This window comes from Bradyrhizobium sp. HKCCYLS20291 (assembly GCF_051167715.1).
Lineage (GTDB): Bacteria > Pseudomonadota > Alphaproteobacteria > Rhizobiales > Xanthobacteraceae > Bradyrhizobium.
The window spans coordinates 1-108271 of the sequence record NZ_JBNPTO010000015.1 but is presented as its reverse complement, the minus strand read 5'-3'; the positions used below and the strand labels follow the sequence as shown (position 1 = coordinate 108271).

Annotated in this window: 111 protein-coding genes, 3 tRNA genes and 3 pseudogenes (1 of these 117 cut by a window edge); 64 read left to right on the top strand and 53 right to left on the bottom strand. The window is 65.1% G+C overall.

What is annotated here, in order from left to right:
• Window positions 1–251, top strand: partial view of a GGDEF domain-containing protein gene (locus ACQR07_RS27715; protein ID WP_434905272.1) — the 3' portion only. 436 nt of this gene lie to the left of the window's left edge; the window shows 251 of its 687 coding nt (coding positions 437–687); its start codon lies beyond the left edge, outside the window; it ends in the stop codon at window positions 249–251.
• A 132-nt stretch (window positions 252–383) separates the two neighbouring features.
• Here the strand turns inward: ACQR07_RS27715 and ACQR07_RS27710 are convergent, their stop codons facing one another.
• From ACQR07_RS27710 to ACQR07_RS27700, 3 genes are all read right to left on the bottom strand, one after another.
• The gene (locus ACQR07_RS27710) at window positions 384–635 is read right to left on the bottom strand and encodes a hypothetical protein (protein ID WP_434865786.1); all 252 of its coding nucleotides are present in this window, start codon (window positions 633–635) and stop codon (window positions 384–386) included.
• Between the two features lie 61 nt (window positions 636–696).
• A complete protein-coding gene (locus ACQR07_RS27705; RefSeq protein ID WP_434865787.1) occupies window positions 697–897 on the bottom strand; it encodes a hypothetical protein in 201 nt (66 codons plus the stop codon).
• Window positions 898–1038: 141 nt separating this feature from the next.
• Window positions 1039–1245, bottom strand: coding sequence for a YdcH family protein (locus ACQR07_RS27700; protein WP_041751032.1), 207 nt, complete (start codon window positions 1243–1245; stop codon window positions 1039–1041).
• Between the two features lie 290 nt (window positions 1246–1535).
• Here ACQR07_RS27700 and ACQR07_RS27695 point away from each other — a divergent pair, with 290 nt between their 5' ends.
• Window positions 1536–1721, top strand: a complete 186-nt coding sequence (locus tag ACQR07_RS27695; RefSeq protein WP_434865788.1) for a YdcH family protein — start codon at window positions 1536–1538, stop codon at window positions 1719–1721.
• 148 nt (window positions 1722–1869) lie between these two features.
• Here ACQR07_RS27695 and ACQR07_RS27690 read toward each other — a convergent pair whose 3' ends face one another.
• Together ACQR07_RS27690 and ACQR07_RS27685 are read right to left on the bottom strand one after the other, a co-directional pair.
• Window positions 1870–2973, bottom strand: a complete 1104-nt coding sequence (locus tag ACQR07_RS27690; protein ID WP_434905271.1) for an NAD(P)/FAD-dependent oxidoreductase — start codon at window positions 2971–2973, stop codon at window positions 1870–1872.
• Between the two features lie 37 nt (window positions 2974–3010).
• Window positions 3011–3316 carry a hypothetical protein gene (locus tag ACQR07_RS27685; protein ID WP_434905270.1) on the bottom strand — a complete coding sequence of 102 codons (306 nt, stop codon included), beginning with the start codon at window positions 3314–3316 and terminating at the stop codon, window positions 3011–3013.
• On the opposite strand from ACQR07_RS27685, the gene ACQR07_RS27680 reads away from it, so the two are divergent.
• The 5 genes from ACQR07_RS27680 (at window position 3315) to ACQR07_RS27660 (ending at window position 10536) form a co-directional block, all read left to right on the top strand.
• Window positions 3315–5903: a sensor domain-containing protein gene (locus ACQR07_RS27680; protein ID WP_434905269.1), complete on the top strand. Its 2589-nt coding sequence runs from the start codon at window positions 3315–3317 to the stop codon at window positions 5901–5903. The genes ACQR07_RS27685 and ACQR07_RS27680 overlap by 2 nt on opposite strands.
• A gap of 133 nt (window positions 5904–6036) precedes the next feature.
• Window positions 6037–7587 (top strand): glycerol-3-phosphate dehydrogenase, encoded by a 1551-nt coding sequence (locus ACQR07_RS27675; RefSeq protein ID WP_434905268.1) that lies wholly within the window; start codon window positions 6037–6039, stop codon window positions 7585–7587.
• Between the two features lie 50 nt (window positions 7588–7637).
• A complete protein-coding gene (locus tag ACQR07_RS27670) occupies window positions 7638–8810 on the top strand; it encodes an ABC transporter ATP-binding protein (protein WP_434905267.1) in 1173 nt (390 codons plus the stop codon).
• Window positions 8807–9721 (top strand): ABC transporter permease, encoded by a 915-nt coding sequence (locus tag ACQR07_RS27665; protein ID WP_434905266.1) that lies wholly within the window; start codon window positions 8807–8809, stop codon window positions 9719–9721. Before ACQR07_RS27670 ends, ACQR07_RS27665 begins: the two co-directional genes overlap by 4 nt.
• Window positions 9721–10536, top strand: coding sequence for an ABC transporter permease (locus ACQR07_RS27660; RefSeq protein ID WP_434905265.1), 816 nt, complete (start codon window positions 9721–9723; stop codon window positions 10534–10536). The genes ACQR07_RS27665 and ACQR07_RS27660 overlap by 1 nt, the downstream gene beginning before the upstream one ends.
• Window positions 10537–10633: 97 nt before the next feature.
• Here the strand turns inward: ACQR07_RS27660 and ACQR07_RS27655 are convergent, their stop codons facing one another.
• The 5 genes from ACQR07_RS27655 to ACQR07_RS27635 form a co-directional block, all read right to left on the bottom strand.
• Window positions 10634–11623, bottom strand: a complete 990-nt coding sequence (locus tag ACQR07_RS27655) for an alpha/beta hydrolase family protein (protein ID WP_434905264.1) — start codon at window positions 11621–11623, stop codon at window positions 10634–10636.
• A gap of 7 nt (window positions 11624–11630) precedes the next feature.
• Window positions 11631–12482: a carbohydrate ABC transporter permease gene (locus tag ACQR07_RS27650; protein WP_434865797.1), complete on the bottom strand. Its 852-nt coding sequence runs from the start codon at window positions 12480–12482 to the stop codon at window positions 11631–11633.
• The gene (locus ACQR07_RS27645; protein WP_434905263.1) at window positions 12479–13354 is read right to left on the bottom strand and encodes a carbohydrate ABC transporter permease; all 876 of its coding nucleotides are present in this window, start codon (window positions 13352–13354) and stop codon (window positions 12479–12481) included. The genes ACQR07_RS27650 and ACQR07_RS27645 overlap by 4 nt, the downstream gene beginning before the upstream one ends.
• A 113-nt stretch (window positions 13355–13467) precedes the next feature.
• On the bottom strand, window positions 13468–14847 hold the full coding sequence (locus ACQR07_RS27640; protein WP_434905262.1) for an ABC transporter substrate-binding protein: 1380 nt from the start codon (window positions 14845–14847) through the stop codon (window positions 13468–13470).
• Window positions 14848–14989: 142 nt separating this feature from the next.
• Window positions 14990–16936: an AsmA family protein gene (locus tag ACQR07_RS27635; protein WP_434905261.1), complete on the bottom strand. Its 1947-nt coding sequence runs from the start codon at window positions 16934–16936 to the stop codon at window positions 14990–14992.
• A 299-nt stretch (window positions 16937–17235) separates the two neighbouring features.
• Here ACQR07_RS27635 and ACQR07_RS27630 point away from each other — a divergent pair, with 299 nt between their 5' ends.
• Together ACQR07_RS27630 and ACQR07_RS27625 are read left to right on the top strand one after the other, a co-directional pair.
• Window positions 17236–17964 carry a CoA transferase subunit A gene (locus ACQR07_RS27630; protein WP_434905260.1) on the top strand — a complete coding sequence of 243 codons (729 nt, stop codon included), beginning with the start codon at window positions 17236–17238 and terminating at the stop codon, window positions 17962–17964.
• Window positions 17964–18614: a CoA transferase subunit B gene (locus ACQR07_RS27625; protein ID WP_434865802.1), complete on the top strand. Its 651-nt coding sequence runs from the start codon at window positions 17964–17966 to the stop codon at window positions 18612–18614. Before ACQR07_RS27630 ends, ACQR07_RS27625 begins: the two co-directional genes overlap by 1 nt.
• 111 nt (window positions 18615–18725) lie before the next feature.
• On the opposite strand, the gene ACQR07_RS27620 is transcribed toward ACQR07_RS27625, so the two are convergent.
• From ACQR07_RS27620 to ACQR07_RS27605, 4 genes are all read right to left on the bottom strand, one after another.
• Entirely contained in the window at window positions 18726–20444 is a 1719-nt protein-coding gene (locus tag ACQR07_RS27620) for a hypothetical protein (protein WP_434905259.1), read from the bottom strand.
• A gap of 159 nt (window positions 20445–20603) precedes the next feature.
• A complete protein-coding gene (locus ACQR07_RS27615; RefSeq protein ID WP_434905258.1) occupies window positions 20604–21482 on the bottom strand; it encodes an SUMF1/EgtB/PvdO family nonheme iron enzyme in 879 nt (292 codons plus the stop codon).
• Window positions 21483–21534: 52 nt separating this feature from the next.
• Entirely contained in the window at window positions 21535–22629 is a 1095-nt protein-coding gene (gene nirK, locus ACQR07_RS27610; protein WP_434905257.1) for a copper-containing nitrite reductase, read from the bottom strand.
• A gap of 436 nt (window positions 22630–23065) precedes the next feature.
• On the bottom strand, window positions 23066–23275 hold the full coding sequence (locus tag ACQR07_RS27605; RefSeq protein WP_434905256.1) for a hypothetical protein: 210 nt from the start codon (window positions 23273–23275) through the stop codon (window positions 23066–23068).
• A 203-nt stretch (window positions 23276–23478) separates the two neighbouring features.
• Between ACQR07_RS27605 and hemN the strand changes: the two genes are divergently transcribed.
• Window positions 23479–24831: an oxygen-independent coproporphyrinogen III oxidase gene (hemN, locus tag ACQR07_RS27600; protein ID WP_434905255.1), complete on the top strand. Its 1353-nt coding sequence runs from the start codon at window positions 23479–23481 to the stop codon at window positions 24829–24831.
• Between the two features lie 84 nt (window positions 24832–24915).
• A complete protein-coding gene (locus tag ACQR07_RS27595) occupies window positions 24916–25107 on the top strand; it encodes a DUF1858 domain-containing protein (RefSeq protein ID WP_434905254.1) in 192 nt (63 codons plus the stop codon).
• Here ACQR07_RS27595 and ACQR07_RS27590 read toward each other — a convergent pair whose 3' ends face one another.
• Window positions 25108–25827 carry a Crp/Fnr family transcriptional regulator gene (locus tag ACQR07_RS27590; protein ID WP_434905253.1) on the bottom strand — a complete coding sequence of 240 codons (720 nt, stop codon included), beginning with the start codon at window positions 25825–25827 and terminating at the stop codon, window positions 25108–25110. It lies immediately after the preceding gene.
• A 162-nt stretch (window positions 25828–25989) separates the two neighbouring features.
• On the opposite strand from ACQR07_RS27590, the gene ACQR07_RS27585 reads away from it, so the two are divergent.
• The gene (locus ACQR07_RS27585) at window positions 25990–27195 is read left to right on the top strand and encodes an NnrS family protein (protein ID WP_434905252.1); all 1206 of its coding nucleotides are present in this window, start codon (window positions 25990–25992) and stop codon (window positions 27193–27195) included.
• On the opposite strand, the gene ACQR07_RS27580 is transcribed toward ACQR07_RS27585, so the two are convergent.
• Window positions 27180–30653 (bottom strand): PAS domain-containing protein, encoded by a 3474-nt coding sequence (locus ACQR07_RS27580; protein WP_434905251.1) that lies wholly within the window; start codon window positions 30651–30653, stop codon window positions 27180–27182. The genes ACQR07_RS27585 and ACQR07_RS27580 overlap by 16 nt on opposite strands.
• A gap of 463 nt (window positions 30654–31116) precedes the next feature.
• On the opposite strand from ACQR07_RS27580, the gene ACQR07_RS27575 reads away from it, so the two are divergent.
• Together ACQR07_RS27575 and ACQR07_RS27570 are read left to right on the top strand one after the other, a co-directional pair.
• Window positions 31117–31551 carry a phasin gene (locus ACQR07_RS27575; RefSeq protein ID WP_434865812.1) on the top strand — a complete coding sequence of 145 codons (435 nt, stop codon included), beginning with the start codon at window positions 31117–31119 and terminating at the stop codon, window positions 31549–31551.
• A gap of 251 nt (window positions 31552–31802) precedes the next feature.
• A tRNA-His gene (locus tag ACQR07_RS27570) sits at window positions 31803–31879 on the top strand.
• Between the two features lie 174 nt (window positions 31880–32053).
• Here ACQR07_RS27570 and mobQ read toward each other — a convergent pair.
• Window positions 32054–33164: pseudogene (gene mobQ, locus ACQR07_RS27565) on the bottom strand (MobQ family relaxase); the annotation flags it as partial.
• Window positions 33165–33335: 171 nt separating this feature from the next.
• On the opposite strand from mobQ, the pseudogene ACQR07_RS27560 reads away from it, so the two are divergent.
• Both ACQR07_RS27560 and ACQR07_RS27555 read left to right on the top strand, forming a co-directional pair.
• A pseudogene (locus ACQR07_RS27560) lies at window positions 33336–33661 on the top strand (conjugal transfer protein TraD).
• 1 nt (window position 33662) lies between these two features.
• Window positions 33663–33905 carry a conjugal transfer protein TraD gene (locus ACQR07_RS27555; protein ID WP_434905250.1) on the top strand — a complete coding sequence of 81 codons (243 nt, stop codon included), beginning with the start codon at window positions 33663–33665 and terminating at the stop codon, window positions 33903–33905.
• Between the two features lie 114 nt (window positions 33906–34019).
• Here ACQR07_RS27555 and ACQR07_RS27550 read toward each other — a convergent pair whose 3' ends face one another.
• Window positions 34020–34265, bottom strand: a complete 246-nt coding sequence (locus tag ACQR07_RS27550) for a hypothetical protein (protein WP_434905249.1) — start codon at window positions 34263–34265, stop codon at window positions 34020–34022.
• An 88-nt stretch (window positions 34266–34353) separates the two neighbouring features.
• Between ACQR07_RS27550 and ACQR07_RS27545 the strand changes: the two genes are divergently transcribed.
• Window positions 34354–34566 (top strand): DUF1858 domain-containing protein, encoded by a 213-nt coding sequence (locus ACQR07_RS27545; RefSeq protein ID WP_434905248.1) that lies wholly within the window; start codon window positions 34354–34356, stop codon window positions 34564–34566.
• A 62-nt stretch (window positions 34567–34628) separates the two neighbouring features.
• Window positions 34629–35420, top strand: coding sequence for a Crp/Fnr family transcriptional regulator (locus ACQR07_RS27540; RefSeq protein WP_434905247.1), 792 nt, complete (start codon window positions 34629–34631; stop codon window positions 35418–35420).
• Here the strand turns inward: ACQR07_RS27540 and ACQR07_RS27535 are convergent.
• On the bottom strand, window positions 35410–35859 hold the full coding sequence (locus ACQR07_RS27535) for a hypothetical protein (RefSeq protein WP_434905246.1): 450 nt from the start codon (window positions 35857–35859) through the stop codon (window positions 35410–35412). The two genes, ACQR07_RS27540 and ACQR07_RS27535, sit on opposite strands and share 11 nt — an antisense overlap.
• 110 nt (window positions 35860–35969) lie before the next feature.
• Here ACQR07_RS27535 and ACQR07_RS27530 point away from each other — a divergent pair, with 110 nt between their 5' ends.
• From ACQR07_RS27530 to ACQR07_RS27490, 9 genes are read left to right on the top strand one after another with little or no spacing between them, the layout of a single operon-like run.
• Window positions 35970–36146 carry a hypothetical protein gene (locus ACQR07_RS27530; protein ID WP_434905245.1) on the top strand — a complete coding sequence of 59 codons (177 nt, stop codon included), beginning with the start codon at window positions 35970–35972 and terminating at the stop codon, window positions 36144–36146.
• A 59-nt stretch (window positions 36147–36205) separates the two neighbouring features.
• Entirely contained in the window at window positions 36206–36796 is a 591-nt protein-coding gene (locus tag ACQR07_RS27525) for a hypothetical protein (RefSeq protein ID WP_434905244.1), read from the top strand.
• A gap of 3 nt (window positions 36797–36799) precedes the next feature.
• On the top strand, window positions 36800–38521 hold the full coding sequence (locus ACQR07_RS27520) for a cbb3-type cytochrome c oxidase subunit I (protein WP_434905243.1): 1722 nt from the start codon (window positions 36800–36802) through the stop codon (window positions 38519–38521).
• Window positions 38522–38547: 26 nt separating this feature from the next.
• Window positions 38548–39417, top strand: a complete 870-nt coding sequence (cyoE, locus tag ACQR07_RS27515; protein ID WP_434905242.1) for a heme o synthase — start codon at window positions 38548–38550, stop codon at window positions 39415–39417.
• Window positions 39414–40247 (top strand): SCO family protein, encoded by an 834-nt coding sequence (locus tag ACQR07_RS27510; RefSeq protein WP_434905241.1) that lies wholly within the window; start codon window positions 39414–39416, stop codon window positions 40245–40247. Before cyoE ends, ACQR07_RS27510 begins: the two co-directional genes overlap by 4 nt.
• Window positions 40244–41833: a cytochrome b N-terminal domain-containing protein gene (locus ACQR07_RS27505; RefSeq protein WP_434905240.1), complete on the top strand. Its 1590-nt coding sequence runs from the start codon at window positions 40244–40246 to the stop codon at window positions 41831–41833. The genes ACQR07_RS27510 and ACQR07_RS27505 overlap by 4 nt, the downstream gene beginning before the upstream one ends.
• Window positions 41830–42333 (top strand): hypothetical protein, encoded by a 504-nt coding sequence (locus tag ACQR07_RS27500; RefSeq protein ID WP_434905239.1) that lies wholly within the window; start codon window positions 41830–41832, stop codon window positions 42331–42333. The genes ACQR07_RS27505 and ACQR07_RS27500 overlap by 4 nt, the downstream gene beginning before the upstream one ends.
• Window positions 42334–42343: 10 nt before the next feature.
• The gene (locus ACQR07_RS27495; protein WP_434905238.1) at window positions 42344–42742 is read left to right on the top strand and encodes a bacteriohemerythrin; all 399 of its coding nucleotides are present in this window, start codon (window positions 42344–42346) and stop codon (window positions 42740–42742) included.
• Between the two features lie 46 nt (window positions 42743–42788).
• Window positions 42789–43178: a c-type cytochrome gene (locus ACQR07_RS27490; protein WP_434905237.1), complete on the top strand. Its 390-nt coding sequence runs from the start codon at window positions 42789–42791 to the stop codon at window positions 43176–43178.
• A 25-nt stretch (window positions 43179–43203) separates the two neighbouring features.
• On the opposite strand, the gene ACQR07_RS27485 is transcribed toward ACQR07_RS27490, so the two are convergent.
• Complete coding sequence (locus tag ACQR07_RS27485) at window positions 43204–44208, bottom strand: FAD:protein FMN transferase (RefSeq protein ID WP_434905236.1); 1005 nt, start codon at window positions 44206–44208, stop codon at window positions 43204–43206.
• The gene (locus ACQR07_RS27480) at window positions 44205–46325 is read right to left on the bottom strand and encodes a 4Fe-4S binding protein (protein WP_434905235.1); all 2121 of its coding nucleotides are present in this window, start codon (window positions 46323–46325) and stop codon (window positions 44205–44207) included. The genes ACQR07_RS27485 and ACQR07_RS27480 overlap by 4 nt, the downstream gene beginning before the upstream one ends.
• Window positions 46326–46456: 131 nt before the next feature.
• Here ACQR07_RS27480 and ACQR07_RS27475 point away from each other — a divergent pair, with 131 nt between their 5' ends.
• The 10 genes from ACQR07_RS27475 (at window position 46457) to ACQR07_RS27430 (ending at window position 56005) form a co-directional block, all read left to right on the top strand.
• Window positions 46457–48238, top strand: a complete 1782-nt coding sequence (locus ACQR07_RS27475; RefSeq protein ID WP_434905234.1) for a cytochrome D1 domain-containing protein — start codon at window positions 46457–46459, stop codon at window positions 48236–48238.
• 87 nt (window positions 48239–48325) lie between these two features.
• Window positions 48326–49105: a uroporphyrinogen-III C-methyltransferase gene (gene cobA, locus ACQR07_RS27470; protein WP_434905233.1), complete on the top strand. Its 780-nt coding sequence runs from the start codon at window positions 48326–48328 to the stop codon at window positions 49103–49105.
• Window positions 49068–49406 (top strand): c-type cytochrome, encoded by a 339-nt coding sequence (locus ACQR07_RS27465; RefSeq protein ID WP_434905232.1) that lies wholly within the window; start codon window positions 49068–49070, stop codon window positions 49404–49406. Before cobA ends, ACQR07_RS27465 begins: the two co-directional genes overlap by 38 nt.
• Before the next feature lie 8 nt (window positions 49407–49414).
• Window positions 49415–50578 (top strand): cytochrome D1 domain-containing protein, encoded by a 1164-nt coding sequence (locus tag ACQR07_RS27460; protein WP_434905231.1) that lies wholly within the window; start codon window positions 49415–49417, stop codon window positions 50576–50578.
• Window positions 50575–51558 carry a siroheme decarboxylase subunit beta gene (gene ahbB / locus ACQR07_RS27455; RefSeq protein WP_434905230.1) on the top strand — a complete coding sequence of 328 codons (984 nt, stop codon included), beginning with the start codon at window positions 50575–50577 and terminating at the stop codon, window positions 51556–51558. Before ACQR07_RS27460 ends, ahbB (ACQR07_RS27455) begins: the two co-directional genes overlap by 4 nt.
• A complete protein-coding gene (locus ACQR07_RS27450; RefSeq protein ID WP_434905229.1) occupies window positions 51558–52010 on the top strand; it encodes an Lrp/AsnC family transcriptional regulator in 453 nt (150 codons plus the stop codon). The genes ahbB (ACQR07_RS27455) and ACQR07_RS27450 overlap by 1 nt, the downstream gene beginning before the upstream one ends.
• Before the next feature lie 3 nt (window positions 52011–52013).
• A complete protein-coding gene (gene ahbB, locus ACQR07_RS27445; protein WP_434905228.1) occupies window positions 52014–52490 on the top strand; it encodes a siroheme decarboxylase subunit beta in 477 nt (158 codons plus the stop codon).
• A 12-nt stretch (window positions 52491–52502) separates the two neighbouring features.
• The gene (nirJ, locus tag ACQR07_RS27440) at window positions 52503–53711 is read left to right on the top strand and encodes a heme d1 biosynthesis radical SAM protein NirJ (RefSeq protein WP_434905227.1); all 1209 of its coding nucleotides are present in this window, start codon (window positions 52503–52505) and stop codon (window positions 53709–53711) included.
• The gene (locus ACQR07_RS27435; protein ID WP_434905226.1) at window positions 53689–55245 is read left to right on the top strand and encodes a cytochrome D1 domain-containing protein; all 1557 of its coding nucleotides are present in this window, start codon (window positions 53689–53691) and stop codon (window positions 55243–55245) included. The genes nirJ and ACQR07_RS27435 overlap by 23 nt, the downstream gene beginning before the upstream one ends.
• On the top strand, window positions 55229–56005 hold the full coding sequence (locus tag ACQR07_RS27430) for a CbiX/SirB N-terminal domain-containing protein (RefSeq protein ID WP_434905225.1): 777 nt from the start codon (window positions 55229–55231) through the stop codon (window positions 56003–56005). The genes ACQR07_RS27435 and ACQR07_RS27430 overlap by 17 nt, the downstream gene beginning before the upstream one ends.
• Before the next feature lie 126 nt (window positions 56006–56131).
• Here the strand turns inward: ACQR07_RS27430 and ACQR07_RS27425 are convergent, their stop codons facing one another.
• Entirely contained in the window at window positions 56132–57421 is a 1290-nt protein-coding gene (locus tag ACQR07_RS27425; RefSeq protein ID WP_434905224.1) for a tyrosine-type recombinase/integrase, read from the bottom strand.
• 518 nt (window positions 57422–57939) lie between these two features.
• Between ACQR07_RS27425 and ACQR07_RS27420 the strand changes: the two genes are divergently transcribed.
• The gene (locus ACQR07_RS27420; protein ID WP_434905223.1) at window positions 57940–58290 is read left to right on the top strand and encodes a hypothetical protein; all 351 of its coding nucleotides are present in this window, start codon (window positions 57940–57942) and stop codon (window positions 58288–58290) included.
• Between the two features lie 244 nt (window positions 58291–58534).
• Window positions 58535–59212, top strand: coding sequence for a ParA family protein (locus tag ACQR07_RS27415; RefSeq protein ID WP_172109907.1), 678 nt, complete (start codon window positions 58535–58537; stop codon window positions 59210–59212).
• A 121-nt stretch (window positions 59213–59333) separates the two neighbouring features.
• Here the strand turns inward: ACQR07_RS27415 and ACQR07_RS27410 are convergent, their stop codons facing one another.
• The 4 genes from ACQR07_RS27410 to trxB all read right to left on the bottom strand — a co-directional run bounded on the left by ACQR07_RS27410 (window position 59334) and on the right by trxB (window position 63004).
• Window positions 59334–59504 (bottom strand): hypothetical protein, encoded by a 171-nt coding sequence (locus ACQR07_RS27410; protein ID WP_434888703.1) that lies wholly within the window; start codon window positions 59502–59504, stop codon window positions 59334–59336.
• Between the two features lie 186 nt (window positions 59505–59690).
• A complete protein-coding gene (dapA, locus tag ACQR07_RS27405) occupies window positions 59691–60629 on the bottom strand; it encodes a 4-hydroxy-tetrahydrodipicolinate synthase (protein ID WP_434905222.1) in 939 nt (312 codons plus the stop codon).
• Between the two features lie 478 nt (window positions 60630–61107).
• Complete coding sequence (locus ACQR07_RS27400) at window positions 61108–62031, bottom strand: LysR family transcriptional regulator (RefSeq protein ID WP_006610484.1); 924 nt, start codon at window positions 62029–62031, stop codon at window positions 61108–61110.
• Window positions 62032–62038: 7 nt separating this feature from the next.
• Window positions 62039–63004, bottom strand: a complete 966-nt coding sequence (gene trxB, locus ACQR07_RS27395) for a thioredoxin-disulfide reductase (protein WP_434905335.1) — start codon at window positions 63002–63004, stop codon at window positions 62039–62041.
• Between the two features lie 282 nt (window positions 63005–63286).
• Here trxB and ACQR07_RS27390 point away from each other — a divergent pair, with 282 nt between their 5' ends.
• Window positions 63287–63766: an Lrp/AsnC family transcriptional regulator gene (locus ACQR07_RS27390; protein ID WP_434905221.1), complete on the top strand. Its 480-nt coding sequence runs from the start codon at window positions 63287–63289 to the stop codon at window positions 63764–63766.
• A 149-nt stretch (window positions 63767–63915) separates the two neighbouring features.
• Here the strand turns inward: ACQR07_RS27390 and ACQR07_RS27385 are convergent, their stop codons facing one another.
• The 5 genes from ACQR07_RS27385 to ACQR07_RS27365 form a co-directional block, all read right to left on the bottom strand.
• Window positions 63916–64320, bottom strand: a complete 405-nt coding sequence (locus tag ACQR07_RS27385; protein WP_434865817.1) for a DoxX family protein — start codon at window positions 64318–64320, stop codon at window positions 63916–63918.
• Between the two features lie 231 nt (window positions 64321–64551).
• The gene (gene greA, locus ACQR07_RS27380) at window positions 64552–65028 is read right to left on the bottom strand and encodes a transcription elongation factor GreA (RefSeq protein ID WP_434905220.1); all 477 of its coding nucleotides are present in this window, start codon (window positions 65026–65028) and stop codon (window positions 64552–64554) included.
• Window positions 65029–65238: 210 nt separating this feature from the next.
• A complete protein-coding gene (gene carB, locus ACQR07_RS27375; protein ID WP_434905219.1) occupies window positions 65239–68703 on the bottom strand; it encodes a carbamoyl-phosphate synthase large subunit in 3465 nt (1154 codons plus the stop codon).
• A 222-nt stretch (window positions 68704–68925) separates the two neighbouring features.
• Window positions 68926–69002: transfer RNA gene (locus tag ACQR07_RS27370), tRNA-OTHER, on the bottom strand.
• A 93-nt stretch (window positions 69003–69095) separates the two neighbouring features.
• Window positions 69096–69788 (bottom strand): class I SAM-dependent methyltransferase, encoded by a 693-nt coding sequence (locus ACQR07_RS27365; protein WP_434905218.1) that lies wholly within the window; start codon window positions 69786–69788, stop codon window positions 69096–69098.
• A gap of 107 nt (window positions 69789–69895) precedes the next feature.
• On the opposite strand from ACQR07_RS27365, the gene ACQR07_RS27360 reads away from it, so the two are divergent.
• Complete coding sequence (locus ACQR07_RS27360; RefSeq protein ID WP_434905217.1) at window positions 69896–70423, top strand: Dps family protein; 528 nt, start codon at window positions 69896–69898, stop codon at window positions 70421–70423.
• 93 nt (window positions 70424–70516) lie between these two features.
• On the opposite strand, the gene ACQR07_RS27355 is transcribed toward ACQR07_RS27360, so the two are convergent.
• Together ACQR07_RS27355 and ACQR07_RS27350 are read right to left on the bottom strand one after the other, a co-directional pair.
• Window positions 70517–70969 (bottom strand): DUF6691 family protein, encoded by a 453-nt coding sequence (locus tag ACQR07_RS27355; RefSeq protein WP_434905216.1) that lies wholly within the window; start codon window positions 70967–70969, stop codon window positions 70517–70519.
• A 5-nt stretch (window positions 70970–70974) separates the two neighbouring features.
• The gene (locus tag ACQR07_RS27350) at window positions 70975–71397 is read right to left on the bottom strand and encodes a YeeE/YedE family protein (RefSeq protein WP_434905215.1); all 423 of its coding nucleotides are present in this window, start codon (window positions 71395–71397) and stop codon (window positions 70975–70977) included.
• A gap of 85 nt (window positions 71398–71482) precedes the next feature.
• Here ACQR07_RS27350 and ACQR07_RS27345 point away from each other — a divergent pair, with 85 nt between their 5' ends.
• Complete coding sequence (locus tag ACQR07_RS27345) at window positions 71483–71809, top strand: ArsR/SmtB family transcription factor (protein ID WP_434905214.1); 327 nt, start codon at window positions 71483–71485, stop codon at window positions 71807–71809.
• 110 nt (window positions 71810–71919) lie between these two features.
• Here ACQR07_RS27345 and ACQR07_RS27340 read toward each other — a convergent pair whose 3' ends face one another.
• The 3 genes and pseudogenes from ACQR07_RS27340 to ACQR07_RS27330 all read right to left on the bottom strand — a co-directional run bounded on the left by ACQR07_RS27340 (window position 71920) and on the right by ACQR07_RS27330 (window position 73239).
• Complete coding sequence (locus ACQR07_RS27340; RefSeq protein WP_434905213.1) at window positions 71920–72408, bottom strand: PaaI family thioesterase; 489 nt, start codon at window positions 72406–72408, stop codon at window positions 71920–71922.
• Between the two features lie 138 nt (window positions 72409–72546).
• A pseudogene (locus ACQR07_RS27335) lies at window positions 72547–72808 on the bottom strand (glutamine amidotransferase-related protein); the annotation flags it as partial.
• A gap of 14 nt (window positions 72809–72822) precedes the next feature.
• The gene (locus ACQR07_RS27330; protein WP_434905212.1) at window positions 72823–73239 is read right to left on the bottom strand and encodes a tautomerase family protein; all 417 of its coding nucleotides are present in this window, start codon (window positions 73237–73239) and stop codon (window positions 72823–72825) included.
• Between the two features lie 114 nt (window positions 73240–73353).
• Here ACQR07_RS27330 and ACQR07_RS27325 point away from each other — a divergent pair, with 114 nt between their 5' ends.
• On the top strand, window positions 73354–74310 hold the full coding sequence (locus ACQR07_RS27325) for an AraC family transcriptional regulator (protein WP_434905211.1): 957 nt from the start codon (window positions 73354–73356) through the stop codon (window positions 74308–74310).
• On the opposite strand, the gene carA is transcribed toward ACQR07_RS27325, so the two are convergent.
• Both carA and ACQR07_RS27315 read right to left on the bottom strand, forming a co-directional pair.
• Entirely contained in the window at window positions 74267–75457 is a 1191-nt protein-coding gene (gene carA, locus ACQR07_RS27320; RefSeq protein WP_434905210.1) for a glutamine-hydrolyzing carbamoyl-phosphate synthase small subunit, read from the bottom strand. The genes ACQR07_RS27325 and carA overlap by 44 nt on opposite strands.
• Window positions 75458–75574: 117 nt before the next feature.
• A complete protein-coding gene (locus tag ACQR07_RS27315; protein WP_434905209.1) occupies window positions 75575–75937 on the bottom strand; it encodes a hypothetical protein in 363 nt (120 codons plus the stop codon).
• A gap of 75 nt (window positions 75938–76012) precedes the next feature.
• Between ACQR07_RS27315 and ACQR07_RS27310 the strand changes: the two genes are divergently transcribed.
• The 5 genes from ACQR07_RS27310 (at window position 76013) to ACQR07_RS27290 (ending at window position 80495) form a co-directional block, all read left to right on the top strand.
• Window positions 76013–76471: a GatB/YqeY domain-containing protein gene (locus ACQR07_RS27310; RefSeq protein ID WP_434905208.1), complete on the top strand. Its 459-nt coding sequence runs from the start codon at window positions 76013–76015 to the stop codon at window positions 76469–76471.
• Between the two features lie 5 nt (window positions 76472–76476).
• A complete protein-coding gene (locus ACQR07_RS27305; RefSeq protein WP_434905207.1) occupies window positions 76477–77172 on the top strand; it encodes a hypothetical protein in 696 nt (231 codons plus the stop codon).
• Between the two features lie 20 nt (window positions 77173–77192).
• Window positions 77193–78800, top strand: coding sequence for an acyl-CoA synthetase (locus ACQR07_RS27300; RefSeq protein WP_434905334.1), 1608 nt, complete (start codon window positions 77193–77195; stop codon window positions 78798–78800).
• Window positions 78801–79181: 381 nt separating this feature from the next.
• Window positions 79182–79958 carry a DUF2189 domain-containing protein gene (locus tag ACQR07_RS27295; RefSeq protein WP_434905206.1) on the top strand — a complete coding sequence of 259 codons (777 nt, stop codon included), beginning with the start codon at window positions 79182–79184 and terminating at the stop codon, window positions 79956–79958.
• Between the two features lie 114 nt (window positions 79959–80072).
• Window positions 80073–80495 carry a hypothetical protein gene (locus ACQR07_RS27290; protein WP_434905205.1) on the top strand — a complete coding sequence of 141 codons (423 nt, stop codon included), beginning with the start codon at window positions 80073–80075 and terminating at the stop codon, window positions 80493–80495.
• Between the two features lie 26 nt (window positions 80496–80521).
• Here ACQR07_RS27290 and ACQR07_RS27285 read toward each other — a convergent pair whose 3' ends face one another.
• The 4 genes from ACQR07_RS27285 to ACQR07_RS27270 all read right to left on the bottom strand — a co-directional run bounded on the left by ACQR07_RS27285 (window position 80522) and on the right by ACQR07_RS27270 (window position 82730).
• Window positions 80522–81397 carry a DMT family transporter gene (locus ACQR07_RS27285; RefSeq protein WP_434905204.1) on the bottom strand — a complete coding sequence of 292 codons (876 nt, stop codon included), beginning with the start codon at window positions 81395–81397 and terminating at the stop codon, window positions 80522–80524.
• Window positions 81398–81487: 90 nt separating this feature from the next.
• A complete protein-coding gene (locus ACQR07_RS27280) occupies window positions 81488–82021 on the bottom strand; it encodes an SRPBCC family protein (RefSeq protein ID WP_434905203.1) in 534 nt (177 codons plus the stop codon).
• On the bottom strand, window positions 82014–82328 hold the full coding sequence (locus ACQR07_RS27275) for an ArsR/SmtB family transcription factor (RefSeq protein WP_434905202.1): 315 nt from the start codon (window positions 82326–82328) through the stop codon (window positions 82014–82016). Before ACQR07_RS27275 ends, ACQR07_RS27280 begins: the two co-directional genes overlap by 8 nt.
• Before the next feature lie 78 nt (window positions 82329–82406).
• Window positions 82407–82730 carry a hypothetical protein gene (locus ACQR07_RS27270; RefSeq protein ID WP_434905201.1) on the bottom strand — a complete coding sequence of 108 codons (324 nt, stop codon included), beginning with the start codon at window positions 82728–82730 and terminating at the stop codon, window positions 82407–82409.
• Window positions 82731–82815: 85 nt separating this feature from the next.
• On the opposite strand from ACQR07_RS27270, the gene ACQR07_RS27265 reads away from it, so the two are divergent.
• Window positions 82816–83436 (top strand): LysE family translocator, encoded by a 621-nt coding sequence (locus tag ACQR07_RS27265; protein ID WP_434905200.1) that lies wholly within the window; start codon window positions 82816–82818, stop codon window positions 83434–83436.
• A 24-nt stretch (window positions 83437–83460) separates the two neighbouring features.
• On the opposite strand, the gene ACQR07_RS27260 is transcribed toward ACQR07_RS27265, so the two are convergent.
• Window positions 83461–84030, bottom strand: a complete 570-nt coding sequence (locus ACQR07_RS27260) for a Uma2 family endonuclease (RefSeq protein WP_434905199.1) — start codon at window positions 84028–84030, stop codon at window positions 83461–83463.
• Between the two features lie 99 nt (window positions 84031–84129).
• Window positions 84130–84966: a PhzF family phenazine biosynthesis protein gene (locus ACQR07_RS27255; protein ID WP_434905198.1), complete on the bottom strand. Its 837-nt coding sequence runs from the start codon at window positions 84964–84966 to the stop codon at window positions 84130–84132.
• Window positions 84967–85221: 255 nt separating this feature from the next.
• On the opposite strand from ACQR07_RS27255, the gene ACQR07_RS27250 reads away from it, so the two are divergent.
• Window positions 85222–86631 (top strand): PLP-dependent aminotransferase family protein, encoded by a 1410-nt coding sequence (locus tag ACQR07_RS27250; RefSeq protein WP_434905197.1) that lies wholly within the window; start codon window positions 85222–85224, stop codon window positions 86629–86631.
• A gap of 3 nt (window positions 86632–86634) precedes the next feature.
• On the opposite strand, the gene ACQR07_RS27245 is transcribed toward ACQR07_RS27250, so the two are convergent.
• Complete coding sequence (locus tag ACQR07_RS27245) at window positions 86635–87438, bottom strand: N-formylglutamate amidohydrolase (protein ID WP_434905196.1); 804 nt, start codon at window positions 87436–87438, stop codon at window positions 86635–86637.
• Window positions 87439–87645: 207 nt separating this feature from the next.
• Between ACQR07_RS27245 and ACQR07_RS27240 the strand changes: the two genes are divergently transcribed.
• From ACQR07_RS27240 to ACQR07_RS27210, 7 genes are all read left to right on the top strand, one after another.
• Window positions 87646–88470, top strand: coding sequence for a transglutaminase-like domain-containing protein (locus ACQR07_RS27240; RefSeq protein WP_434905195.1), 825 nt, complete (start codon window positions 87646–87648; stop codon window positions 88468–88470).
• A gap of 37 nt (window positions 88471–88507) precedes the next feature.
• Window positions 88508–88918: a gamma-glutamylcyclotransferase family protein gene (locus ACQR07_RS27235; protein WP_434905194.1), complete on the top strand. Its 411-nt coding sequence runs from the start codon at window positions 88508–88510 to the stop codon at window positions 88916–88918.
• A 166-nt stretch (window positions 88919–89084) separates the two neighbouring features.
• The gene (gene dnaG, locus ACQR07_RS27230) at window positions 89085–91091 is read left to right on the top strand and encodes a DNA primase (RefSeq protein WP_434905193.1); all 2007 of its coding nucleotides are present in this window, start codon (window positions 89085–89087) and stop codon (window positions 91089–91091) included.
• A gap of 410 nt (window positions 91092–91501) precedes the next feature.
• Entirely contained in the window at window positions 91502–93610 is a 2109-nt protein-coding gene (rpoD, locus tag ACQR07_RS27225) for an RNA polymerase sigma factor RpoD (RefSeq protein WP_434905192.1), read from the top strand.
• A 147-nt stretch (window positions 93611–93757) separates the two neighbouring features.
• Window positions 93758–93970 (top strand): hypothetical protein, encoded by a 213-nt coding sequence (locus tag ACQR07_RS27220; RefSeq protein ID WP_434905191.1) that lies wholly within the window; start codon window positions 93758–93760, stop codon window positions 93968–93970.
• Between the two features lie 593 nt (window positions 93971–94563).
• Entirely contained in the window at window positions 94564–95508 is a 945-nt protein-coding gene (locus ACQR07_RS27215) for a DUF817 domain-containing protein (protein WP_434905190.1), read from the top strand.
• 155 nt (window positions 95509–95663) lie between these two features.
• Entirely contained in the window at window positions 95664–96122 is a 459-nt protein-coding gene (locus ACQR07_RS27210) for a hypothetical protein (protein WP_434905189.1), read from the top strand.
• A 96-nt stretch (window positions 96123–96218) separates the two neighbouring features.
• On the opposite strand, the gene ACQR07_RS27205 is transcribed toward ACQR07_RS27210, so the two are convergent.
• On the bottom strand, window positions 96219–96455 hold the full coding sequence (locus tag ACQR07_RS27205) for a hypothetical protein (RefSeq protein WP_008963614.1): 237 nt from the start codon (window positions 96453–96455) through the stop codon (window positions 96219–96221).
• 217 nt (window positions 96456–96672) lie between these two features.
• Here ACQR07_RS27205 and ACQR07_RS27200 point away from each other — a divergent pair, with 217 nt between their 5' ends.
• Window positions 96673–97047, top strand: a complete 375-nt coding sequence (locus ACQR07_RS27200; RefSeq protein ID WP_434905333.1) for a thiol-disulfide oxidoreductase DCC family protein — start codon at window positions 96673–96675, stop codon at window positions 97045–97047.
• Window positions 97048–97327: 280 nt separating this feature from the next.
• Here the strand turns inward: ACQR07_RS27200 and ACQR07_RS27195 are convergent, their stop codons facing one another.
• From ACQR07_RS27195 to ACQR07_RS27185, 3 genes are all read right to left on the bottom strand, one after another.
• The gene (locus tag ACQR07_RS27195) at window positions 97328–97645 is read right to left on the bottom strand and encodes a hypothetical protein (protein ID WP_434905188.1); all 318 of its coding nucleotides are present in this window, start codon (window positions 97643–97645) and stop codon (window positions 97328–97330) included.
• A 151-nt stretch (window positions 97646–97796) separates the two neighbouring features.
• Window positions 97797–98315: a hypothetical protein gene (locus ACQR07_RS27190; protein ID WP_434905187.1), complete on the bottom strand. Its 519-nt coding sequence runs from the start codon at window positions 98313–98315 to the stop codon at window positions 97797–97799.
• Between the two features lie 78 nt (window positions 98316–98393).
• Complete coding sequence (locus ACQR07_RS27185; RefSeq protein WP_434905332.1) at window positions 98394–99338, bottom strand: OmpA family protein; 945 nt, start codon at window positions 99336–99338, stop codon at window positions 98394–98396.
• A gap of 277 nt (window positions 99339–99615) precedes the next feature.
• On the opposite strand from ACQR07_RS27185, the gene ACQR07_RS27180 reads away from it, so the two are divergent.
• Window positions 99616–100422, top strand: a complete 807-nt coding sequence (locus tag ACQR07_RS27180) for a lytic murein transglycosylase (RefSeq protein WP_434905186.1) — start codon at window positions 99616–99618, stop codon at window positions 100420–100422.
• A gap of 769 nt (window positions 100423–101191) precedes the next feature.
• Here the strand turns inward: ACQR07_RS27180 and ACQR07_RS27175 are convergent.
• Complete coding sequence (locus tag ACQR07_RS27175) at window positions 101192–102031, bottom strand: SDR family NAD(P)-dependent oxidoreductase (RefSeq protein ID WP_434905185.1); 840 nt, start codon at window positions 102029–102031, stop codon at window positions 101192–101194.
• 146 nt (window positions 102032–102177) lie between these two features.
• On the opposite strand from ACQR07_RS27175, the gene ACQR07_RS27170 reads away from it, so the two are divergent.
• Window positions 102178–102582, top strand: coding sequence for a response regulator (locus ACQR07_RS27170; RefSeq protein WP_434905184.1), 405 nt, complete (start codon window positions 102178–102180; stop codon window positions 102580–102582).
• A gap of 130 nt (window positions 102583–102712) precedes the next feature.
• On the opposite strand, the gene ACQR07_RS27165 is transcribed toward ACQR07_RS27170, so the two are convergent.
• Window positions 102713–102940: a hypothetical protein gene (locus ACQR07_RS27165; RefSeq protein WP_434905183.1), complete on the bottom strand. Its 228-nt coding sequence runs from the start codon at window positions 102938–102940 to the stop codon at window positions 102713–102715.
• A gap of 227 nt (window positions 102941–103167) precedes the next feature.
• Between ACQR07_RS27165 and ACQR07_RS27160 the strand changes: the two genes are divergently transcribed.
• Window positions 103168–104397 carry a GGDEF domain-containing protein gene (locus ACQR07_RS27160; protein ID WP_434905182.1) on the top strand — a complete coding sequence of 410 codons (1230 nt, stop codon included), beginning with the start codon at window positions 103168–103170 and terminating at the stop codon, window positions 104395–104397.
• 19 nt (window positions 104398–104416) lie between these two features.
• Window positions 104417–105040: a peptidoglycan recognition protein family protein gene (locus ACQR07_RS27155; protein WP_434905181.1), complete on the top strand. Its 624-nt coding sequence runs from the start codon at window positions 104417–104419 to the stop codon at window positions 105038–105040.
• A 71-nt stretch (window positions 105041–105111) separates the two neighbouring features.
• Here the strand turns inward: ACQR07_RS27155 and rpoH are convergent, their stop codons facing one another.
• Entirely contained in the window at window positions 105112–106011 is a 900-nt protein-coding gene (gene rpoH, locus ACQR07_RS27150; protein ID WP_434905331.1) for an RNA polymerase sigma factor RpoH, read from the bottom strand.
• Between the two features lie 219 nt (window positions 106012–106230).
• Complete coding sequence (locus ACQR07_RS27145) at window positions 106231–107211, bottom strand: RluA family pseudouridine synthase (protein ID WP_434905180.1); 981 nt, start codon at window positions 107209–107211, stop codon at window positions 106231–106233.
• A gap of 31 nt (window positions 107212–107242) precedes the next feature.
• Between ACQR07_RS27145 and ACQR07_RS27140 the strand changes: the two genes are divergently transcribed.
• Window positions 107243–107581 (top strand): hypothetical protein, encoded by a 339-nt coding sequence (locus ACQR07_RS27140; protein WP_434905179.1) that lies wholly within the window; start codon window positions 107243–107245, stop codon window positions 107579–107581.
• Between the two features lie 345 nt (window positions 107582–107926).
• Window positions 107927–108001, top strand: a tRNA-Glu gene (locus ACQR07_RS27135).
• Window positions 108002–108271: the final 270 nt, after the last annotated feature.

Sequence of the window (108271 nt, the reverse complement as noted above, 5' to 3'; positions counted from 1 at the left end):
AGTTCGGTGTGCTGCTCTGGCACCTCAGCGACACCGATGCACGCGTCAAGGCTGCCGCACTGGAGGAAGCGATCGATCGCCTGAGCTTCACGTTTGGTGGCCAGACGGTCCGCGCCGGTGCATCTGCCGGAGTGGCCTTGCTGGACAAGCGCGTCAATCCCGTGCGCGCCTTGGAGGAAGCCGACCGTGCGATGTACATCCGCAAGGCGCAGCGAAGGAGCGAGTTTCGTTTTCCGACCCACGGCAGCTGACAGCGCATCGAGCGCCACAGTTCGCGGTCGTCCAGGCAAGCCGATCCGAACTGCGATTCACACAAACTATCGTCGCTGGCGACATGAGAGAGATCGAGCGTCTCACACCCCCCACTCAGCACCTGCACGCGATCACAGCTGGCCGAGATCGTCTGGCAATTGGCCGAACTTGTGCAGCAGCCGAGCGTCGTTGAACTCGCCCATCAACGGATCTCCGCTGCGGCTGAAGGCGACTGCGCCGATGTTGTCGGGCAGCCGCGACATCGCCTCGGCACGGCGCAGCGCGGTCGCAGAACTCTGGCACTCCTCTGCCGCGCCCGCGATCAACTCCCCAGATTCGTCCCGCTTGAACGCCATCGCAACGTAGTAGGTGACGTCAGGCATGCGCGCTCCTCCTGTGGCGGCGCGGAGTTGCAACTGCAGGATCGCCTCCGCCGGGGTGTCCTCAGGCCGCGCTGCTCTGCGCCTCGTTCGGCATGCAGCCGCACGAGACGGCCATGCGCAACTCCTGCAGTTCCAATTCGAGATATTCGTTGGCCATGATCAGCGCCTTGATGGTGGAGCGCAGATTGCCGTCGCACATCGCAATGGCCTGATCGCAGGCCTGTTCGTACAAGCGGTCTTGCGGAGAGAACGAGGCAGACATCAGAACCATCCTTGCCTGGTTTGCGGGACTGAGATGGCTGAATGTTCTCTTTTTGTTCCTGATATGTCAAGTCGCGTTCGAGCCATCCACGCGCATTTCACGGTTTGCAAACGCAATGGTCAAAACCGCTGACGCTCTTTGTCAGGCGATGATGTCGGGGGTGATCTGATCTTCGATGAAGGCGATGCGGTCGCGGAGGGACAGTTTGCGCTTCTTCAGCCGTTGCAGCCGCAACAAATCGGGAGCGGGCGATTGATGCAAAGCGTCAATCGCCGCGTCGAGGTCGCGGTGCTCCTGCTGCAGGCGTGCGAGTTCAGCCTGCAGTTCGCGCTCGTCTTGGTCAGCCATGATCTATGATAGCAAAAAAGCGGAGAGAAGTGGAAAGGCTTGCGGCGGGAGGTCGCAAATATTGCGCTTGCGAACCTCGAGCGCAAGCCGAGAAGCATTGATCCGCGCGGCTGTCCCGTGAATTTCAAGTTTGCATCGGTTTTAGATTCGTCCGCTTCTGCTCACGCTTCATTACACACCGTGCTCAAATTTGCATGTGCGGTCTTTTGGCCCCATCGACAGGTCAAGCCACTCGTGTACACTTGCCATCCCTGGTCGAATCTCAGGTTCACCTACCGAGGAGGTTTCGAATGGCCCTTCAGGCGCATCTCGTTGAACTGGAGCGTAAGCATAAAGTTCTTGAAAACGAATTGCATGAAGCTCTCGTGCATCCGTCGACTGACGACCTGCGTATTGCCGAGTTGAAGCGCCGTAAGCTGATGGTGAAGGACGAGATCGAGCGCTTGAGACAAGTCACGAGCGAAACAATTCACTGAATGTTTATCGGACGAGGTCCTGCATCTCTGTCGACACGATCCTACCAACAAGCCGGATGAGCGCTCGCGCTGGGATGGCATGACAAGCCCATCCCAGCCCCCGCGTTGAACTAAGTCTTTGCGTCGCTGGAGGTCTGGACCGTGGCCGTCAGCTCGCTGTGAGGTCGCCGACATGCTGTGCGATCGCAAGCGACGACGTTAGTCCGGGCGATTCAATTCCGAACAAATTGATCAATCCGGTCACGCCGTGATCGCGTGGACCCTGGATCACGAAGTCCTGTGAGGCCACTTCCGGAGGTACGATCTTCGGCCGGATGCCTGAGTAGCTCGGCATCAACGCACCATCGGGCAACGTCGGCCAATATTTGCGGATCGCCGGATAGAAGCGTGCGGCGCGGCCGGGATCGACCGCATAGTCGATGTGATCGATCCACTCGACGTCCGGGCCGAAGCGGGCTTGGCCTGCCATATCGAGCGTGAGATGGACGCCGAGGCCGCCGGGCTCCGGCACGGGATAGATCAGCCGTGCAAACGGCGCCTTGGCGCTGCAGCTGAAGTAGTTGCCCTTGGCGAGATAAGCGGTCGGCACCAACTGCGGCGGCATGCCGTCGATCAGGCGGGCCACCGCCGGCGCATTCAGGCCGGCGGCATTGACCAGCAGCTGGCAGGAGAGCGTCATCGGCTGGTCGCCGCCGGCGTCGACCTCGATCGCGCCGCCGGCGGCCTTGGCCCGCAGCAGGGGGGTGTGGAACGCGAAGGCGCCGCCGGCGTCCTCGATCTCGCCGCGCAGCGACAGCATGTAGGCATGGCTGTCGAGGATCCCGGTGGACGCTGACAGCAGCGCGGCCTCGCAGGCCAGGGCTGGCTCCATGGCCCGCGCCTCGGCGCCGGACAACAGTCGCATGCCCTCGACGCCGTTCGCCTCGGCATGAGCGCGAATTCCTTGCAGCTTGTCGGTCTCGGCCGGATTGGTCGCGACGATCAGCTTGCCGCAATTGCGATAGGGCACGCCGTGCTCGTCACAGTAGCGGTATAATAGGCGTTTGCCGCTGACGCAGAACCGGGCCATCAGGCTGCCGGCCTTGTAATAGATACCGGCATGGATGACTTCGCTGTTGCGCGACGAGGTGACGGTGCCGATGTCCTCGGCCGCCTCCAGGACGATCACTTCGCGTCCCGCTGTAGCCAGCTGGCGGGCCACGGCCAGTCCGACCACGCCCGCGCCGACGACGACGCAATCCACTTTATCCATGCGCAATCCTGAAACAATTTGGAGAAGCCATCGCTCGTTACAATCCCTGGTGGGCGGAACCGAGGCCTACAGCATGCCACCGCTTAGCAAAGCGTTCATCATAGGCAATCATTGACGGATTTTGCTTTGCGTTTTGCGCAATTTGCGGAACCCGTTTACCCGATCCCAACATGTGCAGGCCAGACAATACCCTCGAATACCGCGGGTGATTGATGGCTGGCAACAAATGGCAGACGAGCGGCAGAAACGCGTTTTCTGCACGGGTCGTTGCGGCCTCGATGGTCACCGCGGCCTTGCTGTCGGCGGGGTCGACGCGGGCCTGGGCCGCCACCTGGGTCGCCATGGGCGATGTCTCGTCGTCCGGCGATCTCGGCGCCGTTGAGGCCGACGTGCTGTGGAAGGTGCTGATCGCGGGCGTCGTGGTCTGCGCCTTTCTGGCGTCGGTCGTGATCTGGATCCTCTCGGCCTTGCGGCGCGCCAAGCGCGCCCAGTTGCGGCGCAACGCCTTCATCAGCTCCGCGCTGAACAATCTCAGCCAGGGGGTGATGCTCACCGGCCCCTCCAACCGCGTCATTTTCTACAACCAGCGCCTGCTCGAGATCTACGGCATGACCCGGGCCGACATTCCGCCCGGCTGCACCGGGCGGGATCTGGTCGAGCTGCAGCGTCAGCGCGGCCTGCTGAAACTGACGGTCGAGGAGTACGCGCGGCAGGCGCAGGAGCCGGATGGCTGCCTGATCGAGCTGGCCAACGGGCGTACCGTGCGCGCCCAGATCATCCGTCTGCCGACCGGCGGCTCGATCGGCATCCACGAGGACTGCACGGCGCAGCATCGGCTCGAGCGCGAGCTCGCCTCGACCAAACAGTTCCTGGAATCGGTGGTCGACCAGGTTCCGGTCTGCGTCGCGGCCAAGAACATCGAGGATGGCCGCTACATCTTCGCCAACCGGGCGTTCGAGCAGTTCGCGCAGATGCCGCGCGAGCGGATCATCGGCAAGCGCCCGAGCGACCTGTTCGGCGACGAGACCGCCGCCGATATCAGGGCCGCCGATCAGGAAGCGATACTGACGCCCGGCACCACCTGTCGCAGCGAGCTGGCGGTCCAGCGCGGCGACGAGAAGCGCATCCTGGAGGCCCACCGGGTCGTCGCGCGCAACGACAAGAATGAGCCGCAGTTCCTCATCGCGGTGTTCGACGATGCGACCGAGCGGCGATCGCTCGGTCTTGAGCTCGAGAACACCAAAAGGTTCCTGGAGCTCGTCGTCGACAACATCCCGGTGTCCCTGATCGTCGAAAGTGCCAAGGACGGCCGTTATCTGCTCGCCAACCGCAGCGCCGAGATCATCCTCAATCGCAAGCGCGAGGATGCGACCGGCTTGACCGCAGCCGACATCTTCAATCCGCGCGAGGCTCGGCTGATCATGGCGCGCGACGAGGCCGCCATCAGGAAGCGCAGCCTGATGACGGAGGAGCATCCGATCTCGACCAAGGACGGCCTGCGGCTGTTCCTGACCCGGCGCGTGACGGTGCTCGGCGATGCGGGCGATCCGCAATATCTGATCAAGACCTACGAGGATGTCACGGACCGGCGCCAGACCGAATCGCGGATGGCGCATATGGCCTATCACGACGGCCTGACCGATCTGCCGAACCGTGCCGCCTTCCTGCAGGCGCTGAGCCAGATGATCGACGCTTGCCGGGACACCGACGAAGAGTTCGCGGTGCTGAACATCGACCTGAAGGGCCTGAAGGACGTCAACGACGTCTTCGGCCACGCCATCGGCGACAAGCTCCTGATCGAGGTGGCCCGTCGCGTGCACCACATCTCCCGCGGTGGCGTGGTGGCGCGTCTGTCCGGCGACGAGTTCGGGCTGATCATCGACGGCAAACAGCCGGAGGCGGGCCGGGCGCTCGCCGAACAGCTCGCGACAGCCATCGCCGTCGACTTCCAGATCGACGGCAAGTCGATCCGCACCGCGCTCACCACCGGCATCTCGGTATTCCCGCACAACGGTTCGGATCCCGCGTCGCTGCTGGCCAATGCCGGCGCCGCGCTGTTCCGCGCCAAGGCCAAGTCGCGCGGCAGCATCACCTTCTACGAACCGGAGATGGACCAGCAGATCCGCGACCGCCGCGTTCTGCACCAGGAGCTATCGGTTGCCATCAAGCATGGCGAGCTGTCGCTGTACTTCCAGCCGCAGGCCAGCTCGGGCCGCACCGTCGACTCCAGCGAGATCATCGGCTTCGAAGCGCTGGCGCGCTGGCAGCATCCGGTGCGCGGCTTCGTGCCGCCCTGCGACTTCATTCCGCTTGCGGAAGAGAGTGGGCTGATCGTCGAGATGGGCGAGTGGATCCTTCGCGAGGCCTGCCGCGAGGCCGCGTCCTGGCCGAAGCCGCTGCAGGTCGCGGTCAACCTGTCGCCCGCCCAGTTCGTTCACGGCGATCTGGTTGCTCTGGTGCATTCGATCCTGCTCGAGACCGGCCTGTCGCCGGGACGGCTCGAGCTCGAGATCACCGAGGGCGTGCTGATCGAGGATTTCGATCGCGGCGTCTCGCTGCTGCGCCGCCTGAAGGCGCTCGGCGTCCGCGTCTCGATGGACGATTTCGGCAGCGGCTACTCGTCGCTGAGCTATTTGCAGGCCTTCCCGTTCGACAAGATCAAGATCGACCGCGCCTTTGTCATGAATCTCGGCCGCAATCCGCAATCGGCAGCGATCATTCGTGCGGTGATCGGTCTGGGGCACGGCATGAACATGTCGATCGTCGCCGAAGGCGTCGAGACGCCGGAGCAACTCGGCTTCCTCGCCGAGCAGGGTTGCGATTCGGTTCAGGGCTATCTGCTCGGCAAGCCGTTGCCGATCGCCAAATATGACGGCGTCGTCGGCCGTGCGCATGACGACGTCGTGGAGTCCGTGCGCAAGACCGGCTGACCGTAGGATTGCGGTCAGAGGCTGCCGCGCAACAGCGCGAAATTATCCGCTGACTCACAGGCGCGGCGACTACGAGAATCATCGTTGCAGGTCTACGATCGTGCGTCCTGACACGCTCGAAGATTTGGGCAGCATGGCGGACTACGATCTCGCGATCATCGGTGGGGGTCTGAACGGCGTCAGCTTGGCGCGTGATGCGGCGGGCCGTGGCCTGCGTGTGATCCTGCTCGAGCAGGGCGACCTTGGTCACGCAGCCTCGTCGGCGACATCCCGGCTGGTGCACGGCGATCTCGCCGCGCTGGAGCGACGGAGCCTGTTGCGCGTGCGCAGATCGCTCAGCGAGCGCGACATCTGGCTCGGGATCGCGCCGCATCTGGTCCGTCCGATCCGCTTTGCGATCCCCGCCCACGCCAATGAGCGTCCGCATTGGCAGCTGCGGACCGGACTTTGGTTCTATGACCGGCTCGCAGCACGGCGGCGGCTGCCATCCGCGACGACGCTCGACGTGACGCATCATCCGATTGGCGACGCGCTGAAGCGTCCGATCGGCACGGCGTTCGAATACTCCGACTGCGTGGTCGACGACTGCCGCCTCGTGGTGGTGACCGCGCTCGATGCTGCCGAACGCGGCGCGGCCATCCGAACCGGCGCCCGCTGCATCCGTGCCGACCGTGACCGGATCTGGCGCCTCGCGATCATCGACCGCGGCCATCGCCGCATCGTCACAGCCGGCGCGCTCGCCAATGCCACGGGAGCCTGGAGTGTCTCGACCGCCGAGACCGTGCTGCGCCAGCCGCCGCTGCGCGTCACCGCAAGGCAGGTCAACCAGATCGTGGTGCCCAAGCTGTTCGATGTCGACGCCGTCTACGTGTTTCAGAATTCGGACGGGCGGCTGATCTTCGCCCAACCCTATGCCGGCGATTTCACGCTGATCGGAACCGTCGCTCACGGCTTCAATGGCGATCCGGCCGTGGTGACCATGCCGGCTGCCGACGTGACCTATCTGTGCAAGGCGGCGAACCGCTACTTCCGCTCGGACATCCAGCCGGCGGACGTCGTCAAGACCGTCTCCGGAGCCAACATGATGGTACTGCACGGACACGAGGGTGAGCGGCTCGAGTCCGTGATGAACCTCCAGGCCAGCCGCGGCAAGGCGCCGCTTCTGACCCTGTGCGGCGGCGACGTGACCACGGCCCGGCATCGCGCCGAGCAGGCCATCTCGGGGCTCGCCAGGTTCTTTCCGATGTCGCCGCGCTGGACCGCCGGGGCGCCGTTGCCGGGCGGCGATTTCGATGCCGAACGTTTCGAGGACGTCGTCGATGACTCGCGGGAGCGCTGGCGCTTCCTTGGCGAAGCCGAGGCGCGCCGTCTCGTCGGGGCTTACGGCACTAGGCTTGTTGAGATCCTCGGCGCGGCGAGGAGCCGTGCCGAACTTGGCCAAGCCTTCGGGCCGCAGCTCACCGCGGCGGAGGTCCGCTACCTCATGACCAAGGAATGGGCGCGGTTTCCGGAGGACGTGTTGTGGCGGAGGACCAAGCTCGGCCTGAGCGTTTCCGCCGCCGACCGCGACGCCCTCGCCGCCTTCATGGCCGCCGCGACCTCTGCTGCGAGCCCATCGGTCCCGCGCGATGGGGACGGGGATAGCCGGCCGCGTGCGGTTGAGCTGCAGTCGATCGGCGGCTAGCTTGCCCTGCGCCGCGCCGTTGGGAGCCGGCAGGGTGACCAGACCGGACCATGGCCGACGATATCGCGACCCCAGAGCCTGCCGCCGAGCCGGCGCCCTCACCATCACCGGAGCCGCGTCCCGATCCCTTGCCGCCGATCCTGCGGATCGAGAACGTCGTCAAGGCGTTCGGCAGCTTCCGCGCCGTCGACGGCGTTTCGCTCGACATCCGCGCCGGCGAATTCTTTGCGCTGCTCGGCCCGAGCGGCTGCGGCAAGACCACGCTGTTGCGCATGCTGGCCGGGTTCGAGACGCCGGACGAGGGGCGCATCCTGCTCTCGGGCGAGGACATCGCCCAGGTGCTGCCGCACGAGCGGCCGGTCAACATAATGTTCCAGAACTACGCGCTGTTCCCGCATCTGAACGTGCGCGACAACATCGCCTTCGGATTGAAGCGTGCCGGCATGGCGCGCGCCGAGATCGCCACGCGCGTGGCCGAGATGGTGGCGCTGGTCCGCCTCGAGGGGTTGGAGAAGCGCAAGCCCGATCAGCTCTCCGGTGGCCAGAAGCAACGCGTCGCGCTGGCGCGCTCGCTGGCGCGGCGTCCGCAGGTGCTGCTGCTCGACGAGCCGATGGCAGCCCTCGACAAGAAGCTGCGTGAGAGCACACAGTTCGAACTGATGGAACTGCAGCGCAAGCTCGGCATGACCTTCATCATCGTCACCCACGACCAGGAGGAGGCGATGACGGTGGCGAGCCGGATCGGCGTGATGAATGCCGGCAAGCTCGAGCAGGTGGCCGTGCCGCGCCGGCTCTATGAGGAGCCCGCCTCGCGCTGGGTCGCGGAGTTCGTCGGCGACATCAATCTGTTCGAGGGCGAGGTGACGGCGCGGGAGCCGCTGCGGCTGCGGGTCGCGACCTCCACCGCGGGTGAACTGGTCGCGGCGCAGCCGGTGACTCCGGTCACGGAGAGCAAGGTGGCCGTCGCGATCCGCCCTGAAAAGATCCGCCTGGCATTGCGTCGGCCGGCAGGCGATGCTGCCACGATCAATTGCGTCGAAGGCGCCATCACCGATGCGAGCTATCTCGGCGGCAAGACCGTCTACAAGATCAAGCTCGATGGCGGCGCCGTGCTGCATGCCTCCCAGGCCAACACCGCACGCCTCGATGCCGACGGCTATGGCATGAACCAGCGCGTCGTGGCCTGGTTCACGCCGGACGATTGCGTGGTGCTGGAGCGATGAGCGCGCGCCGCATCTTCTCGCGACCGGCACGCTTCGCGGCGATCGCGCCCTATGTCTGGATGGTGCTGTTCTTCCTGGTGCCGTTCGCCTTCGTCGCCAAGATCAGCCTGTCGCAGACCGCGATCGCGCAGCCGCCCTATACGCCGATGTTCTCGCTGACGGACGGGGTGTCGTCGCTACGCGATGCCTTCTCGGCGCTGTCGCTGGACAATTTCCGGCTGCTGCTGTCGGACGATCTGTATCTCGCCTCGTACCTGCGCAGCGTCGTCGTCGCATTGACGTCGACGGCGATCCTGCTCCTGATCGGTTACCCCATCGCCTATGGCATGGCGCGGCTGCCGCGGCGCTGGCAGGGCATCGCGATGATACTGGTCATCGTGCCGTTCTGGACCTCGTTCCTGATCCGCATCTATGCCTGGGTGAACATCCTGCAGCATGACGGGCTCCTGAACCAGATCCTGCTCGCGCTGCATCTGGTGTCGACGCCGGTGGTGTGGCTGTCGACCGACAGCGCGATGTATGTTGGTATCGTCTACTCCTATCTGCCGTTCATGATCCTGCCGCTGTTCGCAACCTTGACGAAACTGGAGCCGGCGCTGGAGGAGGCGGCCGCCGATCTCGGCGCGGCGCCGCGCGAGATCTTCTGGCTGGTGACGTTCCCGCTGTCGCTGCCCGGCGTCGGTGCCGGCGCGCTGTTGTGTTTCATCCCGATCGTCGGCGAGTTCGTCATTCCCGACCTGCTCGCGGGCTCCAAATCGCTGATGATCGGCCAGACCCTGTGGCTGGAGTTCTTCACCAACAAGGACTGGCCGGTGGCCTCGAGCATCGCAGTCGTGCTGCTTGCAGTGCTGCTGCTGCCACTGCTGCTCTACGACCGCCTGCAGCGCCGGCAGCTGGAGGAGGGCCGGTGATGGCGGCAAAGCCGACGCGCCTGTCGCGCTTCAACGTCGCCTCGCTGACGCTCGGGCTGGCATTTCTCTATCTGCCGATCCTGATCCTGGTGATCTACTCCTTCAACGCCTCGCGGCTGGTGACGGTGTGGGGCGGCTGGTCGCTGCGCTGGTATTACGAGTTCTTCAACGACATCGCGATGATCGATGCGGCCTGGATGAGCCTGCGGGTCGGCGCCACGTCGGCCACGGTGGCGACGGTGCTCGGCACGCTCGCCGCCGTGGCGCTGTCGCGCGGACAGGGTTTTCGCGGTCGCATGCTGTTCTCCGGCATGCTGTATGCGCCGCTGGTCATGCCCGAGGTGATCACCGGCCTGTCGCTCCTCCTGCTGTTTGTGGCGCTGGACGCCGAGCGCGGCTTCTGGACGGTGACGATCGCGCATACCACGCTGACGATGTGCTTCGTCGCCGTGGTCGTGCAGTCGCGGCTGGTGTCGCTCGACCGCAGCCTGGAGGAGGCGGCCATGGACCTCGGCTGTGATCCGCTGCGCGCCTTCGTGATGGTCACGCTGCCGCTGATCGCGCCCGCCGTGGTCGCCGGCTGGATGCTGGCGTTCACGCTGTCGCTCGACGATCTCGTGATCGCGAGCTTCACCACCGGGCCGGGCTCGGCGACCTTGCCGATCCGGATCTATTCGGAGGTGCGGTTGGGCGTGAAACCCGAGATCAACGCGATCTGCACGCTGGTCATCGGGCTGATCGCCATGGTGATCGTGGTGGCGTCGCTGGCCTCGAAACTGTCGAGCGACCGCGGCGAGAGCGCCGCCCCGCTGTAGCGGCCGTCATTGCGAGCGCAGCGAAGCAATCCAGGGCCCAGCAAGGACTCTGGATTGCTTCGCTGCGCTCGCAATGACGGAGAATGTCGTGGCAGCGTCACTCAACAGCGAACAGCTGTAACGCGGCGGCCACGACCAAGCGATGCACCGCGCCGCGATCGACCGAGGGCGGATCGACGCAGCATGCAGGATCAGAGTTGCGGCCGAGGTCGGTGCTCTCGGGCAGGAAGACGTAGTGGCCGGCATCGGCGGCGACGATGTCGAATATGCTGCCGTTCAGCCGCTCATGCAGCCAGCGAGCGGCCGGCAGCAGTGCATCGGCCCCGCCGACCATGATCCGCGTCGGCACGCGGATCGCGGCCACGCTCTCCTCGGAGAATCCCTGCACGGAACGTCCCGGCGCCAGCAGCAGCGCCGCCTTGATGCGCGGGTCGTGATAGGAGTCCGACATGCGCGCCCAGGAGTCGCGGAAGACCTGGCTCTCCTCCATCAGCCGCGGCAGATGATCGACGAGGTCGGGAAACTCGCGCGGTCCGCGGCCGAGATTGGCGCCGGGCGCGAATGGCGAGCGGATCATGATGGCGCCGAGCAGCGAGGTGACCGTGACGCCGCCCAGCGAATAGCCGACCGCGAAGAGGCTGTTGGCGTCGATGCGGCCGGCGAAGACGGGATCAGCCAGGACGTGGTCGATCAGCAGCGAGATGTCGCGCGGCCGCTCCCACGAACACAGGAAGCCCTCGGCCCGATACGGCGCGGCATTGTTGTTGCCGTGATGGTTGACGCCGACCGCGATGAAGCCGCGGGCTGCCAGCTCCCGCGCCAGCCATTCGACCTGCAGGCCATTGCAGCCCGTGCCGTGCGAGTAGACCACGAGCGGATAGGGCCCGTCGGCGGCGAGCGGCGCGTCCAGCGCCGCGGTTCCAGCCTTGAACCATCCTTGCGGCCATGGGGCGAGCGGAAGCGCTGCTTCGGTCGCGTCATCTGCGGCCGGGTACCAGGCGAACCAGTCGATCGGCCGCGGCCCGTCGCCATCCCAGTTCGGCCGCGAGGCATCCTCGATGCGGCCCTGGCGGAATCCGACGCGCATCACTCCGTCACGACTTCACGGCGCCTGCGGTGAGGCCGCCCACCATGTAGCGCTTGAAGGCGTAATAGACGGCGGCCGGCGGCAGCGCGTAGATGAAGCCGGTGGTCATCAGGAGCTCCCACGGCGAATCGTCGGCAGCCAGGAAGTTGCCGAGCGCCACCGGCAGGGTGATCGCCTTGTCGTTCGACAGCAGCAGGAACGCATAGAGATATTCGTTCCAGGCCAGCAGCACGGCATAGGTGCCGATCGCGACCAGGGACGGCATCATCAGCGGCACGTAGACGAGGCGGAAGATCTGCAGCGGGCTCGCGCCATCCATCACGGCCGCTTCATCCAGCTCGACCGGGAGCTTGTCGGAAGCCTGCTTCAGCACCCAGATCGCGTAGGGCGAGGCGATCGTGACCATCGCCAGGATCAGCGACCAGTCGTTGTTGAGGAGGCCGTATTTGCCCATGGTGCGATACATCGGCACCGCGAGGAACGCCGCCGGGATGAAATAGGTGAACAGCGCGAGGTTCATCACCGCGCGGCTGCCCGGCACGCGCAGCCGCGAGATCGCATAGGCGGCGCAGGTCGCGATGATCAGCGTCAGCGCGCCGACGGCCACGGCGATCACCACGGAGTTGCCGAACTGCACCCAGAAGTCGCGCAGGAAGTAATGCTGCTGGTTGAAGACGATCCGGAAGTTGTTCAGGGTCGGATGGTCCGGCCACAGCTTGCCCGAGAACGCGTCCTCCTTGGGCGAGATCGCGAACAGGAACATGTGATAGATCGGGATCATCGTCCAGATGAAGACGGGAATGCCGATCAGCAGCAGCCGGGCCTCGGTGCCGACCTCGCGGAGGGTAGGAAGCTTCATCGCGACAACCGCTTCATCATGAAATAGACCAGGGGGAGCACCAGCGGCATCGCGCAGACGATAGAGGCCATCGCCAGGCTGAGCTGATCGAGCCGGAGATAGCGGATGCCGAGCGTCGACAGCACGTGGGTGAGATCCGCCGGGCCGCCGCCGGTCAAGAGATACACGCTGTTGAAGTCGCCGAGCGTCCAGATCATCGAGAGCAGCGTGCAGGTGATGTAGAGCGTCTGCATCGACGGCCAGGTGATGTAGCGGAACTTCTGCATCCAGGTGGCGCCGTCGACCTCGGCGGCCTCGAACAGGTCTTGCGAGATCGCGAGCCGCCCGGTCATCAGGATCAGGGTCCAGAACGGCAGCGACTTCCAGATGTGCATGCCGATGGCCATGCTCAGTGCGACGCTTGGATTGTTCAGCCAGTTCGGACCGTCATCCCCGGTGAACTTGAAGATCAGCTGGTTCACCACGCCCCATTCGGGATTGAACATGAAGCGCACCGACAGGATGGTCGGGATCGACGGCACGGCCCAGGGCAGGATGAAGATGACCGACAGCCATTTGATCCAGCCGCGCTGCTGCACGAAGAAGCCGGACAAAAACAGTGCGATCAGCATCTTCAGATTGATGCCGACGAGCAGGAAGATCAACGTGTTAACGGCGGCGCGCGCAAAGATCGGGTCGTTGAACAGCGCGACATAGCTCGCCGGGTCGCGCGCCAGCCACAGGCCGTAGCCGACGGGATAGACGACGAAGGCGAGGAAGACGAGCAGGTAGGGCGCCAGCATGACGATGCCCCACACCTGCGGCGGCGTGAGCCGCGCCGGCCTTGGTGCTTCCGCGATCGCGGAATCGGAAGCTGAGAGCGTGATCGCCATGGGTGTCTCTTTTCGGTCGTCTGTTCCCGCCGATAGCCAAACCGGCCGCATGTTCTGCGGCCGGGACTTAGTCGTTGTCGGGACGTCAGGCTAGTGCATCACGATGCGCACGACTAGCCGGCGACCTCCTTGATGCGGGCAATCAGCTCATCCACGGCCTTCTCGACCGGAACCTTCTCGCTGACCACGCGGTTCATCGCCTTCGCCCAGACGTTCTCGTTGTTGAGAATCGTGAACTTGTAGTTCTTGGTGAAGTCGAACGGCGTGGTCCCGCCGGTGAACTGGTTGTACACGGCCTTGCGGTGGCGGTCGGCCTGCCAGAACGGGCTCTTCTGGCCGGCGGTGGTCACCGGGAACCAGCGGCCCAGCGCGCCTTCGATGTAGGGGCCGAGGTTCTCCTCCTGCATCAGGAACTTGATGAATTCCTTGCCCTGCGCCTTGTTCTTCGCATTGGCGAAGATGAGGCCGGTCTTGACGTCGGAGCGGTACTTGATCGGGGTGCCGTCCGGCTTGTTGGGGAACGACGCGGTGATGATCTCCTCGTCATAGGCCTTCTTGCCGGCCGCGCGCTGCTCGGGCGTGAGCGCCTGGTTGTTGGAGTCATCCAGCCACTTGGCCGCGATCGAGATCGTGAAGTTGTGGGTCATCACGATGGTCTTGTTGTGGAAGGCGACGTTGTTGTCGGGGTCCTTCCAGGTGGTCGAGGACGGCGGCGTGCAGCCGCGGACATAGGTGTCGGTATAGTCCTTCAGCGCCTTGACCAGGCCGTCGCGCACCTTGGGGTCGTCGACCAGCAGCTTGCCGTCATCGTCGACCAGCTTGACGTTGTAGGCGTCCATGAAGGTGTAGAACGACTGGAACGAGTCGGTCGATTCCACGCCCATCGGCTGACCGACGCCGTAGATGCGCTGGCCGGTCGCCTTGCGGATTCCCGGCTGCACCTTGTCGCACCAGAACGTCCAGTAATCCTCCCACTTGGTCGGGATGTCGGCCTGCTTGAAGCCTGCCTTGTCCAGCAGATCGCTCCAGATCTGGACATGCATGCTCTGCTGCTTCAGCGGGAAGCCGTAATAGGCCTTCTTCTTCGCGACGTTGTTGTAGAGATTGGCCGTTTCCAGCGTATTCGGCGCGAACGCCGATTTCATCGGCTCCAGAATGTCGGTGAGATCCTCGAGCTTGCCCTCATAGGCCCACTTGCCCTGGGCCTGGACGTCGTAGGTGTCGGCATAGGCCACGTCCGGCACGGTGCCGGAGTCCAGCGCAGCAACCGTCTTCGGGATCATGTCCTGGATCGCATATTGCGACAGCTCGACCTTGATGCCGGTCTTGGCCTCGAATTTCTTCACGACGTCGAGCAGCGCGTCGTCCTCGGACTTGTAGAAGCCCTTGCCCCACCAGACGGTGATGGTGTCCTGAGCGACGGCTGGTGCTGCAGCGCAAAAAAGCCCGGCGGCTACTGCGATTGAAAGCGCACCCATTCCCCTGGATTTCACGTGTCTCTCCCTGATCCGCCGATCTTGGTTGATCGGTTGTGGCGGACACTAGCTCAGGGCACCGGCTCGATCCAGAAGTAATATATCAGACCTAGGTCGCGACTCAGCCGCAGCCTCATCACGCTTAACGGGCCCGCCGCGATCAATTCTGTTTCGTAGGACTGCCGCTCGGCGCAGGGTCGGGCTGCGTCGCATCGTCGGACTGTGCGGGACGCAGGCCGCCGCCGGTGAAGCGCTCGAGCATCGAGCGCACCTTGCGATCCTTGAGGGCATCGAGCAGGGGGGCTGCCGCCGGCGCGCGGCGGATCAGGCTTTCCGGATCTGGGAAGATCAGAGGATCTTCCCAGGGCCCCTGAACCACGAAGGGCAGTTCGAAACCGCTGCTGCTGCCGCTGGACAGCAGGCTCGCCACGCCCTTGAAGTCGTATTCACGGCTCGGCACCGACGCGGTTCCCGTCATCGTGATGCGCGCCGTCGGATTCTCGACGCGGATGTCCTCCGCGGTCGCGATCCCTTCGGAGAACTTCACGGCAACGGTCAAGGAGTCGAATGGCGTCGAGCCGGTGCGGAAGTTGCCGCCGCGCGACAACGGACTCCGTTCCAGGCGTTTCAGGAGCTGCTCGACATTGAAGCCCGAGATCGATCCGTCATGGCCCTGCAACGTCGCGCTGCCATCAAGCGATTGCGCCAGCCCGAACGGGCTCGAGCCTGAGGCGGTCAACGAGACGTTCAGATTGCCGCGGCCGGACAGCGAGGACACGCCGAACAGCTCGTTGGCGCAGGCTTGCAGATCGACGTCCGCGAATTGCAGCTCGGCCTTGACGTCTGCCACCGTGTCGGCCCGCGCGATGCCGAACGAGCCACGCACGACGCCGCCATACATCTGGGCCTCGCCAACCGAGAGCGCGAGCACGCCGTTGCGCAGGTTTGCACCAAACGCAGTTCGGCCGAGCTTGGACGGCCCGACCGTGACCTTTGCGGCTGATAGCCGCATGTCGAGATCCGTCGTCGACAATGCCTTGAGGTCGAACAGCTGCCGGTTCCAGTCGCGCGCGCCATTGGCGAGCAGCCGAACGGTGGAGATGTACGGGGTGAAATCGAGGGCATCGGCCGCGAGCGTCGCCTGCAGGGTCTGACGGCCGTTGTTGATGTAGGTCATGACGCCTTCGGCCGTATTGCCGTCGAGCTCGACATTGACGTTGGTGAGCGCGATCGAGGCGCCGACCACGTTGGCCCGCGCCCGCAGCGCGAAGCGGCCGAAGCCGCCGGAACCGAGCGGCGTCTGGCCGGTCCAGCGCAACGCTTCGCGCAGCGAGGGGCTGTCCACGGTCAGCGTGCCCTCCATCAGGGCGCTGGTGCGGTTGGCTACCGTGCCGTCGAAGGCCACCTTCAGCGGCGGACTGGCAAGGCGCATCTTCAGGCCCGAGCGGTCTCCGGAGAGAGCGGCGAGGAAATCACTGACGCTGATCGATCCTTCGATCCGCTGGCCACGCCAGTCGAACTGGCCGGTGGCTGCGAAGGACCGCGAAATCGACGGCCAGGCGAGCGACAGGTCGATGTCGTCGAGCCGCTCCGACGCATGCCCGCCGTTGTCGTCGAACACCAGGATGCCGTCCTGGATCCGAATCTCGGAGAACGACATCTGACTGTCGGGGCCCGGCCGCATCGTCTGGGCGATGGTCTGGATGAACGGCGTCCAGTTGGTGTCACCGTCGGCTTGTCGCACCACGTTGATCTGGGGGCGCAACAGCATCAGGTCGGCGATCTCGAATCGCTGCAGCAGCAGTGGCAGCAGCTGGAGGTTGGCCGTCAGCACATCGACGCGCAGCGCCGCATCCTCGGTGCCACCGCCCTTCAGGCCGACGTCGTGAAACGAGACGTAGCTGCCGGGAAACAAGGAAACGTCGATATGTCCCTTGACGACCAGCTCGAGCCCGGTCACGGCGCGGATCTGGGTCTCGACGGCCCGGCGCAGGGCGTCCCGATTGACCAGCCAGGAACTGACGAACAGCCCGATGAATACAACCCCTAGCAGCACCGCAATCGGCGTGCCGAGGCGCCTCATTCCTTGGGCCAAAGTCACGGACATGTCCTGGGATCGTCGGATCGCTGGTTGCTCGGGATGGGCAGGGCGCGCCGAAAACCCTTGCCAACATCAACAACTTGATGCGCTTTCTTGACGCTTTCAAGGCCGCGCCGCTGGTGTGTCAGGATTGCGGCGCAGATGCTCGTGTTCCGGCCCAGGATCCTCACCGAGGCGCCGGTCGATTCGACTGCTAGAGCAGGACGGTTGCGTTGGGAAGGCGTCATTGACGCATTGCGAAGATTTCGCCTAATAATCCGGTCGATATCTGCGCGCTCCCCCGCCTTCCATCAGGTCATTTCCGTATGAACAAGGTCTATCCGGACGCCAAAACCGCCCTTGCGGGCCTCCTCAAGGACGGCATGACGATCATGTCCGGCGGGTTTGGCCTTTGCGGCATTGCAGAAACCCTGTCCGACGCCATTCGCGAATCCGGGGTGAAGGATCTCACCGTCATCTCCAACAATGCCGGCGTCGACGGTATCGGCCTCAGCCGACTGCTCGAGACGCGGCAGATCAAGAAGATGATTTCGTCCTATGTCGGCGAGAATAAGCTGTTCGCACAGCAATATCTGGCCGGCGAGCTCGAGCTCGAGTTCTGCCCGCAAGGCACCCTGGCCGAGCGCATCCGCGCCGGCGGTGCCGGCATCCCGGCCTTCTTCACCAAGACCGGCGTCGGAACGCTGGTCGCCGAGGGCAAGGAAGTTCGCGAGTTCGACGGCGAGAAATATCTGATGGAGCGCGGCCTGTTCGCGGATATCGCGATCGTGCACGCCTGGAAGGGCGATACGGCGGGCAACCTCGTCTACCGGAAGACGGCGCGAAACTTCAACCCGATGATGGCCACGGCGGCTCGGGTCACCGTGGCCGAGGTCGAGCATCTGCTTCCGGCCGGTCAGATCGATCCCGACCACATCCACACGCCGGGCATCTTCGTGAAGCGGATCATCCAGGTGGGCACCGCGCTCAAGCGAATCGAGCAGCGCACCGTGCGCAAACGTGAACCTGCCGCGGCAGCCGGGGAGGAAATCTGATGGCCTGGACGCGAGAGCAGATGGCGGCGCGCGCCGCCAAGGAGCTGCGGGACGGCTACTACGTCAATCTCGGGATCGGCATTCCGACGCTGGTCTCCAACTACATCCCGCCGGGTGTCGACGTCGCGCTGCAGAGCGAGAACGGCATGCTCGGCATGGGCCCGTTCCCGTATGAGGGCGAAGAGGATCCCGACCTCATCAATGCCGGCAAGCAGACCGTCACCGAGCTGCCGATCACCAGCTACTTCTCCTCGGCCGATTCGTTCGCGATGGTCCGTGGCGGTCACATCGATCTGTCGATCCTCGGCGCCATGCAGGTGGCCCAGAACGGCGATCTCGCCAACTGGATGATCCCGGGCAAGATGGTCAAGGGCATGGGCGGCGCCATGGATCTCGTCGCTGGCGTCAAGCGCGTCGTGGTCGTCATGGAGCACAGCGCCAAGGACGGTGCTAAGCTGCTCAAGCAGTGCACGCTGCCGCTGACCGGCGAGCGCGTGGTCGACATGGTCGTCACCGATCTCGCCGTGTTCACGATCGACAAGCACGGCAATGACGGCATGGCGCTTATCGAACTCGCCGACGGTGTGACGCTCGACGAGGTCAAGGCCAAGACCGAAGCGGAATTCCGCGTTGCTCTGAAGAATACCTGACACTTCTCGACGATCAGACGGAGAGCGGAGACGCGAAGGCGTCTCCGCTCTTTGCGTAGCTGGGCCTGTGATGGCGTCGTCTCGGCGAACGGTTTGGACGCAACGTGCGCGCTACGCGCGCCGCCCCAGCATGTCGGCTACCTTGACTGCGAGCTGACAGGCGGAATTGCCGGTCGCCGGAGAAATCATTCCGCCGGGATCCGCCAGTCTCTGGATCGAGAGAAACGGAATGTTCCGGCTGAGGCAGATCAGTCCGACCACATAGGCCGTGTCATCAGCGGCCAGCGCGCCGGGAAACACGGCCGTGATGTCCCCATCGCTGCCGTCGCCGTCCCGCGTGACGATCATGCCCTCGAAGAATGGGCCGATCTCACCCTGCATCGCCCCGGCTGCGTCATGCGCCAGTCGGCATAGTTCGGGATCGGCGGGGATGATCATGCTGCTGCCATCGCGGAGCGGCGGGTCGGCGCTGCTCAGCGCGTCGCGTAGCTTGACCTGGATCCGGAACGGCGCCACCGCGGTGGCGATCACGAGATTGCCGGGTCCGGCTCCGGAGAAATAGGGAGCGCCGCTGGCGTGGGGGAGCGGCTCGCCAAGCGCATGGGCGCGCCCTGGCAGGATCAGCCAGCGCGCGCCATGCTCCTCGATCGCCAGTGCGGTCGCGCTGGCGATCTCCGTCATGGAGCGGCCGAGGCAGATGATGGCGTGAAAACTGGCGTGCCGGATGATGGCCCGTCCGGCGTTGCGCTGCTCGATCAGCGTTCCCGGCCCCATGGCCTGGATCAGGCCTTCGATGTCCTCGGGACTCTGCACGAGAAAGCCGACGGTGTGGCTCCTGGCATGCAGGAAGCGAAGCGCGTCGAGCATCGCATTCATGCTCGCCTTCTCGCGGGCGTCGAGCTGCGGCCACAGCGCCTCGAGCACGTCCAGCGAGGCAACCACGCTGGCGCCCATGATGCCCTGCCCGAACGGGCGGGACGTCGTCTCGCAGCGATAGAGCTCCTCCAGTGCGTGAAGCAGCGTGCGACGATCCTTGACGGCAAAGGCGCCCTGCAGGACGCGCGCGAGCACCAGCGCCCGCTTGCTCGGCTCCATCGGCGTCGCGAGCCAGGAGAAGTCGGCCAACTCGGCGGCCTGTTCGCTGGCGGCGCGCTGGAATTCCCCGACAACCTGGCCGTAGTGCCAGCCGAGCTGCCAGGGCGTTACCTGCCGGCCGCGATATCTGCCGCGTTCGATCGGCTCGAGCGCCTGCGCCTGCAGCTCACTGCGCAAGTCGGAGTTGAAGCCAGGCGAGCGCGTCTCGAGCAGATGATGGGTGCGCGCCGCAATCGCTGGACCGAACCACTCGTGCTGAGGGTCGCCCGTCGAAAGTCCATTGGGCAGGCGGATCTGAGCCGTTCTGCGGAACTGGTCCAGCTCACGCTTGGCGACCTGCGCCGCCGTTGCCGAGACGGTCTGCACCTCGCAGAGCGCGTCGACGACCCCAGCCCAATCCCAGAAGTCGTCGCCGTAGAACGGCATGCGAGACTGCCGGCTTCCGACGATGCCCGCGCAGATCTCTTCGATGGCCGGCGCCACGCGATCGAGGACATCTGGTCGGGAGATCGCGGGATCGGTCAGACATTGGTGGACGATACGGGCCGCGTTGGCATTCACCAGGTGCCAATCCTTCGCCGCGAATTTGGGCGCCGCGCGCAGATATTCGAGCGCATCGAGCAGGCAACGACCGGCGAGCGCACGCGGTGTGGCGTCGTCGAACCAGCCGGTATTGCCGATGCCATAGCCATGCAGGTCTGACGTGAAGAAGACCGGCGGATGTCGAGAAATCACACTCGCCTCCTGGTCCGCTCAACGCGACTTTCACAGCCAATTCTGTAACGTTTGCAGCCTCAATGTCGCAACCAAAAGTTGATTTTGGGTGACTGTCATTTGTCCCAGTCGGCGGCCGCCGACAGATGGCCGACAGTCCGGCCGTGACCATGGCCGCGATCAGGCGCCGATGGCGCTCAGGAGGGCGCCGATGCGCTGCGCGATGGTCCGGCTCCAGGGCAGCTGCTCGCGAACCAGCCGGAAGCCCAGATTGGCGGGCGGCGTGCCCGATGCGCAGCCGCCGGCCCGTGCGTCGCGAATGAAATCGGTGACGTAGGCCCGGTGGGCGCCCTCGGCCAGGCGGACGCCGCAATTGCTGAAGGTCTTGACGATGCGCCCCGCATCGTCCTGCAACTTGCGGGTGAAGCAGGTCGAGGTCCATTCCCAGACATTGCCCGCCATGTCGGCAATGCCATGCTCGTTGGTGCCGAATGCCCCGAAGCTGCGGGTCTTGGGATCTTCGGGCACAGCGGCTTCCCGCTCGTAGCGGGCAATCCAGCGGCGTGACGGGTCGGCCTCGTCGACGGCGAGGCCGTCGTCCCTGAAGCGGCTGCCGGCGGCATAGGCCCACTCGGCGTCGGTCGGCAGCCGGTAGTGGTGACCGGTCTGGTGCGACAGCCAATCGGCATAGGCTGTCGCGTCGAGCCAGCTCACCTGCACGGCCGGTCGGTCGATGGCGACAGCAACGTCGCGATCGAGCGCGCGACATGCACGCGCTTCGACGCAGACCTGATAGTCGGCGGCGCTGACCTGGTTGGTCATGATCGTCAACGGGCGATCGAAGCGAACCGTGGTGATGGGGGCTTCGGCCTGGCGACCGTTGCGCAGGTGATCGCCGGAATCGCGGTATTTGATCACGCCGGACGCAATTTCCGTCAGCGCAGGTTCACTGAAGCTTGCGGGGCTCTGCAGCGCCGCGATGATCGGAGTCATTGCCGTCGGACCGGCCACTCCGACGATGCAGGCAAGGGTGAGCTTGATCTTGAATGCGAGCAGCATGGCAGCACATCGAAGCAAGTGGGGGCCGGCCAGGCCGGCCCCCTTGAGATGATCAGTTGGTCGAACCGGTCGGGATCTCGAACGGCGCCTTCACCTGCGTCATCAGGTCGTCGTTCCATTTGCCTTCGACCTTGAAATGCGCCGTCGCGCCGAGATCGGCCGCCTCGATCAGGTTGTGCGTGACATAGGCGTAGATGCCGGGCTGCAGGAATTTGTACATGGCTGCCCCGGCGGAGCCGCCTCGGATGAACCAGGTCTCGAGCCCGGTCTCCGGCGCGTTGGAGAACTTGCCGGTCTCCCAGACATAGTCGCCGTGGCCGCCGATCAGATGTGGGCGGCTGTCGCGGTTGGCCTGCGAGTGCACGATCAGCACGTTGTCGCCGACATTGGCCGTGAGCGCATTCTTGCCGGTGAGCGCGCCCGCCTTGCCGTTGAACACGACGTGGGTCGGGATCAGCTTCTTCATGACCTCCTCGGTGTCGGTGTAGGCCTCGCCGGGGGAGTCGTAGGACTTGAAGTTGCCCTTCTCGTCGCGTGGCACGTAGAGGTCCTGCTCGCCGATGTAGTAGACGCGATCGTAGCGCAGCGCATGGCCGTGGCCGTCGTTGAGACCGTCGCGCGGCAGCACCATCACGGCGCCGTTCATGCCGGAGACCACGTGCCAGGGGATCATCGGACCGCCCGGGGCGCAGTGATAGACGAACACGCCGGTCCGCGTCGCCTTCCAGCGCAGCACGACCTGCTCACCCGGGTTCACCAGAGTCAGCGCGCCGCCGCCGAGCGCTCCCGTTGCGGAATGAAAGTCGATGTTGTGCGGCATGGTGTTGGTCACGGGATTGACCAGCGTCACCTCGACATAGTCGCCTTCGTGAACGACCATCAGCGGGCCCGGCATCGAGCCGTTGAAGGTCATGGCCTGGAAGGTGGTGCCCTTCTCGTCGATCACCATCTTCTTCTCCTGGACCACGAGCTTGAACTCCATAATCTTCGGCCCCTGCTTGGTGGCCTGCTCGTGCGCGTGCACGAAGGGCGGGGCGACCAGGTCGACCTGCTGGCGCGGCAGCTTGAGGTCCTCGGCAATGGCGGGAGCCGCAAGCATCATCGCGGCGATGGCTGCACTGAGCAGGGCGGTGCGGCGGGTGAACATTGATCGCTCCTTCATTTCGATCTGCTATGTGTCGCGATCAGCATGCGCCTGATGGAGCCAAGCTTGTTTGTGCTGCAACAAGCAAGTTAGCAATTGCGGAATTGTCCGTAAGACGAGGCGCTGCCTGCGCTTGCTTACGCCTGCGACTGACTTGCCTCCTCGCGCGAGGAGGTCGTGTCGGATGGTACCGAGAAGCAAACGTGGGAATGCACTCAGGTCATCGCACGTGACGGTTCGCTAAGCTGCCTCAACGTCGTCATGCCCGGGCTCCGTCCCGGGCATCCACGTCCGTCAGAGCATGCCGAACGACGTGGATGGCCGGGACGGCGCCCGGCCATGACGCGGAGGGAGTTGGCTCGAAAGGGTTTCGCTGTATGCGGTCGGGCTTGAGGTAAGCGGGCCAGAGGAGGACGGCGCGCTCGCGCCGGATTGATTGTCAGCTCAGCCAGCGCACGGCCAGCAGCACGACGAAGGCCACGCCGGCAGCGATGCAGAAGACCGTGGTCAGGAACATCGCGATATTGCCGAGTAGGCCGTCCGGCGCCGAATCGTCGCGAAAGGATTCGAAGCCGTCGGATTGGGGAATGTGGCCGCGGACGTTGCAGAGGGCAGCGAAGATACGGATCAGCAGCTCCAGAGCGTCCATTGCGGGTCCCTCGATTCGTTCGATGGCCAGATCATGGCGGAAAATTGGCCCGTCACTTTGAGGAAGCGCAAAGTCTTTGGCGAAAGCTGCGGGTTGAATGATGGCCGCACGGGGCTCCTGCTCGGAGCACCTTGAGGAAGCTCAAGGCTGCCTGCCATGCCCTGTGTCAAGAAACGTCCAAACTCCAGGGGGGACGGCGGGACATGAGACCAGATCTTGCGGCTTGCTACGGACAGGAGCGCCTTCCGCGCTACACCAGCTATCCCACTGCGCCGCATTTCTCGGCGGCGGTCGGCCCCTCCGTTTATGCCGAATGGCTGAAAGCGATCCCCGCCGGGGCGACGGCATCGCTCTACCTTCATGTCCCGTTCTGCCGGTCGATGTGCTGGTATTGCGGCTGCAACACGATGGTCGCCAAGCGCGACGAGCCGGTGGCCGTCTATGAGTCGGCGCTGCGATGCGAGATCGACATGGTGTCGCGCCAAATCGGGCGGCGGCTTCCCGTCGGTCACATTCATTTCGGCGGCGGCACGCCGACGATCATGACGCCGGAGTCGGTCATCGACCTGATCGGTTCGCTGCGTCATTCGTTTGCCATTCAGCCGTCGGCCGAAATCGCCATCGAGATCGATCCGCGCACGCTGACGCCGGCGATGATCGACGCGCTCGGGGTCAGCGGGGTCAACCGGGCGAGCCTTGGCGTTCAGAGCTTCGACCCGCAGGTGCAGAAGGCCATCAACCGGGTGCAGAGCTTCGCGCAGACCGCGGCGGCCACGACCGGACTGCGTAAGGCGGGCGTTGCCGGAATCAATTTCGATCTGATCTATGGGCTGCCGTATCAGACGGTCGCATCGTGTCTCGACACCGTTCGGCGCTCAATCGAGCTGCGTCCCGACCGGCTGTCCGTGTTCGGCTATGCGCATGTGCCGTCGTTCAAGTCGCATCAGCGCAAAATCCAGGACACCGCCCTGCCGGACAGTCTGGAGCGCTACGATCAGGCCTGTGCGATCAGTGACGCGCTGAAGGAGGCCGGCTACGTCCAGATCGGGCTCGATCATTTTGCGCTCCCGACGGACCCGATGACGGTGGCGTTCCGCGAAGGCCGGCTGCATCGCAATTTCCAGGGCTATACGACCGACGCCAACGATCTGCTGATCGGCTTCGGTGCCTCGGCGATCGGCCAGTTGCCGCAGGGCTACGTCCAGAACGCGCCCCAGGTTCGCGCCTATGAGGAGAAGATTGCCTCCGGCAGTCTCGGCACGGTCAAGGGCTATGGCCTGACCGACGACGATCGCCTGCGCGCCGACATCATCGAGCGCATCATGTGCGACTATGGCGTCGACCTCGATGTCATCTGCACCCGCCACGGCATGGAGGCCGATGCCATGTTGCGATCTGCACCGCGGCTGCAGGCGCTGATCTCGGACGGCGTCGTCGAGCTCAATGGCGGCGCGCTGGCCGTGACCGAGCATTCCCGCTTCCTGGTCCGCAGCGTGGCCGCGGCGTTCGATGCGCATCTCGACGCGTCCAAACAGCTGCACAGCCGCGCGGTGTAGCTCGTGACCTGTTGCGGTGCTTGTGCCGCAACAAAGATGCCGGTGGGCATTCGCGCTACCATTCATGCTGGAATGGAGGCGCGCATGCCAATCTCCTTTGACGAACTGGTCGACGACGTCATGCAGCGCAGGCCGGAGACGATCAGCGTCTTCCTCGCCTTCCAGATGCGCTGCGTCGGCTGCCCGATCGCCTGCTTTCACAACGTCGCGGATGCGTGCCGAGAGCATGGCGTCGATCCCGACGCATTCCTCACGGCGCTTTGCGCCTGCACGTGATCAGGAGCGCGAGCTGGACGCGCCGTCCGCGTTCTGTTCGGCCAGCAGCACGATCTTGTGCGGCTCGCGCAGCACGATCTTCTGTCGCCCGCTCTCGACGAGGCCGAGCTGCTCCCAGGCGGAGAGGATGCGGCTGACCGTGTGCAGCGTGGTGCCGGTCATCTGCGCGATGTCCTGCCGGCTGATCGGAAAGTCGATCTGCACGCCGTGATCGAGCTTGCGGCCGGCCTGGTTCGCGAGCCGCAGCAGCGCATGCGCGATTCTTTGCTCCACCTGCTGCGTCGACATCTCGATCACGCGCGCATGGGTTTCCTGCAGGCGCTGGCCGACGGTCTGCAGCGTATTCGCCGCCAGCGATGGGAAACGGGCGACCAGCCGCGGCCACGCGGCGGATGGCCACGCCAGCACGACGCTGTCGTCGACCGCGGTGGCCGTTGCCGGATAATGCTGCAGGCCGATCGCCAGTGCCACGCCGAAGGTCTCGCCCGGCACCACGTAGCGCACCACGATCTGGTCGCCGGTCGGCGTGGTCTTGCTGGCGCGGACATGGCCATGCAGCAGCAGGAAGAACGACGTCGCATCGGCGCCCTGTTCGAACACCGCGCCGTTGCGGGGCACGCGCATCGATCGCGCCTCGCGCAGCACGTCGGTGAGATCCTCCGTGGAGAGGCCTGCGAACAGCGGCAGATGCGCGACCAGTGAGCGGTCGATGGAAGCCATGATGTTCTCCGGGCAGGGCACGGCGCACTGCGCTGCTCCTTAACACGTTTTCGCGATCGGCCGGAAGTTTGTGCTGGCGCAATCCGCAACGAACCGTGTGCAACTACATGTGGAAGGCGCCCCATCGGCGCGGTTCCCGTCAAACATCGAACGAGCACGCATATGGCCATTCCGCGCAACTATCAGGGCTGGACCATTCTCGCCAACGGGTTCCGGCCGTTCTTCCTGCTCGGCGCAATCCAGGCCGCGTTGTCGATCCTGATCTGGCTCCCGGCCTTCTATGGAGAGCTGAAGCTCAGCTCGGGCTTTGCGCCGCGCGACTGGCACGTGCACGAAATGCTCTATGGCTATCTGCCGGCCATCGTCACCGGCTTCCTGTTCACCGCGATCCCGAACTGGACCGGACGGCTGCCGATCAGGGGTCTGCCGCTGCTGACACTGGTGATTGTCTGGCTCGCTGGACGGCTGGCCGTGACCTCGTCGGCGCTCTATCCGTGGTGGGCGGCGCTGCTGATCGATGCCAGCTTTCTGCTGCTGGTCGTTCTCGCAGCGGCCCGCGAGATCGCCGCCGGGCGGAACTGGCGGAATCTGCCGGTGGTCGCGATCGTCGGACTGCTGTGCGCCGGCAACATCGCGTTCCACGTCGAAGCGCATCTGCATGGCTCGGCTGACTATGCAATCCGCATCGGCGTCTCGGTGATCGTGCTGCTGCTGGCGCTGATCGGCGGCCGCATCACGCCGAGCTTCACGCGCAACTGGCTGGTGAAGCACAATCCCGGCCGGCTGCCGGCGCCCTTCGGCCGTTTCGACATGGTTGTCGTGCTGGTCAGTGCGTTGAGCCTGATCGGCTGGATCGTGTTGCCGGACAGCGCCATCACTGGTGCCGGGCTCTTCGTGGCGGGCGTGATGCATGCGGTGAGGCTGGCGCGCTGGGCGGGCGATCGCACGCTGCGTGAGCGGCTGCTGGTGATCCTGCATGTCGGCTACGCCTTCGTGCCGCTCGGCTTCCTGATCAATGCCGCTGCAAGCTTCGGCTGGGTTCTGCCGAGCGCCGGACTGCACGCCTGGATGGCCGGTGCTGCCGCCATCATGACGCTCGCGGTGATGACGCGCGCCACGCTTGGGCACACGGGACAGGCGCTGACGGCTTCTGTCGCGACCCAGGCGATCTACCTTGCGATCATCGTTGCAGCAGTGACGCGGGTCTGCGCGGTGCTCGCGCCGGCCCACGCCGGAGCGCTGCTGCATGTCGCAGCCTTCGCCTGGATCCTGGCATTCTCAGGCTATGCGCTGGCGTTCGGACCGCTGCTGCTCGGCCTTCGGCTGCGCGCACTGGCGGTGCGCGCGACGACTCAGCCCGTGCTTTGATTGCGTGCGACCGCGCGCGAGAACACCACCTCCATCAGCGTGCCCGACTTCGGCGCCGCCTTGACGTGGAATTGCGCGCGGTTGGCCTCGACCAGCGCCTTGGTGAGCGAGAGGCTGGGGCCGCCCGAATCGTCGGGGTTCTGCTCGGCGGCCGACGCGCGGAACGGCTCGAGCGCCGCGGCCACGGCCTGGTCGTTCAGCCCGTAACCGGTGTCGCGCACGCGCAGCACCACCTCGCCAAAGTCGGAGGTGGCGGTCGAGACGATGACCTGGCCGCCGGCGTTGGCGAGCGAGATCGAGGCAGAGATCAGATTCGTCGCGATCTGGCGCAGCGCCCGGGAGTCGGCAATGACCGGGGGAAGCGCCTGCGACAGCGAGGTGCGGATGATGATGCGGGCGCGGTTGGCCTGCGGCTGCATCGCCGCCACGCAGCTTTCAACCAGCTCGTTCAGGTTCTGGCTGGTGAAGGCGAGCTCGAGCTTGCCGGTCTCGATGCGCGACAATTCGAGCAGATCGTCGATCAGCGACACGACGCGTTCGCCGGAATTGCGGATGTCCTTCATGTATTCGGCGTAGCGAGCATTGCCGATGGTGCCGAAACGTTCGCCGATCATTACTTCGGCAAAGCCGATGATCGCATTCAGCGGCGCACGCACCTCGTGGCTGATCCGCGCCAGCATGTCGGCCTTGGCGTTGGCGGCCCGGTCGGCGACGCGCCGCGCCTGCAGCAACTCGCTTTCGCCGCGGCGCAGCTGCGACAGATCGCGGAGCACGGCGAAGAAATTCGGGCCGTCGGTCCGGGTCCGGCCGATCGTTACTGACAGCTGCACCGCGCCGCCTTGCGCGACCTTGCCGAGCACCTCGCGGTCCTGATCGAGCACGCTGGATGTGTCGGCCTGCTGCACGCAATCGAGATAGTCCAGCACCAGCCGGGCGCTTTCCGGCGCGAACAGCTCGATGAGATTGCGGCGGATCAGCTCGGTGCCGTTGTAGCCGAACAGCGCCTCGGCGCTGCGATTGCAAGCATGGATGTTGCCGCCGGCATCGAACATCAGGATGCCTTCGGTGGTGACATCCAGGATGGCGGCGAGGTCTTCGGCATCGGCGTGACCGGCGACGGGTGGCGGCGCGACGACGAGCGGCGGCGGAGCCGCCGGTGCGGCCTGCGCAGGCGCAGCCTCGGTCAGCGGCGGGATGGCCGCCGCCGGCCCAGGCGGCGGTGCAAAGATCAGCGCGTGCGCGGTGTCACCGTCCCATGTGATTGCGAACAGCCGGGCCTCGGCCTTGATCTCCGCGCTGGAGGAGCCGTCGGCAGCCGAGATCGTCACCGGCGTGCCCGTCTCGGATTTGCTGGACGACGACGCTCCCGGCTCGACATAGAGCGCATCGAGGCCGCCAGCCTGTTCCAGCGCCGCTAGATCGGCGTAGCCCATCTGGCGGAAGAAGGCGGGGTTGCCGTAGAGCAGCCGGTCGAGCCGGTAGATCAGCATGCCCGTCGGCAGCAGGTCGAGCAGGATGCGATCGCGCTGACTGTCGCCATGGGCCGGTGGCGGCTCGGGCGCGAGCCAGTCCGCCTGCAGGCTGCCGCCTTGATCGGCCGTCGCGCCCGCCGCCAGCGGATCGTATTGCTGTGGCGGCGCAGGCTCGGTCATGCGCAACACCGGCTCCGGCAACAGGCCGCTCGGTTCCGCTGGCGAATTGCGAATTTCGCCTTCGAGCCTGGCCGACAGCTGCCGCGCAAGTTCATGAAACGCATTGTTCTCCACGGGTGTCAGGGCCGGATGCTTGGTCTCACCGGGGGCACGGAACGGAACTACGTTGCCGGCCGCTTCAAGTCCGACACCATCGATGTGGGGCGCCGCCGTCGGAATAAAAGCGTCCTGGATCGAGGCTGTGATGTTGTCCTGTTGGGGCGGCGCATCTGCGGCCGGCGCGTGGTCGGATTGGGCGATGTCCGCCGGCGCGAGTTCGGCTTGATCCTGGTCGATGTCGTCGGCGTGAGGCGCTTCGGCCGTGCTCGCATGCTGCCGCATTTCCAGCCGGTCGAGAGCGTCGAGATCGCGGCAGACGCCAAAGCCGCGATAGCCGGAATAGGTCTTTTCGGCGGTGAAGACGGGCAGGCCCGAGAGCTCGACGGCAAGCCGCTCGCCAGCGTCTGAAGGCCAGATGACGACGAGGCCGCTCCAGGTCTCTCTCGTCTCTAAGGCGGAGGTGACGCGTCCCTCCGGATCAACTCCGAGCGAGGTGGCGATGTCGCGCCAGGGGCGGCCGAGATGGGCGGCACTGCGGTCGCCGATCAGGCGGACGAACTCATCGGAGCCGATCGTAAAGCGTCCTTCGGCATCGATCTGCCATGAAAAGCGCAGCGGATGCCGACGCCCTCCTAGCGAGGAGTCGTTGAGCGCCGCCTCTGACGGGGCTTCCGGCTCAGAGCCGGCTAGCGTCGAAGCGAGATCTTCCTGGGCCGGAGACACGGCTTCTTCACGGTCCAGCATCTGGTGATCTGACGCAGTCACGTCCGGCGTGACTTCCGGACGCACCGAGCCGCTCTCCGTCGCGACTTCATCTGCTAGCGGCGCAAACAGTTCGGCTTCGGCCGGGTCGTCGATCAGCAGGAATTCGGCCGGCGCTTCGTTGGATTGCGCTGATGTCTCGTAGTCGATTTCGCGTTCGGTCATTGCGTCCATCGGAGGAGGAGGCGGGCTTTCGGCCGCGACCTCTGGAGGAGGATTGGCGTCGTCTGGCGATGCCGGAACGGCAATCGCAGCGTCTTGCGCGTAGGCGATCGGGAGGTGGTCTTCATCCGCCGGCGCCGCCGCCGGGATTGCGATCAAACCGGTCTGGCTGCCCGTGCCGACGCGGTGGAGCACGGCACGCCCGGTGCCGAACTGCACCTCGGCCATTCCGTCGGCCAGTGCCACCTTGCGGGCGTCGGCGAAGACCGGCTCGCTGAGGTCATGAATTCCGAACAGGCGCCGGCCGTGCATGCTGATGCCGGCGAACGCGCCGTCTTGCGTGAAGGCGATGAGGGCAAGCTCGCTGCTCTCCACGAGGCGCTTCAGACGATCGACGAAAGGAACGCTGCGTCCGCCATGATCTCCGCTGGTGATCAGAACGGCACGGGTGCCGTCGAACAGCTCGATCAGCCCGCAGCCGCAGGTCGCCAGCGTGCCGAGCGGCGCGCCGAAACCGCGCAGGCGCTCGAGCCTGGTCGTGCCGCTCTCGGGGAGACGGCGCGCCAGCTGGGCGATCTGACGCCGGTGTTGATCTGCCGGTCCGAACGTCTTCTCGCTCAGCGACCGGGGACTGACTGAACCTAGAACGCGAGCGGCCGCTTCATTGGCCCAAAGCACGCGGCTGCCGTCGATCGACCAGAGCCATGCCGGCAGGCTGCCCGCGGCGTGGGCGGCCAGCCGGGGGTCGGAAAGGGCCTGCATTTCGCGATCGGCATAGGTCATGGGCGGCGAAGGTGACGGCTCTCGTGATCGGTGCCCGGAAGTGGCAGCGTTAATAATTCGTTACTATCGCGCGATTTCAGGGCCGAGGTCCACGGCCGGGGCCCGGTCCCGTCCTGCTAAAGCTTGGATAACCTTAATGTGTTCCCGCCGCGCTCGTTTTCGGCCCGAAGAGGGCACGGAGCGCGGGCACGTCACCCGCCAGCAGATGAGCTGAACCGGCTCGGATCTGCCGCGGCTTTTCTGGAAGGGGAAACCCGCTCTTCACGCGCCGTGCGCCCGAGCGAACCGGCCGGTTGCGACAAAGACGTCCTGATGTCGGATTTTCCGTTGCGTTGCACAAAAACGACACGATATAGCTCTACGCGAGGTTGTTACCTCCCAGGGGCGGTTCCTCTGCGTGACTCCGAAGCGACCTTCCGATGCCGGGCGGGTCCAGTCTCAATTGTTTCCAAGGATGCATGCCATGACCAATGCCACCGATCCTTTCTCCGCATCGATCATTCCGTTCGAGGTTCCCGAACAGGTGCGTGCGTTCGCCGAGAAGGGCGTCTCGCAGGCCCGCGAGAACTACGCCAGGTTCAAGGACGCTGCCGAGACCCACAATTCGGCGATCGAAGCCTTCTTCGCCAATGCCAGTAAGGGCGCCGGCGCCTACTCGTCCAAGGTCATGGAGTTCATGAAGGCCAACACGACGTCCTCGCTGGACTTCGCCCAGGAGCTGTTCAGCGTGAAGTCGCCGACGCAGGCGATGGAGCTGTGGACGGGCTTCGCCCGCAAGCAGTTCGAGACGTTCACGGTTCAGGCCAAGGAGCTCGGTGAGCTCGGCCAGAAGGTCGCGACCGAGACCGTCGAACCGATCAAGGAAAGCGCCACCAAGCTGTTCAAGCCGGCGGCCTGATTGTGGCGCCGCCTGGCACCCTCTGAGGGTGCCAGGGGCGACGCTTGCGAATCACGGGCCCGGCGCATCGCGTCCGGGCTCGATCCTTTTGGAGCCCGCATTCCGGGCAGATGGCGGAAAAGCTTAGAAAGGCGGGCAAAAATCGCCGGTGAGACGGTCGACTTTATCCGATCCCGGCCTTGCCAAATTCGCCCGTTGCACCTAGTTTCCGCCCCGTTCGGACGCCCCCCGCGGGCGATCCCCCGACGGATGCAGTTGTAGCTCAGTTGGTTAGAGCGCCTGTCTGTGGAACAGGAGGTCGGTGGTTCGAGCCCACCCAACTGTACCAATTAAATCAATGACGTAGGCAAGATCCGGCTCATCGTCTGTTCGGGCTAGCTACCATCTAGCAACCACAAGCGAGCGAAGCATTCCGGTGGCTAAGTCCGTCGAAGAATTTTGCGGACACGTGATATGCTGCGCTTCGCAGTACCGCTCCGTTCGGCGACCCAAAAGCTCCGAAGGCCGAGATCGCGTCTGTTCGTGACATGCGCCACTGCTTCAGCCTGCTCGGGCGAAAGCATCAAGCCGCGCGCTTCCGCACGCGCCAAAGCTGCCCTGCGCTGCGCATCTCGCACCTCATGGCGCTCCCGTTCCGCCATCATTTTAGCGGCACGGTGCAGGCGCTGTTCCGCTTCAATCATCCCGCGGGTGGTGAACCGATCCTCGCCGCGGGCGTCCTTGCCGAGTTCGACCAGATCGGGCGCTCCCTGCATTGCGGCCACCACCTCATTGAACTGGTCGAGCCCGTCGCTGTACCGGTGCGCGAACTTGGCCAGGTCGCGGCGTGTGAACGTCGATTGCTGCTGGGTAATCGCGTCCAGTCCAAGGGAGGGATCGGCAATGATCCGCGCGCCATTGTTGTGCGCGATCTCGCGGTGCATCTCGGCGCGGTCGGCCTCAAACCGTTCGCCTGCGATGCTCCGAACCTTAATCCGTTTGGCGGGTGCGCCGATCTGGCTTTGCGGCTCCAGCGCGATGCCCTGGGCTTCGAAACTGCGATGGTCGATCCGCGCGTCGATGTCGAGCTCGGCTAGCCGCTCGTTGGCAATCTTCGCCCAGCGTCCGCGCCAGCGCTCGACCAGCTCCGTGCGATTCCAGGCCCGGACCTTCCGGCCAAAGCCGTTCTCGTTGACCGCGCGCATGGTGAGCATCACATGGGCGTGGGGCTTGGGCATGCCGTCGTCGGCCCGGTCCCAATGCACATTCAGATCAGCAATCATACCCACACCGACGAATTCGCCGCGAACGAAGTCCCGAGCCAGCTCGATTCCCTGCGCCTCGCTCAACTCACGCGGAAGGGCGAACTCGACCTCGCGGGCCAGCTGCGCGTCCTTGCGGACCTCGGACACTTCGACATCGTTCCAGAGCCGCTCGCGGTCGCTCCAGGCCTCCGGCGCATTCTCCGGCAGCATCACCTCGGAATGGACGACGCCGCGCTTTCCAGAAAAATCCTGATCACGGCCGAGACGCTCATCGCGAAGCCGCGAGCCCGAGCGGTAAGCCGCCGATGCCACCGTGCTGCTCCCGGCCTTCCGGCCAATGACCTTGACGTGAAGATGATAGATCGCCATCGCGATCCAATCACTGGCACAGCGAAGCGGACGTCGGAACGACGTATAAGCGCGCCCTCCCTCGAAAAAATCTCGGGAGGGATTACCGCGTCCCAGGATGTCCCGACGACCCTGCGGCCTTGTGCCGGTCGCCCAGCTATCATTTCTCCATCGGCATTCATGGAGAAGACAATGCGCAAACCAAGGGACTTTGATGCGGACCTGAAGGCACTCGAAGACAAGGCGCGCGGGCTGAAAATCGCAAGGTGCGGCAGCTCGGCGAGCTCGTTATCGCTACGCGGGCGGACGCTCTCAGTGCCGATGAATTGGCCGGCGCGCTGATCCTGCTGGCCGAGACGAAGGAGGCCGGAAGGAGGGAGGCATGGGCCCGGCGAGGGGCTGCGTTTTTTCAAAGCCGGTCGCGGCGAAATGCTCCAGCAACTGACCGCAACATGGATGGCGCTCCGGCGCAACCAATCGGCGCGCAATCGGTATCAAGCCGCAAGGGCGCGACATGACATGCGCACGTGGCAGCTCGAGCGCCGCAAGCGCACGCGGCATCTCATCGAATTGGGTGGTCTTGTCGTCAAAGCTCGTGTTGTGGACCTGACCAATGATGATCGCGTCACCATTTTTGGCGCGTTGCTTTGGATCGCCGACAAGCTCAAAGGCTATCAGCGCGAACAGGCGCAAGCGCTTTGGGTGGCAAAGGGGAAGCAAGCGTTCGAGGCGGAGTCTGCGACACACGACAAGAACGACTAAAGTGGTCGGGCACCTCGTCCTTCTCCGGATGCCAGAATAGGTCGTCACCACGCTGGCCGAAACCATAAGCCGTCACGTCTGCGCAGAGGATCATCGCCGTTGGCCGTCAGCCGATCACGCAGACCGGATGCTCCGCCAACGCTTCATCCGGTCGACTCTCGCGTCTCGTAGCAAGCGCTGAAACTCTCCCCGCTGGATTGCCAGTATCCGGGCCGCGCAATTGGCGGCCGCCCGATGTGAGCTTAAGCCGGCGATGGGCCAGGGCGGCAGCGCTCGTCGGCGCTCCGGCAATCCAGCGGCGACCACCAGCTTGATCATGCGGTCGGCGGCCTCGACGAGGATCGGGCTGGTGTTCTTCATCGTCCGACAAGCGCGCCGAAGTTGCGCTCCGACAAACAGGCGCACGTCAGGGGATGGTAGCGTGTTCCCAACTGAGGACGGGCTTCCGATGGCGATCGAATTCGCGGACTTGGTGGACGAGGTGATGCGATCGTACCCGCGCACGATCGGCGTGTTCCTGGCTTTCAATATGCGTTGCGTGGGATGTCCCATCGCCTGTTTCCACAGCGTGGAGGATGCATGCCGGGAGCACGGCGTCGATCCTCGCCTGTTCATGGCGGCGCTAAGGGACGCCGCCGGCGAAGGCCACGCGCCGAGGTGAGTATCGCCGTCGAGACCTACGGCAAGCCAAAAGGCTGGCCGCGATGCGAGGGGGGACGTAGCATGACGATGCCGTCACAGGCCGATCTGGAGATCGTGGCGAAGATGCCGGTCTTCCGCGCGCTCGCACCGGACACGCTGCGGACGCTGCTCGCAGAGGCGAGCGTCTTGAATTTTCGTCATGGCAAGACACTGTTTAGGCAGGGCGAACCTGCCATCGCCGTGTTCGTGATCTTGAGCGGCTGGGTGAAGCTGTACCGCGTGACGCCGACCGGCGACGAGGCGGTGCTCAACGTCCTGACACACGATGACTGCCTGGCCGATGCGGTGACCTTCGCCGGCGGCATCCATGCGGCATCGGCCGGCGTCGTCTCGGCGGCGCGCATCCTGTTCATCCCGGCCGACCACGTCGTCCACTGCGTCCGCCAGACGCCTGCATTGGCTGTGGCGATGATGACGGCCTCGGCGCAGCAACTGCAGAGCCTCTCGCAGCGCGTCGAACAGCTCACGGTGTTCAGCGCGACGCAGCGCGTCGCCGATTTCATCGCCGCCCTCGCGCCTTGTGTCAACGGCGCCTGCACCATCGCGCTGCCCTACGACAAGTCGCTGATCGCCGGCTATCTCGGGCTCAAGCCGGAGTCGTTGTCGCGGGTGTTCGCCAAGCTGCGCCGCATCGGTGTCGACGTGCAGGCGTCGAAGGTGCGGGTCGAGGATATCGCCCGGCTGCGGCGGCTGGTGCTCTGCGATCGCATCGGACCGCGCGACGGCGAGGCGCGTTTGCGCGAACCGCCGCTGCGGCAAGGCCTCGAGGCGAAACCGGTGGCCAGTTCGAGCAGCAAGTCGATCAGGGTGTGAGCAGGGTGCGCAGCAGCGGCATGATCCGGGTGCGCCATGCGGTGTCGCCGAAGCCCTGGGCGAGCACCTGGCGTTCGGCGATCACGAGCCACAGCGGAACGCCGTCGCTGCGCTTGAGCCGGTCGCGATAGGGCCGCAGGTCCTCCGACCAGTTGTCGTCGCTCAGAATCTCGGCGAGATGGGCCGACCGCACCTCTCGATATGTGAGACCCGTGAATGCTCCGGAGCCGATCGAGGCGGCATCCCTGCTGCTGCGCCAGGCGCGGCAGGGGGCGCAGTCATCGGCGCCGACATAGAGCAGCATCACCTGCTGCGGCGGCGTCGACGGACGCGGCGTGATCGTCACGAAGCCGAACAGCACGGCACCGGCCAGCGCCAGCAGCGCCGCGCGCTGCAGTGCGCGCGACGGCACCGGCGCGTCGGTTGAAGAGCCCGTCATCATGCCCGCGATTATTTCGCGCGTTGCGGTGCACTGCCTTAACCGCGGTCAAGGATGCAAGCTCAACGAAGAGGCATTTTTGCTGAACGCTCACGACAAGGAATCGTCCGATGGCAACAGGCACCGGCGACGGCGCGCAGCATGACGATGACGGCAAGCGCGTGCCGGCGATGCAGCGCATTCTCGACAATCCATTCTTGTTGTTGTTCCTCGGCGTGACGCTGCCCGCCGTCCTCTACATCATCTGGGGCGTGATGGAAGTCGCCTCGATCCCCCTCGCGAAATGACGCAGCCACCGGCGTCCGGCTCGTCCGGAGGCCGGCGCACACATGCAAGGAGAACCGCCATGGCTGTGACACCGCCCGAACGACGCATCTGGTGGAACGAGCCGATCGAAAAGGTCGAGCTGGCCTGGATCGTCGTCGCCTTCCTGTGGGGGCTGTTCATGTTCGTGTTCATGATCGCCTGGCACTTCATCGGCCAGCAGAACCTCAGCAAGGAGGCCTATCGCATCGCGCCGTCGGCCTATGAGGAGAAGGTCGAGTCCTTCGCCAGGAAGTACCAGGTGCGCGAGGAGCAGGGCGTTCCGGTGGTCAAGCCGCCGCCGGGCGGCGACGTCTATCTGCTCGGGCGGCTCTGGCAATGGTGGCCGGTGCTCGAGCTGGAGCGCGGCGTCAGCTACCGCATCCATCTGTCGTCGCTCGACTGGCAGCACGGCTTCTCGCTGCAACCGACCAACATCAACATCCAGGTTCATCCCGGCTACGAGCACGTGCTGTCGCTGACGCCGACCGACAGCGGCCAGTTCGGCATCGTCTGCAACGAATTCTGCGGCATCGGCCACCACACCATGACCGGCAAGATCTACGTCGTCGATCAGAAGAAGGCGGAAGCCGGATCCATGGATGCCGCATCGCGGCCGGCTCAGGGGAGATGAATCATGACCGCTGAAACCGTCATCGGCGCGGTGCCCACCGGGGCCGAATTCCGCACCTGCCAATATACCGGGCTGAAGGTCGATACCGCCGCACAGGCGCTGATCAAGGCGAACGCCGTGGCGGCCGTGGTGTTTCTGGCCATCGGGGGCATCATGGGCCTGCTGGTGGCGCTGACGCGCTGGCCGGCCGTGCACCTGCTGCCTGCCGACTGGTTCTATCTGATCCTGACCGGGCACGGCGCCAATGTGCTGCTGTTCTGGATCATCTTCTTCGAGATGGCCATTCTCTATTTCGCTTCCGCAATCCTGCTCAACTGCCGGCTGGCGACGCCGAAGCTCGCCTGGCTCGGCTTCGTCCTGATGGTGGTCGGCGCGCTGGCGACGAACGTCGCGGTACTGCAGGGCGACTCCAGCGTGATGTTCACCTCCTATCCGCCGATGCAGGCCAAGCCGCATTTCTATCTCGGCATCATCCTGTTCGCGGTCGGCGCACTGATCGGCTGCGGCATCTTCTTCGCGACGCTCGTGATCGCGCGCGAGGAGCGCACCTATGAGGGCTCGATCCCGCTGGTGACCTTCGGGGCGCTCACGGCCGCGATCATCGCGGTATTCACCATCGCCTCCGGCGCGATCATCCTGATCCCGACCTGGCTGTGGTCGCTGGGCCTGATCTCCGACATCGACCCCCTGATGTACAAGGTGGTGTGGTGGGCGATGGGCCACTCGTCGCAGCAGATCAACGTCTCGGCCCACGTGTCGCTGTGGTACTTGACGGCGGCGCTGCTGGTCGGCGCCAAGCCGCTGAGCGAGAAGGTCAGCCGCACCGCCTTCCTGATGTACATCCTGTTCCTGCAGCTCGCGTCAGCGCACCATCTGCTGGCGGAGCCGGGCCTCGATGCGAGCTGGAAGATCGTCAATACCAGCTACATGATGTATCTGGCGGTGATGGGCTCGATGGTGCACGGACTGACCGTGCCCGGTGCGATCGAGGCGGCGCAGCGTCGCAACGGCTATGATCACGGCGCGTTCGAGTGGCTGCGCAAGGCGCCATGGGGCCACCCCGGGTTCTCCGGCATGTTCCTGTCGCTGGTGTTCTTCGGCTTCATCGGCGGCATCTCCGGCGTCGTGCTCGGCACCGAGCAGCTCAACGTGCTCATGCACAATACGATCTACGTTCCCGGCCATTTCCACGGAACGGTCGTCGCCGGCACCACGCTCGCCTTCATGGCCGCGACCTATCTGGTGCTGCCGCTGATCTTCCAGCGCGAGATCATCTGGCCGAAGCTCGCCCGCTTGCAGCCCTATCTGTTCGGCATCGGGGCGGCCGGCATCTCGCTGTTCATGATGGGCGCCGGCACGCTCGGCGTGGCGCGGCGGCACTGGGACATCACCTTCAGCGACGCCAACCTGTCGTTCGCCTATTCCGCCGGCGCGTTCCTGATGATGGGGCTCAACGGCATCTTCGCGGTCATAGCCGCGCTCGGCGGCGCCCTGTTCGTGCTCATCGTCGTCGGGACGGTGCTGTTCGGCGAGAAGATCGCCGGCGGCCACAAGCTGACCTTCCCGCTGTTCGCCGGCGGCGGCGCGGTGGCCTCGCACTACGGCAGCGAGCGGGCGCCGAAGCTGACCGGCACCGTGATCCTGGTCGCGATCTTCTTCGTCTCGTTCGTCCTCTACTACTTCATCAACTGGAAATATCTGTCGGAGCTCTGGCTGTTCCGCTGACGGCCACGACGCGGAGGAGAAACGCGATGCGCGCGGTCACCATGGCGATCTCGCTGCTGAAGTTGAGGATCGGTGTCGCGATCGCCGCGAGCGCGATCGCGGGCGCCGCCGTGGCTCATGGTCCTGCGCCTGGCGCGTGGCAGATCGCGGGCCTGATCATAGCCGTCCTGGGTGCATCGGGCGCGGCTGGCGCGTTCAACCATTACTACGAGCGCGATCTCGATCGCCTGATGCAGCGGACCCGCGCGCGGCCGTTCGCCAGCGGCCGCTTCAAGGCCAGTGCGTGGTGGCCGGTGGGATTCCTGGCGCTGCTCGCCGTGTCTCTTGCGCTGGCATCCTTGTCGGCAGGCCATGTCGCCGCCGGCTACGTGTTCCTCGGCGCGTTCACCTACGGCATCGTCTATACGGTGTGGTTGAAGCGGCGCTCGACCTGGAACATCGTCGTCGGCGGGCTCGCCGGCAGCTTCGCGGTGCTGGCGGGCGCCGCCGCCGTCGATCCGTCGCCTCAGGTGATTCCGACGGTGCTGGCGGTGGTGCTGTTCCTGTGGACGCCGCCGCATTTCTGGAGCCTCGCGGCCGCCAAGGGAGACGACTACGCGCGGGCCTCCGTGCCGATGCTGCCGGTCGTGGTTCCGGCGCGTGCGTGGACGCGGGCGATCCTGGGCTACGCCGTGCTGCTGGCGGTGGCATCGCTGATTCCGGCGTGGTTCGGTGCCGGCCTCATCTACAGCGCCGGCGCCGCATCCGGTGGCGGCTACTTCGTCTGGTGCAGCGTCCGGCTCTACCGCGAGCCGTCCAAGGCTAACGCGATCAGGAACTTCCTGGCCTCGCTGATCCAGCTGTCGTTGCTCGTCGGCGGAGCGCTGCTGTCGAGCGTCGCCGGGATGCTGACATGAGACGATGGTCCGGCACCGCAGCGCTGCTCGCGGTCGCGCTGGCATTCGTGGGGGCGCGAGCGTCGGCGGCGGAGCGTGACGCGCTGGACCCGTCCAGCGTGATGGCGCAGGGCCGGCAGGCGATCGGCCGGACCATCGGCGACCATGTTCTGATCGATGCCGCCGGCAAGCCGCTCGCGTTGCGCGACTATCGCGGCAAGCCGCTGGTGATCAGCCTCGTCTATACGTCGTGCAGCTCGGTCTGTCCGGCGACGACGCAGCACATGATCGATGCGGTCACCGAAGCAGGGCGGGTGTTTGGACCCGACCGTTTCGCCGTGCTCACGGTCGGCTTCGATGCGCGCAACGATACGCCGGCGCATCTCGCGCAATTTGCGGCCACACAGGGAATCAAGCTGCCGAACTGGCGGCTGGCCTCGGGTAGCTCCGCGACGATCGCGGCCTTGCTGGACGATCTTGGCTTCAGCTTTCGCGCCGCCGCGGGCGGCTTCGATCATCCGGCGCAGACCACCATCGTCGATCGGGATGGCAAGGTGTACCGCCACGTCTATGGCGACGAGTTTCCGCTGCCGATGTTCATGGAGCCGATGAAGGACGTGGTGTTCGGCACCGCGAATTCGTTTTCGTTCGCCGGCATCGCCGACCGGATCAGGTTCATCTGCACGGCCTACGATCCCGGTCTGCGGCGGTACCGCATCGACTACGGACTTGTGCTGGGCGGCACGATGGGCGCGCTGTCTCTCGTCGTCATGGCAGGACTGATCGCGCGTGAATGGCTGCGCTCGGCGCGGCTGACTGGCGCCGGGAAGGGACCGCGAGGAGCGTCGTGAACAGTCTGCTCCGCCGAACGCTTCAACGATCCTTTGCGACGATCGAATTGCCGTTCGAGCGCCTGTTCGGGGCCGGGCTCAATCCGCTGGCGCAACTCGGCGCGCTCGGGTTCTTCCTGTTCTGGATCGTTGCGGTCAGCGGCATCTATCTGTTCATCTTCTTCGACACCGGCATCGAACGCGCCTATCAGTCGGTCGAGAGCATCACCCGGGATCATTGGCTGCACGCCGGTGTGATGCGCAGCTTTCACCGCTACGCGTCCGACCTCATGGTGGTGACGGCGGTCATGCACCTGCTGCGTGAGTTCGCCTATGACCGCTATCGCAGCGTCCGCTGGTTCTCCTGGTTCACCGGGCTGCCGATCATCTGGCTGCTGTATGTGTCGGGGATCACCGGCTACTGGCTGGTGTGGGACCGGCTGGCGCAATATGTCGCGATCGTATCGTCGGAGCTGCTGGACTGGCTGCCGATCTTCGGGGAGCCGATCGCGCGCAACTTCGTGTCGACGGGGACGCTGACGAGCCGCTTCTTCTCGCTGATGGTGTTCATGCATGTGGCGGTGCCGCTGTTCCTGCTGTTCATCATGTGGGTGCACATCCTGCGCATCTCGCGACCCAAGGTGAACCCGCCGCGGGCGCTGGCCCTGATGTCGCTGATCGCGCTGCTCATCGTCGCCATCGCCAACCCGGCCACGTCGCAGGGACAGGCCGATCTCGTCAGGGTCCCCGACGGAATCGGCATCGACTGGCTGTACCTGCCGCTCTATCCGCTGAGCAATGTCTGGAGCTACGGATCGGTCTGGGCCGTGCTCGGCGCGTTCTCGCTGATGGTCGCGCTGATGCCCTGGCTGCCGCCGCTGCGCCGGGCGCGCGCGGCGCAGGTCGACCTCGCCCATTGCAATGGTTGCGCCCGCTGTGCCGAAGATTGTCCATATGAAGCGATCAGGATGGTCGGCCGCAGCGACGGTCTGCCGTTCCCGACGGAGGCGCGGGTCGATCCGTCGCTGTGCGTCGCCTGCGGGATCTGCATGGGCGCATGTCCATCCTCGACGCCGTTCCGCCGCTCCGAGGAGCTCGTGACCGGGATCGATCTGCCGGACTATTCGCTTAAAATGCTGCGCGAGCGTGTGCTCGATGTCGCGGGAAGTCTTCACGGTCCCGCGCGCGTCATCGTTCTCGCCTGCAAGCATGGCGGTGCAGGCGATCGTGATGGCGCCGTCGTTCTGCCCTGCGTCGCGATGGCGCCGCCGTCGCTGATCGATTTCATCCTGAGCCGGGACCTTGCCGACGGCGTGCTCGTTGCGGGCTGCGCCGAGAGCGCCTGCTACAACCGGCTCGGCGTCAGATGGACCGAGCAGCGGTTCGCTGCACAGCGCGATCCCTATCTGCGCGCCCGCGTGCCGCGTGAGCGCATCGCGACGATCTGGGCCTCGTCGGCCTCAGCGGCGCAGGTCGAGGCCGACCTTGAGGCCTTCGCAGATCGGCTGCGGGTGCTGCCGCCGAAGCCCTTACGGTCGCCGTTGCCGGTGAGTGCGCCGTCGCGCGCCGAGACCCGGAAGGATGTCGTGCACGGGAGCGGCACATGATTTCGGCTGCGCGCCATGTCGGCCGATTCCTGGTGGTGCTGGCTGTGATGGCTGCGGCGGCGTGGCTGTCCGCAGCGCCGGCCTGGCGAACGCTGCCCGACGGTTCGGGCGTGCTGCTCCTGACCTTCGTACATGGCGCCGATCGGCGTGGCGAGTGCCGGCGCCTGACCGCGGAGGAGATCGCCAGGCTGCCGCCGAACATGCGCCGGGTGCAGGATTGCCCGCGCGGGCGCCGGCCGGTTCAGGTCGAACTCGATGTCGACGGCCGCGCCCTCTACCGGGCCGAGCTCGCTCCGACCGGAATTGCCGGGGACGGTCCGTCTCGCGTCTACCAGCGCTTCGTCATGACGTCGGGGAGTCATGATGTCGCGGTGCGCATGCGCGATACGTCGCGGGCGGACGGCTTCGATCACGAGCGCCGCGAGACCGTCGCGATGGCTCCGGGACAACTGCTCGTCGTGGACTACCGGTCCGAGGCCGGCGGCTTCGTGTTCCGGTGAGGAGGAGATCATGAGCCTGCTGCACTGGGAAGCGCGCTACAGCGTCGGCATCGCCGCGGTCGATCATGAGCATCAGGACCTGATCGCGCTGATCAATCGCCTCTACGATGCCGCGGTCGCGCAGGGCGACAGGCAGGCGATGATCGGCTTCTTCGGCGAACTGTTCAGGGCGATTTCCAGCCATTTCGCGTTGGAGGAACGGCTGATGCGCGAGCGCAACTACGATCATCTGGCGCAGCACAAGGCCGACCATGAGCGGCTGCTCGACGAGATCAGGGACATCATGGACGATGTCGAAGGCGAAGATCGCTTCGACGCTGCAGAACTGGCCAGACGGCTCGATGCCTGGTTCTCGCGCCATTTCGAGACCCACGACGCGCGCCTGCACCACGCGTTCGGTCCGCACTGACACTGAACACGACGTTCTCGATTGCATTCACCCCGGAGAAAAAAAGATGATGAAGCGAGTGATCATGATCGGCCTGACCTGCGCCGCGAGCATCGCAGGCCCTGCATATGCGCAGGACCTTGCAGCAGGCGCGACGTCTTTCAAGAAGTGTGGCCCCTGCCACGATGTCGGGCCGACCGGAAAGAACAAGGTCGGTCCGGTGCTCAACGGCCTCGACGGCCGCAAGTCGGGTACAGTCGCGGGCTATAATTATTCCGACGCCAACAAGGCGTCCGGCGTGACCTGGAACGAGGAGAGCTTCCTCGACTACATCAAGGATCCCAAGGCCAAGATCCCGGGCACGAAGATGACCTTCGCCGGCATCAAGAACGAGGCCGAGGCCAAGGCGCTGTGGGCCTATCTTCAGCAGTACGACGCGGACGGCAAGACGAAATAGCGCTGCGCTGCCGAAGGCCGTGTTCCTAGATGCGCGCCGGCGGCCCCGCGCCGCCGGTCGCACACGGCCAGTGATGTTCCTGGCTTGCGGCATCCAGCACCCAGATCGACGCGTCCGGAAATGCCTGCGAGGCGACCACGAGTTCTTCACGCGACGCTGCGATGAAGAACGCGGTCGAGAGTGCGTCGGCAATCGCGGCCGAGGGATGATGCACGGTCACGCGTCGCCAATGCGGCGCACTGCGGCCGGTGCGGGGGTCGAACAGGTGGTGCGCGGCGCCGTGCGCGCCGAGCACGCAGCCGATGCCCTCCGATGTCGCCAGAGCGCCGCCGCCGAGCGTGAGCGGCGCGGATGGGCTTCGGCTCACCAGCCACGGCGATCCGTCGCGTTGCGGCCCCAGCGCCCGCTGCTCGCCGAGGTCGACGAGCACATTCTCGAAGCCGCGCGCCATGAGCAGCTGGGCGATCCGGTCGGTGACGTAACCCTGGCCAAGCCCGTTCAACGTCAGGCGCTGACCGTCTCCGAGCCGGATGGTGCCGTCGTCCTGGCGGACCCGTCTCCAGTCGACCGCGCTGCGGGCCTGAGCGATGACCTCCTCTGGAGGCAGACCGCCGTCCGGATGACGCGCGAACCAGTCGACATGAGCCTCCCACAACGGCTGCACGGTCGGATCGAACAACCCGCGCGTCGCCGCGGCGACCTGCAGCGCAAGTCCGATCGCGCGCCGCAGATCGCCGCTCGGCGCATGCAGAACGCTGGCACGATTGAGAACGCTGAGCTCGGAGTCCGATCGAAACAGGCTGAGGGCTCCTTCGAGCCGGTCGATCTCGGATTCGACGAGACGGCAGGTGCTGCGGGCCTCGCTATCGCCGACTTCGCTGAACAGGATTGTCGCGTCGGCGCCCATGGCGATACCGTGCCAGGCGAAATCGGCGCGGGCGGGCCGCGCGGCCGGGCCGGCGGTCGCTGCGCAGGCAGCGCCCGCCAGGATCCTGATGGCGCGTCGTCGTGTGGGTCGCGTGTTTGTCATGAGGTCGCTCCCTGGCTCGGCTGCGCTGCTGTCGCCGGCTTGGCCTGCGGCAGCGGCTGACGGCGCTGCGCGCGCTTCTTCAGATGCAGGCAGATGTCCTGATCGAAGTAGTTGGCCTGGCATTTGAGGCAGTAGATGCACTCGTTGGGATTGATCTGGCCCAGCGGATGAATCGCCTGGACGGTGCAGCGCCGGGCGCAGACATGGCATTCGCCGCCGCATTCGCGATAGCGCTTCAGCCATTCGAACATGCGGATGCGCGCCGGAATCGCCAGCGCAGCGCCGAGCGGGCAGAGGTAGCGGCAGTAGAAGCGTTCGATGAAAAGTCCGGCGCCGAGCAGGCTGAGCGCATAGACCACGAACGGCCATTCGCGCATCAGCTTCATGGTGATCGTGGTCTTGAACGGCTCGATCTCGGCCACCGTGAACGCGGCCAGGATCGACCGGAAGGAGATGGCGAGGATGGCGACGAAGCCGATATATTTGATCATCCACATCCGTTCGTGCAGTCCGAACGGCAGCTCGATCTGCTTGACTCCGATGCGGCGGGCGAGATGGTTCGAGAGCTCCTGCAGCGAGCCGAACGGGCACAGCCAGCCGCAGAACACGCCGCGTCCCCAGAACAGCATGCTGATGGCGACGAAGCTCCACAGCAGGAACACCAGGGGATCGAGCAGGAACAGTTCCCAGCGGAATCCCGACAGGAGGGCGTGAACGAAGGTGAGCACGTTCACGACCGAGAGCTGCGCGTTGGCGATCAAGCCGAGGAAGACGAAGGTGAGCAGCAGAAAGCCGGCGCGCAGACGATAGTAGAATTGGCCGTGTGCCGTGACCGTATCCTGCAAGACCAGCAGCGCGGCCAGTGCGAGCAACATGGCGCTGAGGACGCCGATCTCGTAGCGGCGACTCCACCAGATGTCCTGCCAGACGGCGCTCGACACCTGTGCGCTCGGCGGGGCCGCCGACGTGACGGGAGGAGGAGGGGGGGGCGCGATCAGGTAGCGGTCCGGGATGCGATAGTCGACCGACACGATTGCGGGGCCGCTCGATGCTGACGCGCCGAGGTCGAGATCGAGCCGGAACGGCCGCGTGGCATCGAAGCCGCTGGCGTGCGCGATTCGGAACACCGCGATCTCGCGCAGCTCGGGCGCGCCCGCCGCATGCAGCGACTCCACGGCGGAATGATCGGCGGCCTTGAGGGCAAACGTCCGGCTGCCCTGGACCAGTTCGATTCGCTCGAACGTTCCGGTCTGGCGCCATGCCGTGCCCTTGAAGGAATACAGGCCCGATGCGCCGAGCAGGATCAGGTCGTCCTCGGCGCCGATCCTGGCCATCTCGCTCTCATAGCCGCGCTGACCGAGCAGGCTCTCGCCGATCGGCGGCGGCGTCACCAGCGCGAGCCACAGGTCGATGAACGGCTTGTCCGGCTCGGCGTCCTGGGTGCGGAGCAGCGTTGCGGCTTCGCCTCGCGACACGAGCCGCCGCTGCACGGCGCCTTCCGTAAGCAAGCCCCGCCAGGACAGCCGCCGCAGCGTCTCGCGGTCGAGCCGCGGCGCATCGTGGGGCGATGCGGCACGGCTGCGCAGCACGGCGCGCGCCGACCGCAGGATCGCGTCGCGGATCACCGTCGAGGTGATGGTTGCGCCGGCCACCGCATGCGGGCCGCGCGAGAGGTCATCGGCCGGCTTCAGCGCGGCGCCCGGCCGCACGTCGAAGCCGGCAAAACCGGCGACATAGGCGGCCAGCGCATCCTTCGGAATCCCGATCACCAGGATCGGCTCCTCATGGGCCACGATCAGTGCACCGGTCACGATGCCGTCGGTGGTCACGGCCGCGACGATGTCGAGCGGCCGCCCGGCATAGCCGACCGAGCCTGATACATCGAGCGTCGAGAACGCGTAGCCCAGCAGCCGGCCGTCCGATGTTCTCACGTCCGCGGCCGGCGGTGTGCCCTTTGCCGGCGCGACGATCGCCGGCGGTGACGCCGGGAAGAACTGTGCCGCGACCTGAAGTTCCGCAGCGCGCGCCGGTCCCATCATCGCGCCGATCGCGATGGCGACGATGGTCAGGACATGCCGCAATGCGTGAGGCGCTGCGCCGCCGATGAGCTTTGTCATGCGCGGGATCAGGCCGCCATCGCGCGCACGCGCATTGAGATAGGTCAAGCATGTGATTGACGACGGTTAAGGCGCCGCATCGCGCAACTGGCATAAGGCTACGACTGATCCATGTGCTGGGAGACGATCGAATGCGCTATCGCGCTTTTCTGCATGCAATGCTGATGGGCGGCGCAGCCGTCCTTGGTGGAGCACTTCTGGGAGCGACCGCGGCCAACGCGCAAGCTCAACCGACGGCGCCGAAGCCGGCGGATGTTCAACAACACAAGACGTCGCCGGGCGGACAGTATCAGCCCAGCCTGGACGTGCTGGGCTCGAAACCGACCGAGCAGCCGGGCACCAAGCCGGGCGACCCGGTGCTGAGCAAGGCGGAGTTCGATCAGGCCAACCGGATCTATTTCGAACGTTGCGCCGGCTGCCATGGTGTGCTGCGCAAGGGCGCGACCGGCAAGGCTTTGACGCCCGACCTGACCAAGAAGCTCGGCTTCGACTATCTCCGCGACTTCATCACCTACGGTTCGCCGGGCGGCATGCCGAATTGGGGCACGTCTGGCCAGCTTTCGGAGACCGAGGTCGCGCTGATGGCGCGTTATCTGCTCAACGATGCGGCGCAGCCGCCCGAGTTCGGCCTCAAGGAGATGAAGGACAGCTGGAAGGTCATCGTTCCGGTTGCACAGCGGCCGACCAAGCAGCTGAACAAGCTGGACATCGACAACCTGTTCGCGGTGACGCTGCGCGATGCCGGCGAGGTCGCGCTGATCGATGGTACGACCAAGAAGATCGAGTTGATCCTGCAGACCGGCTACGCCGTGCACATCTCGCGCATGTCGGCGTCGGGCCGCTACCTCTACACGGTCGGCCGCGACTCCAAGCTCAATCTGGTCGATCTGTGGATGGACCCGCCGCAGACCGTCGCGGAGCTCAAGATCGGCACCGAGGCGCGCTCGGTCGAGACCTCGAAGTTCAAGGGCTATGAGGACAAATACGCCATCGCCGGTGCCTATTGGCCGCCGCAATACGTGCTGATGGACGGCGCGACGCTCGAGCCGCTCAAGGTGGTCTCGACCCGCGGCATGACCTACGACACGCAGGAATTCCATCCGGAGCCGCGGGTCGCCTCGATCGTGGCCTCGCACTACAATCCGGAGTTCGTGGTCAACATCAAGGAGACCGGGCAGACCCTGCTGGTCAACTACAAGGACATCAAGAACCTGAAGGTGACCGCGATCGAGGCGGAGCGCTTCCTGCACGATGGCGGCTTCGACAAGACCGGGCGCTATTTCTTCGTGGCGGCGAATGCGCGGCATCGGATCGCGATCATCGACACCAAGGAGGACAAGCTGGTCAAGGTGCTGGAGTCGGGCGGGCAGACGCCGCATCCCGGCCGCGGCGCGAATTTCGAGCATCCGAAGTTCGGACCGGTCTGGGCCACCAGCCATCTCGGCAGCGAGACCATCTCCTTCATCGGCTCCGATCCGGAGAAGCACAAGGACAACGCCTGGAAGGTGGTGCAGACGGTCGACGGCCAGGGCGGCGGCTCGCTGTTCATCAAGACGCACCCGAAGTCGGAGAACATCTACATCGATACTCCGCTGAATACCGACGCCGAGATTTCCTCCTCGGTCGCGGTGTTCAAGATCAAGGATCTCGCCAAGGAGAAGCCTGAGTACAAGGTGCTGCCGATCGGCCAATGGTCGGGCATCTCCGAAGGCGCTCGTCGCGTGGTCCAGGGCGAGTTCAACAAGGAGGGCAGCGAGATCTGGTTCTCGGTGTGGAACAACAAGGCGCAGGAATCGGCGATCGTGGTGGTCGACGACAAGACGCTGACGATGAAGACGGTGATCCGCGACAAGCGGCTGGTCACGCCGACCGGAAAGTTCAACGTCTTCAACACGCGAAACGACGTCTACTGATCGTTGATGCGAAGCCCGATGGCGCGGCGGCGACGTCGCCGCGCCATCGACCTCGGCAGGACTTTGGAAATCGCTGGAGCACGCACGATGTCGATGGGGAAGGTCTATCTGGTCGGAGCAGGCCCTGGTGATCCCGAACTCCTGACGGTCAAGGCCGTGCGCGCGATCGCCGCAGCCGATGTCGTGGTCTATGACCGTCTGGTGCCCGACGGCATTCTCGCTACCATCGGCGACGGCGTCGCCCGCATCAATGTCGGCAAGCGGGCGGGCTCGCATCCGGTGCCGCAGCGCGAGATCAACGACATCATTGTCAAGCTTGGCCGCGCCGGGCGCACCGTCGTCCGCCTGAAGGGCGGCGATCCCTTCATCTTCGGCCGCGGTTCGGAAGAAGCCGCCGAGCTCGCCGCCGCCGGCATTCCCTACGAAGTGATTCCAGGCATCACGGCAGCGCAGGGCTGCGCAGCCGCGGCGCGCGTTCCCTTGACCCATCGCGGGCTCGCCACCGGCGTCCGCTATGTGACGGGACATCGCAAGGCCGATGAGCCGCTCGATCTCGACTGGGACAGTCTCGCCGATCCGGAGACGACGCTGGTCGTCTACATGGGTCTCGCCAATGTCGAGGAGATCACGCGCAACCTGATGGCGCGCGGTCTGCCGGGATCGTTGCCGGTGCTTGCGGTGTGTCAAGGAACGACCGCGCAGGAGCGGCGAATATGCACGCGCCTGGATGCGCTCGCGGCAGTCACGCGCGAGGCAGCCTTCACCGGGCCCGTGCTGTTCATCATCGGCCGGGTCGCCGGCTTGGCCTTGCAGCGAAGTGAGCAAAATCATGAGATCGATGTCGGCGCCATCTCGGTCGTGGCCTAGCGCCATCGGCCTGTGGATCGTGGCGACGACTGCCGCTTGCGCGGGTGAGGTCTCGCCCGACCCTGCCAAGCTCGCCAATCTGGTGCGGCAGGACTGCGGCTCCTGCCATGGGCTGACCTTGAAAGGCGGGCTCGGCAAGCCGTTGACACCGGACAATCTGCGCGCCTGGAACCGCGAGCAACTCATCAGCATCGTGCTCGACGGTGTGCCGGGCACGCCGATGCCGCCCTGGCGGCCACTGATCAGCGAGGCGGATGCGCGCTGGATCGTCGCGCGGCTGCAGGAGGGCAATCTGCCATGAGGTTCGGAATGAAGCTGTGGCTTGCGCTGCTCTGCATGATGCCGCTGCTGGCGCAGGCCGCCGAGTTGCGCGGCACCGGCGACCTCGGCGTCGTCATCGAGCGCGCCACCGGCTCGGTGCTGGTCGTCGATACCAGCCAGCGCGCGACGATCGGCCGTGTCGAAGGGCTCGGCGATCTCTCGCATGCCTCGGTCGTGTTCTCGCCGGACCAGCGCTTCGCCTACGTGTTCGGCCGCGACGGCGGGCTGACCAAGGTCGACCTGCTGACGGTCTCGATCGCGAAGCGCATCGTGCAGGCTGGCAATGCGATCGGCGGCGCCATCTCCGACGATGGTGCGCTGATCGCGGTCTCGAACTACGAGCCGGGCGGGGTACGCGTGTTCGACGCGACGACGCTCGATCCGGTCATCGACATTCCCGCCACCGGCGCCGACGGCAAATCGTCGAAGGCGCTCGGTCTCGTCGACCTGCCGGGGCGGCGCTTCGCGTGGTCGCTGTATGACGCCGGCGAGATCTGGATCGCCGATCTCACCGACGCCAAGGCGCCGCGGATCACCAAGCTCGCCGGAATCGGCAAGCTGCCCTATGACGGCAACGTCACGCCGGATGGCCGGCACTATCTCGCCGGCTTGTTCGGCGAGGACGGCGTCGTTCATGTCGATACCTGGCAGACGCCGCTCAAGGCTGAGCGCATCCTCAATGGCTACGGCAAGGGCGAGGAGCCGCTGCCGGTCTACAAGATGCCGCATCTCGAAGGCTGGGCCGCCGTCGGTGACCGGCTGCTGCTGCCGGCGGTCGGCCATCACGAGCTGCTCGCGGTGGATCTGCGCGACTTCAAGCAGGTCGGCCGCATCGCCACGCATGGCCAGCCGGTGTTCGCGGTGGCGCGGCCCGACGGCCGCTACGTCTGGGTCAACTTCGCTCATCCGCGCAACGACACCATCGACATCGTCGACACGCAGTCGCTGCAGATCGTGCATCGCTTCGCGCCGGGACCGGCCGTGCTGCACATGGAATTCACGCCACGCGGCAACGAGGTCTGGGTCTCCGTGCGCGATGCCGACCGGGTCGACGTGTACGACGCCACGACGTTTGCCAAGAAGGCCGAGATCCCGGCGCAGAAGCCGTCGGGGATTTTCTTCACCGTGCGCGCGACGAGGATTGGACAATGATGCCGAACCCGACCGAGCTCGCCCTGATCGATCGCTGGCAGCATAATTTTCCGCTAGTGGAGCGGCCGTTCGAAGTCGTCGGACGCAGTGCGGCGCTGAACCAGACCGAGACGATCGGCATCTTCCGCGCCATGCATGCGCGCGAGGTGATCTCGCGGATCGGCGCCGTGGTGCGGCCGAACACGCTCGGCGCCTCGACGCTGGCGGCGATGCAGGTGCCTGCGGAGCGGTTCGAGGAGGTCGCCGCGCTGGTCAGCCGGCAGCCGCTGGTCACGCACAATTACGAGCGCACGCACGATCTGAACCTGTGGTTCGTGCTGGCCGGAGCCAATGCGGATGCGGTTCGCTCTGCGATGCGCAGCATCGCCGCGCAGACCGGGCTTGCCGTGCTCGATCTGCCGATGCTGCGCGCCTATCATCTCGGGCTCGGCTTCTCGCTTAGCCGCGAAGCGCCGCAATCGCGCTCGCAGTCCGGCGCGATCGGCTACGCTCCCGCTGCAGCCGACAGCATGATTCTCGCCGCGATCCAGGACGGCTTGCCGCTGGTCGAGACGCCCTATCGGGCCGTCGCCGAGGCGCTCGGCCTCGACGAAGCCTGTGTGATCGGCCGGCTGGAGCATCTGATCGCCGCCGGCGTCGTCACCCGGTTCGGCTGCGTCGTGCGTCATGACAAGCTCGGCTACCGCGCCAACGCGATGGCGGTGTGGGACGTGCCGGACGACATGGTCGACGCCGTCGCCGACGTGTTTGCGCGTCATCCGCGCGTGACCCTGTGCTATCAGCGGCCGCGGCGACTGCCGCTGTGGCGCTACAATCTGTTCTGCATGGTGCATGCGAAGTCTCGCGATGAGGCGTATGCGGTGCTCGACGATCTCGCGCTGCAGGCCGACACCGGGCTGCTGCCGCACGACGTGCTGTTCTCGACCCGCTGCTTCAAGCAGCGCGGCGCTGTTTTCGCCGAGCTGAAGGAGGCGAGCTGATGAAGTTCGTGGACCCGACGGGACGCGTCATCGTCAACGGCCTGCAGGGCGGCTTTCCGCTGACGTCGCGGCCGTTCCGCGACGCCGGCGCCGTGCTCGGACTCACCGAGGACGAACTGATCGACGGCGTCGGCCAGCTGATCGCGGCGGGGCAGTTGAGCCGTTTCGGGCCGCTGTGGAACGCCGAGGAACTCGGCGGCGCCGTCTGCCTCGCTGCGATCGCCGTGCCGCCGGATCGGTTCGATGCGGTGGCCGAGCAGGTCAACGCTCATCCTGAGGTCGCCCACAACTACCAGCGTGATCACGCACTCAACATGTGGTTCGTGGTGTCCTCCGAGGATCCGGCGCGGATCGAAATGGTCGTGGCCGAGATCGAGCGCGAGACCGGCTTGAAAGTGCACCCGATGCCGAAGCGGAGGGAATTCTTCGTCGGCTTCCGGGTGGAGGTGTAAGCCATGCTGGATGCCGTCGACCGCAGGCTGATTGCCGCGACCCAAGCCGGCCTGCCACTGGTGCGCGAGCCCTATCGCATGCTGGCGGAGCGGCTCGGCCTCGATGAGGCGGAGGTGATCGCACGGCTGCAGGGACTCCTGGCGCGCGGCGCGATCCGGCGCATCGGCGCGATCCCAAACCATTATGCGCTCGGCTTCACCGCCAATGGCATGTCGGTGTGGGACGTCGCCGACGATGAGGTCGCCGAGATCGGCGCCATGGTCGGCGCCCTCGAAGCCGTCACCCATTGCTACGAGCGCCCGCGTCATCTGCCGCTCTGGCCGTACAATCTGTTTGCCATGGTGCATGGTCGCACGCGCGACGAGGTGAGGGCTGAGGTCGCCGGCATCGCCGGCCTGATCGGGCCTGCGGCGCGCGCGTACGAGGTGTTGTTCTCGACCCGGATCCTGAAGAAGACCGGACTTCGCATCGCTGCCTGAGGAGAGCGGGTCATGTTCCGCCTGAGCCAATATCTGCGCGACCTGCATGAGCCGCCGCCCACCGGGCCGGTGCGGCAGCCGCCGGGGCCGGTCGTGATCTGGAACCTGATCCGCCGCTGCAATCTCACCTGCAAGCATTGCTACTCGATCTCGGGCGATGTCGACTTCCCCGGCGAGCTGTCGACCGCCCAGGTCTTCGAAGTCATGGACGACCTCAAGGCATTCCGCGTTCCCGTGCTGATCCTGTCCGGCGGCGAGCCCCTGATGCGTCGTGACATCTTCGAGATTTCGCAGCGTGCCAAGGCGATGCGTTTCTATGTCGGTCTGTCCAGCAACGGCACGCTGGTGGATGACGCGATGGCCGATCGCATCCGTGACATCGGCTACGACTATGTCGGCATCTCGCTCGACGGCATCGGCGCGACCCACGACCGCTTCCGCCGCAAGGAGGGCGCGTATGAAGACGCGCTCGGCGGGCTGCGGCGCCTGCGCGACCGCGGCATCAAGGTCGGCGTCCGCTTCACGATGACCGAGGACAACGCGGCGGAATTGCCGCTGCTGCTCGATCTGGTCGAACGCGAAGGCTTTCCGAAATTCTATCTGTCGCATCTGGTCTATGCCGGGCGCGGCAACAAGAACCGCGGCGACGATGCGCTGTGGCAGACGACGCGCGATGCCATGGACATGGTGATCGCGCGGGCCTGCCGCTGGGCGCAAGCCGGCAGCGAGATGGAGATCGTCACCGGCAACAACGACGCCGACGCGATCTATCTGTTGCAATGGGTCGCGCGCAACGTGCCGTCCGCCGTCGACTCCTTGCGTGCCAAGCTGGTGCGTTGGGGTGGCAATTCCTCCGGCGTCAACGTCGCCAACATCGACAATCTCGGCAACGTCCATCCGGACACGATGTGGTGGCACCACGATCTCGGTAACGTCAAGGCGCGGCCGTTCTCGGCGATCTGGACCGATTTGTCGGACCCGATCATGGCTGGCCTCAAGCGCAAGCCGCGCGTGGTCGGCGGCCGCTGCGGCGCCTGTGCTCATTTTGACATCTGCAATGGCAATACGCGCGTGCGCGCGCAACGCATCACCGGCGATGCCTGGGCCGAGGACCCTGGTTGCTATCTCAGCGATGCCGAGATCGGCCTCGCCGCGCCGGCCGAGCGCATCAGGACCTCGCTCTATCGCGGAATCAGTCATGAAGCGCCGCTGTCTGCTTGAAGCATTGCTGATCGTTGTCGCGCTGACGGGGGCGGCGCGTGCCGAACCCGATGCGGCAAAGCTGTTCGCCGACAATTGCGCCGAGTGCCACGGCGCCGATCGACTCGGTCGTCTTGGACCGGCGTTGCTGCCGGAAAATCTCGGCCGCATGATGGGCGCGCGGGCCGGCTCCGTCATTGCCGACGGCCGCGCTGCGACGCAGATGCCTGGCTTTGCCGGCAAGCTCGCCAAGGACGAGATCGCTGCGCTCGCCGCCTATATCTCGACGCCGCTGGCGGAGATTCCCGTCTGGGGCCAACAGGAGATCGAGGCGAGCCGCGTCGTGCACGCACAGGCGGAGCAACTCGACAGGCCGCGCTTCGATGCCGATCCGATGAATCTGTTCGTCGTGGTCGAGGCCGGCGATCATCACGCCACCATCCTCGACGGCGACCGCTTCGAGCCGCTGACACGGTTCCAGACCCGCTTCGCGCTGCATGGCGGGCCGAAATTCACGCCCGACGGCCGCTTCGTGTTCTTCATGTCGCGCGACGGCTGGGTCAGCAAATACGATCTGTGGACGCTGACCATGCTGGCGGAGGTGCGCGCCGGGATCAACGCGCGCAACATCGCGATCTCGCGCGACGGCAAGCACATCGCGGTCGCCAACTATCTGCCGCACACGCTGGTGATGCTGTCGACCGACGATCTTACGGTAGAGAAGATCTTCGACGTCAAGGACAAGCACGGCAAGTCTTCGCGCGTCTCGGCCGTCTACCAGGCGCCGCCGCGCGACAGCTTCATCGCCGCGCTCAAGGATGTCGGCGAGATCTGGGAGATCGCGACCGATCCGAACGCGCCGCCGGTCTATGCGGGCCTGGTCCATAGCCACGAGAAGGGCATGATCGAGGCGCTGCCGTCCTCGCAAGGCCTGTTCGCGCTGCGCCGGATCGAGGTGCCGGAACCGCTCGACGACTTCTTCTTCGATCCCCCCTATCGCAACCTGATCGGCTCGGCGAGAGAAGGCAGGGCGATCGTCGTCAACCTCACCGTCGGCCGCGACATCAAGCAGCTCGATCTGCCGGGTCTGCCGCATCTCGGCTCCGGCATCTCCTGGACCTGGGACGGCCGGCGGGTGATGGCGACGCCGCTGTTGAAGGAAGGCAAGATCAGCGTGCTCGACATGCAGGACTGGTCTCAGGTGAAGGTGATCGAGACGCCCGGTCCCGGCTTCTTCATGCGCAGCCACGAGAACACGCCCTATGCCTGGACCGACAGCATGATGGGCACGAAAAAGGATACGCTGTCGATCATCGACAAGCGGAGCCTCGAAGTGGTGCGCAGCATCACGCCGGCGCCGGGCAAGACGGCGGCCCATGTCGAGTTTGACAAGAGCGGCGGGCATGCGCTGGTGTCGATCTGGGAGGACCAGGGCGCGCTCGTCGTGTACGACGCGCAGACGTTCATCGAAGTCAAGCGACTGCCGATGTCGCGTCCCTCCGGCAAGTACAATGTCTGGAACAAGATCACGTTCTCCGATGGAACCAGCCATTAAGTTCCCGCTTGCAGACATCGCGTTGCTGCTGGCTGCCCATGGTGAGCGGCGGGAGGGAGCTGACAATCTCGGTGTTTGGCGGATCGCACAGGCTCTGTCCACGCTAGGTTTCTGCGCGGAGATTGGTGTCGGATTCATCTCGGGCGAGCCGGGCATCAATGCGGCGCTGCGCCAGCTGAGGGCCCGCCGGGTTGCCGTCTATCCGCTCTTCATGTCATCAGGCTATTTCAGCCGTGACCGCCTGGTCCAACTGCTCGACGAGGCCGACGACGATCGCCAGCGGGAGATCATCAGCCTGCCGCCGCTGGGCCTGGATCCGGGGCTGCCTGCGTTCGTCACGCAATGCGTGCTGTGCGTAGCAGAGCGCAGCGGCTTTTGTGCGAGGCAATCTGCCGTCATCCTGCTGGCTCATGGCTCCCGACGCAGATCTCAATCCCGCGCCGCGACCGAGCGGATAGCGAAGGAGGTCGAACGGAGCTCCCTATTCGCAGGGGTTTTCTCTGCGTTCTTGGAGGAGCGGCCGCATCTCGACGAAGTCGCGAAGCAAGTGTCCGGTCCGGTTGTTGTCGTCGGCTTGTTCTCCGGCGAAGGGCTGCATGGCGCGCGAGACGCCCCAAAGCTAGTCGCGGAGTTGGCGCGTGACGATGTCGTGTTCGGCGGTGTGCTCGGCTGCGCTCCGGGGATCGAGCAACTGATCGCAGGAGCCGTCACCAACGCATGTTCCGCCAGGATCTCTGCCATTCCCGACCGGCCGCTATAGGCATCATGGGCCCCCTCAGATGGCTACTGCAACGGATGTCGATACCGGCTGTTGCGCCGCCCGCAACCACCGATGAGTCAGTCCTGCGTGACTTCGGCTTAATCGCTCGCCTCCGCGAGTTTGGCTTTACAGGTCGAAGCCAAGAGGGGCCTCTCGCACCAGATCCTTCCTTGTCGCGTCGACTGCCTCAATAACTCGAACAACTCGGTCGACATGGCTTGCCCATGCGGTCAGCGCGGCGCGCATTTCGGCTTCGTATCGGGCGAGGTTGTAAACGCCGGCCACTCCCGCCCGATGGCCACTGACGTGGTTGAGCACTGCCTCGATGATATGGGGCAGCACTCCTAGCCGATCGGCCATCACCGTAGCGGCGGTGCGACGAAGATCGTGCAGCCACCATTCGGGCATGGGCGCCACGGTTTCTCCGGCTACGGCCCTCTCTTTGCGTCTGGTGAGTAGCCGCTCATAGAGCGCGCCCTTGGATTTCGACCACCCGGAGAAGCCGCGCGGCTGATCGCCCTTCCGTCGCGGCCCGTCGCCGAAAACATGCTCTCGGTCGACTGAGGGATCGGGGAGCAGCGTCATGGCCGCTTCCGCCAACGGAAGCGCGTGCTCGCGGTGGTTTTTCGTTCGGGAGCCGGGGATGGTCCAGAGACGCCTTGAGCGGTCGATTTCGGCCCAACGCATTCCGCCGACTTCGTCCCTCCGTTGGGCGGTCAGGATGAGCAGCTTGACAATACGTCCGTAGTCGTCGTTCTCAAGGCCTGTCCAGATCTCCGCCAGTTCCGCGTCGGTCAGGACCCGTTCCCTCGATTTTGGAGCGGCCGGGCGGTTGGTCCCGAGCACCGGGTTCGCCGGAATTTCAAGGCCATCTCGAATGGCCCAGTTGAACATGGCGGATAAGGCCGAGCGTGCTCGGGCTGCCGTGACCGGTCCGTTCTCCGTCGCGATTTCGCTGATGCGCACCGCAACACGGCGACGGCTGATCTGCGATACCGGGAGCGGGTGGAGAGATTTCCACACGTCGAGCAGATACCGTTCGATCTCCGAGTAAGTTCGGGGGCGTTGCTTTTGCTCGGCGGCCTTGAGGTATTCGCCCGCAACCTTTCGGAACGTATCTGCCGTCTGTAACGTCAAAAGTTCTCGCTCGGCAGCCGGGTCCTTTCCCTCCGCTACCAGCCCGAGCAAGCGCTTTGCTTCCTTCCGCGCCTTCTCGGGCGTCCAGAGAGATCCATGGGGACCAATCGTAAGGAAGCGCTGTCGGCCGCTCGCCCGAAATTTGAGAACATAGACCGGCGTACCGCGCTGACGTCGCACGCCAAAGCCCCGGACGGCCTCCTTGTGATCCGAATCCCAGATCGTTTCACCGGGACCGAGCGATTGTACCGTTCGGACCGTAATGCCCAAATTCGCCATCGATGGCCTTGGTAGCTAGCTACCACCATAGCGGAAATTGAAGCGTAGGAAAGGCGGCAGCTGGCGAGAAGGCGCTTTGAAATTATTGATATTTTCGTGCTCTTGGATACCCCCTATCGCGGGGTCGGCGGAACAAAAAATCTGTCTGTGGAACAGGAGGTCGGTGGTTCGAGCCCACCCAACTGTACCGTGATCGGGCCAACACGCGCCTCTCGCTGTCACGTCAACGTATCGTCACTCCCAGGGCCATCGCGCGATCGACTTCGACGCGTGTTGAATCAATAGTGCTTCGGTGTGCACCTCGCCATGCGCAGGAGTCGTGATCCCGTGCTCCGCGCAATCGTTACTCCGTAGTTCAACGGGCTTACTCATCGTCGCGGATGCACGCTGATCGTCGTGAGCTTCATTGCATCGTGCCGTCTCAGCGCTAGCGTCCACTGCGACATGATGCGGAATGTCGCTCGCTTGCGAATCCGGGCTCCCTCAATCACTATTTGCAAGGGCGAGGGGAGGGGACCATGGGGGCGGGCTGCAATCCATGCGTTGTCGTGCTGATCGCGTTATTCGCATTGTTGATGCCGAACGGCGCGCGCGCCTATACGGCCGAGCAGGAGCAGGCGTGCACAGGCGATGCATTCCGGCTTTGTAGTTCCGAGATCCCTGACGTCGACCGCGTCACCGCCTGCATGGTCCGCCGCAAGGCCGAACTGTCGCCGCCGTGCCGGGCGCAGTTCGGGCCGCAACCGCGGGAGGCCGCACGGTCAGGGCGCGTCGAAGGTCCAATGAGCATCCGGCCGGGCGCGGCCAAGAAACCGGTCAATGCGCGCGCAGGCAAGCCCAAGAGGCCGGCGCGCAGTGATGCGACCTGAGCGATAGATCACGCGAGACCGGTTTGCGACGTCGTCTGCGGAATCGATGTGCAACATGAGCGGGCACGCGCCAATGCCGTCGCGCGATGACGTCCGTTTCGCGCGATCGTGCGGCGTTTGGTGTGACTCAAAAACCAACAGCTTCAGCAATCAGAAGTTACGCCTTATTAATCGCTAAATTTTTCTTCCGCGAATCAGCGCGCTGATTCATTTTCGCTGCCGGGGTCAATCTGGAGGCCAAGGTATGAACGTTATTGTTTTCGCATCGCGTAAGGGCGGTTCAGGCAAGAGCACCCTGGCCGCCCATCTCGCTGCGCAGATCAAGGCGAGCAAGTCTTGCCTGCTCATCGATGCCGACCCCCAGGGGTCGCTGACGCTCTGGCACAAGCTGCGCGGTACCAACGAGCCGCCGATCAAGACGGCCGTGAACTCGGTGAGTGCGATCGTCTCGGCCGCCCGCCGCGACGGCGTCGAGTGGGTGCTGATCGATACGCCGCCGACCATCTCGGCCGTCGTCGAGGACGCGATCAAGAACGCGACGATGGTGATCATCCCGGCGCGTCCCGGCGTGTTCGACGTCAACGCGGTTCAGGAAACGATTCAGACCTGCCGTGCGGCGCGCAAGCCCTACGCCGTCGTGCTCAATGGCGCGCCGGCGCGCCGCGACGATGCCGAGAGCCCGATCGTCACCATCGCCCGCGAGGCACTCGCCAAGTTCAAGGCTCCGGTGTGGGGGGGACAGATCACCAACCGCGCCGACCTGCTGATGGCGCTGGGCCAGGGCGAAGGCGTCCGCGAGTATTATGCGGAAGGACGGGCGGCGGCGGAAATCGCCCGGCTGTGGGCTGCGATCGAGCGCTCGGTCAGGGCGATTCGCGGCACGGTGTCGGCCAACGGCGCCATGCACAAGCAGGCCGCCTGATCGCAATCATCATGGTCGCCACGCACGCGCGGTTCTCCGCGCGTTTTCGTGCGTGGGGCTTGCCTGCTTCGACCTGGTGACAGGTGACAGCCGGATGATCGCCGCGCGGGACGCCGCGAGGTCAGGCGACCATCAGCAGATAGAAGGCGATCGCCGGTGTCAGCGTCAGGATCACGGACCAGATCCCGACCGCCAACAGAATGTCCTCGACGCTGAACCCCTGGTACTCAGGGTATGGATGATCCTGCAAAGCCACGACGCCCCCGCGTTCTCTGACGTTTTCAACATCCATAGCGGATCATCTTTAAACATCAGGTTGCCGGTTGCGTCGCATTTGATGGCGGTTGTTAGAGCGGATTAACCACGGAGATTCGCTCCGAGGTTTGCGTCGATGACGGCAGGCGGCTCCGTCTCGCTGATCTGATCCGACCGGCGCGAGACGGAGCTTTCGAGGAGAGCAGTCGTCTCGTTCGCAAGCTCAGGCGACGCGGCTCTGTGCCGTGCTCGAGGCGCGGCGTGCAATCTCGGCGTCCAGCCGCGCGGCGAGTTCTGTGCCGACCTCCACCATCGGCAGGCGGACTTCGGCGCTGGCGATCACGCCGGTCCGCGCCAGCCAGTACTTTGCCGGGGCTGGGCTCGGCTCGGTGAACAGCAATCGTGTGAGATCCTCGACCTGTGCCCAGCACTCCGCCGCAGCATCGTGGCGGCCGGCCTTCACGTGGTCGAGAATCGCAGCAAAGGTTTCAGTCTCCAGATGCGCCGAGAGCAGGATGGCGCCGTCGGCGCCGGCCTGCAGCGCGTCGAAGCTCTGGGGGTCTTCGCCGGTGAGCACCTCGAAGTCCGCCGGCTTGCGCGCGATCAGGTCGCGCGTCTGCATGCGGTTGGCGCAGCAATCCTTCAGCCCCGCGATGGCCGGATGCTCTGCCAGCCGCAGCAGCGTCTCGTTGTCGAGCCCGACGGCCGAGCGATAGGGAATGTTGTAGAGCACGATCGGGTGTGTCGTGCGCTCGGCCAGGGCCGTGAAATGTGCCAGCAGGCCACGTTGCGACGGTCGCACGTAAGGCGGGCTGGAGATCAGGTAGAAGTCGATCGGCCATGACGCGGTTCGGTCGAGCGCTTCGATCAGATCTGTTGTCGCGACGCCGCCGACACCGAGACAGATCGGCAGCGGCCGGCCCATCGCACTCGATTCGGCGCGCACGACGTCGACGAGACGCGCGCGCTCCGCCCAAGTCAGCGCCAATCCTTCGCCTGAGGTGGCGCCGAGCACGACACCATCGATCTGCTTGGCGGCGTAGTGCCGAACCAGATTGCGCAGCGATGCGTCATCGAGCGCGCTGTCGCGGAACGGCGTGATCAGCGGCAGCCATAGTCCTCGCAGTCGTGGTCCTTGCAGTCGTGGTCTTGGGGGCGTCATGGTCCATCTCCTCAGGGGCATTGCCGGAGACGGGACATCAAAAAACCCCGTCCTTGCGGCGGGGTTCGGTGAAGCAGCGGTGAACTCTTTTGAGAGGTTCTAGCGCGCACGTCCACGTGTCCCCGGGAGGGGAGCTTTTTTCGACGACAGCTTGGCGATCGAAAATGTGGACATGCGGATTACATGCGCGGTGCAGATCGCGCTGTCAACGCCATCCGCGCCGGCGATGCAGTAACAATCGGCAAAAAAATAGCCGGGCCCGATGAGCCCGGCTGAAGGTCTTGGCCAACGCGGCCGACACAATCACCTTCCAAGAGGGATTTCTGAGCGCCCGCGCCACTGGAGGAGGGGGACAATGCGCAACGCTGACGCTCAGCACACGTGCAGTATGGTCCTCGTCGCGGCCCTGCAGCAAGCAGGTGCACCGCATGTCAGACATGCACAATGTCAGCATGCACAATGTCAGGCCTGCAGAAGGTCAGGCCGGCCAGCGCTGCGCCTTGCTCACGACGAAGTCACGGAACACTTGCACGCGCGCGACCGTTTTCAATTCCTCGGGATAGACGAAGTAGGTATCGAGCTGAATCGAGTCGGACTCGCCGAACAGCTGCACGAGGCGGCTGTTCTCTTCGACGAGATAGTCGGGGAGTGCCGCGATGCCGAGGCCCTGCTGGCAGGCGCGCACGAGTCCAAGGATGTTGTTGACCCGGAAATACGCCTCGCGCGGACCGGAGCCGTTGCGGCCAGCGTCGACCAGCCAGCTGCGGTTCTGCAGATGCGGCGCGACCTGACCGTCGGCAAGCATGATGATGCGGTGATCGTCGAGTTCGTCCAGCGTGCGCGGCGTGCCGAAACGCTTCACATATTCGGGAGAGCAATAAGCGTGGAAGCTGATCGCGAACAGCTTGCGCTGGATCAGGTCGGGTTGGGTCGGCTTGCGGGTGCGGATCGCGACGTCGGCCTCGCGCATCGACAGGTCGAGTTCCTCGTCGGTAACAATCAGCGAGATCCGGATCTCCGGATACATCGCGGTGAACTCGCCGAGACGTGGGATCAGCCAGTTGATGCCGACCCCCGGCGTGGTCGTGATCTTGAGGTCGCCGCTCGGCCGCTCGCGGCTGTCGGTCAGCTTGGCCCGTGCCGCCTGCAATTGCATGAACACGTCATGCGCAGTCCGGAACAGGAGGTCACCCTGCTCGGTGAGGATGAGGCCGCGGGCGTGGCGGTGGAACAGCGAGACGGCGAGCTCCTGTTCGAGCGCGCTGACCTGGCGCGACACGGCTGATTGCGACAGCCCGAGCTGCTCCCCGGCATGCGTGAAGCTGCCAGCTTCCGCCGCTGCGTGAAACACCTTAAGCTTGTCCCAGTCCATGTCCGTAAATCCATCCCGTGATCGTGGCATCGTCGGTTCATTCCGCAGCGGCGCGCTCGCTCGCCGCATGGGCGAGGAAGCGTTCGGCCTCGAGGGCAGCCATGCAGCCCATGCCGGCGGCGGTGATCGCCTGCCGATAGGTTTCGTCGGCGACGTCGCCGGCGGCGAACACGCCAGGGACGGAGGTCGCCGTCGAGCCCGGCACCACCTCGACATAGCCGGACGGCTTCAGCTTGAGCTGACCTGCCACCAGCTCCGTGGCCGGCGCATGGCCGATGGCCACGAACACGCCGTCGGCAGGCAGCTCGGTCAGCGCGCCGGTCTTGACGTTCTTGAGCCGGACATGAGTCACCTTTGATGGCGAGCTCGCGCCGCAGATCTCGTCGAGCGCGCTGTCCCACACCACCTTGATCTTGGGATGCTTGAACAGGCGCTCCTGCAGGATCCGCTCGGCGCGGAAGTGGTCGCGCCGATGCACGACCGTGACCGATGACGCGAAATTGGTCAGGAACAGCGCCTCTTCGACGGCAGTGTTGCCGCCGCCGACCACGATGACCTGCTTGCCGCGGTAGAAGAAGCCGTCGCAGGTGGCGCAGGCGGACACGCCGAAACCCTTGAAGGTCTCCTCCGAGGGCAATCCCAGCCAACGCGCTTGCGCGCCCGTCGCCAGAATGACCGTCTCAGCCAGATAGACGTCGCCGGAATCGCAGGTCAGGCGGAACGGACGCTGTGCCAGCTCCAGCTTGGTCACCAGGTCGGTCTTGATCTGGGCGCCGACATGCGTGGCCTGCTTTTCCATCTGCTCCATCAGCCAGGGCCCCTGGATGACGTCGGCGAAGCCCGGATAGTTCTCGACGTCGGTCGTGATGGTGAGCTGGCCGCCGGGCTGGATACCCTGGATGAGCACCGGCTCAAGCATGGCCCGTGCCGCGTATATCGCCGCCGTATAGCCGGCTGGGCCGGAACCGATGATGACGACTTTGGCATGGATCGGAGCTTGCATGGACACGGTGACTCGCTGGAAAGGGGAGAATTGCGACGCAGCGAGCGGAAAGCGCGGAAGAAACGCCCCGAGGCCCCATCGAAAATGTCAAATCCAAGTCTATGCGATCTGGCGAGCCATGCAAGATTTGCAACGCATCTCAGCGAATTTTCCCTTCACGAGCCGGTCAACAGGGGAAATCTAGAGTAATAAAATTGCGCAAATTGACCGGCTTGCGCTAAGAGAGTTGCCATCCGCCCGGGGGCCAGCCTCCCGCCTGTCCCCAAAAGCCCCCGCTCCCCCGTGACCAAGAACCTCGACGACATCGATCTCAAGATCCTGAGCGAAATTCAGGCCGACGGCAGGATCACCAACGTGGAACTGGCCAAGCGGGTCGGCATCTCGCCACCGCCCTGCCTGCGGCGCGTCCGGACGCTGGAGGAGGAAGGCTACATCGCAGGCTATCGGGGGCTGCTCGATCCGCGCAAGCTCGGCTTCGACGTCACCGTGTTCGCCTCGGTGCACCTGTCGAGCCAGGCCGACGCCGACCTGAAGGCGTTCGAGGAGTTCGTGCGGTCCGAGCCGCTGGTCCGGGAATGCTGGATGCTGTCCGGCGAGGTCGATTTCATCCTGAAATGCGTGGCGCCTGATATGGCGACGTTCCAGGAATTCGTCACCCACCTGACCGCTGCACCCCACGTCCGCAACGTCCGGACGTCGCTGGTGCTGCACAATTCCAAATACGAGGCGGCTGTGCCGCTCGAGGTCAAGGGGCGGAGCTAGGCGCCGGGGCGTAATTCCGGGGCAGCCCCGCAGGCGGCTGAACCCGGAATCTGGAGATGGCGTCGTAACCTCTGGATTCCGGGTTCGATGCTGTCGCATCGCCCCGGAATGACAGGCGCATCGCCCCGGAATGACAGGGGACAGAGCAATCAGCTCTTCTTGCGCAGCATCGCGTCCAGGCTGATCGGTCCGCCGCCGGCCGTCGCGAGATACAGGCAGGAGAAGCAGAACGCGATCGCCGCGGTGCCGTTGTTCAGCAGCGGCAGCCAGACCGGGTCGCCGCTCTTGAACACGTGGCCGAGGAAGTAGGCGAAGGCCATCTGGCCCGACAGGATGAAGGCAACCGGCCGCGTGAGCAGGCCGACCATGAGCAGCCCGCCGAGAACCAGTTCGATCAGGCCGGCCGTGTAGATCAACGGCGGGACGTTCGCGAAATACGGGATCACGGGAAATTTGAAGATCTTCGCCACGCCGTACTGAAACAACAACAGGCCGATGATGAAGCGAAACAGGCTGAGCGCAGCCGGTTGCCATTTCGAGAGCATCTGCTCCATGTGTGATCGTCCCCCCAAAGCCAAGTGAATCATGATGTGACGAGCCGCCCCGATCGGGTGTGGCCGTCCGCCATTGGACTAGCTGATTACTGGAACCCCGTCATCGGCATGTTTTATCCCGGGCAATGAATTGACCGTGTGCTGCCGAACGGAGGCCCCTGAGAGGCCGCCTCGAAACGGCAAAGGCCGCGCTGCGGCGCGCGGCCTCAGTGTCGGAATTCCAAATGGGGTTCAGCGCCACTCGACCTTGGCGATCTCATAGGATTTGGCGCCGCCGGGCGCCATGACCTCGACCGTTGTACCCATCTTCTTGCCGATCAGGGCGCGCGCGAGCGGCGAGGTGATCGAGATCTTGCCCTTCTTGGCGTCCGCCTCGACCTCGCCGACGATCTGCCAGACCGCCTTCTTCTCGGTATCCTCGTCGATCAAGGTCACGGTCGCGCCGAACTTGATGGTGTCGCCGGAGAGCTTGGCGACGTCGATGATGTCGGCGCGCGCGAGCTTGTCCTCAAGCTCGGCGATGCGGCCTTCATTGTGCGACTGCTCTTCCTTGGCGGCGTGATATTCGGCATTTTCCGACAGGTCGCCGTGCGAACGCGCTTCGGCGATATGTTCGATGATGCGCGGGCGGTCGACCGATTGCCGCTGCTTCAGCTCGCTCTCCAGCGCGGCGTAGCCGCCCGCGGTCATCGGAACCTTTTCCACCATCTCTTCTCGTCCTTCAGTCGTGCATGCGAGCGCGCGCACGATCAGCATCTTCAGAATAGGCCTTGTCGGCTCAAAGCAAAGCCTGAAAGCCCGGCATCGCCGGCCCCGTCAAAGGCCGGTACAACATCATACAAGGCGGCTGGTTCCTGCCGAGAGATTCAATCGTCGACTGTTACCAATCGCCTTGCAAGTGTCCGTCGTCCGCCGCGACTAGTTTTCGGAAAAGTAACTCTGCAAGGTACGGACCTCAAGGTCCCCGCCGAGGTAGGCACGGATGCCTTGTGCAGCCGCCACCGCACCCGAAAGAGTGGTGTAATACGGCACTTTATGCAAGAGGGCAGCGCGCCGCAGCGAGCGGCTGTCCGCCAGCGCCTGGGGGCCTTCGGTGGTGTTGAAGACCAGCTGGATGTCGCCATTGGTGATGGCATCAACGATGTGAGGCCGGCCTTCCAGCACCTTGTTGATCTTCTCGGCCGGGACGCCCTGGTCGACGAGGTAGCGCTGGGTGCCCGACGTCGCGACCACCTTGAAGCCGTGCTCGTGCAGCATTCGGACCACGTCGGTGATGCGGGCCTTGTCGCTCTCGCGCACCGAGACGAACACCGTCCCCTTGCGCGGCACGCGCGTGCCGCCGCCGAGCTGGCTCTTGGCGAACGCCACTTCGAACGAGCGGTCGATGCCCATCACCTCGCCGGTCGACCGCATTTCCGGGCCGAGCACGGTGTCGACGCCGGGGAAGCGTGCGAACGGGAAGACCGATTCCTTGACGCCGACATGCTTCGGTGCGCGCTTCTTCAGGCCGAAATCGGCGAGTTTCTCGCCGGCCATGATTCGCGCCGCAATCTTCGCGACCGGCGTGCCGACCACCTTGGCGACGAACGGCACCGTGCGCGAGGCGCGCGGATTGACCTCGAGCACATAGATCGTGCCGTCCTTGATCGCATACTGGACGTTCATCAGCCCGACGACATCAAGCCCGAGCGCGAGCTCGCGGGTCTGCCGCTCGAGCTCGGCGATCATGGCCTCGTCCAGCGAGTGTGGTGGCAGCGAGCAGGCGGAATCGCCGGAATGGATGCCGGCCTCCTCGATGTGCTCCATGATGCCGACGATGAAGGTGTCCTTGCCGTCACAGAGACAGTCGACGTCGATCTCGGTGGCGTCCGACAGATAGCGGTCGAACAGCAGCGGGTTCTTGCCGAGCACCGTGTTGATCTGACCGGTCTTGTCGTTCGGATAGCGCGCCTTGACGTCGGCCGGCACCAATTCCGGCAGGGTGCCGAGCAGGTAGTCGCTGAGCTGGTTGTCCTCGCGGATGATCTGCATCGCGCGGCCGCCGAGCACGTAGGACGGGCGCACCACCAGCGGCAGCCCCAGGTCGGCCGCGACCAGGCGCGCCTGCTCTACCGAATAGGCGATGCCGTTCTTCGGCTGCTTCAGATGCAGCTTGTCGAGGATGCGCTTGAAGCGGTCGCGGTCCTCGGCGAGGTCGATGGCTTCAGGCGAGGTGCCGAGGATCGGCACGTCGGCCGCTTCCAGCGCGCGCGCCAGCTTCAATGGCGTCTGCCCGCCGAACTGCACGATGACGCCGTGCAGGGTGCCGTTCTTGCGTTCGGTGGCGATGATCTCGAGCACGTCCTCCGACGTCAGCGGCTCGAAATACAGCCGGTCGGCGGTGTCGTAGTCGGTCGACACCGTCTCGGGGTTGCAGTTGACCATGATGGTCTCGTAGCCGGCATCGGCCAGCGCGAAGCAGGCGTGGCAGCAGCAATAGTCGAACTCGATGCCCTGGCCGATCCGGTTCGGGCCGCCGCCGAGAATGATGACCTTCTTTTTGTCCGACGGCGCGCTCTCGTCGCCAAGCTGGCCTGCAAACGGCGTCTCGTAGCTCGAATACATGTAGGCCGTCGGCGACGCGAACTCGGCGGCGCAGGTGTCGATGCGCTTGAACGCCGGGCGCACGCCGAGCGCATGGCGCTTGGCCGCGACCTCGTCTTCGGTGGTGTTGGCGAGCACGGCGAGCCGGGCATCCGAGAAGCCCATCGCCTTCAGCGTCCGCATGGCTTGCGCGTTCGGCGGCAGGCCGTGCCGGCGCACCTTGTCTTCCATCTCGACGATGCCGCGCATCTGCGCCAGGAACCAGGGATCGATCTTGCAGGAGTTGAAGATGTCCTCGTCGGACCAGCCGAGCCGCATCGCCTGCGCCACCTGCAGCAGGCGGTTCGGCGTCGGCGTGCCCAGCGCGGCGCGGATCGCGTTCTTGTCGTCGCCGCGACCCAAGCCCTCGATCTCGATCTCGTCGAGGCCGGTCAGGCCCGTCTCCAGGCCGCGGAGGGCCTTCTGCAGGCTTTCCTGGAACGTCCGCCCGATCGCCATCACCTCGCCGACCGACTTCATCGACGTGGTCAATGTCGTCGAAGCGCCCGGGAATTTCTCGAACGCAAAGCGCGGAATCTTGGTGACGACGTAGTCGATGGTCGGCTCGAACGAAGCCGGCGTGGCGCCCCCGGTGATGTCGTTGGCGATTTCGTCCAGCGTGTAGCCGACGGCGAGCTTGGCCGCGACCTTGGCGATCGGGAAGCCCGTGGCCTTCGACGCCAACGCCGAGGAGCGCGACACGCGCGGATTCATCTCGATCACAACCATGCGGCCGTCAGCAGGATTGACGCCGAACTGCACGTTGGAGCCGCCGGTCTCGACGCCGATCTCGCGCAGCACCGCCAGCGAGGCGTCGCGCATGATCTGGTATTCCTTGTCGGTCAAGGTCAGCGCCGGCGCGACGGTGATCGAGTCGCCGGTGTGGACGCCCATCGGATCGAGGTTCTCGATCGAGCAGACGATGATGCAATTGTCCTTTTTGTCTCGGACGACCTCCATCTCGTACTCCTTCCACCCGAGCACCGACTCTTCGATCAGCACTTCGTTGGTGGGGGAGGCGTCGAGCCCACGCTCGATGATGTCGAGATATTCTTCCTTGTTGTAGGCGATGCCGCCGCCGGTGCCGCCCATCGTGAAGGACGGACGGATGATGGCGGGAAGGCCGATCTCGGACAGCGCCATCAGCGCCTGTCCCAGCGCATGCTCCTGGTAGCGCTTGCGGCGCTCGTTCTCGCCGAGAGTCCACTGCCGGTCGAGCTCGTCGCGCTCGGCGCCTGCGAGCTTCTCGCGCTGGGCGAGGTACTGGTCGCGGTATTGCTTCTTCAGCGCGGAGGCGTTGGCGAGCCGCGACTTCGGGGTCTGCAGCCCGATCTTCTCCATCGCGTTGCGGAACAGCTGGCGGTCTTCGGCCTTGTCGATCGCGTCAGCGGTGGCGCCGATCATCTCGACGTCGAACTTCTCCAGCGTGCCCTGCCGGCGCAGCGACAGCGCGCAGTTCAGCGCGGTCTGGCCGCCCATGGTGGGCAGCAGCGCGAAGCCGCCGGAGATGACATGGCGTTCCTTCTCGATGATCTTGGCGACGATCTCGGGCGTGATCGGCTCGATATAGGTCGCGTCGGCCAATTCCGGATCGGTCATGATCGTCGCCGGATTGGAATTGACGAGGACGACGCGATAGCCCTCCTCCTTCAGCGCTTTCACCGCCTGCGTGCCCGAATAATCGAATTCGCAGGCCTGGCCGATCACGATCGGACCGGCGCCAATGATCAGGATGGTCGAGATGTCGGTACGTTTCGGCATTCAAGCTCACGGGCAAGAAACGGGCAGGGAATTGGGCACAAAAAAAGGGCGCGCTTGCCGCGCGTCCCCGTAAGGCCAAGGCGCGACCAGTTCTCGCGCGCGAGCGGTCTTTAGACCAGTTTCCTCCGAGCGAAAAGGGTTTTGGGCCGAAATCAACGGTCAAATTGGCAGGGACGGCGCGGGGACTGGGCTTGCCGAGCCGAGCCGCAAAGCGGCGAAGGCTGGAGGCCCGGCCTGGACTTGAACCAGGTTCAAGAGCGTTGCACCGCTCTTCGCGTCGTAGCTTCCGCCACCGGGCCGAGATCGATATTACCTCTCACGGCCGCGTGGGCCAGCCCGTGCTTCAATTAACCCTAACTGGATTGCCTGATATGGCTGGGTTCCCGGCCGTCTCAGGCCGGTCTGGCGACAAAGGTCATGCGCCACGGATTGTAACCGATGTTCTTCGGCGCCCGGTTCCCGCTGAGGCCGGCCTTTTTCAGGTGGGCCATCACGTCGGCTTCACTGTAGCGCTGCAGGCCGACCTTGGTCCGCAGTTGGCGGTAATCGGACAAGGCTGTGGCCACCAGCCCGACCAGCGCGTCCTTGAGGAAGCCGTGGCGCCCGGCGAACATCAGCAGCGCCAGGACGTCCTTGACCATGCCGACGTCGGGGCGCAGCACGTCGCCGAGCACGAACTTTCCCGACGGCTTCAGCAGCCGCCGGATCACTGCGAGCGCCGTGTCGAATTCGGCCTCGCTCATGTATTGCGCCACCGAGTTCATGACGACGAGGTCGATCGACCCCTCCTGCATGTTGCGCAGTTCGTCCAGCGACCGCACCCGGATCTTGGTGTTCGGCGCAAATCGCGCGATCAGCCGCCCGCGCACACCCGGCGCAGGCTCGGCCAGGATCAGCGTCATGCAGGACTCCGCGACCTTGGCGGCCGACAGCGCCTCGCCGCAGGAATAGTCGAGAACGACCGCATCGGGCGAGGGAATGTAGCCGACGATATCGCGCGCGATCACCTGGAAGTGGAGGTCGCGATGCAGCTTGCTCGCGTAGATCGTGTGCGTTGAATCGTAATAGTCGATCCAGTCGTCCATGTCGGGTTCCGGCAAACACAGTTCCTTGATCGGAACTGGAGGGGTCAGCGAGCGTTAACGGGTCCGATGACCCGTGTCCATGCTGCTTCTAACAGGAAGGTTAGCCCGTGAGTAAAGCAAAGACCGACAAGACCGCCCCCGATTTGGATACCCCGACCGATCTGTCGCCGGACGCCGTGAACAAGATCTCGACGGCGCTGAACACGCTGCTTGCCGACGCATTTGCGCTCTATTTGAAGACCAAGAACTTCCATTGGCACGTCAGCGGCCGCCACTTCCACGATTATCACCTGATGCTGGACGAGCAGTCGGATGCGATCTTCGCCACCACGGACCAGTTGGCCGAGCGGGTGCGCAAGCTCGGCGGCACCACGCTGAAATCGATCGGACAGGTCAGCAAGCTGCAGACCATCAAGGACAACAACGAGGAGTATGTGCCCCCGCGCGAGATGTTGCGGGAGTTGATGGAGGACAACAAGCACATCGCGGCCTCGATGCGGAAGGCTCACGAACTGTGCGACGACAACGACGACCCGGCGACCGCGGGATTGCTGGAGACCTTCATCGACGAGACCGAACGGCGGACCTGGTTCCTGTTCGAGGCCAGCCGTCAGGAAGGCAGCAATGCGGCGTGAACTGCGACTTGCTTCGATGACCGGGGTGCGCGCGGCGGCAACGTGGCGCGCGTCCCGCGTTTGAGTGATCCACGGAGGTGAGGCGGTTCGCGTTCAATCCGATAGCGCGACGGCGAGCGACGGCCGGCGGCTCGCGAGCATCCGAGCCGCCGCCATCCCGATCATCATGGCAATGACGAACAGCGCGATGGCCGGCGAGCCATAGCCCAGCGCCACGAAGGCCGGACCCGGGCAAATCCCCGCAAGACCCCAGCCGATGCCGAAGATCGCGGGCCCGGTGGCGATGCGCCAATCCACCGTCTGCGGCGGCGACGGATGGAAGTGATCGGCGAACACCGGGCGTTGCCGCCGACGCGCGAGACGGAAGCCTGCGAAGGCGACGCCGACGGCCCCCGCCATCACCAGCATCAGGCTCGGATCCCAACCGCCGGTGCGGATCGCGGCGAGATCAAGGAAGTTCAGCACCTTCTCGGGGGTGGACATACCTGACAGCAGCAATCCGAGCCCGAACACGACACCGACGATGAACTGGATCATCACGGTCATGGCGCTCACATCCCGTGCCGGACGATGAAGGTGGTCGCGATCGCGGTCATCATGAACACCAGCGTCGCCACGATCGACCGCGACGACAGGCTGGCGATGCCGCAGACGCCATGACCCGATGTGCAGCCATTGCCCCAGACCGCGCCGAATCCGACGAGCAGGCCGGCGATGGCCAGGGCGACGGGGCCGACCTCCAAGGTCAGCGGCGGCAGGTGGCCGGTGACGACGCGGACCGCGAGCGCCGCAACCACCAATCCGGCAATGAAGGCGATCCGGCCCGGCAGCGCGCCATCCCAGGGCGGCAGCAGCCGGGCCGCAATCCCGCTGACGCCGGCGATCCGCCCCGTGAGGCCCATCATCAGCACGGCCGCGAGGCCGATCAGGGCGCCGCCAGCGAGTGCGGTCAGGGCTGTAGACAAGGTCATCATGTCGTCACTCTCTCCCGGAGGCGCACGTTGCAATCGGGTATCACGTGCATTACTGCTTATATTCGAAACTGAAGACGTAACAATCATGACGGCACGGACGGCGCGAAAACGTCGGGACGCCCTGGTGGCGGGTCTCGAACATCGGGCGGAGGAGGCTGCCGGCCTGCTCGCGGCGATGGCCAATCCGAAGCGCCTGATGGTGCTGTGCAACCTGCTCGACGGTGAGCGCGCGGTCGGCGATCTGGCCGAGCAGGTCGGTCTGCGGCAGGCTGCCCTGTCGCAGCATCTCGCCAAGATGCGCGCGCTCGGCCTCGTCGCGACGCGGCGTGATGGCCAGACCATCTATTATCGGCTCGCGAGCCGCGAGGTGCGCGAAATCCTGCAAACGCTCTATGGGCTCTACTGCGCCTGATCAGCGCTGGCGCTGCCCGCGCCGCGCGCGCGGATTCGACCGGGATCCTCAATCCGCCGGCGCCGGTGTACTGGAGCGTGGCGCGCAAGTGAGCGGCTGTCGAGCTGACCTCAGGTCAGCTCGAACACCAAACAGGTGGTGGTGGCATGCGCCAGCAGCCGCCCCTGTGAATCGGTGATGCGCGCTTCGGCCGTCGCGGCGCGGCGGCCGAACGACAGCGTCTTGCCTTCGGTCCTCACCACGCCCGTGGCCTCGGTCATCGCCTTGACGAAGGAGATCTTGAACTCGAGCGTGGTGTAGCCGGACCCTTGCGGACAGCGCGAATGGACGGCAAGGCCCATCGCTGAATCCAGCAGGATCGCGGCGTAGCCGCCATGCACCGAGCCGATCGGATTGTAGTGTCGCAGCGCGGGCACGCTGTGCAGGATCACGTGGCCGGGCTCGGCGGTGCAGTCGAACGGTTCGACCGTCTGCATGATCGGCGGCTGCGGCAGGCTGCCTGCAAAGATGCCACGCACGAAGTCGAGCCCGGGCATCGAGGCCAGCACCTCCAGCGGCACGACGCCGAATGGGCTCTCAGGCGCGACGGCTTCGCTCATGTCACAATCTCCCTTGAAATGATGATTATCATATAAAGCTGATGCCAAGGAGACCAGTGGAAAGGCCGCCTGCTTCTTCACGATCCGGACAGCAAAATGCCCGGGAGCGACCCGGGCATTCGGCTTGCGATCAGGCCGTCAGGCGGCGCTGCGCTTCTTCTCGCGCATCAGCTCCGCCAAGCGCTTGAACAGATGATGCGAGTCGCGCGGGCCGGGCGAGGCTTCCGGATGGGCCCGACGGCAGCGTGTCCTGGTCGACCGCGAAGCCATGGTTCATCGAGGTGATCTCGACCTTGCCTGTGGTCTCGTCCTTGACCGGATGATTGGCGCCGTGATGCCCCTGATGCATCTTCCTTGTTCTGGCCCCCACGGCGAGGCCGAGCATCTGTCGATCGAGGCAAGATGTGCGTTTCTTCATGGCCGGGGCAAAGCCGTCCCCAGGACGGCGTCGCTTCCGCTGGCGTTGACGTTTCGCGCGAATGCCCACCAGTTCTCGGGTGCTACTTCGACGATACCGATGAAAATATCCTCCGGTCGAAGGCCGGGTGTGTGGCCGAGATTCTTGACGACGAACTCGTAGAAGCTCGCCTTCTGCGCAACGGGACGATGATTTACCACGATCTGGAGGAAGACCGATTTGTCGATGCGTTCGATCCCGAAGAAGGTGCGATCTTGAATCATATTCTCGGGGGAATGTTCGCTAATCAGGATGAACCGGTCGTCGGCCGGAATTCTAAATGCATCCATCATGGCTTGATGGATTGCGTCGGCGATGGCGCGGCGATAATCCGCGGACGTGCCCTTGCGAAGGGAAATGTTGACGAGAGGCATCGGCTTTCCTGTCTTCAATGTTGACGACCGCGCGACGATGCCGGGCCTTGCTTGGACGATCTATCTCGTTGTATCCAGAAAAATTGATAGATCGTCCAAACCGGAGCGTCGTCGATGACGGACGTGCTGACCGATCTGCTCGACACTATGCGGCTTGGGACGTTGGTCTACGGGCGTTTCGAGCTGGCAGCGCCGTGGGGGTTCCGGCTTCCGGATAGCCGCGCCGCGCACATTGTCGTTGTCGGCCGCGGAAGCGCCCGGCTGGAAGTGGACGGACGCCGGGCACCGCTCAACCTCTCCGCGGGTGATGTTGTTTTCCTTCCCCGCGGCGGATCGCATGTTTTGCGCGATTCAAAGGGAAGCGCGCTATTGGCATTCGGCGGTGCCGAATGCCGTAGTTTGCGCGATACCCGAACGGTCAAACTGCGCCGGGATGGCGCGCAAGCGGTGCTCGTTGTGTGCGCCTTCCAGTTTCGTGCCGCTCATCGCATGTTCTCGGTGCAAAGGCTGGCGCGGTCAATTCATGTGCCCGCCACTCATGGAACGCGCCCGCCATGGCTCGCTTCCACCGTTGAGCAGTTCGTAGCTGAGAGTTCTTCGCAGGAGCCGGGAGCCACTGTGGTCATGAGCCGGTTGGCAGACGTCCTGCTGGTGCAGGCCATCCGCTTTTATATCGCCGGCAACGAGTGCGCTGCGCACGGGTTGCGTGCACTTTCGGACCGGTCGATCGGAAAGGCGCTCGCGCTAATCCACGAACGACCGGCGGATGGCTGGACTGTCGAGAAGCTCGCGGAGGCGGCCGCACTGTCCCGTTCGGGCTTTGCCGAACGCTTCCGTGCGCTTGTTGGCAATCCTCCTTTGGAATATCTCGCCCGCTGGCGCATGACCAAGGCGGCCGAAATGCTTCGCGACAGTGATCTTGTAATGATCGACATCGCGGAACGCGTCGGTTATCGAAGCGAAGCGTCGTTCAACCGGGCGTTCAAGCGTCTCGAAGGGGTGACGCCGGGGGCGTTTCGACGCAGATTTACCCGCGCTTCCTTGCCCGCATCAGATCGGCGAACCGCTTGAATAGATAATGCGAGTCGCGCGGGCCGGGCGAGGCTTCCGGGTGATACTGCACCGAGAACACCGGCTTGCCGTCGAGCTGGATGCCGCAGTTCGAGCCGTCGAACAGCGAGATGTGGGTCTGCGTGGCGCCCGACGGCAGCGTGTCCTGGTCGACCGCGAAGCCGTGGTTCATCGAGGTGATCTCGACCTTGCCGGTGGTCTCGTCCTTGACCGGATGATTGGCGCCGTGATGCCCCTGATGCATCTTCTTGGTCTTGGCACCGACGGCAAGCCCCAGCATCTGGTGGCCCAGGCAGATGCCGAAGGTCGGCGTGCCCGACGAGATCACCCGCTGAATCACCGGCACGGCGTATTTGCCGGTCGCGGCGGGGTCGCCAGGGCCGTTCGACAGGAACACGCCGTCCGGCTTCATCGCCAGGATGTCTTCGGCTGGCGTCGTCGCCGGCACCACCGTGACCTTGCAGCCGACGCCGGCGAGCAGGCGCAGGATGTTGCGCTTGATGCCATAGTCGATGGCGACGACGTTGAATTCCGGCTTGGTCTGCTGGCCAAAGCCCTCGTTCCACACCCAGGGCGTCTCGTTCCAATTGAAGCGCTGCGCCGAGGTGACCATCGGCACGAGGTCCATGCCCTCGAGGCCCGGCCACTCCCGCGCTTCCTTCTTCAGCGCGTCGAGGTCGAACTTGCCGTCCTTGGAATGGGCGATCACCCCATTCGGCATGCCCTTGGAGCGGATCAGCGCGGTCAAGGCGCGGGTGTCGATGCCCGACAGGCCGATGATGCCGCGGGCGCGCAGCCACTGGTCGAGGTGCCGGCTGGCGCGGTAGTTCGACGGGTCGGTGATCGCGGTGCGCAGGATCACCCCGCGCGCGCCCGGCGTCGCCGCCATGTTCACCGTCTCGATATCCTCGTCGTTGGTGCCGACATTGCCGATATGCGGGAAGGTGAAGGTGATGAGCTGGCCGGCATAGGACGGATCCGTCAGGATCTCCTCGTAGCCGGTCATTGCGGTGTTGAAGCAGACCTCGCCCACGGCGTGGCCTTCGGCGCCGAGGCCGTAGCCTTCCAGCACCGTTCCATCGGCGAGCACGAGGAGCGCGGTCGGTTTATGGTCCGGCCAGGCGGCGTCAGTATCGATGTGTGTCATGAGGCCCCTACATAGTGGGGCAAGCGCCCGGCGTCAAAGCGGGAAGCGGCCGATTCACACGCGATTTCGGTCAATTTGCGCGGAAACCGAGCAGGATTGGATACGAAGGGCATTTTTTTAGCCGCAATAGGCTGCTGCGTCCCAGAGAGGCAGAAGGAAGACCAGAACGATAATGATGTCTAACGGATACAGGAACCAGAGCTTGGTCTTGAGTGAGACCGGCGGCTGATCGGGGGGAGGAAACTCCCCCGCAAAGACCTCGATCGGGGTGAACTGCCGGTCCATTCCCAGCTTGTACGCAAGCAAGGCAACGAAATCGTAGACCGGGCAGAAAAGGAAACCGGTCACCAGTAAGGCAGAACCGAAAAAGGCAGTCCACGACGGGGCGGATGCGGGGGCGCAGCTCTGAGGTGCGAATCGGCTCGCCCAGAGCACCACCAGGCAGATCATCAATGCGCCGAGCGTCTTGCCGTTTGTCATGGCAGCCCTGGATACGTGGGGATTCCTCATATAAACCGGCTCCCTTCTAGCGACGCAATTCTTAACGAGGCAACCATGCTGCGCGACGACATCAACAATGCGGTCAAGGAGGCGATGAAGGCCAAGGACGAGCGCAAGCTGTCCACCCTTCGCATGGTCAACTCGACGCTGAAGAACGCCGACATCGCCGCCCGCGGCGACGGCAAGCCGCCGCTCACCGACGCCGACGTGCTCGCGGTGCTGCAGAAGATGATCAAGCAGCGCCAGGAATCCGTCGAGCTGTACGAAAAGGGCGGCCGCGCCGAGCTCGCCGCCGGCGAGCGCGAGGAGATCGCGGTGATCTCGGCCTACCTGCCGAAGCAGATGAGCGACGACGAGGTCAAGTCGGCGATTTCGGCCGCCGTGACCGAGACCGGTGCCGCCGGCATGAAGGACATGGGCAAGGTGATCGCCGTGCTGAAGGCCAAGTACACGGGCCAGATGGATTTTGCGAAGGCCAGCGCGCTGGTGAAGGCGGCGCTGTCTGGAGGATAGCGATAATGAGTGGGGATCACGCAGATCTTAAAGCCTTTCTGTCTTCCAAGAGGCTATGGTTTCACTACTGGAGATCCCCATTCGAAGTTCTGAGTGAACTGAACAGCATCCAGAAGTCGATCGATCTAAGCTTTGCAGGCTTCAGAGATGCATTTGTAACCCACCGCGAAGCCAAGCAATTACGTGAAATCTGGGTGCTCGCCAAATGCTCCGCCCTAATGGAGATTCCTCAGCTCAAATTGAGCGTGGAAGATCCCCCAGACGGTTATGTGAAGCGTGATAACCGTGTTGTTCCTGCGGAAGTGCTGGAAGTTCTAGAGCCTGGAAGGAAACGTGGCTTAGAATACGGTCCTGATGTGCCGGCGACCCGCATGGACCCAGCCAAAGATTGGATCAGGCGAGCGGACGCAATTCCCGGCGCTTTAGCCGAAGGAATCAGCCGAAAGAGAGAGAAACAATATCCGCTGGCCACAGAACTGTTCGTCTATTTGAACATTGGCGAATACGGAATTCGTCAAGAAGAGATTGAGCAGAGTATTCGGTCGGCTATCACCGGCTCCATCGAACCGCTTACTGCCATACACGTGTTTTGGAAGGGCGATGTGTTTAGCAGCGATGGCAGAACTTTTCGTAGCCGAGTTGTCCCTGAGTACCTAGGTGACGATGCTTCGATCTGGGCTTCGGTCATGGAAGAGTGGTGAACAAGAGTTCGGGGAAAACATTGCTTCAGGAAACGTCCGACTACAACCGCCTCTATCGCGACTTCCGCTGGGAGATCCCTGCGCAGTTCAACATCGCGGTCGCGACCTGCGATCGCCACGCCGACGGCTCGGGCCGCCTCGCGCTGATCGTCGTCGAGGAGGACGGTGCATCCAGGCGCGTGTCGTTCGACGAGCTGCGCGACTTTTCCTGCCGCTTCGCCAATGTGCTCAAGGCCGATGGTCTCGCGCAGGGCGACCGCGTCGCCGTGTTCCTGTCGCAGTCGCTGGAGCTGCCGATCGTCCATCTCGCGGCGTTCCGCGCCGGGCTGGTCTCGGTGCCGCTGTTTACGCTGTTCGGCGAGGACGCGCTGCAATTCCGCCTGCAGAACTCCGGCGCCAAGGTGGTCGTCACCGACACGACGGGCCTCGCCAAGCTCGCGCGCATTCGCGACCAGCTGCCGGAGCTCAAGACGATCTACGTCACCGACGGCGATGATAGCGGAGCCCGATCCTTCTGGCCGACGCTGGAGCGCGCTTCCGATCGCTTCCCGACCGTCGCCACCTTGAGCAACGATCCCGCGATCATCATCTACACCTCGGGCACGACCGGCAATCCGAAGGGCGCGCTGCATGCCCATCGCGTGCTGCTCGGCCATCTGCCCAATGTCGAGATGGTGCACGGCTTCCTGCCGAAGCCCGGCGACGTGATGTGGACCCCGGCGGACTGGGCCTGGATCGGCGGCCTGTTCGATGCGCTGTTTCCGGCCTGGTATCACGCCGTGCCGGTGATCGGCTATCGCGCGCGAAAATTCGTGCCGCAGGCGGCGATGCAGCTGATGGCGGACTATCAGGTGCGCAACGTGTTCCTGCCGCCGACCGCGCTCAAGCTGATGCGGCAGGCCAACGTCAAGCATGACGGGGTCAAGCTGCGCAGCATCCTCACCGGCGGCGAGTCGCTCGGCGCGGAGCTGCTCGACTGGGTGCGCGCCACCTTCCGCATCGATGCGCACGAGATCTACGGCCAGACCGAGTGCAATCTCGTCGTCGGCAACAATGCAAAGCTGTTTCCGATCCGGCCGGGATCGATGGGCAAGGCCACGCCGGGCTTCGAGGTGCTGATCGTCAACGACAGAGGCGAGGAGCTGCCGCGGGGGGAGCGAGGCATCATCGGCGTGCGCCAGCCCAATCCCTGCACCATGATCGAATATTGGCGCAATCCGGAGGCGACGCAGAAGAAGTTCGCACGCGACGTGCTGCTGACCGGCGATCTCGGCACCCAGGATGACGACGGCTATTTCTGGTATGCGAGCCGCGAGGACGATGTCATCACCTCGGCCGGCTATCGCATCGGCCCGGCGGAGATCGAGGATACGCTGCTCAAGCATCCAGCGGTGGCGCTTGCCGCGGTGGTCGGCGTTCCCGATCCCGTTCGCACCGAGGCGGTGAAGGCGTGGATCGTGCTGCGTCCGGGCTTCGTTGCGAATGACACGCTGTCGCGGGAGATCCAGGACTTCGTCAAGGTGAAGCTCGCCGCGCATGAATATCCGAGACACGTGGAGTTCACGGACAGCCTGCCGATGACGGCGACGGGCAAGGTGCTGCGGCGCGAGCTGCGGGCGCGGGGGTAGGGGGCGCAGCGGCTTCGAAGCTCTGCTTGATCGCTGAGACTTGCCGAAGCGAGATCGACCCGCACACTCGGTGCACCTCGCCCCGCCAGGGCGAAGCGAAGCTTCGCTAGGGCGGGGAGAGGTCGGATTGCATCGTCAGATGCAATCCGGGTGAGGGGGTACAGGTCTCTCCACGCACACTTCCCGTGCGGCTGCCCCTCACCCCAACCCTCTCCCCGTAAGAACGGGGAGAGGGAGCAGACCGTCCGCGTCGTGACACAGCGTGTCTCCCATTCTTGAGAGAGCATGACTCTTCGCACGCTGCCTACAAGTTGAAATTGAAATCCCTGCCCGCCCGCTGTTAGCATCGGCTCAAACGATAATAGTCAGGAGGGACTGCCGATGACCGCATCTGTTTCGGGACGAAACGATCCCGTGGTGCGCCGCATCACCACGGCCGACATTGCCGAGGCGTTGACGCAAGGATTGCGCGATTTCCAGGCGCAGCCGTTGTTCGGCCTTGCTTTCGGTTTGATCTATGTGCTCGGCGGTATCAGCATCGTGCTGTGCGTCACCGCCTTCGGCATGGTGTATCTCGCCTATCCCTTGGCGGCCGGCTTCGCGCTGCTCGGTCCGTTCGTTGCGATCGGTCTCTATGAAGTCAGCCGCCGCCGCGAGCTCGGTCAGCCGGTCTCGTATGGCGCGATCTGGCAGACGATCACCTCGCGCGGCGAGATCGCCTGGATGGCGTTCGTCACCGTGTTCTTTTTCGTGATCTGGATGTACCAGATCAGGCTGCTGATCGCGCTGCTGCTCGGGCTCAACGCCTCGTTCTCCAGCTTCAGGGAGTTCATGACGGTGGTGCTGACAACCAATGAGGGCCTGCTGTTTCTCGCCATCGGCAATCTCGACGGCGCCGCGCTGTCGCTGGTGCTGTTTTCCCTCACCGTGGTGTCGTTTCCGCTGCTGCTGGATCGCGAGGTCGATTTCGTCACCGCCATGATCACCAGCGTGCGCGCTGTCGTGGCGAGTCCGGGACCGATGATCGGCTGGGCCGCGGTCATCACCGTGCTGCTGATTGTCTCGGCGCTGCCGTACTTCCTCGGGCTGCTGGTCACTGTCCCCGTGCTGGGACATGCGACCTGGCACCTGTATCGCCGGATCGTCGCGCCGGTATGACGTGGCAGCAAGCCTCGACCAAGGTTCGATGGTGAACTCGCGCCTCGCGGCGTATGATCGGACCAAAATGTGGACGGCCGCAGCTTGGTCCGCGCCACGGTTCGGGGAAGGATGATGCCAGACAACATCGCATTGTTCGCGACGATCATCCTGCTGTTGCCGATGTTCTACCTGCTGCTGGCCGCGCCGGCCTTCCTGCTGGTGCGGCTCGACATCGTGCCGGTGACGCGGCTGCTGCGCGGCATGTTCAATTCCTACTTCGTCGCGCTCGCCATCGCCGGCGGCATCGGCACGCTCGCCGTCCTGGCGGATGGGCGTCCGCTGCTGGCCTTCGGCCTCGCCGCGGTGGCCGGCTTCGCGCTGCTGTCGCGCCGCTGGTTCCTCGAGCGGATGGACGCCCGCATTCGCGACCGGGATTCCGGCGATGCGACGGCGGTGCGCGGGCTGCGCTGGCTGCACTGGGGCGGCATGCTCAGCAACGCGTTGCAGGTCGGCGGCGTGCTCGCATACATCCCGCAGATCGCGGCGGTGTCTTGACCGAGCCGTCCGGCACCCTCGTGCTCTCAGCCTGTCCGCAGCCCGCGATCGTTGCCGATGATGTCGGCGATGACCGCGGTCATCACGATCGCGCCGCCAGCAAGGGCGCGCCCGCTCGGCAGTTCTGAAAACGCCAGCCAGACCCAGAACGGCATCAGCGGCGTCTCCAGGGTCGCGATCAATGTGGCGCGCCCCGAGGGCAGCAGCCTGACGCCGAGTGAAAAGCAGGTGAGACCGAGGGCGACCTGACAGAGGCCGAACATCGCGAGTGTGCCGATGTCGGTCGCCGAGACCGCCAACAGGTTGTCTGCAAACGGGACGCTGACGGCGGCCCCGATCACGTTGGCGAAGGCCGCCGCCGCGACCATCGGTGTGTCCTTGTGGCGGCGCATGGCCACCGTCATGACGGCAAAGGCCAGCATCACCAGCACGGCCAGTCCGATCGCCCGAAGGTCCGCGGCGGCCAGAGCGCCGCTGACCGTGATCGCAATGCCGGCGAAAGCGATGAGACTTGCGAGCATCGTCGCCGCTGATGGGGCCTCGCGCAACCAGAGCCAGGCGATGGCTGCCGTGATGAACGGCTGGGCGGCAATGACGATCGCGACATTCGCGGTGCTCGTCAATTGCAGCGCCGGGATGAACGCGAGCATGGCGACGGCCGAGAAGCAGGCAACGAGCGCGCCGCCCCGTCCTAGCCGCATCAGGTTTTTCGCTCCGCGCCCCCCTTGGGCAACGACGAGAAACAATGCGATGAAGGTGCCGCCGAACAGACCTCGCCAGAACAGGATCGTCCAGGAATCCAGGTGCAACAGGCGCGTGAAGAACGGCGCAGTGCTCCAGGCGATCGCAGCTACGACCACGAGCGCAATGCCGGTCCGATGCTGTGAATGAACGTCCGGCATCAAGCCCCGACGGTGAGGCGGTGACATGTTGGTGACGTCAGCGTCTCACGCAGCGCGTCCCGCTGACAAGACCGATCCGGCTGCTCGCCGCTACGGCACCCCGATTCCCATCGCCTTCAGTGCCGCGAGCATGCGCGCGGGCGGCGCCATCTTCACGGCGAGCGGCTTGCCGGTTTCGAGCAGGCTCTTGAGGCTCGACAGGATCGCCGGCCAGCCTTGGCGTCCGCCCGACAGGATGTCGTCCGACAGCGGCCGCTCATGCGCTTCGGTGATCGTCAGGCGCACGGCATCGCCGGCCTGCTCGATCTCATAGGTGACGAGCGTTCGGCCGAGCGCTGCGACGAGGCCGGGCCAGTTGACGTCCCAGGTGATGGTGAGTCGCCGTGGCGGCTCGCAGACGATCACCTCGCCGCTGATGTGCTCGGAGCCATCGGGCGCGCGCACGATGAAGGCGCCGCCGGCGCGCAGATCCGCCTCCACGGCGAAGCCGAAGAAATATTGCCGGCTGAACTCGGCCGAGGTCAGCGCCTGCCAGACCTTCTCGGGGCTGGCGGCGATGTAGATCGTGTAGACGGTCTCCGGCTTGAATGTCGTGATGTCGACCGCGCTGCCCGGGTCACTCATGGCCTTCCTCCAAACGCTTCTTCAATTCGCCGAGCGCGGTGAGCTTGGCGCGCTCGAATTTCCTGATCCAGCGCTCGCCGATCTGATGGATCGGCACCGGATTGAGGAAGTGCAGCTTCTCGCGGCCGTGCCGCCGCGTTGTGACCAGGTTGGCCGCCTCGAGAATCGCAAGATGCTTGGTCACGGCCTGCCGCGTCATCGCGAGGCCGTCGCAGAGTTCGGTCAGGGTCTGGCCGTTCCGCGCATGCAGCCGGTCGAGCAGCGCCCGCCGTGATGCGTCCGCCAGGGCCTTGAAGACCTCGTCCATGGCGGAGATTATGCAACCAAAGGTTGCGTGTCAAGCCGCCGAAGGGCTGGCAGAAGCCTCCTGGAGCCTTGCGCCTCGTCACCTGTCCAGGGCGGCGAGTCGCGCGAGTGTCGCAGAGAGGACGCTGCATCCTTCCGGAAAATACTGGCGAAGCGCGTCCTCCTGCTGGTGCGGATAGCCGAGCAGATTGTTCAGGGATCCGATCATCGCCGCAAGCAACTGGGCGGAGTTGCAGGCCGGAGACGGCCAGGCCTCGTAGATCGCTCTGACCTCAGAGCGCTCGAGACCGAACAGCGTGTGGAACTCCCATTCCGGAAAGAACGGGCCTTCGACAGCAGCGCCCAGCGCGCGATGCACGATCTCACGATCCGGGGTCGAGAGAGAAGCTATCGAAATGGTCATGGCGGGTGGTGCCGGCTCGGCGTCACATGGCGTGGAGATCTCTTTCTGGTGTATGACATGGTGTCCTCCTTCGCGAGTCTTCGTCATGTCCCTGCAAGTCTATCTCGCCTTCGTTGCCGCCTGCATCGGGCTGGCGCTGCTGCCCGGTCCCGTCGTCACGCTGTTGATCGCCAATGGGCTGCGTCATGGCACCCGGGCCGCGCTGATCAACATTGCCGGCGTACAGACCGGGCTCGCGATCGCGATCGGTGTCGTCGCCATCGGCCTGACATCGCTGATGGCGACGATGGGCTATTGGTTCGAATGGGTGCGCCTGATCGGCGCGGCCTATCTGGTGTGGCTCGGCATCCAGTTGATCCGCTCTCCGATCGAAGGGATTTCCGCCGGCGAGGCGCCGCCTCCGCCGCCGCGGGGCGGCTTCTTCCTGCAGGGCCTCCTGGTGCTGCTGTCGAACCCGAAGGTGATGGTGTTCTTCGGCGCGTTCCTGCCGCAGTTCATGGACATGAGCCGGGATCACGTGCCGCAGGTCGGTTTGCTCGGCGTCACCTTCATGGTGATCGCCGGCCTGACCGATGCGATCTACGCGCTGCTCGCCGGCCGCGCGCGAAAGCTGTTCTCCGCGAACAGGACTCGGCTCGTGTCGCGCATCTCCGGCGGCTTCATGATCGGCGGCGGCGTGTGGCTGGCGCTGACCCGGGCGCGGTGAGCAGGTGCTCGCTGCGGGCTTCGACTATTCGACGAGGCGGGGCCGCGGCCGGAATTCCAGTCCGGCGTAGACGTCACGAAGGCCGATCGCGGCGTTCAGCTTCTCCAGCCGAATGATCGCGTCGAGTCCCTTCAGCACGACATCCGTCCAGGCACCGTACGGATCACGTGAATAAAGGTGGACATTGGGGCTGTCGGTGTCGACGAACAGAATGTAGTCGAGGCAGGGGAGAGCCTGGTATTCGGCCAGCTTGACCGTCACGTCGAAGCCGCCGGTCGTCGGAGACAGCACCTCGACCAGCAGCGCCGGTCGATCGGCCACCAGGGAGTCCTCGTCAGGCTTGCCGCAATCGACGCCCAGATCCGGCATGCGACGGGTCGACGGGGATGTGACCATGTAGGTGTCGCCGGTGAAGGTCTGGCACGGGCTGCCTCTGGTCTGGGCGTGCAGGGCCGCGGTCAGGTTGACGACGATCGCGTCGTGCCGCCGGCCGGCGCCGGCCATCATGACGACCTCGCCGTCGACGAGCTCGTAACGCTCTTCCTGCGCTGTTACCCAGGAAAAGAACGCCGCCGGATCGACCTTGATGTTCATGCGAGAGCGCCTGTTTGGCCGAACTATAGGCGACCCGCTTGGCCTGTGAAAGCGTGGCTCAGGCTTGCATCCGGCTGCCGGTTTGCGCCGCCAATTGGCCTACAGGTCGATCGTTCCCCGAATCACCGGCGCGACGTCGCCGCCGACCCAGATCGTCTCGCCGTCCTGGGCGACATGCACCCGGCCGGCGCGGCCGAGCACGGTGCCCTGCGCGGCGACATATTGCTTCGGAGCAATTCCGGCACCGATCAGCCATTGCGCCAGGCTTGCATTGAGGCTGCCCGTGACCGGGTCTTCGGCGCCGCTCCAGGTGAAGGCGCGGACCTCATACTGCGCGTCGCGGCCGTCGCGCGCGGGATCCCACGGTGCGACGACGCCGACCGGCTGCTGCGACAGGGCGAGCACATTGAACTTGATGTTCAGCAGATCCTGGCGGGAGTCGATCAGCACGCCGATCCAGCCCGGCCCGTTGTCGATCCATTGCACGGCGCGCATCGTGCTCGGCTGGATGCCGAGCGCCGCGGCGATCTTGGCGGTGAGTTCGGCATCGACAGCGCCGGTTCGACGCAGAGGTGGTGCGGCGAAAGCAAGCCGGTCGCCGTCACGCTTGATGCGCACGAGACCCGCGCCGCATTCTTGCACGACGTGCTCACCTTTTGGCCGGCCGCCGAGCGCGAGCCAGGCGTGGCACGATCCCAGCGTCGGATGGCCCGCAAACGGCAGCTCGCGCTGCGGCGTGAAAATGCGCACGCGATAATCAGCGCCCGGGTCCTGGGCACGCGACAGGAACGTCGTCTCGGACAGATTCGTCCAGTTGGCGATCGCTTGCATCGTGGCATCGTCGAGGCCATCGGCCTCGGCGATCACGGCGAGCGGGTTGCCCTTGAAGGCTACCTTGGAGAACACGTCGACTTGAAGAAACGAAAGCGTCGGCATCGCGGTGTTCTCCCTGATATTGTCGTCAGTCGCGCCAGAACGGCTTGCTGGACTCTTCCTGAACCAAGGCCGGATCAAGCCCGCAGTCGCGCATCTGCTCGCGGTCGAGCATCGCCAGTTCGGAGCGCCAGAACAGCCGCTGCATCCAGAGCTGCGGGACCTGGAGCAAATTGCTCTTTCCGTGAGCAACTTGCGGAGTTGCCCAACGCTGCGCCAGGGAATATGCCATGAGTCACCTATTGGTCTTCGATTGCGTTGTTCGAAGAGCAATCGCGCAGTACATATCTCGGTGCAATCGAAACATTGCTCTCGGTGCAATATAGCATGAATGCTTCGTATACGGCCCTGGTGGACGACATTGCCGAGGACATCGCGAACGGCCGCCTGAAGGCCGGCGACCGGCTGCCGCCGCAGCGGCAGTTCGCCTATGAGCGAGGAATTGCCGCATCCACGGCTGCCCGCGTCTATGCCGAATTATTGCGCAGGGGACTCGTCGTCGGCGAGGTCGGTCGCGGCACCTTCGTTGCCGGTGAGCCGGTGCCGGTGCCGGCCTCGTTGCGGCTGGAGCCGTTCGACGGCCGGATCGATCTCGAGTTCAATTTTCCGACCCTGCCGGACCAGGCGGCGCTGATCGCGAAGTCGCTGGCCGTCTGGCAGCGGCCGGAGAAGCTGGCGCCGGTGCTGGCGCCGATCACGCAGCGGCGGCTGGTCGAGGCCGGGCGGACCGCCGCGGCGTTCTTCGCCGGTGAGCGCTGGCGCCCGCGCGCGGACAATTTCGTGTTTGCTGGCAGCGGCCGGCAGTCGCTCGCGGCGGCGATCTCGGCCCTGGTGCCGGTCGGCGGCCGGCTCGGCGTCGAGGCCGTCACCTATCCGATGATCAAGGGCATTGCGGCGCGGCTCGGCGTCACGCTGGTGCCGCTCGCGATGGACGCCGAAGGCATCCGTCCGGACGCGCTCGCCAAGGCGCATCGTGCCGGCGCGCTGAATGCGATCTATATCCAGCCGGTCATGCAGAATCCGCTCGGGCTCACGATGAGCGAGGCGCGCCGCGAGGAGATCGTGCGGCTCGTGCGCAAGCACGAGCTGATGATCATCGAGGATCTGGTCTATGGCTTCCTCAGCGACCAGGTCTCGTTGGCGACGCTGGCCGAGGAGCGCGTCGTCGTTGTCGACAGCCTCGCCAAGCGCCTCGCGCCGGGCATCGCGGTCGGCTTCCTCTATGTGCCCCCGCACCTGCGCGAGAAGTTCGCGGCGACGGTGCGCACCGGCGCGTGGTCGGTGACCTCGCTCGCCTTGGCTGCCGGAATGGGCCTGCTCGCCGACGGCACCGCCGCCGAGATCACCAGGCGCAAGCGCGCGGATGCACTGGTGCGGCAGGCGATCGTCGCCGAGTGCCTCGCCGGCTATCACATCGAAGCCGATCCGCGCTCCTACCATGTCTGGCTGCATCTGCCGGAGGGCTGGCGCGCCGAGGCCCTGACCGCTGCGGCAGCGCGCGCGGGAATCGCGATCACGCCGGCAAGCGCGTTCGCGGTCGCGCACGGCCACTCGCCGAACGCCGTGCGGCTGGCGCTGGGCCTGCCGAGCCATGACGATCTGCGCACGGCGCTATGGCGGCTCGCCGGCCTGCTGTCGCATCACGACGCCTCCGACATGACGGAGTAGGAGCTACGCCAGTCCCTTGCCGCGCAGCTCCGTTTCGATCTCGCCGAGGATGCGGATCAGCCGCTCGGCCCAGAGCTTTTGCCCCTCCGGTTCGGCGATCTCGTTCTGTCGGATCTCGATACCCGATGTAATCAGCCCGCGGCCTTCGCCATGCACCGGGATGGTGTAGTCGGTGTTGTCGCCGACGGCATAAGGCTGGTTGTCGCCGACGACGAGGTCGGGCTCGGCGCGCAGCGCCTTCAACAACAGCGGCGGCAGCACGCGGTCGTGCTGATACAGCGTGCCGATGTGCCAGGGCCTCGCAATGCCAGCATAGACCGGCGTGAAGCTGTGCAGCGAGACCAGGATCGTCGGACGTCCCGCTTGCTTGCGCGCGTCGAGCACGGCGGTGATGCGGTCATGATAGGGATCGAAGATCGCGCGGCGCCGCAGCTCAGCATCCTCGTGCGTCAGTCCCTCATTGCCGGGAATGGTGGTGCGCTCGCTGATCATCGGGATCGAGTTCGGCGCCTTCGGCGAGCGGTTGCAGTCGATCACCAGCCGTGAATAGCGCTGCGCCACCAGATGCGCATCGAGCGCGCGCGACACCTGCTCGGCGACGCCGGCGATGCCGATGTCCCAGGCGATGTGCCGCTGCAGTTCGCTCTCGTCGAGGCCGAGGTCGCCGAGCGCGCGCGGCAGCAGGCGGCCGTAGTGATCGCAGGTCAGGAACAGCGCGGATGTGCCGTCGACGTTCTGCTCGTAGACGGGCGGAACTTCGTCGGCTTGAAGGAGTCGTGCTGTATCGGTCACGTCGGGAAGCTTCATGATCAATCGGCTGCTCATTCAGGCGGCATGACGAACTGCAATTGAGCAGAGGTGAATCTGGATTGCATGGCCGAAAACCGCGATGATGATTCGATGACGATGCCGATCCTGAGGCGCGATCACAAGGCCTGATATCGCCGGGGCCGGCCGCTTCTGTGGGAAGCGCCGCATGGCCACCGCAACGCGCACGCGCGCAAGAGGGGACTGATGGAGATCAAGGTCGGGTTCGAGATCGCCTATGCCGCGCCTGCGGCGACGCCGATGGTGATCATGCTGTCGATCCATCCCTCGCGCCGCAAGGACATCATCGGCACGGAGATGATCTTAGCGGAGCCGGCGGTGCCGATCAGCTTCTATCACGACAGCTTCGGCAACATCTGCGGCCGCCTGGTGGCGCCGAGCGGCGGCGTGACCTTTCACGGCAGCGCCATCGTGCGCGACAGCGGATTGCCCGATGCCGTCGCGCCGGAGGCGCAGCAGCTGCCGATCGACCAGCTGCCGGACGATCTGCTGCTCTATCTGATGCCGAGCCGCTATTGCGAGACCGACAAGCTCACCGACGTCGCCTGGTCGCTGTTCGGTCAGGTGCCGGCGGGATGGGCGCGGGTGCAGGCGATCTGCGACTTCGTGCACAAGCATGTCAGCTTCGGCTACGAGCACGCCCATCACATGAAGTCGGCGCACGACGTCTACCAGGCGCGCACCGGCGTCTGCCGCGACTTCGCGCATCTGGCGCTGACCCTGTGCCGCTGCATGGGCATCCCGGCGCGCTATTGCACCGGCTACATGGGCGACATCGGGATTCCGCCGGAGCCGTATCCGATGGATTTTTCAGGCTGGTTTCAGGTCTATCTGTCGGGCCAGTGGTACACGTTCGACGCCCGCCACAACGTGCCGCGCATCGGCCGTATCGTCATGGCAACCGGGCGCGACGCGGCCGACGTCGCACTGTCGACCTCGTTCGGGCGGATGACGCTGACGAAATTCCACATCGTCAGCGAGGAGATCGTGGCGGCGCGCGGCGTGGCGTGAGGCTGGCCTTGCCCGGCCTGCGCGGTTATGCAGGGCGATGACCTCCGACACGCCCCCCGATCTCCTGTTCGTCTACGGCACCCTGATGCGCGGCTTCGACCACCCGATGGCGCGGCTGCTGTCGGCCAATGCCGATTTCGTCAGTGAAGCCAGCTGCCGCGGCCGGCTCTATCGCATCCAGCATTATCCCGGCCTCGTGTTGTCGGCCGATACTGCCGACATCGTTCATGGCGAGCTGTTCCGGCTGCGCCAGCCCGAGCCGATGCTGCGCGAGTTCGACATGTACGAGGCCTGCGGCGAAGGTTTTGCGCAGCCGACCGAATATCTGCGCGAGCGGTTGAGCGTTACGCTCGCCGATGGCTCGGCCCAGGAAGCCTGGACCTATGTCTACAACTGGCCGGTTGACGAGGCCGCCCGCATTGTCTCGGGACGGTTTTTGGCGCCTTGAGCCCCGCTCTCCTCCCGTCATTCCGGGCTCGCCCTGCGGGCGCCCCGGAATGACGCGCGGAGAGGGCAGGGGCTGTGAATAGCCCGGACAAGGCCGAGGAAGTTCACATTTCGTACCCGGCTGCCTATATGCGTAAGTCCACCAGCACAGGACACTCGCCCCGCTTATGGCCCGCTTCACGCCGGAATTCCTCGATGAGCTGCGCGCCCGGCTTCCGGTCTCGGATGTCGTCGGCAAGCGCGTGAAGCTCAAGAAGGCCGGGCGGGAGTGGAAGGGGCTGTCGCCGTTCCAGCAGGAAAAGACGCCGTCCTTCTACGTCAACGACCAGAAGGGTTTTTATCACGACTTCTCCTCCGGCAAGCACGGCAACATCTTCGACTTCGTGATGGAGACCGAGGGCTGCAGCTTCCCGGAAGCCGTGGAGCGGCTGGCAGGGGTCGCCGGCCTGGCGCTGCCGGCGGTGACGCCGGATGCGGCGCGGCAGGAGCGGCAGCGCAAGACGCTGTATGACGTGATGGAGCTGGCGGCGAAGTTCTTCGCCGACACCTTGGCCTCCAGGCATGGCGCCCGCGCCCGCGGCTATCTCGCCGATCGCGCGATCCTGCCGCAGACGCAAGTTCAGTTCCGGCTCGGCTATGCGCCGCCGGAGCGGTTCGGCTTGAAGGAATATCTCGGCGCCCAGGGCGTGCCGGTGAACGACATGGTCGAGGCCGGGCTGCTGATCGGCGGCGACGACATTCCGGTCCCCTATGATCGGTTCAAAGACCGCGTGATGTTTCCGATCACCGACGTCAGGGGCCGCGTGATCGCCTTCGGCGGCCGCGCGATGCAGAAGGATGTGCCGGCGAAATATCTCAACTCGCCGGAGACGCCGCTCTTCCACAAGGGCGACAATCTCTACAACCTGCCCAACGCCCGCCAGGCCGCGCACAATGGCGCGCCGATGATCGTGGTAGAGGGCTATGTCGACGTCATCGCGCTGGTCGCGGCGGGCTTTGCCGGCGCGGTGGCGCCGCTCGGCACTGCGCTGACCGAGAGCCAGCTGTCGCTGATCTGGAAGATGGTCGACGAGCCGATCCTGTGCTTCGACGGCGACCGCGCCGGGCAGAAGGCGGCTCATCGGGCTGCGGACATTGCCTTGCCGCTGCTCAAGCCGGGCAAGAGCCTGCGCTTCGCGCTGCTGCCCGAGGGCCAGGACCCGGACGATCTCGTCCGCTCCGGTGGCCGCGGCGCGGTCGAGGAGGTGCTGAAAATTGCAAAGCCGCTCGCCGAGGTGATCTGGTCGCGCGAGATCGAGGGCGGCAGCTTCAACACCCCGGAGCGGCGCGCCGCGCTGGAGGCGCGGATCGGCCAGCTCACCGGCGGCATCGCCGACGAAGTGGTACGCCGCTACTACAAGCAGGACCTCAGCAACCGGCTGTACCAGGCCTTCGCCCCCGACGGCGGCCGGGGCTTCGGCCGCGGCTACGGTGCCGAATCAGGACGCCGGTTCGGCGCCCGCAGTCCCGGATCCGGACAGCCGGGACGGTTATCCACAGGGGGCGGCCGCCGCGGCGGTCCGCCGTCCACAGGCCCGGCGATGGCCCGCGGCCCCTACATGGCGGCGAGCCCGCAGCTTGCCATGAGCCCGATCATGCGCGGCCAGCGCTCGGCGATCTCGCGCCGCGAGGCGCTGATCCTGCAGTGCCTGATCAACCACCCCTGGCTGCTCCACGACCACCTCGAGGAGGTCGCAGCGCTCGAGCTCGCCCACCCCGAGGCGCACAAGCTCAGGGCCGCCATCATCGCCGCCTTCGCCCACGATCACCACCATTCGCCGGATCCGGACGAGCAGGCCGAGAAGATGCGAGCCGACCTGGAGAAATCAGGCTTTTCCGAGCTTCTTCAACGGGTTGAGCGGGCGATCACGACCGCGGCGGTATGGGCGACGAAGTCAGGCGCGGCGCGCGATGACGTTCTTGCGACCTGGCATCAGCTCGTTGCCTTGCATCGGCAATGGCACTCCTTACTTAGGGAATTGAAGGATGCCGAGCTCGCGTTGGGCGAGGACCCGAGCGAGCCGAACATGGGCTGGTTGAGGGACGTGAAGGCCAGGATGGCCGAGATGGATGGCACCGAGGCGCTGATCGAAGGCTTCGGGGAACTGTCCGGACGTACCAACCGTAACGTGTGAAATGAGGGCCCGGCGCCCTGTCTCTGGGTGAGCACATTTCGGTCCGGTCCGCCCGCGCGCGCCCCGGTCCACGCGAAAAGACTCGCCAAATCCATGGTTTGGCTGCAAAAACAGGGTTAATCGAAGTTTAAGAGGTCCGGGGCATTTTCTGCAGCAGATGGGTTGGTTTCGCTGTCGGACACCACGCCGGTTTTCAGGCGCCGGATTCGATTGCAAAACCGGTATCGCTTTTGCAAGAAACGCGCGCCGGTCCAAAACGGGACGACACCAGCGACAGACTTCATGGGGTGGCGACGTTAAATGTGCGCCGCCCTTTCCGCGTCGAGAACAGTTTGAGTAGAGCAGGCGGGCGCCGCGATGCCAAGGGCTATCATGCCACAGGCGAAGCGGGCGCGTTTCGGGAGCAATGAATGGCCACGAAGGCAAAGACGCTGCAGGTGAAGGACAAGGAAAAGGACGACAAGGCGGCCGACGCTCCCGAAAAGGACGCCGCCGACGCGCCTTCGCCGTTGCTCGACCTGTCGGACGCCGCCGTCAAGAAGATGATCAAGCAGGCCAAGAAGCGCGGCTTCGTGACCTTTGATCAGCTCAACGAAGTGCTGCCTTCCGACACCACCTCGCCGGAACAGATCGAAGACATCATGTCGATGCTATCAGACATGGGCATCAACGTGACCGAGGCCGAGGAGGCCGACGACTCCGAGGAGAAGGACGACGGCGAGGACGAGACCGACAACGAGCTCGTCGAGATCACGCAGAAGGCCGTCACCGAGGTCAAGAAGTCGGAGCCCGGCGAGCGCACCGACGATCCCGTGCGCATGTATCTGCGCGAGATGGGCACCGTCGAGCTGCTGTCGCGCGAGGGCGAAATCGCCATCGCCAAGCGCATCGAGGCTGGCCGCGAGGCGATGATCGCAGGCCTCTGCGAGAGCCCGCTGACCTTCCAGGCCATCATCATCTGGCGCGACGAGCTCAACGAAGGCAAGATCTTCCTTCGCGACATCATCGATCTCGAAGCCACCTATGCCGGCCCGGAAGCGAAGGGCGGCATGAACCCGCAGATCGCGGGGCCGGTGAACGGCGAGGGCGCTCCGGCCGAGGGCGGCGAGATCCAGGCGGCGGTCGCGCCGCCGGCAGCGCCGCAGCAGCCGACGCCGTTCCGTGCCGCGCCGAACGGCGCGCCGGCCGAGGAGAAGGATCCCGGCGAGGCGGCGGCCGAAGCCGACATGGACGACGACGAGTTCGAGAACCAGATGTCGCTCGCCGCCATCGAGGCCGAGCTCAAGCCGAAGGTGGTCGAGACCTTCGACAAGATCGCGTCCGAGTACAAGAAGCTGCGCCGCCTGCAGGAGCAGGATATCGCCAACCAGTTGCAGAGCGAGTCGCTGTCGCCCTCGCAGGAGCGCAAGTACAAGAAGCTCAAGGACGAGATCATCGTCGAGGTGAAGTCGCTGCGCCTCAACCAGGCCCGTATCGACTCGCTGGTCGAGCAGCTCTACGATATCAACAAGAAGCTGGTCTCGTTCGAGAGCCGGCTGATGCGGCTTGCCGACTCCCACGGCGTCGCGCGCGAGGACTTCCTGCGCAACTACCAGGGCTCGGAGCTCGATCCGCGCTGGCTGAATCGCGTCTCCAAGCTCTCCGCCAAGGGTTGGAAGAACTTCGTCCACTACGAGAAGGACCGCATCAAGGATCTGCGCCAGGAGGTGCAGGCGATGGCAGCCCTCACCGGTCTCGAGATCGGCGAGTTCCGCAAGATCGTGCACTCGGTGCAGAAGGGCGAGCGCGAAGCCCGTCAGGCCAAGAAGGAGATGGTGGAAGCCAACCTCCGTCTCGTGATCTCGATCGCCAAGAAGTACACCAACCGCGGCCTGCAGTTCCTCGACCTGATCCAGGAAGGCAACATCGGCCTGATGAAGGCGGTCGACAAGTTCGAGTACCGCCGCGGCTACAAGTTCTCGACCTACGCCACCTGGTGGATCCGGCAGGCGATCACCCGCTCGATCGCCGACCAGGCCCGCACCATCCGCATCCCCGTGCACATGATCGAGACGATCAACAAGATCGTCCGCACCTCGCGCCAGATGCTGAACGAGATCGGCCGCGAGCCGACCCCTGAGGAGCTCGCCGAGAAGCTCGGCATGCCCCTGGAGAAGGTGCGCAAGGTCCTCAAGATCGCCAAGGAGCCGCTGTCGCTCGAAACCCCCGTCGGCGACGAGGAGGATTCACACCTCGGCGACTTCATCGAGGACAAGAACGCCATCCTGCCGATCGACGCCGCCATCCAGTCGAACCTGCGTGAAACCACCACCCGCGTGCTCGCCTCGCTCACTCCCCGCGAAGAGCGCGTGCTGCGCATGCGCTTCGGCATCGGCATGAACACCGATCATACGCTGGAAGAGGTGGGCCAGCAGTTCTCGGTGACCAGAGAGCGTATTCGTCAGATCGAAGCCAAGGCGCTAAGGAAGTTGAAGCATCCGAGCCGGTCGCGGAAGCTGCGGTCGTTCCTCGACAACTAGTCGCATGAACTGTCATTGCCGGGCTTGACCCGGCAATCCATCAGACCACGACGGCGGACCGAAAGGTTCGCCGTTTTTGTTTGAGGCCAATGAAAGCCGTCCGCCCGCAAATCAGGTTCGCCCATGTCGTCAAATCTCTTCGCAGTCATGCGGCTGCTCGACGAACTCCGTCTCCATTTTTTCATCGAGCGAACACGTCCGGATTCCATTCGGCTGTCCGTCACCTTGGTCGGCGAGCGACTGGAAATCGAGGTGTTCGAGGATGACCACATCGAATTCAGCCGCTTCCGCGGCGACGAGAGCGTGGAAAGTGGCTATGAGGAGTTGCTGCGGCTTCTGCGGTCTCAAACGGACGAGTAATCAAGACGCGCAGCGCCGCATGCCCATCCGATACTTGTGCAGCAATTCCGTGATCATCATCGACAACACGTTCTGGATGGTTCTTCGGATCTATCAACAGTCGGCGTCATAAGTAGGGTGGGCAAAGGCGTCGTGCGGTGGACCGGCTTGCGCTGTTCTTGCGTGCGCCGTGCCCACCGGCCGCACGTCGCCAAGCCAATGGTGGGCACGCGCCGCCTTCGTCGCTTTGCCCACCCTACGAACTAAGCGAGTCGCTTGACACTGTTAGATGCAGCGCCCTCGCCCCTTGTGGGAGAGGGCATCTCAGGCCCATCCACGCACGCGCTCGGGTGAGGGGTCTCTCTCCGCGAGCGACATTCGTGGAGGCATACCCCTCACCCAACCGAGCTTGCGGCACTGTCCTACATGCCCTCTCCCACAAGGGGAGAGGGCACAGTCATGGGCACTGAGCTCGTGGTCAGGGCGGCTCTTTCCGAGGCTCAGCCGCGATGTCCGCGCTTGTCCGCATCGCTCCGGGAGAAGGCTGAACTTTCCGCTGACATGGCGTGAGATGGCGCTGCTACGCAAGAGGGCTCCAGCGGGAAAGCCTTCCGATGCAGAACGACACGGCTTCATCATCTTCATCGAACGACAGCCCCAGCGCCGCAGCGAACTGGCCGCCGCTCCGTCCCTTCATCGCGGCCGAAGCCCGGCTCGCCACGCGCGCCGCTCAAACGCCCTGGATCGCCTTCCTGTACGAATTTCTCCGCTTCGGCGTGAAGCAGGCTTACGCCTGTTTGTTCGGCGGCATCGCGGTGGCGCTGATGCTGGCGACGTGGCGGTTCTATCCGGCCGATGCTCCGCTGGCCCGTTACGACTTCCTCTTCCTCTGCATGCTCGGCGTGCAGGCTGCGCTGCTCGCTGCAAAACTCGAGACCGTCGAGGAGGCCAAGGTCATCCTGATCTACCATCTCGTCGGCACGGCCATGGAGCTGTTCAAGACCGCAACTGGCTCGTGGATCTATCCGGAGCCGAGCCTGATCCGGCTCGGCGGCGTGCCGCTGTTCTCGGGCTTCATGTATTCCTGCATCGGCAGCTATCTCTGCCGGGTCTGGCGGCTGTTCGATTTCCGCTTCACCGGCCATCCGTCGCGGCGCTGGCTGATCGGGCTGAGTGCTGCGGTCTACCTCAACTTCTTCACCGATCACTACGGCCTCGATCTGCGGCTCGTGCTGTTTGGCTGGGCGGCGCTGCTGTTCGCCCCCGCCACCGTCCACTTCAAGGTCTGGCGCGTGCATCGCTCGATGCCGCTGCTGCTCGGACTAATCCTGGTGTCGCTGTTCATCTGGCTGTCGGAGAACATCGGCACGCTGTCGCGCACCTGGATCTACCCGGCGCAGGCGCATGGCTGGGCGATGGTGTCGCCTGCCAAGCTCGGCTCGTGGTTTCTGCTGTTGATCATCAGCTACACGCTGGTCAGCCTGATCAACCGGCCGCGGAAACTGGATGCGCCTGCGCTGATCGCGATCGGGGCCGAGCCGGAGCGGGACGCTGCGTAGCAGCATGGCAGGGCGGCAGCTCGCGGAGCGCCATTTGAGCCGGACCACGAGCAGTGATAGCTTCGGCACGCCGGTGTCTCCGGAACAGCCGGGCCCGGCCAACAAATGACGCGTGAGCAGCGACGCTCGACGACGAGGCAAAGGGAGAACCCACGATGTCCGGCATCTATGGCGATGAGTTCGAAAGGAATCTGAACGTGCTGACCGGCCCGGCGAACATCCGGGCCACCGCGGCGAAGTTCGTCGCGTTCGAGAAGGAGCACGGTACGGCCTACAGCTTCGGCATGTTCATCAAGGCGCTGATGCCGCGGCCGGCGGACTGGGCGGATCAGTATGGATCAACCCGGGGCTTTGGCGGCTGGGAGAAACACGCCGGCGCGATCCCCAAGGAGCTGCGCGAACGCCTGACCAGCGTGACCTTTGCCAACTACCGCGCAGAGAATCCGCGCCCGGTGCGTTTCAAGATCGGCAGCAATGTCGACGCCAGCTACGACGTCCAGATCAAGCATTTCATGCATGACGGCGTCGAGCATATCGGCGTGCTGATCCTGTGCCCGAACCCGGAGCTGGCCGCAGCCGCGCCAGCGGCGCAAGGGCAGACAGTGCCGGCGTGAGGCACGCGCGGCCGTGATGTCAGCCGGCAGCGGATGGTGGGCACGCGCTGCGCGCTTTGCCCACCCTGCGGCAGCCGTGTCTATGGCAGCGAGGCTCTACTTCTTCTTCGCCCCGACCCGCTCCAGCGACTTGATCTGAAGCGGCGGGCGGCCGGATTTCTCGGCGATGTCGCGGTCCTGCTCCATGATGAAGCCGCGCGCGGGTTCGTCACCGTCGAGGCCGCCAAGCAGCTCGGCCGGGACGCGGCGGTTGGAGCGCTGCGAGCCGTCCTCATAGGTCACGTTGAAGAAGGCGAATTCGCCTTTGGGATTGGAGCCGGGTTTTTTCGCCATGGAGGGCGCTTTACGGCGGCCGGGCCGGTCCGGTCAATGCCGGAAAATGCTTATCCGCTGCCCGAATTTGACTTTTTCGTCATATGGTTGTCGCCGGATCGGCCGCCCGCCCGGTGCCAGCGCGGGAGGCGGGGCACTGGTGGCCATCTCCTCGATTTTGCCGGATCGGGGTGCGTTATCGGCCAGGCCTTCCAATCGCGACGAATGTCTCATGTCGATGCCCCAGCTCACCATCTGGTACAACACCCGCTGCCCGGTCTGCGATGCCGGCATCGACTGGCAGCGCAACAAGCTGCTGGCGCTGGTGAAGTCGGGGCGGGTCGCGTTCAAGGACATCAACGAGCAGCCCGACGCGCTGGCCGCGTTCGGCGCCGATGTCGACGCCGTCCGCCGCCGCCTCCACGCGACCGACGAGGAGGGACAGCTGATCACCGGCGCCGACGTTGCGCTGCTGCTGTGGAAGCTGACGCCGGGCGAGGGCTGGCTGGCCACGCTGTTCGGCAACCGGGCCATGCGGCCGCTGACGCGATTCGGCTATGACCGGTTCGCCGACGGGTTGTTCGCTTGGAATAAATGGAAAGGGCATTGGTGAGGGCGTGCTCGATTGAGCCTTCACCGTCGCCGCGATGACGGTGAACTCCCCTCCCCCTTGCGGGGAGGGGTCGGGGGTGGGGGTCCACGAGTCCCGCTCTCGCTGACGAGCACTGATGTCAGCTCGGCCGTCCAAGCACGTCGGGGGGCCTTCAGACTGATCTGCGCGCGTCGGACATAGTAGGGCGCGTCTCACTCAGTTCATCGCCCGGAGACCCCCACCCCCGACCCCTCCCCGCAAGGGGGAGGGGAGTCCACTGCCGTCGGGGCGAGACTTCGCTCTAACGCCTCCGCACCTTCACCCGCGCAGGCGCACGCGTGCCGCCGCGCGGCTCGTCGTCATCGCTGCCGCCGAGCGCCATGATAGCGGTGCCCATGGCGGTTGAGCCGAAGGTGACGAAGAACGAGCCGAGCAGGAGGCCGATGGCGACGCCGGGAGAATGGTCGGCGAAGATCAGGTGGCGCAGGCCCCAGGGATCGAGCACCAGCAGGCCGCCGACCAGCACCACGGCCATGCCGAGGCCGAGCGCGAGATTGATCGCGAGCAGGCGAAACAGGGGAACCTGGAGCAGGCGGAGCGGTCGGTGTCTGGGTTGCATCGGCGATCTCCCGGGGGATCGTGAACGACGCCGGAATCGTAGCACCGATCATGCCCGGCTCAAGGCCGGAGCCGCCCGGTGCGGACATGGCTGTAGCGCGGTGACGGCGCGTCGTTTTGGGACAGGCGCGCGTAAGGCGCTGCGCGCCACCTCACGCCGCCGCGCCCTCAGCCACCCCGTGCTGCTTGGCGATCACCGTCTGCCAGACGCTGGCAATGGCGCGCTGGGTTTCCGGGGCGATCAGGCAATGGCCTTCATTGTCGAAGCCGCAGAACCGCGCGGATACATCGTGCCTCGTCTCGATCAGCGCCTTGTTGATCAGATCGAGCGAGGCCATCACCTGGCCGACGTTCTGCAGCCTAGTGTGATGCAGGATGTCGATCAGGCGGAAGAGCATCACCGGCGGCTGGCCCAGCGCGACGCCCGGACGGCCGAACTCGAAGAACACGTTGACGGCCGGCAGCACGCCCTGGATCTGCGCCAAGATCCTGGCGGCATCGTCCGTGCTGCAGGCGACGAGATGCGCGCCCTGCACCGGCAGCGCGGGCGGCGCCGGTGATGCCTCCTCCGGGCCGAGGCCCAGCCCCGACAGCACCTGATGCTCGATCCAGCGCCGCACGTCCGGTGGCGCCGAGCGGATCTGGTCGGCCGACAATGTAATCCCGATCATGGCGTCGTCTCCATTTCGGCCGCGAAGTCTAGGGAGACGCGGTGGCGCCGTCTTGACGAGGATCAAGCCGGCCGCGCCTCAGGGCGCCACCAGCTCGACGCGGCGATTGAGCGCGCGGCCCGCGTCGGTCGCATTGCTGCCGACCGGAGCGAGCAGGCCGACGCCCGCGGTGCGCAGCCGCGCCGGGGCGATGCGGTAGCTGCGTGAAAGCTCCGCAGCGACCGCCTCGGCGCGGCGCCGCGACAGTTCGAGATTGTAGTCGTAGCTGCCCTGGTTGTCGGTGTGGCCGACGATGAAGACGTTGAGCTGCGGCTGGCTGCCGAGCAACTGCGCGATCTGCTCCAGCGTCGGCCGGCTCTCCGGCTTCAGCGTCGCCTTGTCGGTGTCGAAATAGATGCCGTAGAGCGCGATGTGGCCCTTGTCGCCGAGGCCCTTGGCCATCTCGGCGGCGCTGACCATCTTGTTCTGCATCGCGCCGAGCTCGGCGATGGTGAGCTGGGCGTAGATCTGCTGATTGTTCTGGCTGACCACCACGCTGGCATAGATCTCGCGGTCATCAGCCGCCTTGCGGCCGGCGACATAGCGGTAGTCGAAACCGTCGATCCACATCTGCGGCACCGGCAGCGCATCGATCGCCTCGGTGAAGGGGATGCCGCCGCAGGCATCGGTGTCGCAGGCGATCAGCGGCTCGAAGCCGGCCTTGGCGAGCTGGCCTTCGAAGTTGCGCGAGACTTCGAGGATCGAGGGACCGGGCGCGGTGCGATAGGCGATCTTGACGATGCGGCCCTCCAGGCGCCGTTCGTCGCTGGCCTTGCCGTCCTTGAACGGTGCCGCCTGCAGCCGCACCGCGTCGAAATCCTTGGCGACGTAGCCGGTGATCACACTGCCGGCGAAGCGGCCGATGCCGGGATAGTCCTTGGCGCCGGCGACATCGCCGGGCTGCGCCGCTGCAGGCGCCAGCGTCGAGCAGAACAGGGCCGCGGCCAGAGCGAGCTGCGCCAAGGCGCCGCGCCGGAACGTCATCGTCATGGAGACCTCTCGCAAAATTCGGCTGGAGCTACGCTGATTGTTTTCACAGGCCTGCTGCGATCGGGGTACGCGAAAAGCCGCGCGACGCCGGACGAGGCACGCCGTGTATAAGTGGCGGCGAGGCCGCCGCCCGTTCAAAAAAAGATGACGGCACGGCAGAGAGCGATAACGCCCGCCCGCCGGCTGGCCTGAGACCGCCAAATCAGGCAATGTCGGGGCACCTCGGCCCCGGCCCGCCGTCTTATGCTCTCACGCAGGGATCTCTCGTCTCATGCTGCTTGTCCGCTCGATCGTCATTGCCGCCAGCCTCGCGTTTGCGTCACCCGCTCTTGCCGCACGCTGCGGTGGCGACTTCAACACCTTCATCGCGAGCATCTCCGCGGAAGCGCAGAGCGCCGGTGTCTCGGCCGGCACGATCAGCCAGTCGCTGTCCGGCGTGACGGCCGATCCGGCCGTGCTCGCCTTCGACCGTCGCCAGCGCTACACCTTCAACAAGAGTTTCGAGCAGTACGTCTCGACCCGTGTCGGCGCCGGCCGCATCAATGGTGGCCGCGCTATGCTGCAGCGGCATGCGGCGCTGCTGTCGAAGATCGAGCAGCAATACGGCGTGCCGCGGCAGATCCTGGTCGCGATCTGGGGACTGGAAACCGATTTCGGCAAGGGCGACATGGGCAAGCTGCCGGTGATCCGCACGCTCGCCACCTTGGCGCATGATTGCCGCCGCACCGAACTGTTCCAGGGCGAGCTGCTGGCGGCGCTGAAGATCGTCCAGCGCGGCGATCTCACTCTGCGCGATCTCGTCGGCGCCTTCGCCGGCGAGATCGGCCAGACCCAGTTCCTGCCGTCGTCCTACATCAAATACGGCGTCGACTTCGACGGCGACGGCCGCGTCGATCTGCGCCACTCCACCGCCGACGTGCTCGCCTCGACCGCCAACCTGCTGCACACCAACGGCTTCAAGATGGGCCAGCCCTATGACGAGGGATCAGCCAACTTCGACGCGATGCGCGAGTGGAACAGGGCGGTGATCTACCGCAAGACCATCGGCTACTACGCCGATCAACTGATGGGTCGGTAGGGCGGCGGGGCAGCGCTCTCACATCCCCACACTTGTCATGCCCGCGAAGGCGGGCATCCAGTACGCCGTGCCCTCCCGATTCAACAACTACTGTCCGTGGCTACTGGATAGCCCGCCTGCGCGGGCGATGACAGGTTGGGGTGTAGCAACACCTCTTGCCAAACGACCTTCCGGGAGCATGGATTCCGGGCTCGCGCTGCGCTCGCCCCGGAATGACTGCGCAGAGAAAGCGCACATACCCGCCATGCGCAAACTGCCCGTCGTGTTGGTTTGTCGCATTCCGTCGGGCAACTCCGGCCTTGTCTCGTCGGGCAAATCAGGCGCACATTTCCGCTCGTCCTGGCCCGCCGGAGGGGCGTTTCGCGATCGTCACGAGGCGCGGGCTTGGGATGCGACGGGCGTAGAGCTCCGCAGCGTGGCTTTGTCCGCGCCGACGAACGGAGCGATGCGCACGCCGAAATCGTGGCGTTCCGATACCCCGACGCTGGTATCAACTCACGACGAAGCTCAGCTTCGCGGGAGGATGGTGGCCAACAAGCCCGGCGCACCAGGAAGACCACGTATAAGGCGTCAAACCGTTGCGCAGGGAGGGCCGGGTCTGTCCGGCTGAACCTGTGGTAACCGCCGCGTGCATTTTCTTTCGCACGCGGGCCGCAGGCCTCAGCCGAGGCCTGGCTCTCCCTGCGCCCTCCATCTCGAAGAGGGCGGGACATCAGCAACACTCGGACGCATCAGCGCCGCGAGAGCGATTTCGGCCGTGGTGATCGCCTCACTTGTCCTGCGCGGCCGCCTTCTCCAGCCGCTTCGCCATCACCTTCCAGTAGGTCGCGGGCATGAACCGCTGCAGCAGATCCATGAAGCGGGCATCACCACCGATCAGGATGCGCGGCTCGTTGCGCTCGATGCCCTGGATGATGCGCAGCGCCGCGTCGCGCGGGCTGGTCTTGGCGAGCCGCTCGAAGCGCTCGATCGACTGCACGCGGCGGGCATTGTCGGTCATGCCACGCCCGGCGCGGGCGTTGCGCGCGATCGCGGTCGCGACGCCGCCGGGATGCACGACCGACAGTTTGACCGGGCTGTTGGCCATCGCCAGCTCATGACGCAGGCTCTCGGAAAATCCGCGCACCGCGAACTTGGCCGCGGCATAGGCCGACTGGCCGGGCGGGGCGATGATGCCGAAGATCGAGGACAGGTTGACGACATGCGCCTCGCGCTGTCGCGACAAATGCGGCAGGAAGGCGCGGGTGCCGTGCACGACACCCCAGAAATTGATGTTGAACAGCCACTCGATCTCGGCCTGGTCGATCTCGTTGAAGCTGCCGAACAGCGCCACGCCGGCATTGTTCACGACGATGTTGAGGCCGGGATGAGCGCTGGTCGCATCAGTGGCGAATTGCGCGATCGCGGCGGCGTCGCTGACGTCGAGCCGGTGCGTGGTGACCTTGCGGCCGCGCTGCGCCAGTTCGGCCGCGAGGCTTGAGAGGCCAGCCTCGTCGCGATCGGCCAGTGCGAGATCGCAGCCTCGCGCCGCCAGTTCCTGCGCCAGCGCGCGCCCGATCCCGCCGGCCGCGCCGGTCACCGCCGCGGCTGCTCCTTGGATTGCCGTCATCGTTCCTCCCCTTGCTCGCCCGATTCCGCCGCCCGTTCCCAGAGCCGGAATATCCGCCAGTTTTTTACATCGGAACCGAACCATCCCGCGGTTCCGCTTTTAACTCACATTGCGTCAGCACTGGCACAATTCATGGAGGTCGATGCATGGGACAGTCGCAGCCGTTTCGCGCCACCGCGCTGATCGTGGAGGACGATCCCACTCAGCGGGAGATGATCGCGCTGCTGCTGGAGGAGAGCGAGTACGACGTTATCGCGTGCGAGAGCGCGGAGGCGGCGGAGCTCGTGCTCAACAAGCCCGGCCATCGCATCAGGCTGCTGATGACCGACGTCAATCTGGCGGGACGCATGAGCGGCGTCGAGCTGGCGCACATCGCCAGGGCGCGCCATCCGCATATCAACGTCGTCGTGACGTCGGGCCGGCCGCTGTCGCAGCCGCTGCCGGGCGGCACCAAGTTCTGGAGCAAGCCATGGGCGCCGATGGACGTGCTGCGCGAGGCCGAGGTGACGCTGGAGCGCGCGCCGGAGGCCGGGAGGTCGTTCGGGGAATGAGGGCCGCGGCTGCCTGATGACTTGACGGATCCGGGCGGCGTCCCCATTTCGCAAAAATCGAAGGGCGCGGGGTAAGGACGGGCCGGCGGAGAGGCCGGGTGGAAGCAGCGCTCCCACCCGGAGAACGCAACTACTTCTTCTTGGCGGCCTTCTTGGTCTTCTTCGCCGCTTTCTTGGTGGCCTTGGCGGCCTTCTTCGCCTTCTTCGCCATGGAATCCTCGTCAGAGTTGATGGATTGCAAACGCGACTTCGAGACCTTGCTGGCGCATTTCAGCCATGCACCGGCCTCGGGGGATGATCCCAACAGATTCGCGGAGCTCTGCCTCACGCTGTCACCACGGCGCTTGCGCTTATCCACAGCTCGCTTCGTCGGCCGCGCCGTGCAGCAAGCGCATATGCGATGGGGGCAGGGTTAACGGCAGGCAAATGGTGTCTTCATTGTTTCAAAACCAAGGCGCAATCTTGCAGGAGCGTTTGAGAAAACATTAAGGGCGCCCCGCTCATGGTGCCGCCACATGCAGGGATGGTCATGAGTGCGGTGTTGAGCGGCAGTGAGGACAGGATCGGTTGTGTCCTGTGGTCGGGATGCTGAACGTTCCGACGCTGTGGACTGCGTTCGTGGTCAACTTTCTCGCGCTGGGCCTGATCTGGGCCTACGTGATGCGCAGCTATCCCAATCTGCCATCGGCGCGCTACTGGACGGCCTCGGCGCTGATCTGCGCACCGGCGGCGGTGTTCGCGCTGGGCGGGTTCTATGTCGGCTCTTCTCTGCCGCTGCTCGTCGCGAGCTCCCTGACGACGATGGCCATCTGCCTCGCCGCCATGGGCGTCGAGCGGTTCTACGGACGGCGCGCATCGTGGCGCCTGAGCTTTGCGATCATCGCCGTGAGCGGCGCCTCGATCGCGTTCTTTCTGCATGTCTACGACAGCGCCCCCCTGCGGATCCTGTGCTACTCGCTCGGACAGTCGATCCCGATGGCAATGGTCGCGCGGCTGGTGCTGGATTCGACGCGCGGCCCCATCAATCCGGGCGCGAGGCTGGCCGGGCTGCTCTCGGTCGTGATCATCGCGGTGTTTGCCGCGCGTAGCATTGGCGCTTTCATCGGCGCCGACATCAACTTCAGCCACTCGACCAGCGGCCACGCGGCCGCGGTGCTGCTGCTGATCTTCTTGTCGATGTCGCTCAATTTCGGCTTCCTGCTGATGGCCGTCGAGCGCCTGCGCAACGAGGTCGCGGATCTTGCGCTGCTGGATGATCTCACCGGCGTCGCCAACCGGCGCCATCTGATGCAGCGGTTGACCGAGGAATGCGCGCGGGCCGAGCGGTCGGGGCGGCCGTTTGCGCTGCTGGTGATCGACCTCGACGGCTTCAAGCTGATCAACGACAATCATGGCCATGCGGCCGGCGATGCTTGCCTGCAGCACTTCACGCTGATGGCGCAGACCAGGCTCAGGCCGGGCGACCTGCTGGCGCGCACCGGCGGCGACGAGTTCTGCATCGTGCTGCCGGCGTCGGCGTTACGCGAGGGCACGATGATCGCGCGGCGCATTCTGCAGGTCTGCCGCGACGATGCGGAGGCCTGCGCCGGGGTGGATGTGCCGATCGAGGTCTCGATCGGCGTGGCCGAGTGGACCCCCGACGTCGGCGCGTTCCCGGACCGGGTGATGGCGCGGGCGGACCAGGCGCTGTATGCCGCCAAGAAAGACGGCAAGAACGGTTTTGCCGTCTATCAGCACGACACGCCGGCACTGGCGCCGGATCAGATCGAGGCCATCGTCACCTCGGAGCCCCGGCAGGATGCCGCGGCCGAGTAGGCCATGCTATCGTTCGGCCATGAGGCCGCTCCTGTACTCTCTTCACGCAGCGCTTGCGCTGCTTCTTCTCCCTCGACCAGCGGCGGCCGAGGATCTCGCCGCGCTCGCCCGCGCCTCCGGCACGCCCGACATTCCCGGCCTCAGGATCGTCTGGCTGGCGCCGTGGGGCGCGCCGGAAACAGCGCATCCCTGGACCAACATCATCGTCCACCAGACCGAGGGCCCGGCGGGGTCGGCGAAGGCGGGGGCGATGGCGCAGGCCAAAAACCCGAAACGGCGCGGCGTCACCTTGTGGGTGGAACCCGACGGCACGGTGTATTGGGCGGTGCCGGAAACCCTGGTGACGCTGCATGGCGACGGCGCCAACCGCAACGACAACCGCTATATCGATAACGCCCCGACCTATCGCAAGGTCGTGCGCGACAATTCCATCGGCGTGGAGTTCGCCGGCAACTATCCCGACGTCACCACGCCCGCCACCGAAGCCCAGATCGCCGCGTGGCGGATCCTCTCGAAGCTGCTCCGGCTGCGCTACGGGATTCCGCGGGAGCGGATCTATGCGCACAACTGGATCGACTACAAGGACGCCCGCTATTGCGAGGGCTGTGCGCTGGCCGAGCTCGCCCGCGCCGCGCCCGACTAGCTCCTCTCAACAAAGAAGCCGGCGTCTCCGCCGGCTCCGATCGCATCAAAACCACCTTAAGCCGCGCGCCTCTAGTGCGCGGCCTCCAGCGCTGCCGCCTCCTGCCGGGCGATGGTGCCCTTCACGGCGGACTGCACCTTCTCGAACGCGCGCACCTCGATCTGGCGGACGCGCTCGCGCGACACGCCGAACTCGGCCGCGAGGTCCTCGAGCGTCATCGGCTCGTCGGCCAGGCGCCGCGCCTCGAAGATGCGGCGCTCGCGCGCATTCAGCACGCCGATCGCGCCGTTCAGCGCCTGCCTGCGGTGGTCGTACTCCTCGTGCTCGGCCATGATGGCTTCCTGGTTGGGTGAGTTATCGACCAGCCAGTCCTGCCATTCGCCCGCTTCGCCGTCGTCGCGGATCGGCGCGTTCAGCGAGGCGTCGCCGCCGAGGCGGCGGTTCATGTCGACCACGTCCTGATCGGTCACGCCGAGGCGCTTCGCGATCAGCTTGACCTGATCCGGATGCAGATCGCCCTCATCCAGCGCCGAGATCTTGCTCTTGGCCTTGCGCAGGTTGAAGAACAGCTTCTTCTGGTTCGCGGTGGTGCCCATCTTCACGAGCGACCACGAACGCAGGATGTACTCTTGTATCGACGCCTTGATCCACCACATGGCGTATGTGGCGAGGCGGAAACCCTTCTCGGGCTCGAACCTCTTCACAGCCTGCATCAGGCCGACATTGCCTTCCGAAACGACTTCGGATATCGGCAAGCCGTAGCCGCGGTAGCCCATGGCGATCTTGGCCACGAGCCGGAGGTGGCTGGTCACGAGTTTATGTGCTGCGTCGCTGTCGTCATGCTCGCGCCAACGCTTGGCGAGCATGTACTCCTCCTGCGGCTCCAGCATCGGGAACTTGCGGATCTCGGAGAGGTAGCGAGCAAGTCCGGATTCTCCGTTGAGAACCGGCAAAGTGGCTGTCCGGGCCATCGAGCGCCCTCCAGTTGGTTCAGGCCCCCGATAGCGGCGGGCCAGGCAAATCGGTCGCTTTGTTAAAGCCGGCCGGTTTGCGACGTTCCATGCGTCGACCATTCGACGCAGGCGCAACATACACCAAAAATCGTCCTCCGTGGAAGGATTCCGGGGGTCACGACCCCGTGTGGCTGCATTAACATTTTGACATGCTTGCACTTTTCTGAACGGCCTGCGTCATAGCGCCGCTCGCATTGCGCCGCCCAAAAGACGAAGATCCTCCGGCAGCCCGGATTCCCAGCGCAGAATTTCTCCGGTCCGGGGGTGTTCGATTACCAAGAGGTAGGCATGCAGCGCCTGCCGCCCGAGCGATTCGAGCGCCGCCCGCGCCTGCGGCCCGAGCTGGTTCGCCTTGGTCTTGAAATGCGGGCCATAGACTGAATCGCCCATCAGCGGATGGCCGAGATGGGCGAGATGCACCCGGATCTGGTGGGTGCGTCCGGTTTCGAGATGGCAGGCGATCAGCGCCGCCACCGGCTTGCCGTCGCGGCCGGCAAAACTCTCCTGCACCTCGTAATGGGTGATGGCCTCGCGCCCCCTCGGCCGCACCGCCATCTTGTCGCGCGCATGCGGATGGCGGTCGATCGGCGCGTTGATGGTGCCATGCGGCCGGTGCGGCAGCCCCCAGGCGAACGCCAGGTAGCCGCGCTCCATCGCGCCAGTGCGGCCGTGATCGGCGAACTGCGCGCTCAAGGAGGCGTGCGCCATATCGTTCTTGGCGACCACCATCAGCCCTGTCGTGTCCTTGTCCAGCCGGTGCACGATGCCCGGCCGCTTGACCCCGCCGATCCCGGAAAGACTGGCGCCGCAATGCGCGATCAGCGCGTTCACCAGGGTGCCCGTCTCGTGCCCGGCGGCGGGATGCACTACGAGGCCGGCGGGCTTGTCGATGACGACGATATCGTCGTCCTCGTAGACGATCTGAAGTGGGATCGCCTCGGCCGCGGGCTCGGCGGCGACGGCCTCCGGGACGTCGATTGTGATCGTGTCGCCGGCCGTGACGTGATAAGCGGGGTCCCGCACCGCGCCCGATCCGAGGCTCACCTGTCCGGCCAGGATCAGCGCCTTCAGCCGGGACCGCGACAGCTCCGGCAGCTTGCTTGCGAGCACGCGATCGAGCCGCGGCGAGCCTTCGTCGCCGGCGACAATGACCGTCATCAGACCGTGGGATTGTGAAGTCGAGATGTCCATGAACTCTACCGTTGCGCCCGAGCCGTCCTCGCCCGAGCAGGCCCAGCTGATGGCGCGGCTGCGGCGCATGATGATGATCGCGGGCGTGACCACCTCGGTCGCGATCGCAGTGCTTCTGGTCGCCATCGGCTATCGCCTTTTCCGCGGCGATGGAAGCACCGCGTCAGGCCCCGACCTCACCGCCATGCTCCCGAAGGGCGCCCGCATCGTCGCGACCGGCACCGCCGGCGACCGCCTGGCCGTCACCCTCGACGTCGGCGGCACCACCGAGATCCGCACCTTCGACGCCAAAACCCTGAAACCCACCGGCCGCCTCCGCTTCGCCGTCGAGCCGTAAGGGCAGGGCGGTGCGGCCGCTCTCCACGTCGAGCGGGACTCGCGGCCCCCACCCCCGACCCCTCCCCGCAGCGAACCATCGCTGCGCGATGGTCGCCGGGGGAGGGGAGCCCACCGCCGTCGCCGTCGGCTGATTCCGTTCCATTGATGATCGCTCCCCTCGACAACCCGGGCAGTCGGCTCCCCTCCCCCAGCCGCAATCGCGCAGCGATTGCCGGCAGTGGGGAGGGGTCGGGGGTGGGGTCCCCACGGGGATAGACCCTCGAGGCACCAACCCACCCCCTCACAAAAATCCCATCCCCCGTCTTGCGGCGCGGCGATTTCGAGGCTATGCGGTTCACCTCACGCTCCCTTCGTCTAGCGGTTAGGACGCGGCCCTCTCAAGGCTGAAACAGGGGTTCGATTCCCCTAGGGAGCGCCATTTCCGGCGCTCAACCCTTCATGTCTGACCTGTAAGCGCAGCTTCTCAGCCTCGCGGCGCGCTGTCGCGTCCGAGCTTTGCTCCTTCGACGCCCTTTTCAAGAGAAGGGCGCAGGGAAGGCCGGGTGCAGGCCGCACCCATGGCCCGCCTGCAGAAAAAAAGCAGGCGGCGTCACCACAGGATTGGCCGGACAACCGGCCTTCCCTGCGCGATGGGCTTAACGGCTGCTCCGTGCTCTCCCAGGGGACCGGGCTTGCTTGCCCCCGTCAT

What these genes read in the sequence shown, in the direction of transcription:
- ACQR07_RS27420 (WP_434905223.1), top strand. Translation starts at nt 57,940, where the DNA reads ATGGGGGCGGGCTGCAATCCATGCGTTGTCGTGCTGATCGCGTTATTC.
- ACQR07_RS27705 (WP_434865787.1), bottom strand. Translation starts at nt 897, where the DNA reads ATGTCTGCCTCGTTCTCTCCGCAAGACCGCTTGTACGAACAGGCCTGC.
- ACQR07_RS27355 (WP_434905216.1), bottom strand. Translation starts at nt 70,969, where the DNA reads ATGACCGTGATGATCCAGTTCATCGTCGGTGTCGTGTTCGGGCTCGGA.
- ACQR07_RS27665 (WP_434905266.1), top strand. Translation starts at nt 8,807, where the DNA reads ATGAGCGCGCGCCGCATCTTCTCGCGACCGGCACGCTTCGCGGCGATC.
- ACQR07_RS27340 (WP_434905213.1), bottom strand. Translation starts at nt 72,408, where the DNA reads ATGAGCGAAGCCGTCGCGCCTGAGAGCCCATTCGGCGTCGTGCCGCTG.
- ACQR07_RS27235 (WP_434905194.1), top strand. Translation starts at nt 88,508, where the DNA reads ATGACCTCCGACACGCCCCCCGATCTCCTGTTCGTCTACGGCACCCTG.
- ACQR07_RS27220 (WP_434905191.1), top strand. Translation starts at nt 93,758, where the DNA reads ATGCGGCTGCTCGACGAACTCCGTCTCCATTTTTTCATCGAGCGAACA.
- ACQR07_RS27290 (WP_434905205.1), top strand. Translation starts at nt 80,073, where the DNA reads ATGCCAGACAACATCGCATTGTTCGCGACGATCATCCTGCTGTTGCCG.
- ACQR07_RS27175 (WP_434905185.1), bottom strand. Translation starts at nt 102,031, where the DNA reads ATGACGGCAATCCAAGGAGCAGCCGCGGCGGTGACCGGCGCGGCCGGC.
- ACQR07_RS27190 (WP_434905187.1), bottom strand. Translation starts at nt 98,315, where the DNA reads ATGATCGGGATTACATTGTCGGCCGACCAGATCCGCTCGGCGCCACCG.
- ACQR07_RS27425 (WP_434905224.1), bottom strand. Translation starts at nt 57,421, where the DNA reads ATGGCGAATTTGGGCATTACGGTCCGAACGGTACAATCGCTCGGTCCC.
- rpoD (WP_434905192.1), top strand. Translation starts at nt 91,502, where the DNA reads ATGGCCACGAAGGCAAAGACGCTGCAGGTGAAGGACAAGGAAAAGGAC.
- carA (WP_434905210.1), bottom strand. Translation starts at nt 75,457, where the DNA reads ATGACACACATCGATACTGACGCCGCCTGGCCGGACCATAAACCGACC.
- ACQR07_RS27350 (WP_434905215.1), bottom strand. Translation starts at nt 71,397, where the DNA reads ATGATGACCTTGTCTACAGCCCTGACCGCACTCGCTGGCGGCGCCCTG.
- ACQR07_RS27545 (WP_434905248.1), top strand. Translation starts at nt 34,354, where the DNA reads ATGGCGATCGAATTCGCGGACTTGGTGGACGAGGTGATGCGATCGTAC.
- ACQR07_RS27555 (WP_434905250.1), top strand. Translation starts at nt 33,663, where the DNA reads ATGCGCACGTGGCAGCTCGAGCGCCGCAAGCGCACGCGGCATCTCATC.
- ACQR07_RS27345 (WP_434905214.1), top strand. Translation starts at nt 71,483, where the DNA reads ATGACGGCACGGACGGCGCGAAAACGTCGGGACGCCCTGGTGGCGGGT.
- ACQR07_RS27275 (WP_434905202.1), bottom strand. Translation starts at nt 82,328, where the DNA reads ATGGACGAGGTCTTCAAGGCCCTGGCGGACGCATCACGGCGGGCGCTG.
- ACQR07_RS27500 (WP_434905239.1), top strand. Translation starts at nt 41,830, where the DNA reads ATGATTTCGGCTGCGCGCCATGTCGGCCGATTCCTGGTGGTGCTGGCT.
- ACQR07_RS27465 (WP_434905232.1), top strand. Translation starts at nt 49,068, where the DNA reads ATGAGATCGATGTCGGCGCCATCTCGGTCGTGGCCTAGCGCCATCGGC.
- ACQR07_RS27430 (WP_434905225.1), top strand. Translation starts at nt 55,229, where the DNA reads ATGGAACCAGCCATTAAGTTCCCGCTTGCAGACATCGCGTTGCTGCTG.
- ACQR07_RS27605 (WP_434905256.1), bottom strand. Translation starts at nt 23,275, where the DNA reads ATGGACGCTCTGGAGCTGCTGATCCGTATCTTCGCTGCCCTCTGCAAC.
- ACQR07_RS27690 (WP_434905271.1), bottom strand. Translation starts at nt 2,973, where the DNA reads ATGGATAAAGTGGATTGCGTCGTCGTCGGCGCGGGCGTGGTCGGACTG.
- ACQR07_RS27475 (WP_434905234.1), top strand. Translation starts at nt 46,457, where the DNA reads ATGCGCTATCGCGCTTTTCTGCATGCAATGCTGATGGGCGGCGCAGCC.
- ACQR07_RS27265 (WP_434905200.1), top strand. Translation starts at nt 82,816, where the DNA reads ATGTCCCTGCAAGTCTATCTCGCCTTCGTTGCCGCCTGCATCGGGCTG.
- ACQR07_RS27305 (WP_434905207.1), top strand. Translation starts at nt 76,477, where the DNA reads ATGAGTGGGGATCACGCAGATCTTAAAGCCTTTCTGTCTTCCAAGAGG.
- ACQR07_RS27160 (WP_434905182.1), top strand. Translation starts at nt 103,168, where the DNA reads ATGCTGAACGTTCCGACGCTGTGGACTGCGTTCGTGGTCAACTTTCTC.
- ACQR07_RS27550 (WP_434905249.1), bottom strand. Translation starts at nt 34,265, where the DNA reads ATGAAGAACACCAGCCCGATCCTCGTCGAGGCCGCCGACCGCATGATC.
- ACQR07_RS27400 (WP_006610484.1), bottom strand. Translation starts at nt 62,031, where the DNA reads ATGCCACGATCACGGGATGGATTTACGGACATGGACTGGGACAAGCTT.
- ACQR07_RS27695 (WP_434865788.1), top strand. Translation starts at nt 1,536, where the DNA reads ATGGCCCTTCAGGCGCATCTCGTTGAACTGGAGCGTAAGCATAAAGTT.
- carB (WP_434905219.1), bottom strand. Translation starts at nt 68,703, where the DNA reads ATGCCGAAACGTACCGACATCTCGACCATCCTGATCATTGGCGCCGGT.
- ACQR07_RS27385 (WP_434865817.1), bottom strand. Translation starts at nt 64,320, where the DNA reads ATGGAGCAGATGCTCTCGAAATGGCAACCGGCTGCGCTCAGCCTGTTT.
- nirK (WP_434905257.1), bottom strand. Translation starts at nt 22,629, where the DNA reads ATGTTCACCCGCCGCACCGCCCTGCTCAGTGCAGCCATCGCCGCGATG.
- ACQR07_RS27655 (WP_434905264.1), bottom strand. Translation starts at nt 11,623, where the DNA reads ATGCGCGTCGGATTCCGCCAGGGCCGCATCGAGGATGCCTCGCGGCCG.
- ACQR07_RS27595 (WP_434905254.1), top strand. Translation starts at nt 24,916, where the DNA reads ATGCCAATCTCCTTTGACGAACTGGTCGACGACGTCATGCAGCGCAGG.
- ACQR07_RS27650 (WP_434865797.1), bottom strand. Translation starts at nt 12,482, where the DNA reads ATGAAGCTTCCTACCCTCCGCGAGGTCGGCACCGAGGCCCGGCTGCTG.
- ACQR07_RS27535 (WP_434905246.1), bottom strand. Translation starts at nt 35,859, where the DNA reads ATGACGGGCTCTTCAACCGACGCGCCGGTGCCGTCGCGCGCACTGCAG.
- ACQR07_RS27645 (WP_434905263.1), bottom strand. Translation starts at nt 13,354, where the DNA reads ATGGCGATCACGCTCTCAGCTTCCGATTCCGCGATCGCGGAAGCACCA.
- ACQR07_RS27495 (WP_434905238.1), top strand. Translation starts at nt 42,344, where the DNA reads ATGAGCCTGCTGCACTGGGAAGCGCGCTACAGCGTCGGCATCGCCGCG.
- ACQR07_RS27210 (WP_434905189.1), top strand. Translation starts at nt 95,664, where the DNA reads ATGTCCGGCATCTATGGCGATGAGTTCGAAAGGAATCTGAACGTGCTG.
- ACQR07_RS27710 (WP_434865786.1), bottom strand. Translation starts at nt 635, where the DNA reads ATGCCTGACGTCACCTACTACGTTGCGATGGCGTTCAAGCGGGACGAA.
- ACQR07_RS27145 (WP_434905180.1), bottom strand. Translation starts at nt 107,211, where the DNA reads ATGACGGTCATTGTCGCCGGCGACGAAGGCTCGCCGCGGCTCGATCGC.
- ACQR07_RS27510 (WP_434905241.1), top strand. Translation starts at nt 39,414, where the DNA reads ATGAGACGATGGTCCGGCACCGCAGCGCTGCTCGCGGTCGCGCTGGCA.
- ACQR07_RS27435 (WP_434905226.1), top strand. Translation starts at nt 53,689, where the DNA reads ATGAAGCGCCGCTGTCTGCTTGAAGCATTGCTGATCGTTGTCGCGCTG.
- ACQR07_RS27310 (WP_434905208.1), top strand. Translation starts at nt 76,013, where the DNA reads ATGCTGCGCGACGACATCAACAATGCGGTCAAGGAGGCGATGAAGGCC.
- ACQR07_RS27205 (WP_008963614.1), bottom strand. Translation starts at nt 96,455, where the DNA reads ATGGCGAAAAAACCCGGCTCCAATCCCAAAGGCGAATTCGCCTTCTTC.
- ACQR07_RS27525 (WP_434905244.1), top strand. Translation starts at nt 36,206, where the DNA reads ATGGCTGTGACACCGCCCGAACGACGCATCTGGTGGAACGAGCCGATC.
- ACQR07_RS27140 (WP_434905179.1), top strand. Translation starts at nt 107,243, where the DNA reads ATGAACTCTACCGTTGCGCCCGAGCCGTCCTCGCCCGAGCAGGCCCAG.
- ACQR07_RS27480 (WP_434905235.1), bottom strand. Translation starts at nt 46,325, where the DNA reads ATGACAAAGCTCATCGGCGGCGCAGCGCCTCACGCATTGCGGCATGTC.
- ACQR07_RS27280 (WP_434905203.1), bottom strand. Translation starts at nt 82,021, where the DNA reads ATGAGTGACCCGGGCAGCGCGGTCGACATCACGACATTCAAGCCGGAG.
- ACQR07_RS27530 (WP_434905245.1), top strand. Translation starts at nt 35,970, where the DNA reads ATGGCAACAGGCACCGGCGACGGCGCGCAGCATGACGATGACGGCAAG.
- ACQR07_RS27415 (WP_172109907.1), top strand. Translation starts at nt 58,535, where the DNA reads ATGAACGTTATTGTTTTCGCATCGCGTAAGGGCGGTTCAGGCAAGAGC.
- ACQR07_RS27255 (WP_434905198.1), bottom strand. Translation starts at nt 84,966, where the DNA reads ATGCCGACGCTTTCGTTTCTTCAAGTCGACGTGTTCTCCAAGGTAGCC.
- ACQR07_RS27520 (WP_434905243.1), top strand. Translation starts at nt 36,800, where the DNA reads ATGACCGCTGAAACCGTCATCGGCGCGGTGCCCACCGGGGCCGAATTC.
- trxB (WP_434905335.1), bottom strand. Translation starts at nt 63,004, where the DNA reads ATGCAAGCTCCGATCCATGCCAAAGTCGTCATCATCGGTTCCGGCCCA.
- ACQR07_RS27450 (WP_434905229.1), top strand. Translation starts at nt 51,558, where the DNA reads ATGAAGTTCGTGGACCCGACGGGACGCGTCATCGTCAACGGCCTGCAG.
- cobA (WP_434905233.1), top strand. Translation starts at nt 48,326, where the DNA reads ATGTCGATGGGGAAGGTCTATCTGGTCGGAGCAGGCCCTGGTGATCCC.
- rpoH (WP_434905331.1), bottom strand. Translation starts at nt 106,011, where the DNA reads ATGGCCCGGACAGCCACTTTGCCGGTTCTCAACGGAGAATCCGGACTT.
- dnaG (WP_434905193.1), top strand. Translation starts at nt 89,085, where the DNA reads ATGGCCCGCTTCACGCCGGAATTCCTCGATGAGCTGCGCGCCCGGCTT.
- cyoE (WP_434905242.1), top strand. Translation starts at nt 38,548, where the DNA reads ATGCGCGCGGTCACCATGGCGATCTCGCTGCTGAAGTTGAGGATCGGT.
- ACQR07_RS27185 (WP_434905332.1), bottom strand. Translation starts at nt 99,338, where the DNA reads ATGACGTTCCGGCGCGGCGCCTTGGCGCAGCTCGCTCTGGCCGCGGCC.
- ACQR07_RS27490 (WP_434905237.1), top strand. Translation starts at nt 42,789, where the DNA reads ATGATGAAGCGAGTGATCATGATCGGCCTGACCTGCGCCGCGAGCATC.
- ACQR07_RS27675 (WP_434905268.1), top strand. Translation starts at nt 6,037, where the DNA reads ATGGCGGACTACGATCTCGCGATCATCGGTGGGGGTCTGAACGGCGTC.
- ACQR07_RS27485 (WP_434905236.1), bottom strand. Translation starts at nt 44,208, where the DNA reads ATGACAAACACGCGACCCACACGACGACGCGCCATCAGGATCCTGGCG.
- greA (WP_434905220.1), bottom strand. Translation starts at nt 65,028, where the DNA reads ATGGTGGAAAAGGTTCCGATGACCGCGGGCGGCTACGCCGCGCTGGAG.
- ACQR07_RS27575 (WP_434865812.1), top strand. Translation starts at nt 31,117, where the DNA reads ATGACCAATGCCACCGATCCTTTCTCCGCATCGATCATTCCGTTCGAG.
- ACQR07_RS27680 (WP_434905269.1), top strand. Translation starts at nt 3,315, where the DNA reads ATGGGCGATGTCTCGTCGTCCGGCGATCTCGGCGCCGTTGAGGCCGAC.
- ahbB (WP_434905228.1), top strand. Translation starts at nt 52,014, where the DNA reads ATGCTGGATGCCGTCGACCGCAGGCTGATTGCCGCGACCCAAGCCGGC.
- ACQR07_RS27325 (WP_434905211.1), top strand. Translation starts at nt 73,354, where the DNA reads ATGACGGACGTGCTGACCGATCTGCTCGACACTATGCGGCTTGGGACG.
- ACQR07_RS27585 (WP_434905252.1), top strand. Translation starts at nt 25,990, where the DNA reads ATGGCCATTCCGCGCAACTATCAGGGCTGGACCATTCTCGCCAACGGG.
- ACQR07_RS27635 (WP_434905261.1), bottom strand. Translation starts at nt 16,936, where the DNA reads ATGTCCGTGACTTTGGCCCAAGGAATGAGGCGCCTCGGCACGCCGATT.
- ACQR07_RS27460 (WP_434905231.1), top strand. Translation starts at nt 49,415, where the DNA reads ATGAAGCTGTGGCTTGCGCTGCTCTGCATGATGCCGCTGCTGGCGCAG.
- ACQR07_RS27590 (WP_434905253.1), bottom strand. Translation starts at nt 25,827, where the DNA reads ATGGCTTCCATCGACCGCTCACTGGTCGCGCATCTGCCGCTGTTCGCA.
- ACQR07_RS27365 (WP_434905218.1), bottom strand. Translation starts at nt 69,788, where the DNA reads ATGGACGACTGGATCGACTATTACGATTCAACGCACACGATCTACGCG.
- ACQR07_RS27660 (WP_434905265.1), top strand. Translation starts at nt 9,721, where the DNA reads ATGGCGGCAAAGCCGACGCGCCTGTCGCGCTTCAACGTCGCCTCGCTG.
- ACQR07_RS27270 (WP_434905201.1), bottom strand. Translation starts at nt 82,730, where the DNA reads ATGACCATTTCGATAGCTTCTCTCTCGACCCCGGATCGTGAGATCGTG.
- ACQR07_RS27195 (WP_434905188.1), bottom strand. Translation starts at nt 97,645, where the DNA reads ATGCAACCCAGACACCGACCGCTCCGCCTGCTCCAGGTTCCCCTGTTT.
- ACQR07_RS27180 (WP_434905186.1), top strand. Translation starts at nt 99,616, where the DNA reads ATGCTGCTTGTCCGCTCGATCGTCATTGCCGCCAGCCTCGCGTTTGCG.
- ACQR07_RS27630 (WP_434905260.1), top strand. Translation starts at nt 17,236, where the DNA reads ATGAACAAGGTCTATCCGGACGCCAAAACCGCCCTTGCGGGCCTCCTC.
- ACQR07_RS27315 (WP_434905209.1), bottom strand. Translation starts at nt 75,937, where the DNA reads ATGACAAACGGCAAGACGCTCGGCGCATTGATGATCTGCCTGGTGGTG.
- ACQR07_RS27245 (WP_434905196.1), bottom strand. Translation starts at nt 87,438, where the DNA reads ATGAAGCTTCCCGACGTGACCGATACAGCACGACTCCTTCAAGCCGAC.
- ACQR07_RS27285 (WP_434905204.1), bottom strand. Translation starts at nt 81,397, where the DNA reads ATGCCGGACGTTCATTCACAGCATCGGACCGGCATTGCGCTCGTGGTC.
- dapA (WP_434905222.1), bottom strand. Translation starts at nt 60,629, where the DNA reads ATGACGCCCCCAAGACCACGACTGCAAGGACCACGACTGCGAGGACTA.
- ACQR07_RS27200 (WP_434905333.1), top strand. Translation starts at nt 96,673, where the DNA reads ATGCCCCAGCTCACCATCTGGTACAACACCCGCTGCCCGGTCTGCGAT.
- ACQR07_RS27170 (WP_434905184.1), top strand. Translation starts at nt 102,178, where the DNA reads ATGGGACAGTCGCAGCCGTTTCGCGCCACCGCGCTGATCGTGGAGGAC.
- ACQR07_RS27670 (WP_434905267.1), top strand. Translation starts at nt 7,638, where the DNA reads ATGGCCGACGATATCGCGACCCCAGAGCCTGCCGCCGAGCCGGCGCCC.
- ACQR07_RS27330 (WP_434905212.1), bottom strand. Translation starts at nt 73,239, where the DNA reads ATGCCTCTCGTCAACATTTCCCTTCGCAAGGGCACGTCCGCGGATTAT.
- ACQR07_RS27615 (WP_434905258.1), bottom strand. Translation starts at nt 21,482, where the DNA reads ATGCTGCTCGCATTCAAGATCAAGCTCACCCTTGCCTGCATCGTCGGA.
- ACQR07_RS27215 (WP_434905190.1), top strand. Translation starts at nt 94,564, where the DNA reads ATGCAGAACGACACGGCTTCATCATCTTCATCGAACGACAGCCCCAGC.
- ACQR07_RS27540 (WP_434905247.1), top strand. Translation starts at nt 34,629, where the DNA reads ATGACGATGCCGTCACAGGCCGATCTGGAGATCGTGGCGAAGATGCCG.
- ACQR07_RS27410 (WP_434888703.1), bottom strand. Translation starts at nt 59,504, where the DNA reads ATGGATGTTGAAAACGTCAGAGAACGCGGGGGCGTCGTGGCTTTGCAG.
- ACQR07_RS27580 (WP_434905251.1), bottom strand. Translation starts at nt 30,653, where the DNA reads ATGACCTATGCCGATCGCGAAATGCAGGCCCTTTCCGACCCCCGGCTG.
- ACQR07_RS27155 (WP_434905181.1), top strand. Translation starts at nt 104,417, where the DNA reads ATGAGGCCGCTCCTGTACTCTCTTCACGCAGCGCTTGCGCTGCTTCTT.
- nirJ (WP_434905227.1), top strand. Translation starts at nt 52,503, where the DNA reads ATGTTCCGCCTGAGCCAATATCTGCGCGACCTGCATGAGCCGCCGCCC.
- ACQR07_RS27700 (WP_041751032.1), bottom strand. Translation starts at nt 1,245, where the DNA reads ATGGCTGACCAAGACGAGCGCGAACTGCAGGCTGAACTCGCACGCCTG.
- ACQR07_RS27240 (WP_434905195.1), top strand. Translation starts at nt 87,646, where the DNA reads ATGGAGATCAAGGTCGGGTTCGAGATCGCCTATGCCGCGCCTGCGGCG.
- ACQR07_RS27260 (WP_434905199.1), bottom strand. Translation starts at nt 84,030, where the DNA reads ATGAACATCAAGGTCGATCCGGCGGCGTTCTTTTCCTGGGTAACAGCG.
- ACQR07_RS27295 (WP_434905206.1), top strand. Translation starts at nt 79,182, where the DNA reads ATGACCGCATCTGTTTCGGGACGAAACGATCCCGTGGTGCGCCGCATC.
- ahbB (WP_434905230.1), top strand. Translation starts at nt 50,575, where the DNA reads ATGATGCCGAACCCGACCGAGCTCGCCCTGATCGATCGCTGGCAGCAT.
- ACQR07_RS27685 (WP_434905270.1), bottom strand. Translation starts at nt 3,316, where the DNA reads ATGGCGACCCAGGTGGCGGCCCAGGCCCGCGTCGACCCCGCCGACAGC.
- ACQR07_RS27625 (WP_434865802.1), top strand. Translation starts at nt 17,964, where the DNA reads ATGGCCTGGACGCGAGAGCAGATGGCGGCGCGCGCCGCCAAGGAGCTG.
- hemN (WP_434905255.1), top strand. Translation starts at nt 23,479, where the DNA reads ATGAGACCAGATCTTGCGGCTTGCTACGGACAGGAGCGCCTTCCGCGC.